The sequence below is a fragment of the Rothia sp. HMSC058E10 genome, from assembly GCF_001809415.1.
Classification (GTDB): domain Bacteria; phylum Actinomycetota; class Actinomycetes; order Actinomycetales; family Micrococcaceae; genus Rothia; species Rothia dentocariosa.
The window spans coordinates 114,539-229,881 of sequence record NZ_KV797627.1 but is presented as its reverse complement, the minus strand read 5'-3'; the positions used below and the strand labels follow the sequence as shown (position 1 = coordinate 229,881).

96 protein-coding genes, 2 tRNA genes and 1 riboswitch (2 of these 99 running past the window's edge) are annotated in these 115,343 nt (G+C 56.4%); of the genes, 44 read left to right on the top strand and 54 right to left on the bottom strand.

Annotated features, from left to right (window positions below):
• Window positions 1-232, bottom strand: the start of a protein-coding gene (locus HMPREF2609_RS05710) for an LLM class flavin-dependent oxidoreductase (protein WP_210391452.1). Its footprint begins 848 nt before the window's first position; 232 of the gene's 1,080 nt are visible here — the first part of the coding sequence; it begins with the start codon at window positions 230-232; its stop codon lies beyond the left edge, outside the window.
• A 558-nt stretch (window positions 233-790) separates the two neighbouring features.
• Between HMPREF2609_RS05710 and HMPREF2609_RS05705 the strand changes: the two genes are divergently transcribed.
• Both HMPREF2609_RS05705 and HMPREF2609_RS05700 read left to right on the top strand, forming a co-directional pair.
• Window positions 791-2,170 carry a hypothetical protein gene (locus HMPREF2609_RS05705; protein WP_246825587.1) on the top strand — a complete coding sequence of 460 codons (1,380 nt, stop codon included), beginning with the start codon at window positions 791-793 and terminating at the stop codon, window positions 2,168-2,170.
• A 142-nt stretch (window positions 2,171-2,312) separates the two neighbouring features.
• Window positions 2,313-2,777 carry a pyrimidine dimer DNA glycosylase/endonuclease V gene (locus tag HMPREF2609_RS05700; RefSeq protein ID WP_070535542.1) on the top strand — a complete coding sequence of 155 codons (465 nt, stop codon included), beginning with the start codon at window positions 2,313-2,315 and terminating at the stop codon, window positions 2,775-2,777.
• 10 nt (window positions 2,778-2,787) lie between these two features.
• On the opposite strand, the gene HMPREF2609_RS05695 is transcribed toward HMPREF2609_RS05700, so the two are convergent.
• Complete coding sequence (locus HMPREF2609_RS05695) at window positions 2,788-3,294, bottom strand: GyrI-like domain-containing protein (RefSeq protein WP_070535540.1); 507 nt, start codon at window positions 3,292-3,294, stop codon at window positions 2,788-2,790.
• Entirely contained in the window at window positions 3,291-4,205 is a 915-nt protein-coding gene (locus tag HMPREF2609_RS05690; protein WP_013397752.1) for an oxygen-dependent tRNA uridine(34) hydroxylase TrhO, read from the bottom strand. The genes HMPREF2609_RS05695 and HMPREF2609_RS05690 overlap by 4 nt, the downstream gene beginning before the upstream one ends.
• A 389-nt stretch (window positions 4,206-4,594) precedes the next feature.
• On the opposite strand from HMPREF2609_RS05690, the gene HMPREF2609_RS05685 reads away from it, so the two are divergent.
• On the top strand, window positions 4,595-7,120 hold the full coding sequence (locus HMPREF2609_RS05685) for a DEAD/DEAH box helicase (protein WP_070535586.1): 2,526 nt from the start codon (window positions 4,595-4,597) through the stop codon (window positions 7,118-7,120).
• A 58-nt stretch (window positions 7,121-7,178) separates the two neighbouring features.
• On the opposite strand, the gene HMPREF2609_RS05680 is transcribed toward HMPREF2609_RS05685, so the two are convergent.
• From HMPREF2609_RS05680 to HMPREF2609_RS05650, 7 genes are all read right to left on the bottom strand, one after another.
• Window positions 7,179-7,718 carry an Rv3654c family TadE-like protein gene (locus HMPREF2609_RS05680; RefSeq protein WP_070535533.1) on the bottom strand — a complete coding sequence of 180 codons (540 nt, stop codon included), beginning with the start codon at window positions 7,716-7,718 and terminating at the stop codon, window positions 7,179-7,181.
• A gap of 2 nt (window positions 7,719-7,720) precedes the next feature.
• Window positions 7,721-8,143 (bottom strand): TadE/TadG family type IV pilus assembly protein, encoded by a 423-nt coding sequence (locus HMPREF2609_RS05675; RefSeq protein WP_048777853.1) that lies wholly within the window; start codon window positions 8,141-8,143, stop codon window positions 7,721-7,723.
• 58 nt (window positions 8,144-8,201) lie between these two features.
• The gene (locus tag HMPREF2609_RS05670; RefSeq protein ID WP_070535530.1) at window positions 8,202-8,711 is read right to left on the bottom strand and encodes a DUF4244 domain-containing protein; all 510 of its coding nucleotides are present in this window, start codon (window positions 8,709-8,711) and stop codon (window positions 8,202-8,204) included.
• Window positions 8,712-8,795: 84 nt separating this feature from the next.
• A complete protein-coding gene (locus tag HMPREF2609_RS05665; RefSeq protein ID WP_070535525.1) occupies window positions 8,796-10,220 on the bottom strand; it encodes a type II secretion system F family protein in 1,425 nt (474 codons plus the stop codon).
• Entirely contained in the window at window positions 10,217-12,001 is a 1,785-nt protein-coding gene (locus HMPREF2609_RS05660) for a TadA family conjugal transfer-associated ATPase (protein WP_070535522.1), read from the bottom strand. The genes HMPREF2609_RS05665 and HMPREF2609_RS05660 overlap by 4 nt, the downstream gene beginning before the upstream one ends.
• Window positions 12,002-12,230: 229 nt before the next feature.
• Entirely contained in the window at window positions 12,231-13,427 is a 1,197-nt protein-coding gene (locus tag HMPREF2609_RS05655; RefSeq protein WP_070535518.1) for an MFS transporter, read from the bottom strand.
• A gap of 6 nt (window positions 13,428-13,433) precedes the next feature.
• Entirely contained in the window at window positions 13,434-15,917 is a 2,484-nt protein-coding gene (locus tag HMPREF2609_RS05650; protein ID WP_070535516.1) for a PEP/pyruvate-binding domain-containing protein, read from the bottom strand.
• Window positions 15,918-16,113: 196 nt separating this feature from the next.
• Between HMPREF2609_RS05650 and HMPREF2609_RS05645 the strand changes: the two genes are divergently transcribed.
• Window positions 16,114-18,066: a bifunctional 3'-5' exonuclease/DNA polymerase gene (locus HMPREF2609_RS05645; protein ID WP_083296702.1), complete on the top strand. Its 1,953-nt coding sequence runs from the start codon at window positions 16,114-16,116 to the stop codon at window positions 18,064-18,066.
• Window positions 18,067-18,126: 60 nt separating this feature from the next.
• On the opposite strand, the gene HMPREF2609_RS05640 is transcribed toward HMPREF2609_RS05645, so the two are convergent.
• On the bottom strand, window positions 18,127-18,894 hold the full coding sequence (locus HMPREF2609_RS05640) for an NUDIX hydrolase (RefSeq protein ID WP_070535511.1): 768 nt from the start codon (window positions 18,892-18,894) through the stop codon (window positions 18,127-18,129).
• Complete coding sequence (gene nth / locus HMPREF2609_RS05635) at window positions 18,887-19,813, bottom strand: endonuclease III (RefSeq protein WP_070535509.1); 927 nt, start codon at window positions 19,811-19,813, stop codon at window positions 18,887-18,889. Before nth ends, HMPREF2609_RS05640 begins: the two co-directional genes overlap by 8 nt.
• A 111-nt stretch (window positions 19,814-19,924) precedes the next feature.
• Here nth and aroQ point away from each other — a divergent pair, with 111 nt between their 5' ends.
• Window positions 19,925-20,368, top strand: coding sequence for a type II 3-dehydroquinate dehydratase (gene aroQ, locus HMPREF2609_RS05630; RefSeq protein ID WP_004005487.1), 444 nt, complete (start codon window positions 19,925-19,927; stop codon window positions 20,366-20,368).
• A gap of 164 nt (window positions 20,369-20,532) precedes the next feature.
• Here the strand turns inward: aroQ and HMPREF2609_RS05625 are convergent, their stop codons facing one another.
• The gene (locus HMPREF2609_RS05625; RefSeq protein WP_004005488.1) at window positions 20,533-21,726 is read right to left on the bottom strand and encodes a MarP family serine protease; all 1,194 of its coding nucleotides are present in this window, start codon (window positions 21,724-21,726) and stop codon (window positions 20,533-20,535) included.
• Between the two features lie 371 nt (window positions 21,727-22,097).
• On the opposite strand from HMPREF2609_RS05625, the gene HMPREF2609_RS05620 reads away from it, so the two are divergent.
• On the top strand, window positions 22,098-22,775 hold the full coding sequence (locus HMPREF2609_RS05620; RefSeq protein WP_004005489.1) for a Crp/Fnr family transcriptional regulator: 678 nt from the start codon (window positions 22,098-22,100) through the stop codon (window positions 22,773-22,775).
• A gap of 530 nt (window positions 22,776-23,305) precedes the next feature.
• Complete coding sequence (locus tag HMPREF2609_RS05615; RefSeq protein WP_070535502.1) at window positions 23,306-24,214, top strand: Abi family protein; 909 nt, start codon at window positions 23,306-23,308, stop codon at window positions 24,212-24,214.
• Window positions 24,215-24,260: 46 nt separating this feature from the next.
• Here the strand turns inward: HMPREF2609_RS05615 and HMPREF2609_RS05610 are convergent, their stop codons facing one another.
• From HMPREF2609_RS05610 to HMPREF2609_RS05590, 5 genes are all read right to left on the bottom strand, one after another.
• The gene (locus HMPREF2609_RS05610; RefSeq protein WP_070535500.1) at window positions 24,261-24,896 is read right to left on the bottom strand and encodes an NAD(P)-dependent oxidoreductase; all 636 of its coding nucleotides are present in this window, start codon (window positions 24,894-24,896) and stop codon (window positions 24,261-24,263) included.
• Window positions 24,897-24,911: 15 nt separating this feature from the next.
• Window positions 24,912-25,910: an NADP-dependent oxidoreductase gene (locus HMPREF2609_RS05605; protein WP_070535497.1), complete on the bottom strand. Its 999-nt coding sequence runs from the start codon at window positions 25,908-25,910 to the stop codon at window positions 24,912-24,914.
• An 85-nt stretch (window positions 25,911-25,995) separates the two neighbouring features.
• Window positions 25,996-27,060: an NUDIX hydrolase gene (locus HMPREF2609_RS05600; protein ID WP_070535494.1), complete on the bottom strand. Its 1,065-nt coding sequence runs from the start codon at window positions 27,058-27,060 to the stop codon at window positions 25,996-25,998.
• Window positions 27,061-27,073: 13 nt separating this feature from the next.
• Window positions 27,074-27,556, bottom strand: coding sequence for a RidA family protein (locus HMPREF2609_RS05595; RefSeq protein WP_013397767.1), 483 nt, complete (start codon window positions 27,554-27,556; stop codon window positions 27,074-27,076).
• 129 nt (window positions 27,557-27,685) lie between these two features.
• Window positions 27,686-27,892, bottom strand: a complete 207-nt coding sequence (locus HMPREF2609_RS05590; protein WP_004005495.1) for a DUF4177 domain-containing protein — start codon at window positions 27,890-27,892, stop codon at window positions 27,686-27,688.
• 319 nt (window positions 27,893-28,211) lie between these two features.
• Here HMPREF2609_RS05590 and HMPREF2609_RS05585 point away from each other — a divergent pair, with 319 nt between their 5' ends.
• The 6 genes from HMPREF2609_RS05585 to HMPREF2609_RS05560 all read left to right on the top strand — a co-directional run bounded on the left by HMPREF2609_RS05585 (window position 28,212) and on the right by HMPREF2609_RS05560 (window position 36,986).
• Entirely contained in the window at window positions 28,212-30,362 is a 2,151-nt protein-coding gene (locus HMPREF2609_RS05585; RefSeq protein ID WP_070535491.1) for a transglycosylase domain-containing protein, read from the top strand.
• A 26-nt stretch (window positions 30,363-30,388) separates the two neighbouring features.
• Window positions 30,389-31,369, top strand: coding sequence for a metallophosphoesterase (locus HMPREF2609_RS05580; protein WP_070535487.1), 981 nt, complete (start codon window positions 30,389-30,391; stop codon window positions 31,367-31,369).
• 390 nt (window positions 31,370-31,759) lie between these two features.
• Window positions 31,760-33,796, top strand: a complete 2,037-nt coding sequence (locus HMPREF2609_RS05575) for an ABC transporter transmembrane domain-containing protein (protein WP_246825586.1) — start codon at window positions 31,760-31,762, stop codon at window positions 33,794-33,796.
• On the top strand, window positions 33,796-35,670 hold the full coding sequence (locus HMPREF2609_RS05570; RefSeq protein ID WP_070535481.1) for an ABC transporter ATP-binding protein: 1,875 nt from the start codon (window positions 33,796-33,798) through the stop codon (window positions 35,668-35,670). Before HMPREF2609_RS05575 ends, HMPREF2609_RS05570 begins: the two co-directional genes overlap by 1 nt.
• Window positions 35,671-35,852: 182 nt before the next feature.
• A complete protein-coding gene (locus tag HMPREF2609_RS05565; RefSeq protein WP_246825585.1) occupies window positions 35,853-36,671 on the top strand; it encodes an S-layer homology domain-containing protein in 819 nt (272 codons plus the stop codon).
• A 238-nt stretch (window positions 36,672-36,909) separates the two neighbouring features.
• A tRNA-Pro gene (locus tag HMPREF2609_RS05560) sits at window positions 36,910-36,986 on the top strand.
• 82 nt (window positions 36,987-37,068) lie between these two features.
• Here HMPREF2609_RS05560 and HMPREF2609_RS05555 read toward each other — a convergent pair.
• Window positions 37,069-37,554, bottom strand: coding sequence for an NTP pyrophosphohydrolase (locus tag HMPREF2609_RS05555; protein WP_070535478.1), 486 nt, complete (start codon window positions 37,552-37,554; stop codon window positions 37,069-37,071).
• Window positions 37,555-37,643: 89 nt separating this feature from the next.
• A complete protein-coding gene (locus HMPREF2609_RS05550) occupies window positions 37,644-38,717 on the bottom strand; it encodes a DUF418 domain-containing protein (RefSeq protein WP_070535476.1) in 1,074 nt (357 codons plus the stop codon).
• A gap of 337 nt (window positions 38,718-39,054) precedes the next feature.
• On the opposite strand from HMPREF2609_RS05550, the gene HMPREF2609_RS05545 reads away from it, so the two are divergent.
• A complete protein-coding gene (locus HMPREF2609_RS05545; RefSeq protein ID WP_070535471.1) occupies window positions 39,055-40,524 on the top strand; it encodes a cation:proton antiporter in 1,470 nt (489 codons plus the stop codon).
• A gap of 116 nt (window positions 40,525-40,640) precedes the next feature.
• Here HMPREF2609_RS05545 and HMPREF2609_RS05540 read toward each other — a convergent pair whose 3' ends face one another.
• Window positions 40,641-42,383 carry a DUF6493 family protein gene (locus HMPREF2609_RS05540; RefSeq protein ID WP_246825584.1) on the bottom strand — a complete coding sequence of 581 codons (1,743 nt, stop codon included), beginning with the start codon at window positions 42,381-42,383 and terminating at the stop codon, window positions 40,641-40,643.
• Between the two features lie 540 nt (window positions 42,384-42,923).
• Here HMPREF2609_RS05540 and HMPREF2609_RS05535 point away from each other — a divergent pair.
• From HMPREF2609_RS05535 to HMPREF2609_RS05520, 4 genes are all read left to right on the top strand, one after another.
• Complete coding sequence (locus HMPREF2609_RS05535; protein ID WP_070449736.1) at window positions 42,924-43,799, top strand: hypothetical protein; 876 nt, start codon at window positions 42,924-42,926, stop codon at window positions 43,797-43,799.
• Window positions 43,793-44,872 carry an efflux RND transporter periplasmic adaptor subunit gene (locus HMPREF2609_RS05530; protein ID WP_070535468.1) on the top strand — a complete coding sequence of 360 codons (1,080 nt, stop codon included), beginning with the start codon at window positions 43,793-43,795 and terminating at the stop codon, window positions 44,870-44,872. Before HMPREF2609_RS05535 ends, HMPREF2609_RS05530 begins: the two co-directional genes overlap by 7 nt.
• Complete coding sequence (locus tag HMPREF2609_RS05525; RefSeq protein WP_070535465.1) at window positions 44,853-46,856, top strand: ABC transporter ATP-binding protein/permease; 2,004 nt, start codon at window positions 44,853-44,855, stop codon at window positions 46,854-46,856. Before HMPREF2609_RS05530 ends, HMPREF2609_RS05525 begins: the two co-directional genes overlap by 20 nt.
• A gap of 661 nt (window positions 46,857-47,517) precedes the next feature.
• Window positions 47,518-49,074 (top strand): molybdopterin-dependent oxidoreductase, encoded by a 1,557-nt coding sequence (locus tag HMPREF2609_RS05520; protein WP_070449729.1) that lies wholly within the window; start codon window positions 47,518-47,520, stop codon window positions 49,072-49,074.
• 265 nt (window positions 49,075-49,339) lie between these two features.
• Here HMPREF2609_RS05520 and HMPREF2609_RS05515 read toward each other — a convergent pair whose 3' ends face one another.
• From HMPREF2609_RS05515 to HMPREF2609_RS05505, 3 genes are read right to left on the bottom strand one after another with little or no spacing between them, the layout of a single operon-like run.
• Window positions 49,340-49,987: a LutC/YkgG family protein gene (locus HMPREF2609_RS05515; protein WP_013397788.1), complete on the bottom strand. Its 648-nt coding sequence runs from the start codon at window positions 49,985-49,987 to the stop codon at window positions 49,340-49,342.
• Entirely contained in the window at window positions 49,987-51,612 is a 1,626-nt protein-coding gene (locus HMPREF2609_RS05510; RefSeq protein ID WP_070535462.1) for a LutB/LldF family L-lactate oxidation iron-sulfur protein, read from the bottom strand. The genes HMPREF2609_RS05515 and HMPREF2609_RS05510 overlap by 1 nt, the downstream gene beginning before the upstream one ends.
• An 11-nt stretch (window positions 51,613-51,623) precedes the next feature.
• The gene (locus HMPREF2609_RS05505) at window positions 51,624-52,415 is read right to left on the bottom strand and encodes a (Fe-S)-binding protein (RefSeq protein WP_004005516.1); all 792 of its coding nucleotides are present in this window, start codon (window positions 52,413-52,415) and stop codon (window positions 51,624-51,626) included.
• Window positions 52,416-53,205: 790 nt separating this feature from the next.
• Between HMPREF2609_RS05505 and HMPREF2609_RS05500 the strand changes: the two genes are divergently transcribed.
• Together HMPREF2609_RS05500 and HMPREF2609_RS05495 are read left to right on the top strand one after the other, a co-directional pair.
• Window positions 53,206-54,879, top strand: a complete 1,674-nt coding sequence (locus HMPREF2609_RS05500) for an L-lactate permease (protein WP_070535459.1) — start codon at window positions 53,206-53,208, stop codon at window positions 54,877-54,879.
• A 191-nt stretch (window positions 54,880-55,070) separates the two neighbouring features.
• Window positions 55,071-55,895: a FadR/GntR family transcriptional regulator gene (locus HMPREF2609_RS05495; protein ID WP_070535456.1), complete on the top strand. Its 825-nt coding sequence runs from the start codon at window positions 55,071-55,073 to the stop codon at window positions 55,893-55,895.
• Between the two features lie 41 nt (window positions 55,896-55,936).
• Here HMPREF2609_RS05495 and HMPREF2609_RS05490 read toward each other — a convergent pair whose 3' ends face one another.
• From HMPREF2609_RS05490 to HMPREF2609_RS05470, 5 genes are all read right to left on the bottom strand, one after another.
• Complete coding sequence (locus HMPREF2609_RS05490; protein WP_083296701.1) at window positions 55,937-56,542, bottom strand: RloB family protein; 606 nt, start codon at window positions 56,540-56,542, stop codon at window positions 55,937-55,939.
• Entirely contained in the window at window positions 56,539-57,828 is a 1,290-nt protein-coding gene (locus tag HMPREF2609_RS05485; RefSeq protein WP_070535452.1) for an AAA family ATPase, read from the bottom strand. Before HMPREF2609_RS05485 ends, HMPREF2609_RS05490 begins: the two co-directional genes overlap by 4 nt.
• A 217-nt stretch (window positions 57,829-58,045) precedes the next feature.
• Window positions 58,046-58,972, bottom strand: a complete 927-nt coding sequence (locus HMPREF2609_RS05480; RefSeq protein WP_070535451.1) for a phosphoribosylaminoimidazolesuccinocarboxamide synthase — start codon at window positions 58,970-58,972, stop codon at window positions 58,046-58,048.
• A 252-nt stretch (window positions 58,973-59,224) separates the two neighbouring features.
• Entirely contained in the window at window positions 59,225-60,508 is a 1,284-nt protein-coding gene (gene purD, locus HMPREF2609_RS05475) for a phosphoribosylamine--glycine ligase (RefSeq protein ID WP_070535577.1), read from the bottom strand.
• A gap of 184 nt (window positions 60,509-60,692) precedes the next feature.
• On the bottom strand, window positions 60,693-61,238 hold the full coding sequence (locus HMPREF2609_RS05470) for a hypothetical protein (RefSeq protein WP_070535449.1): 546 nt from the start codon (window positions 61,236-61,238) through the stop codon (window positions 60,693-60,695).
• 182 nt (window positions 61,239-61,420) lie between these two features.
• Between HMPREF2609_RS05470 and HMPREF2609_RS11125 the strand changes: the two genes are divergently transcribed.
• The 8 genes from HMPREF2609_RS11125 (at window position 61,421) to HMPREF2609_RS05430 (ending at window position 71,265) form a co-directional block, all read left to right on the top strand.
• Window positions 61,421-61,741 (top strand): PQ-loop repeat-containing protein, encoded by a 321-nt coding sequence (locus HMPREF2609_RS11125; RefSeq protein WP_070535448.1) that lies wholly within the window; start codon window positions 61,421-61,423, stop codon window positions 61,739-61,741.
• Window positions 61,742-61,787: 46 nt separating this feature from the next.
• Entirely contained in the window at window positions 61,788-62,849 is a 1,062-nt protein-coding gene (locus tag HMPREF2609_RS05460; RefSeq protein ID WP_004005523.1) for an asparaginase, read from the top strand.
• Window positions 62,846-63,277, top strand: a complete 432-nt coding sequence (locus tag HMPREF2609_RS05455; protein WP_048752693.1) for a sterol carrier family protein — start codon at window positions 62,846-62,848, stop codon at window positions 63,275-63,277. Before HMPREF2609_RS05460 ends, HMPREF2609_RS05455 begins: the two co-directional genes overlap by 4 nt.
• A 143-nt stretch (window positions 63,278-63,420) precedes the next feature.
• Entirely contained in the window at window positions 63,421-63,792 is a 372-nt protein-coding gene (locus HMPREF2609_RS05450) for a hypothetical protein (RefSeq protein WP_048752692.1), read from the top strand.
• Between the two features lie 216 nt (window positions 63,793-64,008).
• Window positions 64,009-65,808 carry an amidophosphoribosyltransferase gene (purF, locus tag HMPREF2609_RS05445; RefSeq protein WP_070535447.1) on the top strand — a complete coding sequence of 600 codons (1,800 nt, stop codon included), beginning with the start codon at window positions 64,009-64,011 and terminating at the stop codon, window positions 65,806-65,808.
• Window positions 65,809-65,815: 7 nt separating this feature from the next.
• Window positions 65,816-66,961 (top strand): phosphoribosylformylglycinamidine cyclo-ligase, encoded by a 1,146-nt coding sequence (gene purM, locus HMPREF2609_RS05440; protein WP_070535441.1) that lies wholly within the window; start codon window positions 65,816-65,818, stop codon window positions 66,959-66,961.
• 513 nt (window positions 66,962-67,474) lie between these two features.
• On the top strand, window positions 67,475-69,658 hold the full coding sequence (locus tag HMPREF2609_RS05435) for a S8 family peptidase (RefSeq protein ID WP_246825583.1): 2,184 nt from the start codon (window positions 67,475-67,477) through the stop codon (window positions 69,656-69,658).
• A gap of 407 nt (window positions 69,659-70,065) precedes the next feature.
• Window positions 70,066-71,265 carry an MFS transporter gene (locus HMPREF2609_RS05430; RefSeq protein ID WP_246825582.1) on the top strand — a complete coding sequence of 400 codons (1,200 nt, stop codon included), beginning with the start codon at window positions 70,066-70,068 and terminating at the stop codon, window positions 71,263-71,265.
• Between the two features lie 85 nt (window positions 71,266-71,350).
• On the opposite strand, the gene HMPREF2609_RS05425 is transcribed toward HMPREF2609_RS05430, so the two are convergent.
• The 3 genes from HMPREF2609_RS05425 to HMPREF2609_RS05415 form a co-directional block, all read right to left on the bottom strand.
• Complete coding sequence (locus HMPREF2609_RS05425) at window positions 71,351-72,466, bottom strand: bifunctional glycosyltransferase family 2/GtrA family protein (protein WP_070535438.1); 1,116 nt, start codon at window positions 72,464-72,466, stop codon at window positions 71,351-71,353.
• Window positions 72,463-73,509 (bottom strand): phosphodiester glycosidase family protein, encoded by a 1,047-nt coding sequence (locus HMPREF2609_RS05420; RefSeq protein WP_070535435.1) that lies wholly within the window; start codon window positions 73,507-73,509, stop codon window positions 72,463-72,465. The genes HMPREF2609_RS05425 and HMPREF2609_RS05420 overlap by 4 nt, the downstream gene beginning before the upstream one ends.
• Before the next feature lie 244 nt (window positions 73,510-73,753).
• Window positions 73,754-74,407, bottom strand: a complete 654-nt coding sequence (locus HMPREF2609_RS05415; RefSeq protein WP_070535432.1) for a TetR/AcrR family transcriptional regulator — start codon at window positions 74,405-74,407, stop codon at window positions 73,754-73,756.
• An 11-nt stretch (window positions 74,408-74,418) separates the two neighbouring features.
• On the opposite strand from HMPREF2609_RS05415, the gene HMPREF2609_RS10925 reads away from it, so the two are divergent.
• Window positions 74,419-74,721: a hypothetical protein gene (locus HMPREF2609_RS10925; RefSeq protein WP_070448956.1), complete on the top strand. Its 303-nt coding sequence runs from the start codon at window positions 74,419-74,421 to the stop codon at window positions 74,719-74,721.
• 37 nt (window positions 74,722-74,758) lie between these two features.
• Here the strand turns inward: HMPREF2609_RS10925 and HMPREF2609_RS05405 are convergent, their stop codons facing one another.
• The 7 genes from HMPREF2609_RS05405 to HMPREF2609_RS05375 all read right to left on the bottom strand — a co-directional run bounded on the left by HMPREF2609_RS05405 (window position 74,759) and on the right by HMPREF2609_RS05375 (window position 83,562).
• Window positions 74,759-74,965 (bottom strand): DUF3073 domain-containing protein, encoded by a 207-nt coding sequence (locus tag HMPREF2609_RS05405; protein ID WP_013397806.1) that lies wholly within the window; start codon window positions 74,963-74,965, stop codon window positions 74,759-74,761.
• A gap of 342 nt (window positions 74,966-75,307) precedes the next feature.
• Window positions 75,308-77,173: a carbohydrate-binding domain-containing protein gene (locus tag HMPREF2609_RS05400; protein ID WP_070535430.1), complete on the bottom strand. Its 1,866-nt coding sequence runs from the start codon at window positions 77,171-77,173 to the stop codon at window positions 75,308-75,310.
• Window positions 77,174-77,439: 266 nt separating this feature from the next.
• Window positions 77,440-79,026 carry a carbohydrate-binding domain-containing protein gene (locus tag HMPREF2609_RS05395; protein WP_070535428.1) on the bottom strand — a complete coding sequence of 529 codons (1,587 nt, stop codon included), beginning with the start codon at window positions 79,024-79,026 and terminating at the stop codon, window positions 77,440-77,442.
• Between the two features lie 170 nt (window positions 79,027-79,196).
• A complete protein-coding gene (locus tag HMPREF2609_RS05390) occupies window positions 79,197-80,033 on the bottom strand; it encodes a polyphosphate polymerase domain-containing protein (RefSeq protein ID WP_037231269.1) in 837 nt (278 codons plus the stop codon).
• A gap of 195 nt (window positions 80,034-80,228) precedes the next feature.
• Window positions 80,229-80,825 (bottom strand): DUF4956 domain-containing protein, encoded by a 597-nt coding sequence (locus HMPREF2609_RS05385; protein ID WP_004005538.1) that lies wholly within the window; start codon window positions 80,823-80,825, stop codon window positions 80,229-80,231.
• Between the two features lie 504 nt (window positions 80,826-81,329).
• Entirely contained in the window at window positions 81,330-82,343 is a 1,014-nt protein-coding gene (locus tag HMPREF2609_RS05380) for an excalibur calcium-binding domain-containing protein (protein WP_070535426.1), read from the bottom strand.
• 250 nt (window positions 82,344-82,593) lie between these two features.
• On the bottom strand, window positions 82,594-83,562 hold the full coding sequence (locus tag HMPREF2609_RS05375; protein WP_070535424.1) for a Sir2 family NAD-dependent protein deacetylase: 969 nt from the start codon (window positions 83,560-83,562) through the stop codon (window positions 82,594-82,596).
• A 150-nt stretch (window positions 83,563-83,712) separates the two neighbouring features.
• Here HMPREF2609_RS05375 and HMPREF2609_RS05370 point away from each other — a divergent pair, with 150 nt between their 5' ends.
• Window positions 83,713-84,249 carry a PadR family transcriptional regulator gene (locus tag HMPREF2609_RS05370; protein WP_070535419.1) on the top strand — a complete coding sequence of 179 codons (537 nt, stop codon included), beginning with the start codon at window positions 83,713-83,715 and terminating at the stop codon, window positions 84,247-84,249.
• A gap of 189 nt (window positions 84,250-84,438) precedes the next feature.
• A complete protein-coding gene (locus HMPREF2609_RS05365) occupies window positions 84,439-85,443 on the top strand; it encodes a zinc-binding alcohol dehydrogenase family protein (RefSeq protein ID WP_246824260.1) in 1,005 nt (334 codons plus the stop codon).
• A 336-nt stretch (window positions 85,444-85,779) separates the two neighbouring features.
• On the opposite strand, the gene clpB is transcribed toward HMPREF2609_RS05365, so the two are convergent.
• Window positions 85,780-88,377, bottom strand: a complete 2,598-nt coding sequence (gene clpB / locus HMPREF2609_RS05360) for an ATP-dependent chaperone ClpB (RefSeq protein ID WP_013397814.1) — start codon at window positions 88,375-88,377, stop codon at window positions 85,780-85,782.
• Window positions 88,378-88,602: 225 nt separating this feature from the next.
• The gene (locus HMPREF2609_RS05355; RefSeq protein WP_070535414.1) at window positions 88,603-89,202 is read right to left on the bottom strand and encodes a hypothetical protein; all 600 of its coding nucleotides are present in this window, start codon (window positions 89,200-89,202) and stop codon (window positions 88,603-88,605) included.
• 176 nt (window positions 89,203-89,378) lie between these two features.
• On the opposite strand from HMPREF2609_RS05355, the gene HMPREF2609_RS05350 reads away from it, so the two are divergent.
• The 4 genes from HMPREF2609_RS05350 to HMPREF2609_RS05335 all read left to right on the top strand — a co-directional run bounded on the left by HMPREF2609_RS05350 (window position 89,379) and on the right by HMPREF2609_RS05335 (window position 93,007).
• Window positions 89,379-90,056, top strand: a complete 678-nt coding sequence (locus tag HMPREF2609_RS05350) for an NAD(P)-dependent oxidoreductase (RefSeq protein ID WP_070535412.1) — start codon at window positions 89,379-89,381, stop codon at window positions 90,054-90,056.
• A 22-nt stretch (window positions 90,057-90,078) separates the two neighbouring features.
• Window positions 90,079-90,735, top strand: coding sequence for an HAD family hydrolase (locus HMPREF2609_RS05345; protein ID WP_070535410.1), 657 nt, complete (start codon window positions 90,079-90,081; stop codon window positions 90,733-90,735).
• Window positions 90,736-91,013: 278 nt separating this feature from the next.
• A complete protein-coding gene (locus HMPREF2609_RS05340; RefSeq protein WP_070535408.1) occupies window positions 91,014-91,514 on the top strand; it encodes a Dps family protein in 501 nt (166 codons plus the stop codon).
• A gap of 284 nt (window positions 91,515-91,798) precedes the next feature.
• Window positions 91,799-93,007, top strand: coding sequence for a VIT1/CCC1 transporter family protein (locus tag HMPREF2609_RS05335; RefSeq protein ID WP_070535406.1), 1,209 nt, complete (start codon window positions 91,799-91,801; stop codon window positions 93,005-93,007).
• Between the two features lie 381 nt (window positions 93,008-93,388).
• Here the strand turns inward: HMPREF2609_RS05335 and sucD are convergent, their stop codons facing one another.
• The 3 genes from sucD to HMPREF2609_RS05320 form a co-directional block, all read right to left on the bottom strand.
• On the bottom strand, window positions 93,389-94,306 hold the full coding sequence (sucD, locus tag HMPREF2609_RS05330; protein ID WP_037236873.1) for a succinate--CoA ligase subunit alpha: 918 nt from the start codon (window positions 94,304-94,306) through the stop codon (window positions 93,389-93,391).
• A gap of 29 nt (window positions 94,307-94,335) precedes the next feature.
• Window positions 94,336-95,502, bottom strand: coding sequence for an ADP-forming succinate--CoA ligase subunit beta (sucC, locus tag HMPREF2609_RS05325; protein ID WP_070535404.1), 1,167 nt, complete (start codon window positions 95,500-95,502; stop codon window positions 94,336-94,338).
• Between the two features lie 227 nt (window positions 95,503-95,729).
• Window positions 95,730-98,603, bottom strand: a complete 2,874-nt coding sequence (locus HMPREF2609_RS05320) for an ATP-dependent helicase (RefSeq protein WP_070535402.1) — start codon at window positions 98,601-98,603, stop codon at window positions 95,730-95,732.
• A gap of 146 nt (window positions 98,604-98,749) precedes the next feature.
• Between HMPREF2609_RS05320 and HMPREF2609_RS05315 the strand changes: the two genes are divergently transcribed.
• From HMPREF2609_RS05315 to HMPREF2609_RS05305, 3 genes are all read left to right on the top strand, one after another.
• A complete protein-coding gene (locus HMPREF2609_RS05315; protein WP_070535400.1) occupies window positions 98,750-99,598 on the top strand; it encodes a VOC family protein in 849 nt (282 codons plus the stop codon).
• Window positions 99,599-99,833: 235 nt separating this feature from the next.
• Window positions 99,834-100,367: a GNAT family N-acetyltransferase gene (locus tag HMPREF2609_RS05310; RefSeq protein ID WP_070535398.1), complete on the top strand. Its 534-nt coding sequence runs from the start codon at window positions 99,834-99,836 to the stop codon at window positions 100,365-100,367.
• 189 nt (window positions 100,368-100,556) lie between these two features.
• Complete coding sequence (locus tag HMPREF2609_RS05305; RefSeq protein WP_246825581.1) at window positions 100,557-101,258, top strand: TANK-binding kinase 1-binding protein (TBK1-binding protein 1); 702 nt, start codon at window positions 100,557-100,559, stop codon at window positions 101,256-101,258.
• A gap of 109 nt (window positions 101,259-101,367) precedes the next feature.
• Here the strand turns inward: HMPREF2609_RS05305 and HMPREF2609_RS05300 are convergent, their stop codons facing one another.
• The 4 genes from HMPREF2609_RS05300 to HMPREF2609_RS05285 form a co-directional block, all read right to left on the bottom strand.
• On the bottom strand, window positions 101,368-102,207 hold the full coding sequence (locus tag HMPREF2609_RS05300; protein WP_048754128.1) for a DUF6318 family protein: 840 nt from the start codon (window positions 102,205-102,207) through the stop codon (window positions 101,368-101,370).
• A 223-nt stretch (window positions 102,208-102,430) separates the two neighbouring features.
• The gene (locus HMPREF2609_RS05295; protein ID WP_246824259.1) at window positions 102,431-103,267 is read right to left on the bottom strand and encodes a DUF6318 family protein; all 837 of its coding nucleotides are present in this window, start codon (window positions 103,265-103,267) and stop codon (window positions 102,431-102,433) included.
• Window positions 103,268-103,464: 197 nt separating this feature from the next.
• Window positions 103,465-104,295, bottom strand: a complete 831-nt coding sequence (locus tag HMPREF2609_RS10920; protein ID WP_065425141.1) for a DUF6318 family protein — start codon at window positions 104,293-104,295, stop codon at window positions 103,465-103,467.
• Window positions 104,296-104,608: 313 nt separating this feature from the next.
• Window positions 104,609-104,681 (bottom strand) — tRNA-Arg (locus HMPREF2609_RS05285).
• Window positions 104,682-104,745: 64 nt separating this feature from the next.
• Here HMPREF2609_RS05285 and HMPREF2609_RS05280 point away from each other — a divergent pair.
• Window positions 104,746-105,708 carry a DUF4031 domain-containing protein gene (locus HMPREF2609_RS05280; protein ID WP_070535395.1) on the top strand — a complete coding sequence of 321 codons (963 nt, stop codon included), beginning with the start codon at window positions 104,746-104,748 and terminating at the stop codon, window positions 105,706-105,708.
• Between the two features lie 18 nt (window positions 105,709-105,726).
• Here HMPREF2609_RS05280 and HMPREF2609_RS05275 read toward each other — a convergent pair whose 3' ends face one another.
• The 5 genes from HMPREF2609_RS05275 to HMPREF2609_RS05255 form a co-directional block, all read right to left on the bottom strand.
• Entirely contained in the window at window positions 105,727-105,975 is a 249-nt protein-coding gene (locus HMPREF2609_RS05275; protein ID WP_048752649.1) for a hypothetical protein, read from the bottom strand.
• Window positions 105,976-106,112: 137 nt separating this feature from the next.
• Entirely contained in the window at window positions 106,113-106,910 is a 798-nt protein-coding gene (locus HMPREF2609_RS05270) for an L-threonylcarbamoyladenylate synthase (RefSeq protein ID WP_053089321.1), read from the bottom strand.
• A 284-nt stretch (window positions 106,911-107,194) separates the two neighbouring features.
• Window positions 107,195-107,848 carry a C40 family peptidase gene (locus HMPREF2609_RS05265; RefSeq protein WP_048754131.1) on the bottom strand — a complete coding sequence of 218 codons (654 nt, stop codon included), beginning with the start codon at window positions 107,846-107,848 and terminating at the stop codon, window positions 107,195-107,197.
• A gap of 2 nt (window positions 107,849-107,850) precedes the next feature.
• A riboswitch (cyclic di-AMP (ydaO/yuaA leader) is annotated at window positions 107,851-108,034 on the bottom strand.
• A gap of 666 nt (window positions 108,035-108,700) precedes the next feature.
• A complete protein-coding gene (locus tag HMPREF2609_RS05260) occupies window positions 108,701-109,405 on the bottom strand; it encodes an iron-dependent transcriptional repressor DtxR (protein WP_013397831.1) in 705 nt (234 codons plus the stop codon).
• A gap of 229 nt (window positions 109,406-109,634) precedes the next feature.
• Window positions 109,635-110,174 carry a DUF3027 domain-containing protein gene (locus HMPREF2609_RS05255; protein WP_239664661.1) on the bottom strand — a complete coding sequence of 180 codons (540 nt, stop codon included), beginning with the start codon at window positions 110,172-110,174 and terminating at the stop codon, window positions 109,635-109,637.
• Between the two features lie 175 nt (window positions 110,175-110,349).
• On the opposite strand from HMPREF2609_RS05255, the gene HMPREF2609_RS05250 reads away from it, so the two are divergent.
• The 4 genes from HMPREF2609_RS05250 (at window position 110,350) to HMPREF2609_RS05235 (ending at window position 113,440) form a co-directional block, all read left to right on the top strand.
• The gene (locus tag HMPREF2609_RS05250) at window positions 110,350-110,616 is read left to right on the top strand and encodes a hypothetical protein (RefSeq protein ID WP_013397833.1); all 267 of its coding nucleotides are present in this window, start codon (window positions 110,350-110,352) and stop codon (window positions 110,614-110,616) included.
• A 60-nt stretch (window positions 110,617-110,676) separates the two neighbouring features.
• Window positions 110,677-111,381: a response regulator transcription factor gene (locus tag HMPREF2609_RS05245; protein ID WP_013397834.1), complete on the top strand. Its 705-nt coding sequence runs from the start codon at window positions 110,677-110,679 to the stop codon at window positions 111,379-111,381.
• 6 nt (window positions 111,382-111,387) lie between these two features.
• Entirely contained in the window at window positions 111,388-112,878 is a 1,491-nt protein-coding gene (locus tag HMPREF2609_RS05240) for a sensor histidine kinase (RefSeq protein ID WP_048754133.1), read from the top strand.
• A 271-nt stretch (window positions 112,879-113,149) separates the two neighbouring features.
• Window positions 113,150-113,440, top strand: coding sequence for a WXG100 family type VII secretion target (locus HMPREF2609_RS05235; RefSeq protein ID WP_070535393.1), 291 nt, complete (start codon window positions 113,150-113,152; stop codon window positions 113,438-113,440).
• Between the two features lie 176 nt (window positions 113,441-113,616).
• Here HMPREF2609_RS05235 and HMPREF2609_RS05230 read toward each other — a convergent pair whose 3' ends face one another.
• Entirely contained in the window at window positions 113,617-114,939 is a 1,323-nt protein-coding gene (locus HMPREF2609_RS05230) for an RNase H family protein (RefSeq protein WP_070535391.1), read from the bottom strand.
• Between the two features lie 114 nt (window positions 114,940-115,053).
• On the opposite strand from HMPREF2609_RS05230, the gene HMPREF2609_RS05225 reads away from it, so the two are divergent.
• Window positions 115,054-115,343 carry the start of a 4'-phosphopantetheinyl transferase family protein gene (locus HMPREF2609_RS05225; RefSeq protein WP_070535389.1) on the top strand. 769 nt of this gene lie beyond the right edge of the window, so 290 of the gene's 1,059 nt are visible here — the first part of the coding sequence; its start codon is at window positions 115,054-115,056; its stop codon lies beyond the right edge, outside the window.

Below are 115,343 nucleotides of genomic sequence, written 5' to 3'. Positions count from 1 at the left end.
GCTGCTGATCGAAATGGTGCACACGGAAGAACGCGCCGTCTAGGCCGATGTCTTCGGCGCCTACCGCCAAATCGATAGCCTGGTGCAGTGAGTCGGATGCACTGTTCACGCGCGAACCGGGAATTTCGGCCCAGTGCCCAAAAGAAAGAAAACCAAGTTTTTTCTCTGTGCCCGGCTGTGGTTCAAGATTTTGTACCGCAAGTTCGGTTTTCTGAGTGTCTGATGCGTTCATTGTTATGCCTTTCGTATTGCCCTACAGGGGGTATTACCTCGTGTATGAGCATTCAGCATACAATTATTTACTTTACAGAACAAGCTTTAAAGAATATGAGTAAAAACACCTATGTAAGGACTAGTCAAAAAGCTATTCGGTATAAAATATATGCGTCATATTAGGTAATGATTTATTTATTTTTTTACGCGCAATACTTACCTCAAGGTAACGAATGTGCATTTCTTCCACCCTTAGCATATCCATACCTCGTTCAAAGCTTTTATGTATAAGACTCCGGCAGAAAAACCATACGATTCATTATTTTCTAGGCGCAGGTACTACAGACATTGCTTTTCTGGCTCGGCTCTTCAAGATGCACCTGAATTTTAGGAAATACTCGATATACAACAGGTCATGACATAATGGCAACGCTCTGTCACAGTGGATCTCGCTGACCATGACGTCACGCACGCGTTACGAAGCCCTATCAGCCTTAGTTGGTGGTGCAGCGCGGTTTTTTTGGGGCCATTGCGGATGGCAAACACTCACGACAACTTCAAACGCAAGGATATTTTCATGAGACGAGGTCTTTCTCGCCGAAACCTGGTGGCTGGAACCGCATGGGCTGCACCGCTTGTGCTGAGTACCGCCGTTATTCCGGCATACGCATCATCATCTGCCGACGACGGCCCCTGCCTAGACCCCGATAAAAGCTACGGTATTTTCGCCAAGGATGTGCGCACCGCCGCGCAAAGCCGTGCAGCCGGTGAAAAAGGCTATGAAGAAATTGTGGTTCCCGATTATGCCTCGTATATGCGCTTCTACCTGCGCGGCGGGTCGGGCGGTAGCCTGGCGACACGGTACTCGGAAGCCACAGGATATAACCGAACCGGCGGCGCCGGAGGCGGTGGTGCCCACATTCAGGGAACCGTCAAGGTAACGCCCGGGCAGCGCATCAAATTCTATGTGGGTGCTGGCGGCGTCGGATATTATGACCGCCCCGCTAAAGGTGGCGAAGGGTACGGTAACGGCGGTTCCTCTGCGGCACTGCCCACCGAACTGGGGTCAGACGTACAGGGTAAACTGAACAGCCACAGCAATAAGGTTACGGTCTATTCGGGCTCCGGCGGCGGTTCTTCGGCAATCGTCATGGTCGATGCAAAAACTTCCCAAGAAACCGTGCTCGCCGTTGCCGGAGGCGGCGGAGGTGCAGGCGCACGAGGGTTCACACGCGCCAACCAGAACGGGGGAACCTGGATAACGGACGATCCGACTTCCTATGAAAGCTCTAATCTGCATATTGGTCGGGGAGGTTCTGCTGGCGATGATTATGTGCCTGAAGGTTTGGGGCGCTCGGGGCAGGAACGTTACCACCAGCACTACGACGCCGAGGTTTTGATTCCTTCCGGGTCGAATGGCAGCAGCGCATCTGGCGGTTCCGGCGGTGCCCTCGCCACCGTCACGGAAGATAAAGAGCTAACCTTTGCCTCTACCGCGCGAACAGAGATTCACACCGGGAACTCTGCGGGCAAATCTGGTGGCTCTGGCCCCAACGGCAATGGGGCTGACGGCGTTGTTGCCTACGGGTACGCGCTCAATGCTGCAGGCAACACGAGCGATGACCTCAACGCTACCGGGTACGTTGTTTCCGGAGGCGGTGGCGCGGGCTACGGCGGAGGCGGCTCGGGATCGGCGGTGGCTGCCGCGTCCGAAAGTCTAAAATCTGATATCGCGTTCGTGGGTGTTTCCTCCGGAGGAGGCGGTGGCGGCGGAAACTTCGTTTCGCCCGATGTACTCAACCCCTATATCAACGCCGAAGGCGGGTCATACTTGCGGGGAGAAATCAAAGACGGTGCGATCACATATTCTTTCTGCCCCTCAGATCCGAATAAGCAACCCGACCCGCCTTCCCCCGAAAGCCCAGAATACTGGGAATGGCTGGCACGGAACTCGTAGCCTCAAGGCACCTACACCGCTGTGGGGCGCCCGCATCCTGTTCAGATGCGAGCGCCCCACAGGTGCATTCTGCCTCAATACTTTCGGGCGTGCCGCTGCTGTTTTACCTAAGAGTGCAGGTCTGCGGCTGTATAGTGGGTGGATGCGTATTTGGTCTGCCCACCCGTCCCTTCTTGACCGTCGTGCCCTGATCGCGTGCTGGCGTGAGAGCTTGCTTGCGCAGAAAGTGCTGCGCGGGCTCACCCGAGGGTACACGAATCACCCGCAGCTCATTCGGTTTCGTGCGCATTCGCAGCCGGTGGAGGCTATTGGGGCTTATCTGCACGGGCTCGCCGATGAGGCGCAGCTGCGCGGGTATTCCTTCAATCGTTCGCTGATCGCCGCTGAGCAGGGTAAAACCCTGGAGCCTATTCCCGTGACCGAGGGTCAGCTTGCCTATGAGCTGAGCTTTTTAGCGCACAAAGTTGCCGGGCGAGATGCCGATTGGGAGCCTATTCTTACCGAGCGTCTCGCGAAATTCACCCAGGCCGGTAAGCCCGCGGTGCACCCCGTGTTCGAGGTAGTCCCTGGCGAAATAGAGGCTTGGGAGAAGACCAAGGAGTTCTAGTCGGAGCGCTTTATGCTGAGGCAGGAACCTCTAGCAGCGGAACCCACAGTTCCATCGTGTAATCTGCCGCCTGCATATCGCCGCGACCGTACACCTCCAGGCCGCCTAGCGGGCGGTACTGTGGATGCGATGGGAAGAACCCACGCTCAAAGCTCTCAAAGCCTGCCGGAATAGACCGCGAAATCGGCCCGGTAACCTCAACCACCGCGTAGGTGCTCGCGGGAAGTTCCAGCAAACCCAGCCCAAGTTTATGCGCCGAGGCACGGTCATCAACCAAAATACCGGCCGTGTAGCGCACGAATCCGTCGGTACTGGGTTGGGTGCACACGCCAATGTACTGGGTGACCGCCAGAATATCGAGCATCGCCGGGGATGCCTTCTGATTCAGCTCATCCCACAGCGGCGTGAAATCGTCCCCCAGTTTATACACCTGGGATACTCCCGCCACCAGCAAAGAGCCGTGTTTTTCAATGCGCGCGGGTGAAACCGTCACGGGCGCCTGTACGGAATCGCTCATGAGATACCAGCGTGGGCGCTCTGGCGGTCCACCGCGCATTCGGGCACGCAGCGGCGTTTCGCATCATCGGTGGCGCATTCGGGGCACAGGAGCACGAGTTCGCGGCAGCTCTCATTCGAGCAGTTCTCGAACTTATTGGACGGCGCCGAGCAGCGCTCACACTGGCCGATCGTGACGGTATCCGGGGTGAACTCCATGTGCATGCGCTTATCGAACACGTAGAGCGAGCCCTCCCACAGGGACTTATCGCCGTACTTTTCGCCGTAGCGCACAATACCGCCGTCAATCTGGTAGATCTCTTTGAATCCGCGGTTTTTCATGAGGGCGGAGAGGATTTCGCATCGAATACCGCCGGTGCAGTAGGTGACGACGGGCTTATCTTTCAGATCGTCATACTTGCCCGATTCGATCTCGCGAATAAAGTCGTGGGTGGTGCGAACATCGGGCACCACGGCGTTCTTGAACTTACCGATTTTGGCCTCAAATGCGTTGCGTCCGTCGAAGAAGACGACTTCATCGCCGCGTTCTTCCACGAGCTTGTTCACCTCTTCGGGTTTGAGGTGCACGCCGCCACCGACCACGCCGTTTTCGTCTACTTTGAGCTCGTCGGGAGCGCCGAACGCCACGATTTCATCGCGCGCTTTGACCGATAGACGGGGGAAGTCTTCGGCGCCGCCCTCAGACCATTTGAATTCCATGTTCTTGAAACCGGGGTACTGGCGGGTCTCTTTGGTGTACGCCTTAACAGCGCTGATTTCGCCGCCGAGCGTACCGTTAATGCCGTGTTTGGAAATGAGGATGCGCCCGCGCAAACCGAGCTTCTCGCACAGGGCACGCTGCCAGAGCATGACCGCCACGGGGTCGGTTATGGGGGCAAACTGGTAATACAAGATAATTCGATTCTGAGCCACCCTCCTATTTTACGCTTTCTGGGTACATCGTGTGTGCCGTGGCGGCGGTGCTCGTCCTGTAACATGGCCGATAATCCCTGGTCTCCTGCGGGATACACCGGCGATTATGGGTTGCATGTGGTTTCTTCACCATGAGGTATGTCTCGTCGTTTTTCTGCCCCCATTGCGCCGGCTGGTTTCGCCGTTTTCTGGGAGCGAATATCTTCCTGCTGGGACGAGCGGAACATACCGGGCGGCCTACGATTGCCAACGCCGGTTTACCGTACCCGAGGTTTTACAATGGTGTGATGCGCCCCGATCCCTCCCCCGACTCCCTGGCTGATGAGCACCCCGGGTTCTCCCCTTCGTCGCACCCCGACGAGAACCTTCGCGAGCAGCTGAGCAGGCTCATGCCCAAGCTCCCCGACGACGGCTCGCTACCCCCGCAAATCACCCATGTGCATCGCATTCCCGCACGTGAAGGGCAGTATTCGCCGTGGCCGCACTGGCTGCACCCACGCGTGATTGAGGCATTCGAGTCGCTAGGCGTGCACGAACCATACACCCACCAGGCGCAGGCGGCACAGGCAGCGCATTGTGCCTTCGATGCTGCACTCGCCGAAGATGCGCACCGGCTCTCCTTCGGGCGAGTTTCCGGGCAGGAGCAGGATGAGTCGGGTACAACGGCGCGGCATGTGATCGTGGCGACCGGGACCGCATCCGGAAAATCGCTGAGTTACCTCATGCCCGCCTTCGATGCTCTCTACCGCGGGGCGCACCGTGAACCGCTCAGCGCCACGGCAGCAGATACGAGTTCCACGGGATTTCATCAGAGAGCGAACGTTCTATATATTTCACCGGCGCGGGCACTCTCAGCCGACCAGCTCAACGCCATCACCGCCTATCATCTTCCCGGGCTCAACGCCGCCACCTATGATGGCGATACCCCGGTGCAGGAGCGGCGGTGGGTGCGCGAACACGCTAATTTTGTGCTCACCACCCCGGATATGCTCAACTACGGAATTCTGGGCAACCACCGGCAATGGGCGAACTTCCTGCGCGGGCTGCGCTATGTGGTGCTTGACGAAGTACACAGCTACCGTGGCGTGTTCGGCGCACATATCGCCAATCTGCTGCGCCGCCTGCGCCGAGTCTGCGCCCTATACCGGGTGAGCCCGGTATTCTATGGGGCGTCCGCCACGAGCGCGAACCCTGCCGAGTCTTTCGCCAAGCTCATTGGCGTGCCCGAGGGGAACGTTGACGCGATTACCGCATCGACCGCGCCCCGCGGAGAATCCACCGTCATCCTGTGGGAACCGGAGTTCCTGCCCGATACGCAGGTGACCGATAAGCTCGCCGCCGGTGCGAGCGCCTTTGACACCCGTTCCGAGGCGGAAAAGCAGGCACCGCAGCGTATCTCTGCTATTGAACAGGGCGCCCAAATGCTCACCGACCTGGTACTCTCGCGCACCCGCACGCTCGCCTTCACCCGGTCGAGGCGCGGCGCTGAGCTGATCTCTCAACGAGCGCAGCGCTACCTTGATGAGGCGGAGGCGGGGCTGGCGCATCGGGTGGCGGCGTACCGTTCGGGGTATATGCCCGAGGAACGCCGTGAGCTTGAGCATCGGCTGCGCACCGGCGAACTGCTCGGGCTGGCAAGTACCTCTGCGCTTGAGCTGGGTATCGATATTTCCGGGCTGGATGCGGTGCTCGTGGCGGGCTGGCCCGGAACCCGCGCATCCTTTATTCAGCGGATTGGGCGTGCCGGTCGCGGGGGTCAGGATGCGCTCGCTGTGCTTATCGCCGGGGACGATCCGTTGGATACGTACCTGGTGCATCATCCGCAGGCGATTTTTGGGCAGAGCGTGGAAGCTACCGTTTTCGACCCGACGAACCCGTATGTGCTTTCGCCGCATTTGTGCGCTGCCGCGGCGGAGTCGCCGCTGCGTGCCGAGGAGCTTTCGCTGTTCGGCGAGCATACTGAGGCTCTGCTTAACCGGTTGGTGCAGCAGAATTATCTGCGCCGCAGGGCGGATGGCTGGTATTGGACGCACGCGGAGTCGGCGACGAATCTGGTGGATCTGCGTGCCACCGGTGGTGGTCCCTATCAGCTGATTGATGCCGAGGATGGTTCGCTGATTGGCACGATGGATTCGGCGCAGGCGATGACTCAGGGTCACCCGGGGGCTATCTATATTCACCAGAACGCCCAGTATTTGGTGGAGTCCTTGGATGAAGCGGCGCGCGTTATTCTGCTCTCGCGGGTGTACCCCGACTATTACACGCGGGCGATTGAGGCGACCGAGGTGAAGATTCTGCAGGAAAAGGCGGGCGTGCGGTACGAGTTTGACGGCGCCCGGCCCGGTGCTGCTGGTCTGACGATGCATCGCGGGCGGGTTCGGGTGACCGATCAGGTTATGGGTTTTCAACGGTTTTCGGTGTACGGCAGTGAGTACCTGGGCGATGAGCCGATGGAGATGCCGCCGAGCATCCTGATGACCGAGGCTATCTGGTTTACCTTTGAACCGAGCTACCTGTTTGCCGCCGGTGTGGCTGAACCTGATGCACCCGGCACCCTGCACGCCGCCGAGCACGCCGCCATCGGCTTACTACCACTGATTGCGACCTGCGACCGCTGGGATTTAGGCGGACTCTCCACCCTGTACCACGCCGATACGGACCGCCCCACCATCTTCGTATACGATGCCGCACCCGGCGGAGCGGGCTTTACCCAGCGCGGGTTTGAGGCGGTTCGCACCTGGCTGGGCGCAACCCTGGACGCTATTGATTCCTGCGGATGCGAGAGTGGCTGCCCCTCCTGCGTGCAGTCCCCCAAATGCGGCAACCGCAACGAGCCGCTCTCCAAGGCAGGCGCGCAAAACCTGTTGCGGGCGATGCTGCACTCACTCGATGACGCAGAACGGGACATGCTGTAAGGCTAGAGCATTCCACAAGGTCTGGCTAACACACCCTATCGGGCTCATCAGTTGGATTTTATGGGCTTCCCGGTTCTTCAGCAGTTCGGTCGGAGGGGGTGTTTTCGGGGATCTCGTCGCCGGATAGTCCCTCATCGGGTGCACCCTCCCCAGAGTCCGGATGCGGTGCCCCGGCGCGCGATGTACCTTGCGCATCGCCGAGGAAAGCAAACGGTCCGTGCACGGCAGAACTCACCCGAATATCCACGGTTTCGGGGCGGTCCGCGAGGGCGCACCCCACCAGATTGGCGTTATTATCGCGGGCTACTTGGGCGGCAACATCGCAAGGGTCCCCAGGGGTGATGCCGCGCAGCGCATCCGCGGCGGCGAGCGCCGCCAGGTCTGCCGCCTGCGCCGCCCGCCGATTCGCCATACTTACCCCGGCAAAACCGATGATAACGGTTGCCAGGATCAGCAGGGCAGCGATCATGCCTACCGCGAGTACAGTGCCGCTCCCCTCCTCCGGGTTTTCGGTCGGCTGTGGCCGATCAACCGCCTCGCACTGCGGTTTGACAAACGGCGGCACGCATGCATTCCAGATGAAACCGGGCGTGACCATGTTTATTCGCCGCCAGCCGTCGTGGCGTTATCCGAGCTGCCCTCAACCCGTGCGGTCGCGGTGGCCTGCAGCCTCCAGCCGGTTACCGAGCCGATAACCCCCGGTGCCGCACGCTCCACCTGAACCCGCACCTGCCGCGCCCCCGAAGTTTCTTCCACGGTCTGCACCTGTAGGTTAATGCTGGGGTCTATCCGCGAAACTTCATGCTGTACGGCGGCGAGGTTATCTCCCCGGGCGAAGGCGCGTGCCGCGACTCGCGAGGATTCTTCGAGTCGCGACTGGGCTATGCCTACCGCTGCCGCTGAGAGACAGAGCGCGAGCACCGCAATCACGGCGGGCAGAGCGACCGCGAATTCGGCAGTCACGGCGCCTTCATCACGCGCGCGTAACCGCCAGGCGCGCATCATGCGGTGTATAAGCCTCATAGACGTTCCTTTCGTCGGGTTTGGGCAACTCTCGCGGTTTTCACGGGTAGTACCGGGTTTAGAAAAGCCCAAAGGTCAGCCCAGAACCGCCCGTTGCAAGGGCGTTCTTGACCATATCTACGAGCATGCCGCGAATCTCGTCGGACTTGAGAATGGCGACCAGCAGACCGGCAAAACCTACGGCGGCGAGCATTACGATGCCGTATTCGGCGGTGCTGGCGCCCTCCTCCGGGTCGTTTTCGTCCGCGTATTCAACCTCGTCGGTGGGTGAGGTCATCTCGTGCAGTTCGGTATCTTCGCCCTTACGATTTTCCGCAAAAAGTTCCTCGTGCTCGCTCAGGGAACGGCATTCTGCGGCGCATTTATCGAGGGTGCAGCCGGCGGCGAGCGCCTGCGCTAGTTGTTGGGCAAGATGCGGTTCAAGCTGCTGCAGGTACATGTTTGTGTATTCGTCGAGTGCCTGCCCTAAAAGTACGGGGTTCTCTTCCGTGCGGGCATAGGCCTCAAGGCATTCCTGAGTGCTCCGGTGCGTGGTGTGCAGAGCGGGAGCAGAGTGTACAACAGTCATCGTTGTTTCCTTTCATATGGTGTTATTTGATAATTTTTGTGGGTAGATTTGGTGCAACGTGCCTCGGGGCGAAGCTCACCGGGTTCAGGCCAGCAGCCCCGGAAGAAGCGAGATCACAATCGGTATGATTCCGCAGCAGATAAAGGCCGGAAGCGAGCACAGTCCCAGCGGAAGAACCAGCGCCACGGCAAGTTTTGCGGATGCGCGCTCTGCCGCCCGGCGCTCTTCAAGCCGATATGTTGCCGCGCAGTGCCGCAGCAGCGCCGCACTGGGTGTTCCCGCCGAATACGCCGGTGCCAGAATCCGAGCCAATTCCCGCAGGAGCGGATGGTCGTAACCGTCCCAGGCGGCCTGCCAATCGGCGCTTACCGTCAGGGTCAAGGTGATGTGCTCAAGCGCATCGCTTATCGCTCGTTCTTCATGCGCGAGTGCCCGGCCAAGAGCCTGTAGGGCTCCGGTCAGGCCGAGCCCCGCACGCAATTGTGCACCAAGAAGCTCAAGCATCAGTGCCGGATCCAGCGGCTCAGTCTCTGCAGAACCGCTAAACCCTGCCGGTTCTTTCTGCGGTTTCTTTTCTCTTCGGCGCCGCCTAGTTCCTTGAGCGCGGGCATTCTTCTGCGCGGGTTCCTCGGCCAGCACGGAGCTGCGTTCGGCCCGGTGCACAAGCCGAGCCGTCCAGCGCCTCCCAAGAAGCGCCAGCGTAATACCCAAAAAACCAGTCAGCAGACCAGCCAGCGAACCAGTCAGCGCACCGACAGGATCCGTTCCCATCAGCCAGCCCATCGCCAGCCCGATAAACGGCAGCCACGACAGTATCTTGCCGGTCGTTTTCGGCCCCGTCAGCGCACTTTCTCGCCCAAGAAGAGCATCCAGATGTTCTTCAGCGTGTTCGGCCGCAGCCCGTAGGGTCTGAGCCAGGGGTGCACCGGTGGTTTCGTTCATACGTAAGCACAGGCCAAGTTCGCGGATGCGCTCCCGGCTGTGTGCTCGCCGCGCGCTAAGGGCGCCCAGGGTTGTTCCCGCCGCGAAACCAAGCTGTTCTTCACGGGCCAAAGTGTCTAATAGCTCGTCAATATCGTCTTGGGTTTGCCGGTATGCCCGCTCGCGTCTGCTGCCCGTCAGCCGGTGCAGCGCCCGGCGAAAGAGCGAGGACTTTTCGGGTCCGTTCCCATCAGCGTTCCCCGTTTCCCGAATTTGTGCTGCGGAACCGTGAACCGTAAAGCCGTCAGCGCCAGGCGGATGCCGGGTACGGTTTTCAGCCGTTGCCTCGCGCAGACTCAGGCCCGCATCCAGGGTTGCAGATATACCGCGCAACGCTTGCGGCCATAGACGCATCTCGGTTGAGGTTGGTGGAGTCGGCGGGATAAGCCTTTGAAACCGTGCCTTTAGCCGAGGCTGTCTTGTGGCAGGCAGATACTCGCCAAAAGCCATGCTGTCGCCCGCGTTTTTATGCGCTATTCTCTGAGACGAACCGGCGGCGTGCGTCTTATGATGCATCATCAGGCTCATAGTTCCTCTCCTTCCCGGTTGCTACGGTCGGTTTGTTCCCGTAGTACAGCTGCATAGGGCGCGGCAGAATCGGTGCGAACCCCCGGGTCGTATCCATAGGTACATGGGGTAGACGCAGTTAGCGTTTCGGGGGTTGCGCCGCGGTGTTCGTATGCGGGCTGCACGGCTGTCGAGCGTGCATGGGCAGCGTGTGTATCCGGTGAAATAGCGTCCGTGGGAGAGCTCGGCGGTAACTCCTCCGGCAGGGCACCACCCGCCGAATTGTCTGCCGTTGAACCTCCGTCCGCCAAGAGTTCACCCGCATGCTCTGGCCCGCACGGCGTTACCACCAGCGCATCCTGGCGCAGGTCAAGCCGGTAAATTCCAGCGATCCGCCGCATGCCCTGCACCTGTTCCAGGTGAATAATGCGGTCAAATGCGGTGGAAGCGTGCAGGGCTACAGTGCGTTCATCCAAACCGGCAAGCGCACCCAGCGCGGCAAGACGATGCGGCACGGCGAACGCGGAATTCGCGTGCAGCGTTGTGCCTGCGCCCTGGTGCCCGGTGTTCATGGCGTTAAGCAGGTGCAGGATTTCGGAGCCGCGGCACTCCCCCACCATGAGCCGATCGGGTGCCATGCGCAGGGCTTGCACCAGCAGGTCTCCCAGCGTGATCTCTCCGGCGCCTTCGGCGTTCGCGGCACGGGTTTTGAGGCTCACCGTATGCGGATGCTGCGGGTTCAGTTCCGGGGTATCTTCCAGGATCATGAGGCGTTCCCAGGCTTCACATTCACCCAAAAGCGCGTTCAGAAGCGTGGTTTTTCCAGTACCGGTTCCCCCGCTGACGACAAAGTTCTGCCGCCGCGCAACCATGGTGCGCAGGGCTTGCTCGGTCGCCGCATCAAACATGCCGCTTTCGCGGAGCGCGGCAAGTGTCAAACAGCTTTGGGCGGGCAGACGAATAGACAGGTGCGTATTCTCGACCAGCGGCGGAATGACCGCGTGGATACGCCGACCGGAGTCATCGTGCACGTCGTCCGCCGGATGCGCCGCATCGAGCCTGCCGCCGTGCGCCCTAATAAGACGGTTGGCGAGTTGGCGTACCTGCGCCTCAGTCTCGAAGGTGAGGGTTACCGGTTGGGTTTGTCCGTGCGCCTGAACCCACACATCCTGCGGAGAATTCACGTAAATATCGGTGATTCCGGGAATATGTGTGAGGGTTTCAAGCGCACCCAGACCGTAAAGTTCGGCGTGCAGGCAGGACAGCGCACGCGATACAAGGTCGGGCTCGTGCCCGACGGGAAACTCGTGGTTTTCGTCCCCATACATGTCTTCTTCGCAGGCCTGCTGCACCGCCAACGTTAGGTCTTTACTCGACCACAATCGGGGATTTTCGCCTTCTGCCGAAGCAACAGGTGAAACATGCTCGGTCTCGGCGTGTGGGCTGGGTGGGCGCGCCAGCAGATAGGTGAGGGCATGCCGGGCGATGCGCCGCGCGCGGTGATCCTCAAACACCGGAATAGGGGTGAGCCCCAGGTGTTCTCTTGTCTCGGCTGAAAAATCGGGTGCCATCAGCTCTTGAGGCGGCATGCAGGTGCCAACAATCGAGAGGGTTTCGGGCGGGGCATAGTTTCCACAGGTGACGAAGTCTGTTTGCTCGGGGGCAAACCCGTCGGTGCCTGCTGTCTCGGCGCTACTCGATCTATAAGCGCTACCGGCGCCGCGAGAGAACGCCCGGAAAACGCCGTGTTCTGCCGTTTGGGTGCGAAATACTGCCTGAGGTGAAGGAGGTAAAGCTGCCATACCCCTATTTCACAGGTTTTCGCGCATGCGCACGGCAGCCGAGCAGCAGACTGTGGATAACTTCGCCCTATGGGACACTTTTACGGGGTATCCACAGGACAAGAGGACGATCCCACACCGATTGTCTGCTCACCGACTGCACAAACCACGCTTTTATGTCGCGCTATAACGCACCGCACCACATTGTGTCCGACCCATCACAGCCCATCACGAAGCAGTTTCAATGCCCTCACCCTATTGTCTCGCCTTTACGTGACGATTTATGTACCGGGTTATAAGAAGAAACACCAATGATTCCCGCCCAGCACAGGATAAGTCCACCAATCGCGGCGACAGACATGAACGAGAAGGTCAGCAACAGAGAGGTAGAAAGAACCACGGGCAGCATCAACCCGACTCCGTAGAGGGGAACCCCCAAAGCACCGCCCGCGTTCCTGGCGAATTGAACAAACCCGCTTGTCACGGCCTCATTTCCGCCGCCGATCGCCTCCTGGAGCCTCACGAAGATCGCGGGCATACCAATGCCAACGCCGATGCCCACGAGTGCACCTCCCACAGTCAGCGACCAGATATGAGGCACCAGGCACGTCAGGACGCCGATAGTCGCGGTCAGCCACCCGATTACCTCTGTGCGTGCATGATGCGCGCGCAGTCCGCCGATTGCGGAGCCAATGCCGCTTCCCGCCACCAAAGGCAGTACCAACCATCCTAAAGTTGCGGCATCCATCTGCAGCGTATGGGCCATTGACATGGGCAGATAGACGGCGGCACCGAAGGCAAGGCTCGACAAACCCGCCGTGCTGATCAGTCCTCGCACGAATACCGGCTCAGCCAGTACAGACCGGAGGCTTCGCGCTTTATCGGGTTCACTCGGCAACCGGCTTCCGGGGAGGCTCAACGAGAGGGCAAGAGCCACGACAGAGAGAATAGCAGGACTTGCGAACGCCACACGCCAGCCGAGAACTGAGGTCAGCCAGCCCCCGAGGGGCGCCCCGATCAGTGTCGCGACAACCTGCATTGAGCCCAGCAGACCGATAATCCTGCCAAGACGTTTATCACGCCAGTACCGGGTCACAGCAGCCATACTCGCGGGCACGATGATGCCAGCGCCAAGACCCTGAATAACCCTGAACATAATGAGCTGCACCATCGACTGAGACTGCGAAGTCAACACTGTAGCCGCTGCATACAGCAGGGTACCCACAACATAAACCTTCCGCGGTCCTTGGCGGTCGGCCCAGCGACCACTGTTCAGAAGCACTGCGGTGGACGCTAACATATAGGCACCCACAACCCACCCCACGGTGCTGTGACCGGCGAGTTCGGAGGCGATCGTCGGCAAACTGACCGTGATAAAGTTCTGCATCAGCGTAGCCGAAGCAGACCCAATGAGCACGGCTGCCAGACACCAGTGACGACGACTCATCTGCCCTCACTCACTTTCGACCGGTGTGACCAGTCCTGTGTTCCCATCGACCCGAATCGTCTGACCCGACACAATATCCTGCGTACCGGATTGAGTGCCAAGAACGGCAGGAATCCCGACCTCGCGCGCGACGATGGCCGCGTGAGAAAGCGGACCTCCGGTATCAGCCACCACGGCGGCGGCCACATTGAACAGTGGGGTCCAGGTGGGATCGGTATACCGACACACGAGTATTTCGCCCGGTTCCAGCAGCCCAAACTCTTCCGGTCCGTGGATGACCCGTGCCGTGCCCATCGTCACCCCTGGACTCGCGCCAGCCCCTTTGATGCCGTCCGTCTCAGACCGGTGATTCCCCCGGTCCCACCACAGAGTCTCAGCGGTTGTGCGCTTCTGCTTTCGGTGCGAAATCCTCTGCTGCAGATCGGAGGACGGTTCTTCTGCAAGCAGCGCAGATTCTACCTCATCAAATAGCGCATAGGTCACATCTGAGGGATTCGCCAAGATGCCGCGTTCAACGAGTCGATGTGCGATCTCATCCATGACCCTACGAGCCTCAACAAACCATTCTTCGATGAGATACAGAGAGCCTTCACGTGCGACGTGCAGAGCCCGCAGCGCGGTGACCGTCTTATCCCAACGTTTATGAAGGAACCGTGGCAGTCGGCTGCGCACGAGCTGACGTTTATCGGCCCGATCTGCATCCATGGTGTGCCTGCCGCGAATACCAGCAGCAATCAGCGTGAAAAATGCCTCGGGGTTCTCGCCCCAAGACCTGCTTGAATAGGGCAGGTACATGCGCGGTGTGCGCGCCCCAATCCGCGACAGCGTCTGCTGAACCTCTTCGAGAAACGCTGGTCCGTTGGCGTGCTTCGAGAGAGATTCAACCGCGTTATCTGTTTCCACAAGGACGTCGTCGAGACCGAGTTCGCGGGCGCGCTCGCAGAGACGCGAAATCTCACGGTCGATATGTGCCGTCACAAAATCGAGGTTCGCGAATAAATCCTCGGTGGTGACGCTCGGGCCGAGCCGCGCAATTTTCATCATCACATCCGCCTCAGCACGTTTGAACATTAGCGGCATGAGGTAGCGCGAGAAGCGAGCGCGCGTAAGCTCAGCTGCCGCATCAACCGCACGGTGGCTCCGCGCAATCAGATCACGGTCGGTTATACTCTCAAGCGTCCGGTTATCCGCCTGGAATGCTTCAAGTTCATGTTTCCAATCCAGCGAGTCTGCGTCCCAGTCGGGATTCGCCGACGAAAATGCCTGTCGAATCGTGCGCGGCAAGTGCGTTACGATGCGCGGCGAAACACGCGGCCACGTTGCGTGAATACTCACAATCCCATCATCGCTGATGCGGATAACACGATCAACGGGTGGTGTATCCACACCGAAGGAACCGAGAACTTGCTGAACTTCCTGCTGTACCTTGCGCACGGGCATGATGTCTAAGGGATACGGTGCGGGATAATGCTCGATCAGGTCATCACGCATCATCTGCAGAATCTTTGACTTTGCAGGTCCGTGTCCCGAGTCGGTATTCGACAGATTCGATAAAGATGTAATCGGTCGAGTCTGCAAGAGGTAGAGCTCATCGCCGCATATACCCCACTCGATATCTTGGGGTGCGTTGTAATAGGCGGATACCTGCCGCCCGAGAGCGTGAAGTCGTCGAAGATCGGAGTCTGACAGGCATGAAGCCGCGCGATCATTCGGTGGAACCGGGCTTCTCTTAGTCCCGCCAGTGTGGTCGAGGTCGATGCGCGTTTCTTTATCCCCGATGATCGTCTCGACGGCGTGTCCCTGTGAGTCCAGCGTAAATGTATCCGGGTTGACGTGGGCGGCGACGACGGACTCGCCAAGACCGTAGGAGGCGCTGACGAGCATCCGGTCCGTCATGCCAGAGATAGGATCTGCCGTAAATAAGACGCCCGCCACGTCTGCAGCAACCATTTCCTGCACCACCACGGCAAGTTCCGCCGATTCATGGGAGAACCCGGCTTCTGTGCGGTATGCCACTGCCCGATCCGTCCAGAGGGAAGCCCAGCATCGCCTTAGGGCATCGACAACAGAGTCTTCTCCCTGCACACCGAGATAGGTATCCTGCTGCCCCGCGAAACTTGCGCTGTCCAGGTCTTCCGTTGTCGCTGATGAACGTACCGCCACAACCGGCGATTCCAGCGCCCGGTAAGCCTCGACGACGGCATCTCGCACGGCACGCGGGACTTCCTGCTTCAGGATCAGCTCTCGTGCAGCGTGAGAGTTCGTACCGGTTGCCTCGTGAATAATATCTTCAGCAATCGGTGCGACGGCTGCCCTGTAGGCGTCGGTTGTCACGCAAAATCCTGGCGGCACGTTCAGACCGGCGCGATGCATCGTTATAAGGTTGGCACCCTTGCCGCCGACGCTGGCTACCTGGGCATCCCCGGAGGGATGACCTCGCCGGAACCAGGCTATGAACGCGGTCGTCTCTTGTTTGTGTGGAGCCTTCATCGTCCGATCACCGCCTTAACTGTGCTTCGTATCGCTCTTTGTCCTGTCTCAACGGCAAAGCATTTCTCTATTCTTCTTAGAATATCTGTCGCGGCGGGGTTTGGACATAGATTGCTGTCATCGAATTTGCCCTGACATGCAGGTTCGCCCACCGTCACCTTCGCATATTCGGGGTTCCCTCACCGATAATAGGAGTGTGTACATTCTCGTTGTTCCCCTTGATGCGCCCGACAGCGGTTCGGTCATTCCGCTGGATACGCATCCCGCGCGCGCCCACACGGGCACGGGAACATCGGGGCATGGTTCCCCATCCTCCCCCGCTTTTTGGGGAGTTTTTCACGTCGAATCCCTCGCCCCGGCGCAGCTGACCGGCACGCACACGAAGCTCAATATTCTGCGCGCCGACCGCGTGAGTACCGGGAATCTGCCCGCCTATGTGCGCGAAGTTGAACGCCGCTCTGACCCGCGCGTTAACCCCGAGTCGAAGCAACCGCACGCACGCTGGATATGGGCTGACACCCGCACGATTGCGCCTATTCTGCTGCGCAAAGGGGTGCGAGTTCAGCTGTGCCACGATATGCGCCTGGTACAGCGCATTCTGCGCACCGCAAGCACTCACCCGAGCGGGCATGTTCGTTATGACCCCGTTCTCGATCTGGCGCAGGATACTGTCGAAAAACCTGCAGGTAAGCTGCCCGTTGCACGCCAAATTGCCGGTCAGGGCGAGCTTTTCGGGGAAGATTTTTTGACGGAGGCAGAAGAAAATACTGTATCCGGTCATGAAGCGGCACCACCAACACTGACATCGGCAGATACCGAGTTGGTGCACCGGCATCTCGACGAATTTACCGCGCAGCTGCGGGCGATCGCCACCGGTGCGCATCCTGAAAGGCTGCGGTTATTGGCGGCGGCGGAATCGGCAGGGTCCCTGGTCGCGGCAGAAATCGAATACTACGGAATTCCCTTTGATACCGACGCACATGACGCACATCTGACTGAAATTTTAGGCCCGCGCCCGCCTGAAGGCGAGCATCCCGCCAAGCTGATGGAGCTTGCCGAGCAGATTCGCGCCGACCTTTTCGCGCCCCATCTGAACCCGGATTCCCCGCAGGAACTTTTACGCGCGCTTCACGCCGCCGGGGTGAACGTACCCAGTACCCGCTCCTATGTGCTCAAGGGCTGGGCTGACGAGACTGCCACACAGCGGGAACGGCGGTGGGCGCTCATCGAACCCATTCTCAGGTACAAGAAGTTGTACCGCATCTTTACAGCAAATGGGTGGTCTTGGGCGGATTCCTGGGTGCGCAACGGTCGTTTTCGCCCGCATCTTGAAGTTGGAGGCGCCGCGACCGGGCGGTGGGGCGCATCCGGCGGCGGGGCTCTGCAGCTTCCCGCCGAAATCCGTTCGGCAATCCTAGCGCCCGAAGGCGAAGTTTTTCTCGTTTCTGACGGTTCGCAGATTGAGCCGCGCATCCTGGCGGCGCTCAGCCACGACGAGGCTCTGGCATCGGCGGGCCGCGGCACCGATATGTATGCGGGAATCGCCGAACTCGCCCGGCTTGAGGGCGTGGCACTTACCGAACGCGCACAGGCTAAGGTGGGGCTTCTCGCTATTATGTACGGCGGGCGCAGCGGAGAAATTGGGGCGCTGCTGCCGCATGTCGCCAAGCTTTTTCCGCGTGCGATGGAGTTTACGGAACGTGCGGCGCGCATCGGCGAGGTCGGCGGGCAGGTCACCACCTTTTTGGGGCGCACCTCACCCGCGCCAGACGAACGTTTCAAACGGACGGTCGCAGACCGTTCTACCCCGGCGGCGGAGTCGCGTGCTGTCTCACTTTCGCGCTCTTACGGGCGTATGACCCGCAATTTTGTGGTGCAGGGAACGGCTGCGGAATGGGCGCTGTGCTGGATGGGCAGGGTGCGTTCGCGTCTGCTGACCGAGACGGTTTTCGGCATGCCCATGCGCACCAAAATTGTCTATTTCCTGCACGATGAGCTGCTGCTGTGCGGCCCCAAGCTGGAGGCGGAGCGTGTCGAGAGGATTCTGCGGGAGTCTGCTGCAGAGGCGGCGCGCCTGCTTTTCGGCACGGTGCCGGTGGAGTTCCCGGTCTCGGTGACGGTAACAACCAACTATGCCGAAGGTAAATAGGCCCACGCCGCCTATGCTCGTTTCCTTCCCACGAGCCTTTAAGTACCGACCAACATCAGCCTACCCGGATGCGGGCGCAGGTTTAAGTACCGAAGCATCCCACGGTACTGTCCAGGTGAGCGCATCAAAAATCTTATCGAGCACGATCGCGGTGAACCCCCACACGGTGAACTCGACCCGCGCATCACCGCCAGAGTGCGCAACCTCAAATGCCGGGGTTTTATGGGTTATGTGCCCACGCTTCACGTATGCCGTATGCCGGTTGGCGGGGTTGAGCAAATCTCGCACGGGCACCCGCGCAATCAGAGCAGACTCGTTTGTATCGACTACGCCAACCCGCGTGGGTGAAGCCCACCACCCCAGCACCGGGGTCACCCTGAAATCGCTCACGGCAAGCGGCAGGGTCGGCAGCTCCCCCAGAATTTCAACGCCCGCAGGGTCAAGCCCGGTCTCTTCCACTGCCTCGCGCAGGGCGGCGATGCGCCCCACCGGAACTCCCTGCTGGCGCGCCAGCTCGTAATCTTCGGGGTCAATTTTTCCGCCCGGGAACGCAGGCTGACCGGCGTGTGAGCGCAGAGTATCTGCCCGCACCAGAAGCAGAATGTCCAGGTTCTCGCCCACGCAGTCCGGGCATCCCTGAAAGTCTGCGGATGCGCTCGGTTCATCATCGAGTACTCCGAAGAGAACGAGCACTGCCGCTTCTTTGGAGAGCGTACTGTTGGGTGCGTACCGCATGAGGGAGTCTATGTTGAAATCGAGTTTTCCTGCGGCAAGGTTCGCGAGTGCATCGCGGGCTTGTTCGGCGGCGGTGTTCAGGGTGTTAGGCACTCAGCGGGTATCCTTCGGCGTGAAGCTGGCGGCGGGTGGCACCGGTGAGGAAGCGCAGGTGCAGGCGTTCACGCCCGGGTGCCATTTCATATTTCATGAGTTTACGCGCTTTGGCTTCGTCCGTCTCGCCTTCACCCCAGGATGGGCACAGATCGGCGATAGGGCAGACTCCGCAGGCGGGTTTGCGGGCGTGGCAGATGCGCCGCCCGTGGTAGACCATGCGGTGTGAGAAGTCGGTCCATTCGCGCGGTTCGATAAGCTCGGCAACGTCGTGTTCAACTTTGACGGGATCGTCTTCGGTGGTGAATCCCATGCGGCGCGCGAGCCTGCCGAAATGGGTATCGACGGTCAGCCCGGGTACCCCAAAAGCGTTGCCGAGTACCACGTTTGCGGTTTTGCGCCCGACTCCTGCCAGTTTCACCAGTTTATCGAGTGTTCCAGGCACTTCTCCGTCGTAGTCGTCTGTGAGCTGGCGGGCGAGCTTGACGATAGATTTCGCTTTGGCGCGGTAGAACCCGAGGGATTGAATATAAGGTTCGACCTCTTCTTCGGTGGCGGCGGCGAGGGCGGGCGCATCCGGGTAGCGGGCGAAGAGCGCCGGGGTTACCTGATTGACGCGCACATCGGTGGTTTGCGCCGAGAGCACCGTGGCGATCAGCAGTTCAAAGGCATTCGTGAAGTCGAGTTCAGCCACGGCGTAGGGGTAGGTTTTGCCCAGGATGCGGTTGATTTTGCGGGCGCGGCGCACGGTGGCAAGGTGGCTTTCGGGGGCTTTGGCGAGTGCCTTCGCGCGGCGGCGTGCTGCTTGTGCTGCCTCAAACTCAGGCACGGTGCGGATGCTTAGCAGCTCACGTTCTTCCTCGGTGAGCTGTAGCTCTGGGGCTGTGTCGGTAGTGCTTTTCGGTGCGGATGCGCTCATAGCGCGAGCCTACCGTTTTTTGTCTGCTTTTCCCAGCTAGGGGTACCGAAGTTCGCCGTTACCGCACGGTTTCTGCCGCTTTTGAGCGGGTAAATATGCCACACTAGGGGTATGTCTGCAACGATTTTTGTTCTGAACGGCCCTAATCTGAATTTGTTGGGGCAGCGTCGCCCCGAGGTGTACGGGTACACGACTCTGCACGATATTGAGCTGATGGTGCGTGAGCGCGCCGCTCTGCACGGCTTCGATATTGAGTTTATGCAGTCCAATCATGAGGGTGTGCTGGTGGATGAGATTCAGCGTGCACGCACCCGTGGCGCGGCGATTATTATCAACCCGGCGGCGTACACGCACACGTCGGTGGCGCTTCACGATGCGCTGGAGGCCGCCGAGCTGCCCGTCGTCGAGGTTCACCTCTCGAATGTGCACCGACGCGAGGAGTTTAGGCACCATTCGTATGTGTCCCCGCAGGCTACGGCGGTGATCGCCGGAGCAGGCGCCTACGGGTACGTGATGGCGGTAGATTTCTTGGCACAGCATCTAGAGTCGGAGTAGAGCCGAGAAGTATCGGTCGCAGAGCCTCAGCGCCGAGCGGTGGGGCGGGCACACAAAGGTGCCTCACGCATCCAATGCATAGGGATACGTGAGGCACCTTATATTTTGGTTGTCATCGCACGGTTACCCAGCGATAACATTATGCGTTTATCGTGTTACAGCAATTAGTTCTTGCAGGTTCCGGTCGCCACGGAAGCGGTGTTGCTGCCGCCTGCCTCAAGCGCCTGCTTCAGGGTGGATGCGGTTATCGCATAGCCGGTCTGTCCCGTGCTGCTTTCACCGTCGGGAGCTTTACCGAAGACCACGCCCACAACGTTACCGTTTTCGTCAAGAACAGGCCCGCCGGAGTTACCGTGCTGCACATCTGCGGCAAGCTGGTAGACCTGGCGCATCGGGTTAGGCTTACCGGTCTCTACGTCAATGGTCTGGGTATTGCCCACACCCTGCACGGTCGCAGGGAGCGCCTTGAACGGTCCACCCTGGGGGTAACCCATGAAGGTTACGGTCTCGCCGGGGTTTGCGTTCCTGCCGATCGGCAGCGGGTCCAGGTTCATCCCGGGCACGCGGATAAAGGCAAGATCCTGGGCGGTATCCATATAGACGACCTCGCCCTGCCAGGTGCGCCCGCGCTGATCCCTCACCATAGGCGAGTTCACGCCCGAAAGCACGTGTGCGTTCGTCGCGATAAGCCCATGATCCACCACGAACCCGGAACCGGTTGAAGTGTATCCGCACTGTTCGGCGGCGCCAAGAATCTGCACAACAGAGGCAGATGCGTTATTGAGCGCCTCCGTCTCTACGCCCTGGGTTGGTGCGCTGGTTTCCGGGGCAATCAGCTGGCGCACCTCGGGAATAGTGCCGGATGCGAGCACATCGTTACGAATATTTTCAATACCGTTGCGCAGACCATCCGGGGTGTTCTCGACCATCCACGAGAGGGTCTTTGAGTTGTTCAACGCGGCGTTGAACTGCGGCAGAGGTACGGTGCGCATCGTGAGCGTCAAAACCACGAGCACAAGCGCGCAGGCGGCCACATTAAGCACGCCGCCAAAGAAACGTTCTACGCCTTTAAGCGGGGTTATATCCGTGACACGGCGCAGGCTGCGGCCGCCGATGAGTCCCAACCACTGCCCCAGCGTTAGGCAGAGGATCAGGATACCGATAGCGGTAATCAGCCCCCATTTGGATCCCACAGCCGCAACGGCAAGCGGGATGAGCCACGCGGCGGCGCATACGCCTAGAGCAAGACCAATAAAGGTGCCTAGCGTGGTAAAGAAACCGCTACGCAGACCGGCAATGAAATAAAGCACGAGAATGACAGGAATAATAATGTCAAGGGGGCTAAAAGTTGCTGACATGAGCGTCCTCCTTGGTGAATACATAAAATGCGGTGAATCCGCACGGCGCGTCCGGAAGGCACACCTGAGCATGAGAGAAATCGAAGAGTTCGTGCGCTGCTCAAAGCCCTCTCACACTGTACATGCTGATGCTAGAGTGCGAAGCTGTGAATTTCTTAAGTTTTCCCCGTAAGCGCAGAAAACTTTTCCCCCTCAAGGCAGTTTTTTAGATGCGGAAATAGAAAATATGAGGTACGCTCAGTATTAGTATTAGTTGAATATGTCACACACCAGCGATGCGGTTCACATCGTATCCGTCTCGCAGACGCGACCGTGTGACGCACAGATTTTCGAGCGAAAGAATCGCCCGCTATCCCACTCAAGGAGTAACTATGGATCTCGATATCCTTCGTCGTTCCCCGCTTTTCGCGACCCTCGATGACGCCGCTTTCAAGCTGCTCACAGACGATATCCAAGAAATTGATTTGTCCCGCAACGCCGTGCTCTTCTACGAGGGTGACCAGGGCGACCAGCTCTTCGCTGTGCTCTCCGGCAAGGTCAAGCTCGGGCGCACCGCCGCAGATGGGCGCGAAAATATGGTCGCTCTTATGGGACCCGGTGACGTCTTCGGTGAGATGGCGCTCTTCGACCCCTCTCCCCGATCCACCAACGCCGTAGCGGTTTCCGAAACACGCCTGGCCGCTATTAAGCACGAGTCCTTCAAACGTGCACAGCGACAGGACCCCAGCATCTCCGACCAGGTTATCAAGACCCTGGCACGCCGCCTGCGCCACTCCAACGAAGCGCTGGCAGACCTTGTCTTCTCCGACGTCCCCGGTCGTCTCGCTAAGGCACTCCTCGACCTTGCAGACCGCTTTGGGCGCCCCGCAACCGACGGCATCCTCGTTGCCCACGAACTCACCCAGGAAGAGCTGGCACAGCTTGTCGGTGCATCCCGCGAGACCGTTAATAAGGCACTGGCAGAGTTCGTTTCCCGTGGCTGGATTCGCCTAGAGGCTCGCGCAGTCGTGATTCTCGATTTGCCGCGACTGCGCCAACGCTCGCGCTAAGCTCTCTGACAGCGCACAAAGTCTTTACAGAAAACCGCATCCGATACGTCGTGTTATTCAACGATTTCGGATGCGGTTTTTGCGTGCTCTGCATCGAATCAGTTCCAAGGCTCAGGAGGATACTCCACACTCGCTTGACAAGGCAACCAGTCATCCCCGGTGACGCTTCGCTTTGCCGTGGATGACAGCCTTAGGCGCTCGTTGCGGATATCCTCCTGAGCCCAAGCAAGAGTGCGGGAAGCCAGACGTTCCCGATGGGATACTACTCGTCATAAGTGCCTAAGGGTGGATCGCCTCCAGGCGATACGGGTCCCCTTGTAAAGCGAATGATGAGTATCCCACCGGGATAAACGTTTTCCCTGTGTTCACGTGCCCAGACGGTTCTATAAGAATTATTCATGAGAAACAAGACGCGATCGCGCTTGCTTAGAATGACTAACGTTGTGTAGAGTGTTTATCACCACGACCGGTTCCGCCTACTGCTTTGACAGTTAGGTCCAGGGCCGGTCTTCATCATACAGAAGGTACTCATGGGCGAGGACATCAAAGAATTTAAAACTTACAATGAGCAAGTAGATATCCTAGTCAGACGTGGTATGGACATAGAAGATCGCGACGAAGCGGTATTTTTACTTCAGCAGGTTAGTTATTATCGTTTGAGTGGTTATTGCTACCCGTTTCGGGAGTTTAAAAATAGCAGCCGTGCAGATACTTTCTTTCCAGGTACGCGGTTGAGAGATGTAGTTGACTTATATAGATTTGATTCTCGACTTCGTACAGAAACATTTACAGCTCTTACACCTATTGAGCTTGCAATACGTGCGCATCTTGGTCATGAACTAGGGTGTCTCGACCCTTTGATTCACCTCGATCCTTACAAGCTAGGGGCTACCGCTCGTAGTACTAAGTATGAATACTGGCGTAGACGTTATGAACATGAGCTTAAATCATCACGTGAAGACTTTGTTAAACACCACAAACAGAAATATGGCGGGAAGCTCCCAGTATGGGCTGCCACGGAGATTATGGACTGGGGAAGCTTAACTTATCTTTACGAGCTTTCACCCACTAGCGTGCAGAATACTATATCTAGTCAGTGCGACCTCACTGCGCCTCAATTGCGTAGCTGGCTTAAGGCTCTTAACATCGTGCGGAATATCTGCGCTCATCATGGGCGCCTTTTTAACAGGGTACATGCTATCTCGCCTAAGCTACCTGCTCAAGGTACCCACACTGATCTCGACTGCATAAATACCGATTGGAAACGCACTTTCGGGCAACTGACACTTGTTCAGCTTCTCTTAGATCGTCTCAACGTTGGTAATAAAAAGCTGTTACCGACAGTCGTACAATCGTTTCCAGAAGTTCAGATAGTCCCAATTTCACATATGGGAGCTCCTGATAACTGGCAAACGGCAAGTAGGCTCTGGAGCGTATAGCTGAAATAAGCATCGCCAAATTAAGGCATAGCAGGCCTTCTCACATCTAGTTAGCAACGTAGACGTGCTGTCGGTTCAGGTCCTCACGTTCGGCAATATCGAGCAACGCAGTAGCCATATCCGCTGGGGTAATCATCCAGCCGCGTCGAAGCGGCTTGTGGGCATCGAGCCGATAAGAGCCTTTAGCTTTCATCGGCTGAATGCGAGGTGCACGCACCGCCGTCCACTGCGCGGTGCTTTCCCACAAAACCACATCCATACGCCGCATATCATCGTAGGTCGCACCCAAAAAGTGCTGCAACAGCGGCAATACCACCCAGAGCTTGAAGAGCCCTTGATGAGCCCAATGTTCGGCGACCTCCGAAGAGATCACAACTAAACGTGATACCCCATGCTCTTGCATGGCGTCCAGAAGATTCTTCGTCCCGGCAGAGTAAAGGGTTGTCGGGGTTTTCGAGGTGCCAATCCCTACGGTACTAATGACCGCATCTACGCCTTGAAGCCAGGGTTTGAGGGCTTGAGCATCAAGAATATCTACAGCGCCCGTGGTGAGGTTCGGGTGATCGAGCTGAAGATTCTGCGGTTTCCGGGCAAGTGCAACTACCTCATAGCCACGCGCAAGCGCCTGTTCCACGACCAAACGGCCCACGTTTCCGGTAGCACCGGACACTAAAATTTTCATAGTTTTCGACTTTTGTTAGGGAATAGTGACCACAAGTTTACCGCGCACATGCCCCGTGCCCAGTTCCTTATAGCCGTCACGGATGGAATCAAGTTTGAACGGGTACACATGCGCTAAGGTCACGTCAATATCTCCCGATGCCACTAGATCGGCGACTTCTTTCAGGTCACCGGGCTGCGCATGCCGCGCCCCCGTAAACTGCGCGCCTTTTATCATCGCCTTCGGCGTAGGAATCAGCGTGCCCATCGCGGACCCTTTCAGGCCGAGCTCTGCCCCTAACGGGATATAGTCCCCGCCGTAGCAGTCAAGCATTTTCGTAACCGGGGTCGGTGCTGCCTTGAGAATACGTTCCTTCAAACCGTCACCGTATGCAACCGGAATAGCCCCCAGAGAGCGCACAAACTCCGCGTTTTTCTCCGAGGCGATACCGATAACTGTTGCTCCCCGATGCACCGCAAGCTGAACCGCCACAGCTCCCACACCACCGGATGCGGCACTGATAACCAGCACATCCTCGGGTTTCAGATCGATTGCACGGAACGCCCCGCACGCGGTCTCCCCGGCGACACCCAAGGCTGCGGCAACCTCAAAGTTCAGGTTCTCAGGTTTCGCAACAATATTCTGGGCAGAAGTCACCAGCTTCTCAGCCAGGGAGCCTTCCGTTACGCCGGAGCCGGGAGCGCTGCGCAGGGTTCCCAGTACCGCATCGTCCACAGCAACATTGTTCACACCGGGGCCGAGGGCATCTATCACACCAGAAAAATCACGCCCCACACCCTTCGGAAAACGTGCGGGACCGCGGCCAAACCACCAGGACGGGTGACGCAAACGGTTAATCGTCTCTACGACGCGAAGCGGCTTGAACCCCTCAAAGGTTTTCAGATCTATGGGGTTCAGTCCAACCGCTTTAACCGTCACACGGACTTCACCTTCGCCCGGCGTAGGCTCATCTGTCTCAACCATTTCTAGGACGCTGGGATCGCCATAGGCGTTGTACTGAATTTTGCGAATCATGAGATTTTTCCTTTTCACTGCGACTATCTGCCTACAACAAAGGCCGGATTCTCCACACATTGCGGAAAATCCGGCCTTCCAAGTTTTATGAGGGGGCAACAGAGGTCGACCTGAGTGGACCGACTGTGCCAAGCGTTCCTGTTTTAGACGACACCGGCACAACTTCGGTAAACGAAAGCATACACGCGCCGTCGTTCTTCACGAGCACGGGTTTCTTCACCTCAACGGTACGACGCTTTGCCAGCCACGATACCCCGGTTTCTGAGGCGGCGAGCGACTCAAGCATGCACATCACGGCGGGAGTCACCAGTTCCTCAAGGGTCTTACCCACCGTATTCGGCTGCCCGATACGATCCCCCAGTTCCGAGGTATCCCTACTCTCCATGAGCGTGCGCACATTCACCCAGCTGCCCCACACACCTTTGCCTTCCAGCAGCTTGGCGTTCTGCCCCACAGGAACAACCGTGGTGAAATAGGCGATGTCGTAGCGTTTATGGAAGAAGTCGGGCGACTGCCAGCGCGATACCGGGCGCAGCAGGTCTGTGCGTAGTTTCAGTCCGCATGAGGTTAAGAACTGCCCGAAGCTCTTGTCTTGATCGGCGATTGCCTCACGCTGACTCATCTGTTCTTCACCCGCGCCGCTCTCGGCGACGTTCTGCCCGTCCTCACCGGCAAGAAGCAGACCGGTCTCTTCAAAGGACTCGCGAATAGCAGCGATCACGGTGCGGCGCGCGCAGGCTACATTTTTGAATTTGAACTTGGCAGACCATTCATCGGGGGTCGGACCGTACCAGGGGGTTGCGTCGTCATCGCCGGAGGTCACGGTACCGCCTGGAAAAGCGACAACGCCCAAGGGTGAGGACCCCGGACGGTAGGTCAGAATGGTTTCAAGACCGTCTTCGCCGTCACGCACAAAGATGACTGACGCCGCTTGGCGAAGCGAGCATGCCCCTCCAGCATCCTCACCGCCTTCGGATACCCATGTTTCGGCGGCGGTGCGCATAAACTCCGGGATTTTATAAAGACGCTGAATCTGCTCGGTGCGTGCGGCAGGTACAGACGAGCGCCCGGTAAAGATGCGCGGCTTCTGTTCTTCACCAACCACCGGAACTACTCCGGTGTACAACTTCTGAGAAGGTGTCGTAGTCATGATCCTGAGAATATTAGACGTACTCGACGATGATTTCAACCTCAACGGGAGAGTCCAGCGGAAGCACCGGAACACCGACCGCCGAGCGGGCATGCGTACCAGCCTCACCAAAGATCTCACCCAACAGTTCGGAGGCGCCGTTGATCACCCCGGGCTGACCGGTAAATTCCGGGTCTGATGCCACGAACCCCACAACTTTCACGACCTTCTTCACCCGGTCAAGGTCGCCGATAACGGACTTCACGGCGGCAAGCGCATTCAGCACTGCAATAGCGGCGTACTTCTTAGCGTCCTGAGGGGTCACAAATGTTGAGTCACCCGAATCCGAGACTTTACCGGTGGCGGGCAGCTGACCGCTGACGAATGGAAGCTGCCCGGAGGTATACACATAGTTCCCGCTCACCACAGCGGGTACATAGGCGGCGACAGGGGCTGCGACTTCGGGAAGTTGGTAGCCAAGTTCACGAATGCTCAGTTCGTAACGGGATTCAGTCATAGGGTTCTCCAGGGATGTGGTTGGTGGCACGTGCGCCGCATATATGTAGTGTTGTGTAGAAGCATATCGCAGAAGGGACGCTAAACCCGGCAACCGGAGGATTCAGGTTACCGGGCGTGGTGCAAGGCTTTAGCCTTCAACTTTCTCGCGCTTGAGGTAGGCGATGGGGTTACCCTGGGTGGGTGCCACCATGTTACCTGCGGGGTTCGGTCCGCTGGGTGCGGGTGCACCGGGCAGAACCGCAACGAGTTCCCACCCTTCCTCACCGTAGTTATCAAGGATTGCCTTGGTGGTGTGCACGATCAACGGCACAGTCAAATATTCCCATTTCTTCATAGCTCTAGGGTAGTCCTGTTCCCCGGCTCGAACAAGGTCATTGCACTCTATTGCAGGTTCAACGCTCTAGGCGTAACAAAGGGGCAGAACGTGACGCCGAACGGTCACCTCGTGCACCGGATACGCCGGTCAGCCCCGCACAGAGTACATAACCCGCGAGATACCGCGGATTTTCGGGACATAGACGCGGTGTTTTCACGATATAACCAAGGATGCGCATCCGGCGCGTTGCCCGCGAAGACGGGAAACCGGCAAGTTAAACCTAGAGTTTAACCCTTTTGAGGGATGCGTTCTCAGGTGTATCCGCTAAACTGAATGAATGGCTTCACGAAAAAAATCGCGCGCGCAACGGCGTCGCCCCAGTGACTTTTTGCAGTTTGTGGCGTTCAGTATCATTGCCGGGTTCTTGGTAGCAATTATCGTGGTACCCCCGGCGGTAGGTGTTGGCATGGTCGCTAATGCCTCAATGGCGTGGTTCCAGGATCTTCCGGAAGATATTTCAGAAGGTCCTTTCTCACGCCCATCGACCCTGTACGCCTCTGATGGTAAGACCGAGCTTGCGACCTTCTTCGAGGAAAACCGCACAGAGGTTAAGCTCGATCAGATGTCACCGCATATGCGTGATGCCATTATCTCGGTGGAAGACCGCGACTTCTACAACCACGGTGCCGTATCAGCTATCGGCATTGGTCGTGCGTTCGCGAATAACTTCCTGAACCCGAAGAAACGTCAGGGTGCATCGACACTCACACAGCAGTACGTGAACAACCTGATCGTTGATTCCGATGTGCAGCGCGGCGCAGACCCCACAACCCTGGGCGGGAATAAAGGGTATCTCGATAAGATCAAAGAGATGAAGCTCGCTATCTCGATGGAGCAGAACAAGTCTAAAGACGAGATTCTTGAGGGCTACCTGAACATCGTGAACTTGGGCGGTACCAACTACGGTGTTGAGGCGGCGGCCCAATACTACTGGGGTATTTCCGCGAAGGATCTTTCGGTAGCCCAATCGGCCCTTCTCGCGGGTCTGGTGCAGTCACCGAACACCTATGACCCAACAACCCACCCCGATCTGGCGCGTGAACGCCGCGATGTGGTGCTTGGCACCATGCTTCGTGACGGTAAGATTTCACAGCAAGAATACGATGAAGCCATTGCATCGCCTATTAAGCTCAATGTTCATCCGCCTGAGAAGGGCTGCTCTGTTGCGGGCGAAAGCTCATTCTTCTGTAACTACGTGGTGAACTATGTTGCGCTCGACGAATCTTTCGGGGCAACTCCCGAGGAACGTTTGAACCTGCTCAACCGCGGCGGTTTTAAGCTTGTGAGTACTCTGAACCCCGAAGCGCAGAAGATCGCTAAACAGTCTGTGGAGGCCGTTCAGCCTGGTTCCACCAACACCAACAACGTGAACGCCGCTTTGACCAGTGTGGAGCCTGGCAGCGGTCGCGTGGTGGCGATGGCTCAGAACGCCGAATGGGGTAAACCCAAGGATGCGAATGACCACTCGCAAACCCAGTTCAACTTCAACGTAGATTCGCTCTATGGCGGCACCCCCGGATTCCAGCCGGGCTCAACCTTCAAGCCCGTGGTGCTGTCCCAGTGGATTAACTCTGGTCGAGGTGTGAACGCCCAAATCGATGGTACGGCTCTATCCTACCCAAGCAGCTTTGGGTGGAACGCCCGCTGTGTGGAGGGCGGTAAGTACTACTACCGTGACTCCGCTAACGGCTGGTCCTTCAAGAACGCGGTTCCGGGATACCAGAGCTGGGGTACGGTCGCCTACGGTATCCGCGTTTCGGCTAACTCCTACCTGTACTCGATGGTCAGTAAGCTCGACCTCTGCGATATCAGCGATATGGCAAATAAGCTGCACCTGCACGACGGTCTGGGTCAGCAGCTGTACGATCCGGGTCTGCTCAGTGCAAACATTGGTGGTACCAGGTACGGTGCTACCCCGCTGACCATGGCGAGCGCATACGCAACTTTCGCGAGCGAAGGTAAGTACTGTGAGCCGCGCCCACTTGAGAAGATTACTAAGAGTGACGGTTCGCCCATGAAGACTTACGAGTCTAAGTGTGAGCAGGCGATCAGCCCGGATATTGCTAACGGTGTGAGCTACGTGCTCAAGGGCGTGCTTGCCTCCGGAGGTTCAGCGCCTAAGCGCGCTATCGGTCTGCCGGATGCTTCCGCCGCGAAGACCGGTACGAACGATAACTCCTCGCAGACCTGGATGGTCGGTTACACCCGCGGCCTGGCAACTGCTTCATGGGTGGGCAGTAACGACTTGGGTTACCGCTCAATGAACGGTATTGCGATTAACGGTCGCGTGCTGGAGTACGTGGACGGTGCGACCTATGCGGGTGCCCAGTGGCAGCAGTTCATGCAGGCCATGGCACCGAAGTACAACACCGAGAAGTTTACTGAGCCCCCGGCATCGGTGACGTCAACAAACGTCAACGGTAACTAAGAGGGCGTACTGAAGAAAGGCACACGATGTGTGAGAGCGCATCCGGTGCCCGCGCATCCGTGGCGGCTTCTGAAGCGGCACGTGGTTCGCACTTCACACAGAGTATGGTGAAGTTTGCGGCTGCAGGGCTTGCTTTGGGGGCCGCCACGGCGGCGTATGGGCGCTTCGTCGAATTGAATAATTTTCAGGTGCGCGAGGAAACTCTCGCGGTGCTTCCGGTGGGGTCGCCGAACTTTAGGATTCTGCATATTTCGGATATGCATATGATTCCGGGGCAGAGGGCGAAGACCGAGTTTATGCATTCGTTGGCGGGCCTGAACCCGGATTTGGTGGTGAATACGGGCGATAACCTCTCACATGTGGGCGGGCTTGACCCTCTCCTGGAGGCGCTTGACCCTCTCCTGGATTTTCCGGGGGTTTTCGTGCCCGGCTCGAACTGCTATTTTGCTCCGGTGCTGAAGAATCCTGCACGGTATCTGTGGCAGGCGCGCACGCCTCAGGAGATTGAGGAAGGGTCGCGTATGCCGCTTCCGATTGAGCGTATGCATAACGCTTTTGAGTCGCGCGGCTGGGTAGGGCTTATTAACCGGTACGACGGCGTCACGTTGGGTGGGCTGCGCCTGGAATTTTCGGGGGTGGATGATCCGCATCTGCGTTACGATGCTCATCCGGGGTTCTCACCGCAGGCGTTTGAGTCTTCGGAGGTGCCGCGTATTCGTGTGGGTGTTGCCCATGCACCGTATATGCGCACTCTGCACAGATTTGTGCAGGATGGTGCCGAACTTATTTTTGCCGGTCACACGCACGGCGGGCAGGTGTGTCTGCCGGGCGGTCGTGCGCTCGTGAGTAACTGTGATTTGCCGCCGTCGCGGGCGAAGGGTGTGAGCTATCAGGGCGATGTTCCGGTGCAGGTTTCGGCGGGGCTGGGGACCTCACGGTTCGCGCCGGTGCGCCTCTTCTGTCCCCCGGAGGCGGTGCTCGTCACCCTCACGGCAAAGAACGGGTAGATTTTCTTCCCCTTCAGATTCCGCGAGCAGGTGGTTTTTGGTCGAGCAGGTAGGAAAATACTACCTGCTCGCGGGTTAAGACTAAGAGAACGGGTTAAGCTCACCGATAAGAACGGGACGCTCAGTGCAGAACCGTAGCGGGTGCATCCGGGGTGCCCCTCTATAATTAAGAGCACTAACGCTCACACCTTGTAGAAACGTTGAACCGCTAAGCAGGAGGAATCGAGCACGACCCGCACACACGCCCCCGGCACTTCTCGACGACGCAATCCCTTCCTGGAAACCGCCCCGGAACCTATTCCCGCACCCGTAAATTACGATGCGGGCGAGCGCGCGCCCCTCAAGTTCCTGCCGTATATTGCCCCGATTCGGTGGCGCTGGGCTATCGGCATGCTGGTCGCTGTTGGCGCGGCGATTCTCGAAATTTCTATTCCGCAGATGCTTCGGTTCATTGTCGATGAGCTTGTGCAGAATACAACCGAGGCGGGCGTCTGGATTGGCGGCGGACTAGTACTTTTGATCGGCGTGGGGAACGCATCGTTGGCTTATTGGCGGCGGTGGCTGATCGTGGATCCTACCTCCACGCTTGAAATCCGCATGCGCATGAACTTTTTCGACCGGATTTTACGGGCGCCGCTGAGCGTTCTTGACCGGTGGTCTTCCGGGCAGCTGCTCACCCGTTCCATGAGCGATTTGAGTACGATTCGCCGGTGGTTTTCGTTTGCGCTGGTGCAGATGACCTCGGTTGTGGTCATGTTCGTAACGGGCGGGTATTTTATGGTGACCGCATCCGCCCCGCTCGCGGTTATTTTTGTGGTGGCTATTCCGGTGCTGGTGCTGTCACTCATCAGCTATGTGCGCAAATATGAGGCATACACCCGCGAGATTCAGCGGCTCACCAGTGATCTTTCGACCCGCATTGAGGAGTCTGTGCGCGGTATTCGGGTGGTGAAAGCGCTGGGTCGCTCCCCCGAGCAGATTACCGAGTATACCCGCGATGCCGAACATTTGAATGAGGTGGAGCATCGCCGTGCCATGTTGGTGGCGCGCGTGGGGTTTTATCAGCGCGTGATTGTGGGGGCGGTGACGATGCTCGCCCTGCTGGTGGGCGCGCCGCAGGTGGCATCGGGTAGTCTTTCTTTAGGTGCGATGACCGCCTACTTTGCGGTACTGACGGTGGTGTTGGGGCATGTGCTCCGTTCGACTGCGCTGATGGCATCATATTTGAATTATCGGGTGGCGTTTGAGCGTCACGTTGAGGTGATGGCGGATCCCGGCGATGAACAGGTACGACTAGTTGAGGAGGAGACCGTGGCTTATCCTTCGGGTGGCGCAATTTCTGTGGCGTGTGAGGCGGTGAGCTTCAGCTATGCCGAGCAGGCGAACACTGTAGATGCCGTCGATTCTGATGCGAAGGCACGCGCGCACAAAGATTCCGCTGAGAATCAGGCGCGCACGGCTGAGGTTCCTGAGGAGCATTCCGGGCAGGATGGGGCTTCAACGGATCACGCCGAGCAGAGCGGTTTGGGCGGTTTTCTGGCGAAGATTTTAGGTTTTGCCAAGGGTTCGCAGGGTCACCAGGACAGTGCCGGTTCCGCACAAGAGGCAGATCCCGATCCTGCGGCGTTCCCGGAATTACAGGCTGATATGCAGGATCCAAGCCCCGAGCCTACGGAGCAGGAACGCGAGTTTGCGCGTGCACAGCAGAAGGCTGCAACCTCCAAAACTCCGTCGGTACTTCACGATATTACGTTTAAAGCTTTTGCGGGCGAGATTTTGGCACTCGTGGGGGCTACCGGCAGCGGAAAATCGACAATTCTCAACCTGATTCCGCGGTTCTATGAGCCCTCTTCGGGAAAGATTCTGCTGGGCGGTCGCGATGCCGCCGATATGCCGCTGCCTGAGGTACGCGCGCAAATGGCCTCTGTTTTTGAGGAGGCCGTGCTGTTTTCGGGGTCGGTGCGTGAAAATGTCCTGTTAGGGGTGCACGATCTTAGTTCTTCTGAGGAGGCGGATCAGCGTGTGCGCGCCGCCCTCACGATCGCGGCCTGCGATTTCGTGGACGACCTTCCTGAAGGGGTCAATACCATTATTGGCGAAGAGGGGTTGAGCCTCTCGGGTGGTCAGCGGCAGCGGCTTTCTTTGGCGCGTGCCCTGGCGGTTCGCCCGAGCGTGCTGCTGCTTGATGATCCGTTCTCAGCACTGGACGTTCACACGGAAGAGAAGATTATTGAGGCGCTGCGCACCGGGCACGAAGGACTGGGCGGGGCTACCACTCTGTTGACCGCGCATCGTCCTTCAACGGTGGCGCTTGCCGACCGGGTGCTGCTGCTGGAGGATGGCCGTATTACCGCCCAAGGCACCCACACTGAGCTTATGAAGCTGCCACAGTATCGCCGCCTGATGAGTTTGCAGGACGAGGATTAATGCCCAAGCGTCTCGTGCCGAATTCCGACGAACGCACGAACCTGACCCCCGAAGAGCGGCGGCAGGCTCGGAAACGTTCGTATCGTCTACTGCGCGAGATTTTGCGCCCGCATCGGCTGTCCCTGGCGATTTCGGTGGCGGCGGTGATACTTGGGGCGATCGCATCCGCCGTGCAGCCCTGGTTGATTGCGCGCGTGCTCGATACCGCGATTGAACCGCTCACCCGCGGCGACAGCACCCCGCTTATATTCTTTGTGGTACTTTTTGGGGCAACCGTGCTCGCTAACGGCACCCTGACATGGGTGAATGTGGTATATACGGTGAGGGTTTCGCTGGGTGTGCTGTTGAGCCTGCGCACGCGCGTGTTCCAGCATTCGCAGTCGCTGAGCGTCTCGTTCCACGAGTCATATACGTCAGGTCGCGTAATTTCGCGGCTGACAAGCGATATTGATACGATCCGCACCTTCTTAGACAGCGGTATCAGTCAGCTTGCCACAACCCTGCTGGGGATTGCGTTCTCAGTAATCGCCATTTTCCTGTTGGATTGGCGCATCGGTCTGCTTCTGGTGGCTATGACGGTTCCCATTTGGCTGATAACCCGCTGGTTCCGCGCCCGCTCAGAGACCGCATTCCGTGCCATGCGTAACGAATCTGCCCAGCTGACAAGCCGTTTTGTTGAAACCTACACCGGTATTCGAGCCATCAAGGGTTTCGGCGCAGAGGCGGATGCGCGCGCATCGTACGCACGCAATGCCGAACGGTACCGGGTTGCGGTCATGGATTCCATCAAGCTCTTTGGCATCTACTCCCCCGTGCTGATTCTGCTGGGCAATATTTTTGTGGCGGCGGCGCTTGTGATCGGTGGGTATGCGGTGCTCGGCGGCACAATGCAGGTGGGCACCCTGCTTGCGCTCATTATTTATGCGAACCGGGTGTTTGAGCCGATTATGACGCTCTCCGAGTTTTATAACGTACTCCAGTCGGCGTTTTCGGCGTTGGAGAAGGTTTCCGGGTTCTTAGCGGAGAAGCCGCAGATTCAAGACCCGCAGCATCCGGTAAGCCTGCCGCAGTCCCCCGCTGCGCCGGTGGGCACCGAGAGCTCGGCAGAGGCAGCCCCGCTGGGTGAGATCGTTCTTGAGGATGCCGCATTCGGCTACACTGCGGGTCAGCACGCGCTCATGCCTACGTCGCTGAGGATTGCACCGGGGCAGACGGTGGCGCTTGTGGGTGAAACCGGTGCCGGGAAGTCTACGATTGCCAAATTAATTGCCCGTTTCTATGACGTTGATACCGGCAGGGTGCTTCTCGACGGCGTGGATGTGCGTTCCCTGACCGATCAGGAGCTGCGCCGAAACGTCGTCATGCTCACCCAAGAAGTCTTTCTGTTCTCAACCTCGATTGCCGAGAACATTCGTTTGGGCAACCCGCAGGCGACCGACGACCAGGTGCGCCAGGCGGCGCAGGCTGTCTGCGCGGATGAGTTTATTCAGACCCTCCCGCAGGGGTACGGCACAATGCTCGGGCGCGGCGGTGTGAACCTTTCGACCGGGCAGCGGCAGCTTGTGTCTTTTGCCCGCGTTTTCTTGGCGAATCCGCGGGTACTGATTTTGGATGAGGCCACCGCATCCTTGGATATTCCCAGCGAGCGTGCTGTGCAGCGTGCGCTCAATGCTCTGTTGGCGGGGCGTACCGCCGTGGTGATTGCGCATCGTCTTTCGACCGTGCTGAATGCGGACCGGGTGCTGGTTGTTTCTGCGGGGTCTATTGTTGAGGATGGTTCACCACAGGAGCTGATTGCCGCCGGTGGCGAGTTTGCCGCAATGTACACCTCGTGGGAGGATGCGCGGCAGGATTCAGGCTCCCCCAGCGCCTAACTCTTATGCGCACGTTTATCTATTGTGATACATGCATGAGAGCCCTAAACGTCATAGTTCTTACCTGTAACCGTCTGAGTAGACACGGCAAAATTTTTTGTGGATGATAAAGGTGTCTTGCCGCTTCGTAGAGCGTGCAGATACTCATTCACTTAAACCCTTATAACCTCATGGAGGAAAATATGTCACGCAATGATGCGAGGAAGTTTCTGGCTCAGGGCACCGCTTCTGCACTCACTCTTGCTCTTGGCCTAACCTTTGCCGCTCAGCCTGCTTTTGCGGAAACTGCGAAGGCGGCGGACCCTGCGTCGAGCGCATCCGCGGCCCCCAGCGCACCGGCGGCTGAGGCGAACCCCGGACTCTCGGTAGATCCGACTCCTGCGGCGCCTGTAGTCGCACCGGCTCCGAGTGACGGCCCGTCTCCGGAGGCACCCGCACCCGCGCCGAGCGAAAAGCCAGCGGCGGTGGTCTTCAAGGATGTTCCCCAGACCCATATGTTCTATCAGGAGATCACGTGGCTGGGACAGACCGGTATTTCGACGGGTTGGCCCGATGGCACTTTCCGCCCGTCCCAGAATATTGAGCGCGCCGCAATTGCCGCATACTTCTACCGGATGGCTGGCTCACCCGATGTTGTTCTGCCCAAGCAGTCGCCGTTCACCGACGTTGCTCCGAGCGATCCCTTCTACAAGGAGATCGTGTGGATGCACCAGCAGCACATCACGACCGGCTGGTCGGATGGCACCTTCCGCCCGCACGATTCCGTTACTCGTGAGGCTCTGGCGGCGTTCTTCTACCGTGCCGCCAATATGAACGACGATGCGGCACCGACTCAGGCACCCTTTACGGATGTTAACTCGAAGAGCCCGTTCTACCGTGAAATCGCATGGTTTAAGGCCCAGAAGATCACGACCGGCTGGCCTGACGGCACCTTCCGCCCGCATGAGCCTGTTACTCGTGAAGCGACCGCCGCGTTTGTGTTCCGCTTCGCCAAGATCTAAGCGGATAATCTTGTACAGTCGCTGCGGGAAATGTTGAGCGTTTCTCTCCGGTGTCGCGTGTGCTTCCGCGTTTTTAGTGCATCAAGCAGAAGGCGGAAGCACACGCACAAGACACCGCGCCTACTCTCCTGGAAACTCAGGGTTTACAGGTTTTTGAGAGGGCTTATTCGTGTTGCTTTCCCCGTGCTCTTCGGCTATTATTGATGAGTTGCCTGCGGGTTGTCCGACAGGTTAACACCGGGATGTGGCGCAGCTTGGTAGCGCGCGTCGTTCGGGACGACGAGGTCGCAGGTTCAAATCCTGTCATCCCGACCAACCCTAAACCCCCTGAGAGTAATCTTCAGGGGGTTTGCTGTATGTACCTTCTGCCCGGGCCCCCCTGGGCCTCACCAAACATCTAAATATCCAATGTACGCAGCAGTTCGCGCGGCGGAATCACACCGTCCTCAATGTAGGCGCGGAAGATAGGCGCCGCCTGCTCACCCGTGAAAACCTCTTCGGGGTGCACCTGAACGGGCATACGGTTACCAACCCATGTGATAGTTGTCCACGCATCGGGGTCGGTCACAGGTTTGCGGGCCACCGTGTACTGTTCGTACGAACCATCTTCGGCAGTCACCCTAATTTCCACCGTCATCGCATGCGTGGAACCGGCACACTGTATATAGTTGCCGTGCGCCACCGAATCCTGGGGAACGTCATCAACATGGTTCACGCCTTCAGGCAGAGCCCACACCACCAGGGCGAAGCGTTTGTCACCCTCCAAAAAGTCGGGATCAGTGAGGCGCTGCTCGGTATCGTCGGCGAAAGACTGCGGAGTCTGGGGGACATCAAATCCGTTATATTCAGTCTTTCCCACCACCCTGTACGCAAAGTACTTCACGGACTTATACCTCTCTCACGTGTTCTTCAGTAGGCACCAGAGTATCGAAGAGAAACAGTGCGTGCCAGCATATTCGTCACTTCGCCGGGCTATCCCCGCCCGCTCATGAGGGCGAGCGCCATTTCGAGGGGGCCGCGCTGCTGAATTTTCTCCCACAGAGTGCACAGCATCATCGCCAGCACCCACCATACGAGCAGGAACCCGAACCAAAGCGCATATCCATAGACGCTCCCCTGCTGCGGGGCGCGATAACCTTCACCGGCGACCATCGTCACAAGCCGTCCGCCGCAGTAGAATGCCAGCCCCAGCATCACAATGGATGCGCTCAGCGACATTCGACCCAGCCGCGCGAACGGTTCCAGCACACCTTTTCCGGCGCTGAGCCGCGCAAATTCGCCCCAGGTGCAGACGGTTCCCACCACTCCCACGATGGTGAGTACGATCGGCCACGTGAGCGATCCCAGTTGGACATGCGGATACACCCACAGGTAGATACTCACGGCAAGAGAACCCAGCGCCACCGGTATGCCCAGGCGTGCGCCGAGTTTTTCGTATCCTCGCCACAGCACCATGCCCAAGCCCATAAGCCAAATGAGTTTGAACCCATCCTGAAACATGGTTCCCGCGCTCTCGTTCACGATTGCTGGGATTGTGCGATGCAGCCAGTCGTCGGCAGTCCACCCGCCCACGCTCAGCCGCTCGTAAGTGAACGGCACGGCGGGGCTGGCGAGCACGGTCACGGCAAGCTGCACCCAAAACGGCATGTACACCAGCCCGATGCTCAGCAGGGTCAGCACGGCTAGGGGCAGAAGCATATCGAAACGGATGGGGAAGTCTTTCCACCCGGAAAAAGCTTGATCCGCAAAAGTACTGTGTGGAAGTTGGGCGAGAACCCAGCCGAGCACGCAGAACGCCAGAAAACGCACGATGCTGCTCGCAAAAAACTGCGGAAAAGCCACCTTGCGGGAGTATAAATATGCAGCCGCGCCCAGAATCACGGCGAACAGGTTCAACGCCTGCGGAAGCACCTGTGAAAGCCAGCTCAAATGTTTGCCGGGCACCAGGTTAAGGCTTACGCTCACAGGAATAAGCATGAGCAGAAGCGCAAAAGCGCGAGCGCTGTCTAACCCGGTATCTCGCCGGGTGTTGGTTTCCGGTAGCATGCATCTCCTGCTCGCTCGTGCCTGTGGTGGTGGTGCATTCTACGGTACCGTGTTCTGCGGGCGGTTTCTAGCGGGGCCTGATGCTGTGACGGTTCGTGTTGAGGCTATGCCGCATCATGTGATGTCAAAATGTTTTGCCCCAGCTCAGGGCGCAGATGTGCGGGGTGGGTGCAAGATACCGGATTGTTGTGTGCGGATTATCCGCTAACTTCGGAACGTCATGTGATACCTTAGGCAGCTAGAGTAAATTCCCTCGCCCGCTGTACTTACGCCCGACCTCCTTGAAGCCCCCTCCTATGTGAATAACCCGAAGTATCTAAGGTATGCTTTCTTCACTATGAACGTTCTGGATGTTTCTCAGCTTGCCCAGCCCCTCGCCGCCGCGCACACGCATATTCTTGCTACGGGTCCGCACGAGGCGTCCGGGGTTGAGGGTACCGCGCAGTATGTCTCGATTTTCTGGGTAACCTTAGCGGCGCTGCTTTCGCCCATCATGTCGCGGCTAACGGGCAAGCGCATCCCTGATGTAGTGTTCCTGTTAATCTGCGGTGTGCTCATAGGCCCGAACGTGTTGGGGCTGGCATCCGGCAGCGACGGCGGCATTCCGCTGCTGAAAGAGCTGGGTTTAGGCATGCTCTTTCTGATTGCCGGGTTTGAGATTAACGTCGATTCGCTGCGTAACCGCCAGGGCAAAAGCGCAATCGCAACCTGGTTCGTTTGCTTTGCGTTGGGCGTGCTGGGGGCGGCGCTCATCACCGGTTTCGCCAAGGGTTTTAACACCTATATTGCGGTGGGCATTGCGCTGAGTTCCACGGCTCTAGGCACGCTGCTGCCCATGCTCAAATCGCATGGTGCAGCGGGTACTCGGGTGGGTAATGCGGTGCTGGTGCACGGCGCCGTTGGCGAGCTTTTCCCGATTTTTGCGATGTCGCTGCTGCTCTCCTCGTATTCGCCGGGCTTGGCGATTCTGATTCTGCTGGGGTTCATGGCGATTGCTGTGGTGACGGCGATTATTCCGCATCGTCTTCTGCAGAAAGTGCCCGGCCTGCGCCAAATTATGGCGGTAGAAACTAACACAACCAGTCAGCTCGTGCTGCGTCTTGCTATGTTTCTGCTGGCTACCCTCATTATGTTTACGGCGCTTTTCGGGCTGGATGCGGTACTCGGCGCCTTCGCTGCGGGTATTATTATGCGTTCGCTCACCCCGGTGGGCGCACTTCATATGATCACGGCACGGTTAGAGACGGTCGGGTTTACGTTCATGATTCCGCTGTTTTTCGTGGTCAGCGGCATGGGGATTAACCCTTCTGTGGTGGCTTCTTCACCTCTGCTGCTGGCGATGGTGGTTATCGGTATTCTGCTGGTGCGCGGGGTGCCGGTGTTCATTGCGGAGCGGTTCACGAACACGGGTTCGGGGCTGCAGTCAATGAGCGAGAAGGTTGAGTTAGCGCTGTATTCAGCGGCGGGTCTGCCTATTATTGTGGCGGTCACGAGTATCGCCACGAGTTCGGGGCTGCTTGAGAGCTCTACTGCATCGCTTCTGGTGGCAGGTGGTGCCCTCACGGTTCTGCTATTCCCGCTGTGGGCTGCAGCCATTAAGCGGGCTTTTAGGTCGCAGACGGCTGAGGCTGAGTCCGGTGTTTCTAAGCGTGCCCAGATTGATGCGTTGAAGGCGCATCGCAACGCGACGGTGAAGCTTACGACCGGTATGATTCCGGTTGTGAAACCGACGAAAGAAACGCATAGTCCTCTGCGGGGCAATGACTCTTCGGGGTCCTCCAAAACCCAGAAACCGCCGAAGAAGTAGCTGGTTCCCCAGGCTGAGGAAGCGTATTTAGGTGAGGGTTTTGAGGATAGCCCGCGCGTGTTTTGCCGCTTGCGAGGATCCTTTAAAACCGCCTAACCACGCGGTCATCTCGGGGCTTAGCTGCGGGACTCATTCGTGCCGTGAACACGCACGTATTCCTGCGCATATACTCCCAGGAGCTTCCCCATCCCGTGCTGGGTGCGCTCACAATGCGGCAGCAGACCGCCTAAGAAACGCAGGGTGACGCGCGGGTCTATGGCCGCCATATCCTCGAAGGTATGCGCCCACCGAGTGAACATCAGCGCCGGGGCAGCCTGCGAGAATCCTGTAGTGGCGTCTTCGTAGGAGAGCCGACCGCCCAAGGTTTCTGCCAGCAGCTCGGCGGCTCCCGCACGGTCTATATGATGCTTTGAAGTAGCCAGCACAGCAAGCGCCTGCGCGGTGATGGAGTTCCACTGCCCCGGATGGTTCCTAAGGGTCTGGACCATATCATGCATGTAGTGGTGCCCGTCTTCTTCGTCGAGAAAGACCCATCGTTCCAACAGCCCTACCGCCACGGGCACTGTGGAAGAAGGGCAGAGGTGCGCCAGTTCTCCGCAGCTCGTTGCCGCATAGTGCAGAGTGAGCAGATGTTTTTCGTCCGGCGTGTGGTGTGGTTCTGCGGCAGGCAGGTGCACGGTGGGGCTCCACCACACGTTTTCGGGTTTGCCGTTGGGGCGTTTCGCCTCGCTTTCACGATAATCCCAACTCACTCGGATGCTCTCAAGAATATTGGGGACTTTCCCCGTACTTTTCCCGGAACGCACGTAATCAGGATGCGGGGCATCGTGGTCCGTATCCCCGGCGGTTTGCTCGGTCTCAACCGGGGCTTTCAAGGCTGTATGCTGCGCGGTTCCCTCTTCTGTACGTTTCAGGAGTTCGGCATCCTCTAATTCCTGCCGTGCAACCGGGCTGAGGTTCTGCACATGCTGATACAGCGTTTCAGTCGCTTTGGCTTGATGCAGCAATTTTGCGGCTGCCACCTGCACCTGTGGATGCGCGTGGTTCAGCCCCGCAACAGATGCTTCGGTAACCGGTGCATCGCCGACTGTACCGTGCAAAGAAGCCAAGAGTTTGAGAACCGCCAGCGCATTCGCCTTGCTCGTCAGCAGTGCGGGGACGCATCCACGAACGAACCAGTCGGCCTCAAGAAGCCCCGCCCGATGCACCGCCGAAAGCTGTTTGACCGCTAGGGTGACGGTCGTGCCCACCGGCGACCCCAGCAGGTTCACAAGCGTATCCTGCCATTGAGCGGATTCTGCGGCGGTGGGTTTAAGCGCGGCATACATGCGGGAGAACCACCCGGCGCGGTAGGCGGCAAAGTCCCGCGCTAACGATGCCAGGCACGCATCCAGCAGATATTCCCGGGGAATCAGCCCCTCGGCGGAAGCATCAAGCAGTTCTCTCTGCCAGGTGTTTCTGAACGTATTTTTATCTACCGTCGCGAACGACCTTTCGGGGGTTCCCTCGACGGTGAACAGGTGCCACAGCAGCTCGTCACGAAATTGCCGGTCGTGGCGCAGCAGACTCTGCCGAAGCGAAACGTTCAAGTTCATAAGCGCCAGAAAATAGTCGTCGTCATGGTTCAGCTGCAGCCCATCGTAGAGCTCGGCTAACCGAAAGAACCCCTGATCGCACCAGTGAGGTGCAGGGCTGGCTAGGCGTTCGACTTCCTCACGGAACCCGCCCGCGCGCAGGCTGCCATAATTCTCGGCTTTGTACAGGGCATATACCTGTTCGGGGCCTTTGTCCGCGAGAAGCTGGGGTAAGTCCTGGATAAATTTCTTATAGGAGGTGCGAAGATCCATATCATTGCTCATCTGCTGCTCCTGTAGGTTTGACACAAGGCGTTGCTCGTTCGGCGTTTATGGTTCATTGTAGGGACTTTCCCGCGCGGATGCGTTCGCTGCGGTCACGCCGTCCGAAGTTCGTGGTCTCCCTTCCCCAGACAGAAACCCGCACGATTATAGGGGGACGGAGCTACCTGCGAGATTCCGGGTTTTAGACGGTATATGACGTCCCGTGACGAGCATCTGTCAGATAGATATCCGTTATTTAGAAAAAATATATATACATGTTGCGTTGGGCATCCACCGGCTTTTGAGGCACATCAGCTGCATATATCCCTTATATGGGGGCTATAACACATCATTTTCGCGTGTATACCAAACATCTCATCAATATTTATTCACAACTCACAGATATTTATTCATAAACATGGGTAATTTTATAATTCTACAGCCTTGCTTTCTGGGTGATTTACGCTAGATTTGAGATACATCACAAAAACGTGCTGTACCACTCACATGGTTCTGTTGGACTGGATGCTCAGTCCCCTCATCTCGAAAGAATCCAAAGCTATGAAAAGGCTTCTCTCTGCCATTACCTGCCTTACTCTCCTGTGTTCAGCATGTTCAAGCGGACCTCACACAGGTGAGCCTCAGGGTGATCCTACCGCCGGAAAAGATTTAAATTATTCAAAGTTTTCAGATGTTAAAGCGACCTTTGATAACGAACATATGGAAATTATTCTTCCACTCAACAAATATATGATGTCTACATCAGAAGGGCTTATAACGCTCAGTGCAAATATTTACAATAACAATGACTGTTCAGTAGCGCGAGGAGTTCCAAGCGGCAGCACCGGAGATGGTGTTGAAATTAAACCACATTTTCAGTACGGAATTTGGAATAAAGACTACGTCTCCAAATACGGATACTCTATCGACCATGATGTAACAAAAATTCGTATAGTTACATTACTTCCCCAAAAAGAATATTCGGAAGCCCAGATGGAAATATATAGCGAATGCCAAAATACAGTCCGTCAGCTGGGCGATTTCCCCGCTCGAATGCCCGAAGCCAACACCATCGTTGCTCAGGCTGATCTTGAAGCAGACTCCGCATGGATGCGCGATGAAGACGTCAAAAAATGGCACGGAGAATGGGAACAATGCCTCAAAGATAAAGGTATTTCTATTCCCAAAGACTACTACTGGGCACCAGATGTTCCCGGCGATAAAGAAAAAGAAATTGAAGTCGCTCTCGCTGATCTAGACTGCAAAGACAGCACCGGATATTTCATGAAAACTATGAACCGCCGGGCACAATATCAGGCCGCAGCCATTGAAAAGTACAAGCCGCAGCTTGATGAATACCGCAAAAACCTTGACGCCCAAATCGAAGAGGCTAAAAAAGTATTAGCCGATCACGGAGAGCCGCTGCCCTCATGGTAAAAAATACGTCACATGTTTCTTTGGAGCGCATTCCCCGCTCGCGCATCCTCATTATTTTTATCTGCGCTAACTTGCTTTTTCTGGTTCTAGGTTTAATCGTGGGTAAAAATATGAGTACCGCACAGTCAGAGGCCCTTGCCAGCTCTCAAGAAAAACTCACCGTCACCACCAAAATCGAAAAACGTCAGGTAGGGCAGGCGACGGTACTTCAAGGGAAAGTGCAGCTGGGTAAAGCTGAGCCCTACTCCCCTGCTGTAGGGGCTGAACGTGCCGTGGTTACTCGCGTTGCGGTAGAACCTGGGCGCACTATTCACCCCGGTGACCTTGTGGCAACTATCTCTGATGTGCCCATTATTGCCATGCCCGATTCCATTCCTTTCTACCGCACCATCAAGAAAGACGATTCGGGGTCTGATGTGCTGGCGCTCCAACAGACCCTCACCAATTGGGGGTATGCCCCCGGTACAGACGGCACCTGGTCGGAGCAAAGTATGAAGGCCTATCAGTCCTTCCTCTACAACTTAGGGGTTGCCAGCGGCGATGTTGAAAGCATCGACTGGAAAACCTTTATGCTGGTGCCCTCTGCGGGGCGCACCGTCGAAACTATCGCAGCACAGGGTACGGTACTGGGGGAGAATCCGCTGTTGACTACACGGAACGGCTCTCCCACGATCGTGGCACGTGCAACCATCGATGTCACCCGTGACCTGCACGTGGGCAGCACCGCCGAAGCAAAATCCACCGGTGGGGCCTCAGGAACGGCAACCGTTACCGCAATATCAGAGTTTAACGCCACCGGCGATATACCAGGTAAAGACGTGACCTTCACCGTGCCGGAAGGGTTCCAAGCGCCCGATGGTGCATCCGCAACTCTTGAGGTGAAAAGCAGCGGCGACCCCACACTAGCCGTACCTATTACAGCCCTGCGTGAGAAAAACGGTGAAGAGTATCTGCGCCTACACAACGGAGAAGAAGTCACCGTGACCGTAGTACGCCAGGCTGAAGGCTGGGCGGCCATTAAAAGCGACCACGAGCTGCGGGAAGGAACCGACGTTGAAATCCCAACCCCGTAGCGCCGACTTGCCCTACGAAACCGAACACGAAGAATCCATCAACAACGGGCATGAGCCTATTCTTGAGCTCGTAGGCATATCCAAAACCTACACCAGGGCCGATACTCCCGTTCTGCAGAACCTAGACCTGCGGGTGTACCCGGGCGATATGCTCGCAATTATCGGCCCTTCCGGGTCCGGTAAATCTACGCTCTTGAATGTGCTCGGCCTCTTAGATACCCCCACGCACGGCAGCTATTTTCTTCGTGGACGTGATATTACCCATGCACCGACCCGCGACCTGGACATTCTGCGCAGCCGACATCTCGGGTTCGTTTTTCAAGACGCACATCTGCTGCCCCACGAAAGCGTGATACGCAATGTTGCACTTCCCCTTCGGGTACAGGGAGTGGGTCTTCACGAACAACTACGCATTAGTGAAGAGACGCTCACCCAGTTGGGGCTGGAACACCGGCTCATGTATTCCGGAGGTGCGCTTTCCGGCGGTGAACGCCAACGGGTTGCTATAGCCCGTGCCCTGAGCACGCACCCGGATATTCTTCTTGCTGATGAGCCCACCGGAAACCTGGACCGTGTAACTACCGAGCGAGTCATGCAAGATTTCAAAAGGCTCAATGCGGCGGGTACTACCATTGTTTTGATTACCCACGATGAAGATGTTGCCCATCAGGCAAGCCGGTGTCTGCGCATGGTAGACGGCCATCTAGAAGAGGTGCACTTCGAGGACGCAGAATCAAGTACCGCCCCACAGCATAATATGTCTGAACGGCAGCAGAAAAAGCAGCCCCTGGAACGCAGCGGTGTTCGCGCCTGGTTCTCCTCCGTCTGGGATGCGGCGGCCGCCATGACAACACGGCTAGGACGCTCAGCTTTGCTCTGCACCGCCTATGCGCTCGCGGTCACCGGGCTGGTGGCATCCTCGGGGCTCTTGAACAGCACCGCTCATCAGGTCAGTGAACGCCTGGAAGCGGCGGCTCTCGACGAGGTTCGACTTTCACCCGTCTCCCAAGATTTTTCCTCCGAAGAAGCTGGGGAAGTTTCCCAAAAACTCACGGCGATTAACGGGGTTACCGCCGTCGGATACCGCACGAGCATCGCCGGTGATGTCTCAAAGTTCCCGCTTGACGTACCGGTTCCCATCAATAAAATAAGCGTGCTCACCTACGCTATCGACACGGGGTACCTGGATGCGGCAGAGGCGGTCACCAAACCAGGCAACGCCCGCACCCTTTTTACCCGCGCACATACGAATCAAGACCGGCCTTCGGCTCTCGTAGGAAAGCACGCAGCAGAACAGCTTGGGATTTCCGGTTCTGGTTCCGGCTCCATCGTGACAGTCAAGGGGAGGGAATATAGTGTGGTCGGCATTATTGAGGAAGCTCCTCGAGATGCTCTCCTGCTTAATGCTGTGGTGCTTGATATGAAGAGCGCATCGTCATACCCGCAAAACGAGCACCTTTTCCTCATGCGCACTAAACCAGGCTACCCCGCGCCTGTTTCTGAGGTAGCGCCCTTAAGCGTGGATGCGGCGCATCCGGAAAATTACAAGGTTCAGACGGTCACAGACTTGAGGTCTTTGCATCGCGGGGTCTCGAACGATATTGCGACCCTCTCGCTTGTATCCTCCTGGGGTATTCTTCTGCTAGCGGCACTGAGCGCGGGCACAACTTTGTACTTAAGCGTGCAAACCAGGCGCGGCGAGATCGCGTTACGGCGTGCGGTGGGAGCGTCGAAAGCGGCGGTACGGCGCATGTTTCTGCTTGAAGGGCTTTTTATTGGGCTTGCGGGCGGTATTTTGGGGATTACGCTAGGCACGCTCCTGACCTTACTGATATGCCAACTCAATGGCTGGAAACCTATTCTGGAGGCGACTCCCCTATTCCTGGGGCTCGGCGCAGGTGGGATCTCCGGACTGGTATCTGCCATGGTTCCGGCTATTGTGGCCTCTCGCGCGCAACCCGCCGATGCAATCCGCACGGTCTAGAGTCAGGATTCTACCCCCAGATATTATGTCGGCGAGCAGATAACAATCCGCTATCTGTTCGCCGACATAATATCTGCTCACGCTCTAGGTGTGGGCGGGGAGATGTGCCCGACCGAGCCTCACCTGCTGCGTTCGCGTGCATCGTGCATACTCCGGTTCTCAGGGTGCCGACGAGTTGAGGTGTCTGAAACCATAAAATAAGAACATGTAATTTTGGTTTAATCGCTCTAAACCCACAAAAAGGGTATCCTAAGTTTTCATACATATAACCTCTTAAATTCCATAATTTACCCGTCATGTAATCGTTACCCGGCAGCATTACTTAAGGTCATTAACACCCTCAAAAGTCCGTAATATTCGGTATTTTTACGACAAATTTTCGGCGTGTTACGACTCTTATCTTTTGCGAGTGACACTGTGTCAGCTAAGATGAAATAGATACGGCAGGGCTCCTCATAAATCCCACAGAATCCAATATCTCATGTGGGGTTGCAGGTTAGTCGAGACATGACTCTTCCGGGTAGTCCCGCGTTGACAGACGAGCTCTACAGGGACGGAGAACGATATGGATTCAACCTCTGAATAGCTCATTAGAGCATCTCAACTTTACGGCCTCACACACTAATTCCATACGCACACACAGTCATTCTAAGGAAGACAAATGCACCAAACACTCATGATGAGTGCCGGTGGTGTAGCACTAGACTTTCCTGCCTGGCTGCGCATCACCCACTTCATTAACTTTCTGATGATTGGACTTCTCATCCGATCCGGTTGGGAAGTTATTGCCTCACATCCGCGTTTTTACTGGAACAACCACTGCACCCCCGGGTCTGAGTGGCTCAAGTTCACGAAGGATAAGGTTTCAACCGTCCCTGGCGAATACACCGCCCGCGACGATCAACGAAGCCTCTCCCCTCTGATCTCGCTCCCCGGTAAGGCTCAGATTGGCTTGGGACGTGCTTGGCACGCTCTCACTACCGTCATCTGGATTGCTAATGGTCTGGTTTATGTGAGCCTACTCTTTATTACGGGTCAGTGGCGCCGCATTGTTCCTACCTCCTGGGATATTTTCCCCGAGGCATGGCAGTCCATCCAGATTTACGCGGGTTTCCAAATCCCCTCTATTGAGCATTTCCAACCCTACGATGCGCTTCAGAAGCTCATGTACTTCACCGTGGTTTTCATCGTGGCGCCACTGATGATTGCCACCGGTCCTATCATGAGCCCCGCGTTCTGCGGCCGCTTCCCACGCTACGTGCGGTTGTTCCGTAACCGCCAGACCGCCCGCTCAATTCACTTCTTGGGCATGGCGTTCTACTGCGTCTTCACCATCATGCACGTGGCGCTGGTACTCATCGTTCACCCGCAGTACAACATTGCGCACATGATGCTCAACAAGAACTACAACGAGATTGACGCGGCACAGTTCGCCCAAGCAGTGACCATGTTGATCGTTGGCGTCGTCGTGGTTCTCGCGGTCTGGATCGGTGCTTCTTACTGGTCGCATCGAGACCTGCGCTTCGCCCAGACCTTCGTTTGGGGTCTGACCCAGCCGGTTCGCAACCTGTTCCTGGATCGCATTTCCTCACGCCAGGTCAAGAAGCAGACCTTCACGGATGCCGATATTTCGCCGTTCCACTGGGTTAACACACGCCCGCCTACAGAGCGTGAAAGCACCGAATGGAACCGACTGCGTGAACAGGACTTCGTAGATTATCGCCTGGAGCTGGGCGGTTTGGTGAAAGAACCCAAGTCGCTAAGCATCGACGATTTGAAGTCCTTGGGCAAGGAAGTCAATATTACGATGCACACCTGCATGCAGGGGTGGACGGGCATCGCCAAATGGGAAGGCGTTCGCCTGCGTGATGTGCTCGCCCTTGTTGAAAAGGACGATAACGCACGGTACGTTATGGTGACTTCATTCGGGCACGTGGGTCACACTTACGATGGTCGCCCCACCGAACCCTACTACGAATGCTTGGATATCTCCATGGTAATGGAGGACGAAACCATTCTGGCTTGGGGTATGAACGATAAGCCCCTACCGGATGTTTACGGTGGTCCCCTGCGCTTGCGTGCAGATTCCATGCACGGCTACAAGATGGTCAAGTGGGTTCAGAAAATTGAATGGATCAGCGATTACCGCGATGTTGGCGACGGTCAAGGCGGTAGCCGCGAAGATTCCGGTCTGCAGCACTTCGACGCTCGCGCGTAAAGTTCTGTAGCTTGTTCCTAGAAGCCCCTGCTGGGCACCGGGTACTCTCCCGGATGCGCGGCGGGGGCTTCGCTATGCCCGTGCTGCGGGCCGGCTGCGCTCCAGCTCGTGATGTGCGTGCTTATGCTGTTCGAGCGGTGATAGCGTGCGAGGCATTCTCCCACACAATGAAAGGGGATGGGAACCACGTTAGGTTCCCATCCCCTTTCTATTGCGTCAGCGGTGCTCTAGGCTCAACCGCCTAGGCACACGCCTGCCGCACCTACTATTTGCCTTCGAGAATCACCACATCCAGGATGCGCGGTCCGTGCACACCCTCCACGCGAATCAGCTCAATATCGCTGGTCGCAGACGGCCCGGAGATCATGGTCACCGGGCGCTCATAGGTGATGCGTTCAATCGCCTCCGGCACCAGCTCCACAACCGTGGATTCCGGCACCACGCATACATGGTGGTCAGGTACCAGGGAAATCGCGCGGCGACCTTCCTGCGGGGTGGAGTTCAAGAAAATAGTGCCGGTCTCAGCGCACGATACGGTCGAGGAGGTGACCACCGCATCCACGGCGTCAAGTTCATGCACCGAAAGCGCGCCGGGTTCGAGAGTGCTCCCCGAATCGGTGACATGCACGCGGGTTGCAGTGTCCTCAGGCAGCCATTCGGGGTTCAGCCCGGTGGGAACCACATAGCGCGAGTTCTCTCCCAGACGCTCGGCAATAACCTCAGCGATATTCGACTCGGTCGCGTTAAAGACGTTCGCCTTATAGTCGATCAGACGATCCACCAGCATCTCAATAGTCTGCTCGCGGTTCAGCTCGCTCACGCGGCGGTAGTTACGCACGGGGGTTGGTGCCTCGGGGGCATCCGACAGGGACTCACGAATACGCGTGAGGATATCTTCCTTCGCAGAGGACATTATGCGTTCTCCTTACCTTCACGAGCCGCCTGAGCTTCGGCCGCAGCCTGTGCGTTCGCTGCGGCTTCTGCAACCTTACCCTTATTCGCTTCGATGAGAGCGGCAATATCCACGCGCTCGGCGCTGTCGCGAGCGGGTGCGCCAGATTTTTCCTTCTTCCACCAGTTGCGGAACGATTCTTTGGGAGGCTCAGGAATATCGCGGTAGTCCGTCCAACCGCCGACAATTCCGGGCACCTTCGTAATCTTATGTTTCTTGCCGCTAATCAGACGGGACATCGGCAGACCACGCTCGGCGGCTGCCATCATCTTGCCCGAGGAGAACAGCTTCTTAGCACCGTACATCATGGCGTCCATCTGGGTGGGCGCGTGTTTCTTCGCGTGCTTCGCCTCAACATCCTTACCGCGCAAATGCACCAGCACCTCGGGGAAGTTGATCTTCACGGGGCACACTTCGTAGCAGGCACCGCATAGCGAAGATGCGTATGGCAGCGAGTTATTGTGCGCCGCCTCAATACCGGAAAGCTGGGGCGAAAGGATTGCACCAATCGGGCCGGGGTAAGTAGAACCGTAGGCGTGACCACCGGCGCGCTCGTACACGGGGCACACGTTCATGCAAGCAGAACAGCGGATGCAGCGCAGCGCCTGGCGACCCAGTTCATCGGCCAGCACGGCGGTACGGCCATTATCGATGAGGATCACGTGCAGGTTCTGCGGGCCGTCACCGGGGGTTACGCCCGTCCACATGGAGGTGTAAGGGTTCATGCGCTCACCGGTGGAGGAACGCGGCAAAAGCTGCAGGAATGCCTCGTAGTCCTGGAAGGTGGGCAGCAGCTTCTCAATACCCATGAACGAGATGAGGGTATCGGGCAGGGTCAGGCACATACGACCGTTGCCTTCGGATTCCACGATGGTCATGGTGCCGGTCTCAGCAATACCGAAGTTCACGCCCGAAACGGCGACCTTGGTCGAGAGGAACTTCTCGCGCAGACGGTTACGCGAAGCCTCCGCAAGCTCTGCGGGTTCATCGGTAATATCCGGGTTAATGCCTTCAATCTTCTTAAGGAAGATATCGCGGATTTCGCGGCGGTTACGGTGAATTGCCGGAACCAGGATGTGCGAGGGGCGGTCTTCGCCGAGCTGCACAATTTCTTCCGCAAGGTCGGTCTCAATGGCGTTAATGCCGTTCTCTTCCAAGAACTCGTTCAGACCGGTTTCGGCGGTTGCCATGGACTTGATCTTGATGATCTCGTCCACACCCTGTTCGCGAATCAGATCGAGGGCGATCTGGTTTGCCTCGTGAGCATCGCGCGCCCAGTGTACGTGGCCACCGCGCGCGGTAAAGTTGCGCTCGAACTGTTCCAGCATTTGGGGCAGGTTGAAGAGCACATAGTTCTTCACCATTTCGCCGGTGTTGCGCAGTTCCTGCCAGTCGGGCAGCTCACTGGTGACGCGGGCACGTTTATTGCGAATAGCGTGGGTCACGAAACGCAGGTTATTACGCAGCTGGTCATTCTTCAGCTCGCGCTTGGCGTATTCGGGGAACGGTTCGTTCTCAAAGATATTGCCTTCGCCGTAGTGCACGACCTTCGGCATGCCCAGGGGGATTGCGGTGGAAGTCATCATCAACCTACTTTCTATGCGAAGGCGAGTTCTACGTTGCCGTCAATCTTCAGCGGATTCTCCTTGGTGGAGGCGAGGATTTCGGCAAAATGGACGGTCTTAACAGAGGATCCGCGGCGTGAGAGTGCACCGCCGATATTCATCAGGCAGGAGCAGTCGCCGCCGGTGCATACGGATGCGCCGGTCTTCTCAACGTTGGTTGCTTTATCTTCAACCATCGCCCCGGAAACATCGGCATTCTTGAACGAGAAGGTTCCGCCGAAGCCGCAGCACTGGTCGAGGCCCTCAATTTCGGTGTACTTAATGCCTTCAACGGTGCGCACAAGATCTGATTGGCGGGAGCCAAGGTGCAGCAGACGCATACCGTGGCATGAGCTATGGTAGGTCACGTGCTCGGGGAAGTAAGAACCAAGCTGCTCGGCAGCGTTGGTGATGCCCAGAACGTCAATGAGAAGCTGGGAAAGCTCAAAGGTGCGTGCAGCAATCTGTTCTGCGCGCACGGCAAGATCTTCGTCGCCCTGATGACGAGCGATCATGGGCTGCTGGTGCCCCAGGGATGCTACGCAGGAACCTGAGGGTGCCACGGCAACATCCCAGTCCCACGCCTCAAAAGACTCGACGTGGTTTTTTACGACGGGGTAAGCATCATCAAAGTACCCGGAATTGACATGCATTTGGGAACAGCAGGTCTGCCCGGGAGGGTAAACAACCTCATGCCCTAAGCGTTCTAGAATCTCGACGGTCGCGCGTGCTACGCGGGGATACATGCCATCAACAATGCACGTGGAGAAAAGCGCAATACGCATGTTATCCGTCCTTTCTGGTTTCGAGTCTCTACAGAACCGCTGATGTGGGATGCGGTATGCGCTCCGGGACGCAAATTCCTGTGCCGAATTTACGTAACGCGGGTTTTCAACGCGCCAGGATCATGACTGACCAGGTTCTCTCAGGAACCCGCCGGTGTTTACGGGGACCGGTCATATCGGTGTAGAAACGTATTCGTAGACTTTCTTCGTTGATCTTCATTTAACACCAGGTTCGGAGCATTCCTTTAATTGAAATAACGAACATTTTTCTCACCAAATTGAGTTTTAAGGATTCCCTTAGTTTCAGGTAGTAAAGCATACTTTAGGTCATAGCAACCCCAATGTTTCGAGATACCTTAAACAGACATTCCGGCGGGTGCATATGCAGCATCCGCGAGCTGATGCGGAACTGACCGAATTCTCTGCATAATTTCCCGCAAATATGCATATCTTACCTATGCAATCCCTTGCAATATCGGGTGGCACAACCCAGGAACATCTCGAAAAAATGCAGTGCGCAAAATCTCTATGCGCAGAGCTGAAATTTAATGCCAGAAGTTGGAACAACCCATTTTTTGATGCCCAGAACGCAAATATCACCCCTCTCCCCCGCCATCGTGCGGAAAACACACCTACACTCTATAAGTTGTATCTCAAAGCACCCTTCGGGTAGGCTTCACATGAAGCTAATGGTCAGACCACATCCCAGAAGGGTGCCATAGTCGCCACGAATCCGTGGAATTTTGATTGGTCTGACCACATCACATTGAACCGAACCAAAGGAGTTCCAGTGAATACATTCTTCGCTGAACCCAACGCAGTCGGGGGAAGCCTTGGGCTAAGCGCGCTCGTGGCAACCATACCGCTGCTGACCTTCTTCATCATGCTACTCGTCGTCAAGGCACGCGCACACTGGTCGGCGCTGGTGGCACTTGCCGCATCTATCCTGGTGGCAAGCCTCGGCTTTACGATGCCCTTCGATTTGGCAGGGCTCAGCGCGGTGCGCGGCGCTATCTACGGTTTGGTGATCTGCTGGGTGATCCTCGGCGCTATCTGGTTCTACCAGGTCACCGTGCTTGCCGGACGCTTTGAAGACTTGCGCCGTACCTTCGACCGTCTGGGCGGCGGCGATTTGCGCATCCAGGCGATTCTGATTGCCTTCTGCTTCGGTGGTCTGCTTGAAGCCCTCGCAGGGTTCGGTGCTCCCGTGGCAATTACCGCAACCATGATTCTTGCCCTCGGTGTGAAGCCGCTCAAAGCAGCTATTACCGTGCTTCTTGCTAACACCGCTCCTGTGGCTTTCGGCGCCGTCGCCGTCCCGATTGTGACCGCAGGCGATGTTGGTGGCAAAGACCCGCACGTTATTGCAACTATCGTTGGTCACCAGGCACCGTTCCTGGCAATGTTCGTGCCCGTCATTCTGCTCTTCATCCTCGACGGCATGAAGGGTGTTAAAGATGCATGGCTCCCTGCCTTCGTCATTGGTATTTCCTTCGGTATTGCACAGTGGATCACCGCAGCAACCCCCGCATTCAACCTGACCGACGTTGTTGCTTGCATCATCTCCATGGGTGTTGCTGTGATCTTCCTGCAGTTCTGGAAGCCCCGCGGCGTCGCAGGCGTTCGTGAGCGCTACGGTCTGCCCGCTCAGACCGAGGAGAAGGAAGCTCTGCCCGCAGTTCGCGTCTGGATGGCACTGATGCCCTACGTCATCGTTGTCGCAATCTTCGGTATTGCTAACCTGCACGCCGGTCTGAAGGCATGGCTGAAGAGCTTCGTCATCAAGATTGACATCCAGGCTCTGAGCTCCCGCCTCGTCACCGCTGACGGCAAGCCCGTCAAGGACGCTGTCTACAACTTCACCTGGATGTCCAACCCCGGCACCCTGCTAATCATCTCCGGTCTGATTGTTGCTGTCATCTACTTCTTCTTCAACGAGAAGGGCCGCTACGCATTCAAGTTCCCGGCGATTTTCACCGAGTTCGGTTCCGTTGTCTACCGTATGCGCTGGTCCATCCTGACCATTGCTTCGGTTCTGGCACTGGCATACGTCATGAACTTCTCCGGTCAGACCATCGCTATGGGTACCTACCTGGCAGGCCTGGGCACCGTCTACGCATTCCTCGCACCGGCTCTGGGCTGGATCGGTACCGCTGTGACCGGTTCGGACACCAGCGCGAACGCACTGTTCTCCAAGCTGCAGGTGTCTGCCGCTGAGAACCTGCAGCACGCAGGTATCCACGGCGCAACCCCCGAGCTCATGCTGGCTGCTAACACCACCGGTGGTGTGGTCGGTAAGATGATCTCCCCGCAGTCGCTGACTATTGCTGCTACCTCCGTGGACATGGAAGGCAAGGAATCCGACATCCTCAAGGCCGTGGTTCCCTGGTCGTTCGCCATGCTCGTGGTGGTCTGTATTCTGGTCTTCCTGCAGACCAACGTGCTCTCGTTCCTGATTCCCTAACCGGTACGCTGCACATACAAACGCATAAACCACGATGGGGCGGTGTACTTCGCGGTACACCGCCCCGCGCGTTTCTCTCACTATTCCTCACAGGCTCGGGCACTCTCCCACCCCACCTGAGCCGCCTCAAACGCACACACGGCGGGTTATTCTTACCCGCATCTTGAGACTTATTAGGATGGGAACACCTCATGACTCACCTGACAGACTCGACATCCCGCATACAGGAACGCAGCTACAGCATCATTCTTGAAACCTTCGAGCGGCGGCTGCGCCTGGGCGAACTGCGTGTCGGTGATAAGCTGCCTTCCGAGCGTGCGCTGGCCGAAAAACACGGAATTTCTCGGCCCTCGGTACGCGAGGCCCTGCGTATTCTCAACGCGCTGGGGCTGATTCGCTCCAGTAGCGGATCGGGACCGAAATCGGGCGCTATCGTCATTTCGGAGCCCTCCGACACCCTCAGCTGGGCACTGCGCATGCACATCGCAACCCGCAACCTACCAGTCAAAGATGTGGTCTCTACACGTTTGCTTCTGGAGGGACCGGCTGCACGTGCCGCCGCAAACGCCCCCGACTCCCCCGAACGCGATCTGGCGCTGAAAAATGCCCGCGAACATCTGCGTGAGATGGATCTACCGCAGGTCTCGAACGAGCGTTTCCATTTCTGCGATACCCGCTTTCACTACGAACTTTCAAAGCTGGGCGGAAACATTGTGCTCGATACCGTGATCGATTCACTGCACATGGCGACTATCAGCTACGTGCAGGAGGCAGTGCCGCTGCTGCGCGATTGGGATTCCGTCAAGCAGACGCTTCAAGACCAGCACCGGGGCATTTACGAGGCGATCTCAACCCGTGACGAGGACGCCGCCTATGAGCGGGTGTGCGAGCACATCAAATGGTTCTATTCGCTCTCAGACCGCGCCCGCGACCAACAGCGAGAACGGCAGGCTCAGGTGATAGATGCGGATGCGCTGCCGCATCAGGTGGTGCTGCATGAGGAGCATCTGGCGTAGAAGCTCTCTCATATGCATTAGGCACAAAGCGGGAACGTTTTCTATCCCTTCGCTACGTTGTGCCCTATCAGCTCCACTGCTTGGAGAAGATAAGGCATAGGTGTGGCTGGGGATTCGGCTAACTCGTTCGGCATAGGGTTGTAGTTCCCCGTAAGATGTGCGTTCCCGCATGCTTTTTCGTACTCCTCAAAAGGAAAATCTTGAGGAATAGTTTTCTCATCTTTCTCCAAGACTCCCGATAACTGACGATAGTGTCGTTGCGCATCTTTCTGATTTTGGTATTTTCTGACCCGTTCGTAATGAGCGTTAAGCCACACTTCAAAGCACGGTGCATTCACAACAGCGGCGATATCTTCGTCCGTACAACTCTTGATAAACTCACGTAATTTTTCACGGGTATGGTCGTCCTGATCTACCACAAGCCATACCTGATCATAGTTTTTAGAAGTTCTGCCTATTACTTTTTGAAGTATCCACGTGGGATCTCCTGAAATAGCTTCTATCGTTACTGAATACTTTTCACGCGGTCCGTTGACCTTATCGCGTAACCATTCAAGGTAACGATGCTCCGTCACTTCACCATTGGTTACGACTAGGATAGTAGTCTTTGTGCTGCGTTTCTTGGTGCTCTTAGCACGACGGCTCATTGTTCCGCCTCTAAAAGAGCACGTAACTCAGACATGTAGGTGGTGGGTATAGCCCCGAAAGCACCGGTGAGATACTGTTTCTGAATATTGCTCTTGGGACGGGTATCAAACTCTTCCAAAGAAAAAATTTCGCTCGCGCCCTCATTATTTTTCTCGGTAAACCACACTTCCGGCGGGTCAAGCAGGCGCATGGGGATATTACCCAGCAGAGTAGCATCGTGCGAAGTAAAAATGAGTTGCGCGCCGGTACGGTTCATGTCAGGGTTCTTGAACATGCTCACCAATTCAGCGGCCAAAGTAGGATGCAGGCTAGATTCCAGTTCATCAACTACTAACACTGCACCCCCTTGGAGGGCTGCCACAGCTCTACCCGCAAGCACAAGCCAGCTGAGAGTACCATCGCTCTGTGCACTAAGCCCCAGCCTAACCTCTTTCTCATGTACTCCACGATGGTATAGATTAAGCGCTTGTGCGCTCTCTAACATATCTTCATGAGAAAGCTCAGGCCCGAAACCCGCTATTTGTCTAATATTTGCTACTTCAATAAACTCTGGTGGGAGTTTTTTACGGTCTACTTCAAGACGGGTAACTCCAATATCAGCCACTTGTGCTAATGCGCTCATAGAACGCTCCCACAGGTCGATATTACGAATTATCATACGCATTATTGTCACGATATTCGTCTGTCGTGAAGCCATACCATCCATGAAATAGAAATCGTAGGCAAGAACACGCGCCAAAGGTGCCAGGGTCTCATGCCCGTATTGCCGAGCAACCGCTAAAAACAGCTGATCTGGCTGTGTAATTTTACGAACCTCTTGGGTGGCGCCCTTCAGCGAGGACCCTGCCTTTACGGTAACTGTGGAGTCTTTTTGGGTGCGGCGCTCAAAGAGTAATCGTGCTGTACCTTTTGGGTAGGCATGCATGGTTTCAAGGGCTATAGCACCGCTTTTATCTGCCTGTACCCGATAGTCATAGCGCACCTGCTCGTGGGTGAAACTCAGCGTGTAGGTTGTCTGCGGGTTGAGAGGGTTCTGAAGCAGATAAGGATGATAAAGATGTCCCCCAGGCGCACGGACAGCCTGGCTCAGTCTGATAAGCGCACCACGCACAATGGTGCTTTTACCAGAAGCATTCGCCCCGAAAATAGCGGCCACTCGGCTCGTAGAGCTCTCCCAAGTCTGCCCATTTTTCGGCACCTGCGTTTTGAGGGAGGGAAGCACCATCGACAGGTACGCTTCATCCCTGAAACTTTCATAGTTTTCAACCGAAAATTCTAGAAGCATACGCCAACTCTAACAAAAATAGAGGGTATTTTGGGAAAATTTTTCCCTAAAACACCAGAATTTACCCCTGAGTACATAATATTCTAGGTAAAAAGAGCAACGCTGCATGAGGAGCATCTGGCGTAGAAAATTTCCGCGAGTAGATAGTATTTTGACGAGCAGATATCAACGCGTTATCTGCTCGTCAAAATATTATCTACTCGCGCATTTAGTCTATCTAGAACTTCGTTCCGGTCAGCCTCTCGTAGGCTTCAACATAGCGGGCGCGGGTCTTCTCAACCACATCCTCGGGCAGATGAGGCACGTTATCCGAACCGTCCCAGCCCGATTCCGGCGAGCGCAGCCAGTCGCGCACAAACTGCTTATCAAAGCTCGGCTGAGACTTTCCGGGTTCGTACTCACTCGCATCCCAGAATCGTGAGGAGTCGGGGGTAAGCAATTCGTCGCCAAGGGTGATTTCGCCGCGGTAAGAGTCGGTTCCGAATTCGACTTTGGTGTCTGCCAAGATAATGCCCTGCTCGCGGGCGATTTTTTCGGCGGTGCTGTAGAGTTCGAGTGAGAGTTCTTCTAGGCGGTTACCGATTGCGTGCCCTACTTCGGCGTAGAGTTCTTCGCGGGTTACCGGTTCATCGTGCTGGCCTACTTCGGCTTTGCCGGTTGGGGTAAAAATTGGGGTTTCGAGGCGTGACCCGTCCACAAGCCCCGCAGGGAGTTCGATGCCTGCTATGCTTCCGGTGTCGCGGTAACTTGCAAGCCCCGAGCCCGTCAGATAGCCGCGCACAATGCACTCGACCGGAAACATATTGAGCGATTTGCATATCATGGCTCGCCCTGCGACTGATTCGGGCACATCGGTTGAAATCACATGGTTTGGGATATGCGAAAGTTGTTGAAACCACCACAGCGACATTTGGGTGAGGATTTTGCCTTTATCGGGGATTTCGGTGGGAAGAATTTTATCGAAGGCACTAATGCGGTCAGAGGCGACGACCATGACAGAGCCTGCGCGGATTTCAGCATCATCACTGACTGTTAGCCCGGCGGCGTCGTAGCGGCTTTCTTCGGGAACGTACAGGTCGCGTACTTTACCGGAGTAGACGTGCGTCCACCCCGGAATCATGGGTGGGTTGTTGCGGGAATTCATGGGCAGTTCTCCTGTGGGGCGAATGTGCGCGGCGTGTTTACCTATCCTTTACCTTACCGGACAATGCCCGCATCCCGCGATATGTGAATCCTAATGCGGTCGCAACGCCGTGTTCTCGGGGTTGGCTGTTAAGTTCTGTTACTTGGCGCCCGGCGGGAATACACCGCGAGCAGGTGGCTTTCGGTCGAGCCGGTAAAAAAATCCTACCTGTTCGACCAAAAACCACCTGCTCGCAGGAATAGAGAATAGCGTTTAGTCTCGGAGTTCGGGCACGGTAATCGCCCCCTGCACCGCTTTGAGAGCGATATCGGTGCGGTAGTGTGCGCCTTCCCAGGTGATGGCTCGTACCCCTTCGTAGGCGGCATCGCGAGCCTGGGCAAGGGTATCGCCCAGAGCCACAACGGCGAGCACGCGACCGCCCGCTGTCACAATCTCTTCGCCCGCGACGGCGGTTCCGGCATGCACCACATGCACATTGGGCACGTCGGATGCGTTCTCAAGCCCCGCAATCGCATCGCCCTTACGCGGGGTTCCCGGGTAGTTTTCTGCTGCCATAACCACGTCTACGGCGGTGCGGGGGTCCCATTCCAGGCGGGTGTCTTCGGCGATCTCGCCGCGGGATGCCGCAAGGAGCAGCTGCCCGAGCGGGGTGCGCAGGCGTGCCAGCACCGCCTGGGTTTCGGGGTCGCCAAAGCGAGCGTTGAATTCGATGACGCGCACGCCGCGGCTGGTAACGGCGAGCCCGCAGAAGAGCACGCCCACGAACGGGGTGCCGCGTTCTGCCATGCGAGCGATGGTGGGGCGGGCGATCTTTTCGATCACTTCGTCCACAAATCCTTCGGGCAGCCAGTCAAGCGGGGTGTAGGCGCCCATCCCACCGGTGTTCGGGCCTTCATCGTTGTCAAAGATGCGCTTGAAATCCTGCGCCGGAGAGAGCGGGAGCACGTTCTTTCCGTCGCTGATGACGAAGAGCGATACTTCGGGACCGTCCAAGAATTCTTCGATCACCACGGAACCACCAGCGGCAAAGCAGGCGTTCGCATGCTCTAAGGCAGCGTCCCGGTTCTCGGTGACAACCACACCTTTACCCGCGGCGAGCCCGTCGTCTTTCACCACATAGGGGGCACCGAATTCGTCAAGGGCTTGCGCCGCTTCGGCTTCGATCGTGGCGACGACGGCGCGGGCGGTCGGTACGTTTGCTTCTTCCATCACCTGCTTGGCGAATGCCTTGGACCCCTCAAGCTGTGCCGCAGCCGCAGAGGGTCCGAAGACCGCGAAGCCTGCCTCGCGCAGGGCATCGGAAACACCGGCGACTAGAGGTGCCTCAGGGCCAATAACCACCAGGTCTGCGGCGAGCTCGCGGGCGAGCGCAACGGCCTGCTCGGGGTTATTGGCATCGATGGCGTGTACCGGAACGTCCTGAGCGATGCCCGCGTTGCCGGGTGCGCTGTGAACTTCGGTTACCTGTGGATCGCGTGCAAGCGCACGGATAATTGCGTGTTCGCGGCCGCCGGGGCCCAGTACCAAAACCTTCATGTACATAAGGGTACCGTGTCGAATGCTACCCGGGCTGGGTTTGTAACACCCCATGACTGTGCTTTTCCCAGTGACCCTCTGCCCCCCCCCTAACGTTTTTACCGTGTAACGTTTTGCCCGCCGAATAGTGTCTTGAACCGTTCAGCTGTTTTCCACGTTTTGTGGTTCTCCCCGCGTTCGTAGGTTAGCTGCCCCAAGAGGCGCGGTAGCGAACCTCACCCACAAACGCCTCATATGCTTTCTGTTCTGCGGGTGGGAAGATGAAAATATAGGTTTTCTCGCGGCCTTTAATGCGTGCCTGGATTTTCAGTGCTGGTCCGTGCCGCAGATTACCAAATATCAAACCGGTACCGGGCGCTAAACGCAGCCCGATGCCTACAGTTTCATGCACCACATCGTATTTGGGGAGTACTTGAATATCTGTAACCTCGCCCCAAGCAATACGCCGCCGAAACAGCGGCATGTACAGCAGAATAAAGCCTTCATGAGTAACAAGTAATCGTTGGTATGCATTCGCTAGCGAAGCTGTGATAACGGTAATCAGCAAGGCGATCATGATGAGGTCATACCGCCCAGGGTTCAGCCACACAACCATGACCACAGGTATCAGAGCGATACCGGTGATCAGAAGCCGAAACCTTGCCGGCAAGTATATTTTGGGATATTTGCCCACAGTGACGGGCCGTTTAGAGTGATGGTTGTTCCCAAGGGCTGCAGGGTCTTCGGACATAATGCCTCCGCCGCGTTTTACTGTTCTACCAGTGTACCGGGAACGTCCTCTCAGGCAGCCACAAATGCCACGTATTTTGCGTCATTCCAGGGGCGGGAGTAGGCTAAATTGTCTTGTGAATACGGTCTGTTCTACTGGTCGGGCGCATTTGCAGGGCATACTACACAGACGAAAGGACCCTCATGAGCGCGCAAAATTCCAGCACTCAGACCCCCACCCAAGATACGCACAGCGAATCCGATATTCACGCCAGATTATTCCCGATCCTGGCGCGCGTAGCATCCGTAACCGCGGTGCTCATGTACGTCTTCTACTTCCCGCAAATTATCGGCAATATCAACGGCCATAAGGGCGACTGGATTCAGCCACTCGTTGCCGGCATTAACTGCACGCTGTGGGTGGCATACGGTTTGTGGCGCCAGAAGAAAGACTGGCCCATTGTGATTGCGAATGCGCCCGGCATTATTTTTGGCGGTACGGCAGCCATCACCGCGCTCATGTGATTTTATCCGCTAGAATTTCTATTTTTAGCACTATTATTGTGGGTATATGACTTCTCCTCAGCTTTCCCTCACAGATGCCGAACTCGTATTTCAGACTCGTAACGACCTGATCGAGACAACCCACCACGGTATTGTGGTGGTGCTCTCCCCCGAAGGCACCACCGATCTTGCCCTCGGAGACATGAGCCAGCCATTCTTTGCCCGCTCGGCACTCAAGCCACTGCAGGCTATCGGCACGCTCAAATCGGGGGCGCCGCTGCGTGGCGCGCAGGTAGCGATCGCGTGCGGGTCGCATCAGGGAACGTTCGAGCAGATGCGCGCGGTTCAAGACGTGCTTCAGGGCGCCGGTGTTGATGCGACCGCTCTGCTCTGCCCCACCGCCTACCCCGCTGATGCGCACGCGCACGAACAGATGGTACGCGCGGATTTGGCGAAGACTCCGCTTGCGCATCCATGTTCGGGTAAGCATGCCGGGTTTCTGTGGGCGTGTGCCGCGCAGCTGGACCGCTCGGTTGTAGACCCGGATTCGCGCCAGTGGACGATGAAGGATTACTGCGACCCTGAGCATCCGCTGCAGCGCATGATTGCTGAGGAGATCGCGAGTTTTACGGGCGAGCCTGTGGGCACATCGGGCATTGACGGATGCGGTGCCCCCGTCGCAGCGGTCTCAGCTCTGGGTCTGGCGCGTGCCTATTCGACGCTCGGAACAGCGATTCGCAATATGGATGCGGATGCGCGCGCCTCGACCGTAGCGACTGCGATGGTCGACTACCCCGAGCTGATCCAGGCTCCCGGCATGCCCGATACGGTGTTGAGTGAGCAACTGGATGCGGTCGTCAAGAGCGGCGCCGCCGGGGTACTGTGTGTGGGTCTGCGTTCTGGCGCGTCTGTGGTTGTGAAGATTTCCGACGGCGCAACCCGTGCCGCCTACCCGGTAGCGCTGTGGGCTCTGGAAGCTACGGGGCATCTGCCTTCCGAGCAGGTGCAGCAGCTTCTTCCGCAGGTGACTCGCCCCGTGATAGGCGGCGTGCAGGATAATGCGCCCCGCGAGGTTGGAGGCTGGGTTCCTGGTGCGGATCTGGAGCCGTTAGTGGGTGAGAGCGCGTGAGTGTGCGCCGTCGAGTTTCGGAGGCTGACGGCGCGGCCGCCTTTGCACAGGTCAGACAGGTTTTTACCTCTGCCCTTTCCGACGAAAAACCGCTTATTAGTGCGGAAAATCGAGCCTATATAGAACAATCGTTCGCTCGTCTGCCGCGCGGTGTGCGCGCTACCGCAGTGCGGTACGCCCTTGAAGAGCTCGCCACGCTCACCCCCGGCAACAGCGTGGAGGTTCGGGTTCCGCCCTACGGGGTTACCCAATGTATTGCCGGGCCTCGCCATACCCGCGGCACTCCGCCGAGCGTAGTTGAAACGAGCGGGTTCATCTGGTGTGCGCTGGCTGCCGGTGCCCTGACCTGGGACGATGCGAGCGCATCCGGACTGCTGACCGCCAGCGGCGAACGCAGCAATCTATCCCGCTACTTCCCGTTGTTCTAGGCGCCGAGCTACCTGACAACGGCACCTCAAGTCTTATCGCGCACGCCCTAGAGCAGACAACATTCCTTCAGCCACGTTGTCCGCACCCCGCCGTCACCAAGAATCATTAGGCAGGATTCACCCCAAAAGATAGACTTGAAGACATGAGTAGCGCACACACACCTTCTAATTCCCACTCTGATTCTTCGGAGCCAGCTTCCCCCACGCCCGAAGCTGAAGCATCCCCTGAAGCCGAGGTTGAGTACTCACAGGTGCGGGTTCGCCGTGCCCCGTCGGTGGTAGCTTTCATGATGCTGGGGCTCATCATCGGACTTATTGCGGCGTTTATTTCTGTGATCCTGGGTCCAGGAGATCCGTCATATTCTGAAACATCGGTGTTCGGCGTTATCGCGGTTATTTACGGTGCCGTCGGCGTAGCATTGGGTGCCCTCGTGGCCCTGTGGCTTGACCGCCGATCCCTCAAAAAGTCCTTAACGGCGCGAGTTGAGCCAGAGTCCAAAGAAGAGGATGAATAGAAGCGAGCGGCGCATCCTAAAACGCTTGGCGCAGCCACACGTGACATATTCATCACCCCTGCGGGCGTTAAATTTCGTAGCGTACACCACAGAGTGGCGTGAAAGAGGGTAGACTAGAAATGTCTGTGTACTCCCCGAGGGTACAGCTGCTCAGCGGCTCACACACCCGCGCGCAGACAAGACTTTCCCGCAGTCCCAACGTCGAAAAGATGTGAATTGATTCGTCCTGACGGAAAACTCACCCACGATCTCGATCCGATAGACCACGGACCCAAGGACGCCTGCGGCGTATTTGGTGTCTGGGCTCCCGGTGAGGACGTGGCAAAACTAACCTACTACGGCCTGTATGCACTGCAGCATCGCGGACAGGAATCCGCCGGTATCGCAACGAGCAACGGCAAGCGCATCCACGTATATAAAGACATGGGGCTGGTGTCTCAGGTTTTTGATGAGGCCACGCTCAGCTCTATGCCGGGCGAACACGCTATCGGGCATGCGCGCTACTCCACAACCGGCGCATCCCATTGGGCGAACGCTCAGCCGACTCTGGGCACCACCCCGCACGGCACGCTCTGCCTGGCGCATAACGGCAACCTGACGAACTCGGCTGATCTTTACGATAAGCTGCTGCAGAAGAACGGCGGCAAGCCCCCGGCGTTTGGTGAGCTGGCGCAGGGTAATACGACCGATACCGCACTGGTAACCGCGCTTTTAGCCGAGCACGATTTTGATTCTCTAGAAGAAGCCGTTCTCGATCTGCTGCCCACCCTGCGAGGCGCATTCTGCCTCACGTTCATGGACGAGCAGACTCTCTATGCGGCGCGTGACCCGCAGGGCGTTCGCCCGCTGGTGCTGGGGCGTTTGGAGCGGGGCTGGGTAGTTGCCTCCGAGACTGCGGCACTCGATATTGTGGGTGCATCTTTTGTGCGCGAGGTTGAACCCGGCGAACTTATTACGATCGACGAAAATGGCTTGCGTTCACACCGTTTTGCCGAGGCAAAACCCGCCGGATGCGTCTTCGAGTACGTCTATCTGGCTCGCCCGGATACTACGATTGCGGGGCGCTCTGTCTACGAATCCCGCGTGGAAATGGGGCGCCAACTCGCCCGTGAACACCAGGTCGAAGCAGATTTGGTGATGCCCACCCCAGAATCCGGTGTTCCTGCGGCCATCGGCTACGCCGAGCAGTCCGGCATTCCCTACGGTAACGGCCTGGTCAAGAACGCCTATGTGGGGCGTACCTTCATTCAGCCTTCGCAGACCATTCGCCAGTTGGGTATTCGGCTCAAGCTGAATCCGCTCAAATCTGTGGTTGCGGGCAAACGCCTGATTGTTATTGACGATTCGATCGTGCGCGGCAACACCCAGCGAGCCCTAGTGCGTATGCTTCGTGAGGCCGGGGCGAAAGAGGTTCACGTGCGTATCTCTTCCCCACCCGTGAAATGGCCCTGTTTCTACGGTATCGACTTTGCCTCACGCGCAGAGCTGATTGCAAATGGTCTTTCGGTGGACGAAATTTGCGCTTCTCTCGGCGCCGATTCGCTCGGTTTTATTTCAGAAGACGGCATGATGGCGGCAACCGAGCAGCCCGCGAAAAACATGTGTACGGCCTGCTTCACCGGCAAATACCCGATTGAGCTCCCCTCGGAGGAGCGCCGCGGCAAATCGCTCTTCGATGCCGAAGAAGGCAAGGGCGGTCCGCTCGCCGGTAAGGCGGCGGAGGTAACCGTGGAACGACCGGTTCCTCATAAGCCCGAGCATGCGGAGGCTGTCTCCATTGAAACCCGCACGGGCACCGATACCTTGGAGAATAAGTTCGATACCGCAGCGCTTCCGGTGGTTCAGGCGCAGGCTGGCTCTGGCGCATCCGCATCCGTCGAGTCTGTTCAGGAAGCTCAACAACCGGCACCGGGCATGTGCAACCCCGGTCCCGATGCCGATCTTGAAGCGTTTTTGACCGAGGAAGACTTGGTTCCCGCACACGTTAATTCACGCCCTATAACCCCGAAGGACTAATACACCCATGAGCGAAAACAGCACCTCTGTAACCTATGCAAGCGCTGGCGTTGATGTTGAGGCGGGCGACCGCGCCGTCGAGTTGATGAAGGATGCGGTGAAGGCGACTCACAACGCTTCGGTAATCGGCGGTGTGGGCGGTTTTGCCGGGCTGTATGACCTCTCGGCTTTGTCCTCATATCGCAAGCCCTATTTGGCGACTTCTACGGATGGTGTGGGCACGAAGGTTGCTATCGCGCAGGCGCTCGATGTTCATGACACGATTGGCTACGACCTGGTGGGTATGGTCGTGGACGATATTGTGGTGTGCGGCGCGAAGCCCCTTTTCATGACCGACTATATTGCTACAGGCAAGGTCGTTCCCGAGCGTATTGCCGATATTGTGCGGGGTATTGCCGGAGCTTGCAAGGTTGCCGGTACCGCGCTGGTGGGCGGCGAGACGGCGGAGCATCCGGGGCTTTTGGCTGAACATGAGTACGATGTTGCCGGTGCCGCAACCGGTCTGGTGGAGGCCGATGAGCTGCTCGGTCCAGACCGCGTGCGCGAGGGCGATGTGCTGATCGGTATGGCATCTTCGGGTATTCACTCGAACGGGTACTCGCTGGTGCGTAAGGTGATCGATGTGGCGGGCTGGGACTTGGATCGTCAGGTGGACGAGCTCGGCCGTACTTTGGGCGAGGAGCTTTTAGAGCCTACTCGCGTGTATGCGGCGGATTGTCTGGATTTGGCGGCTGCGTTCCCGGTCAATGGTACTGATGGGCAGACCGGTCACGGTATTCGCGGGTTCTCGCATGTGACCGGAGGCGGTCTTGCCGCTAATCTGGCGCGTGTTTTACCGCGGGGCTTGGAGGGCCGCGTGGATCGTTCAACCTGGCAGATTCCGGCGATTTTCTCGCTTATCGGTTCGCTCGGTCAGGTTCCACTCGCCGATCTGGAGCGCACCCTGAACCTGGGCGTGGGCATGATTGCGATTGTTGATCCTGCGGTGGCGGATGCTGCGGTGAGTCGTCTGAATGAGCGCGGTATTTCGGCCTGGATTATGGGGGACGTGGTGAAGGCTGGCACCCCCGATCTAAATAACCCTGACTATGTGCAGGGTGCCAAGGGCGTTGATGGAGGCGCAGTGCGGCTTTACGGCAGTTACGCGGTCTAGCCTGCGCTCTGACAGGGTTTTACGCTGTAGCTCCCCTGCCCTATATCTATAAAACGCGAGCGGATGATTTTTAACGAATCATCTGCTCGCGTTTTGTGTAAGGCTTCAGCGAGTTTGAAAGACGACGAGCTAATTTTGTGCAGACTTTAAATCTTCACTCAATACTTGGCTACCTATCATCTTGCACTTGCGGAAAACTTTAAAGTATTTCAAGACCTTAAATCTCGAATATCAAATAGTGTGATGTATATTAAATACATTATTATTTACCCTGGGAGAATAAATTAGACCTTGGTTCTGCCGTGCAAAATCAAGGATTTCACCAATATTTTAATAGTAAAACTTTATGTGTAAATATATTTTAGTGCGAAATATATAAAAATATTTTGAGTTGAAATACTTTCAAGATGCACTTTTTCAAAACGCCCTATATTCTATTTTTTGATGACGAGTTCAATCACAAATTCGCCATCACATATATTCACTCACACATAACTGAACATAGGACATTTCATGTCACTCATCGAACACCCTACGGTGAAGCGGACCCGCATAGCGGCGCTGAGCGTAGCGGGTATCGCATCCCTGATGGTAGGGCTCTGCGCACCGTCCGCTCACGCCGCACCCGCATCACCGGTATCAACGAAGACCGGAATTCCTGCATCCTCACAGACTGAGGATATTCTGACTGCAACCTCGGTGCAGCAGCAGGAACAGGGCTATGACCGCTTTATCATCAACTATGCCGACCAGGCCAAGAACAACCTTGATATCGCGGGACTGGAATCTGGCGAATACTCCGAGTTTGTGCCCGAACTCTACCAGGGCATCGAGAAGAGCGTAAATTCGCTTGACGAGCTCCTCGGCGTTAAAACCACCTATGTGCGTGATACCGCACAGAATGACTCGGTGGTCTCTCTATCGAAGCCTCTGAATGCGCAGCAGGCAAAACAGTATATGCAGACGCTCGCCGAGAACCCGCAGGTGGACTCGGTCGAGCCGGATCTCAAACGCCAGCCCACCGGTAGCCTCCCCGGCTCGGATAAGGTCGATTTCAACGATCCTAAGATGTCACGCCTGTGGGGTTTCACCACCATCAAAGCCGACTATTCACTGAAGCACGCAGGGGATCACCAGGTGACCGTTGCCGTGATCGATACCGGCGTTACCAAGCATTCAGACCTGGATGAGAATGTGCTGCCCGGCTACGATTTCGTGTCGGATGCCTCCGCTGCACGCGATGGCAACGGACGCGATAATAACCCGCAGGATGAAGGCGACTGGACCACTGAAGGGCAGTGCGGTTCTGGGGCAAAAGCCACCAATTCAACCTGGCACGGCACCCATGTTGCGGGGACTATAGCGGCCGTCGGCAACAACAACATCGGTATTGCCGGGGTAGCCCCGAAGGCCAAGATCGTGCCGGTGCGCGTCCTGGGTGCCTGCGGCGGCTACGATTCAGACATTATCGATGGGATGATCTGGGCATCCGGTGGGTCCGTGAGGGGTGTACCCGCAAACCAGCACCCCGCGCAGGTTATCAACATGTCTTTGGGCGGTGCCGGGAAATGCTCGCGCACCTACAACCGTGCCATCGAGTCCGTGAACAAGCGCGGCAGCATCATCGTAACCTCCGCCGGAAACTCAAATCAGAATGCTTCGGCTCAAATTCCCGGCAGCTGTGACGGCGTGATTAACGTGGGTGCAAGCAACCCTGGAAATTCACGTGCACCCTACTCTAACTACGGCTCGACCGTTGCCGTCAGCGCCCCCGGCGGCGATTTTAGGCAGTCGGGTGTGGGCGTTCTTTCGCTGGTGAATAAAGGCAAGACTGTTCCCGAGAAGGAAGATTACGCCGAATATGAGGGTACCTCGATGGCGGCTCCTCACGTTGCGGGCACGATTGCCATCATGCGGTCAAAATACCCGAACCTGAGCTACGAGAAGGCTCTGGATATTCTGAAATCCACCGCTAACCCGATCACCTGCGATCGTGACTATTGCGGCGCCGGCATTATAGATGCGGCTAAGGCAATGGATAAGGTCGATGAGCTTGTGGAATCAGAGAAACAGCCGAGCCCCGCACCGACTCAGCCTGCTCCGTCCGAACCTTCTAAGCCTGAGCCTGCTCCGTCCGACAGCTCTACTCCGGCACCGGCTGAAACCTCAAAGCCCGCGCCTGCACCCACGCCTACCCCAACGCCTGCGCCGAGCAAGCCTGCACGCCCGATTGGACCCCCACCGTCGAAGCCTCTGCCCACGCTGCCTCCATATGAGGAACAGCTGCCGGTTCTGCCGATCAAGCCCAAACCTTCGCCGAAGCCTACCAAGCCCGCACCGGTTGAGACTCCTAAGCCGAGCCCGGCTCCCGTAAAAACCAAGAAACCCACGCCCGCACCTTCGGAGTCTTATAAGCCAGCGCCTCCTTCATGGTGGTACTGGTACGATTACCCGGGTCAAGGCTACTACTCCCCCAGCCCCTGGTACGATCCCTGGTCGGGATACGGTGCATGGAACCGCTGGGATTACGGATACGGTTCTTGGGGCGGTTGGGGATACCACCGCGGACACCGTGGAAGCTGGCACAACACCCCGTGGATGCACCGTTCAGGGCATCCGTGGTGGGCATCGTACTCCTACGGCTGGGGTAACAGCTACCGCGGCTACGGCTACTATAACGTAGGCTACCGCTACTAAAATCCCCTGACGGATAACGCATAAAAAGGCTCTTGATATACATCAAGAGCCTTTTTTAGTAAGAAGTGGAATAGAAAAAATATGTGCAATTTTAAGTCTACATCAAATTTTACTTTATGTGTGATGTATGTCTATGATATAGGACATCATACAAATCTCATCCATGCTCAACACACGGGGTTTTTATTTGAGTAATTGATGAGGGCAATAACCGCATCGCGCCTGTCTGCTCTGCACAACATGCAGCGGCTATGAGGCATGATGCGGTGCTGCGCTGCTATGAGGCATCGTAGCCTCACAACCTTGAATATCTGGAGAACCCCATGAGTACACACAGCCTTTTGCGGGCAAATATCCCTTTGAGACGCACAGTATTCGCGATAGGTGCGAATCAGCTGTCAGACGCTATGTCTTATATAAGTGTTCCCCTGATCATGCTGTTCCTCACCGGCTCCCCCGAAAACGCCAGTCTTGCCCTCTTTGCTACAGGTGTAACACGCATACTGGCGAGCTTCCTGACTGGAGTTATTGTCGACAGATATAAGCCCACATACACTCTTACGCTTTCATGCATGGGGCAGTGCATCACCTGGATAGTCCTAACCCTGTGTCTTCTCGCAAACGTCGGTTCTGTTCCAATTCTGATAGGCATCCTGTGCGTGATGGCGCTGGCATCATCGTTCGATTACCCCAGCGAGCAGGCTATTATCGCACGGGTGGTGCCTACCAAACAGCTCGGGTACGCCTCTGGATTAGGAGAAACACGCGAATCTGCCGCGAACCTAATTGGCAGCCCGTTAGCGGGTCTACTCGCCTCCACTTCTTTGATTCTGACCGCTTGCGTGCATGCGTTTGTCAATTTCACAGCTTTTCTGGCGGCACCTAGTTCATCTACTGTTGCGCGTGCCGAGCATAAGCGCCGGCAGACAGGAAGTGAAACTACGGTGTCCGATACCGTCATCGATGCACAATCTACCGGATTTTTTGCCGACCTCGCCCAAGGGCTCATGTATGTTGTGAAGAACCGTGTTCTTGTAGCGATCGCGTCTGTGGCCTGCTGCGCGAACTTTGCCGCAACAGGACTGCCACTCGTCTTCATCTATTATTACGCGGAACAGGGTATTGCGGCCTACAGTATCGGTATTTTTGCCTGTGTTTTTGGTGCCGGAGTGCTCTTAGGGTCCCTAACAGTCGGGTGGATGACGGAGCGTTTCGCCTTAGGAACATTGGGTGCGCTGGCGGTCGGGATGATGGTCATATGCTACATGACAGCGGCGTTCACCCACGACTCTTTTTGGGTAACCTGTGCGCTGATGCTTATTTCGGGAGTGCCGCTTCCTGCCTTCAATTCCAGTATCGTCGCGTATATCAATGCTTCGACTCCGGTAGACATGATAGGACGTGTACATTCGGCGCAGGGCATCCCGAATATGCTTCTAGCTCCTGTGGCGGCATTGCTTGCCGGCATCATGTATGTGCAGTGGGGGATTTCCAGAACGGTTCTCTTTTACGGATCGTTTATGGTTTTGGCTTTGATCCTGATGCTCTCACAAAGAAGTCTTCGCATACTGCCTAAACTTTCGGAAATGGCCCCGGCTTCTGACTAAGTAATCTATGTTCCCCCTCCCTATAAAAGGCTCATTATTTGAATAATGAGCCTTTTATAGGGAGAGACCTACGCCGCAGGATGTTCTACGAAGAATGCGTGGCAAGCTCGCGTGAGCGCTCGTTTTGCTCCGTAGTCTGCGGAGGCGGTGCTGGCAGGAAAACCCACCGACGCTGTACCGCGAAACTGAGGGGAATCAAGGTCAGCTCGGTCAGGATCTTCGCCACGATGAGCACGACCCCGAAAGCGGTGAGAACCTCCATCAGCGCAGCATTTGCAAGCAAAATCCCCACTGCTAAAATCGCATAGCGCCCCAGGGACACCGCCCGCGAGGGGCGATCGGCACCGTCGTTCATGAGCATACGGTTAATACTAAAATTCGTCAGCGCCGAGATAATGCGCGCCAGTACAATCGCCGGGAGCAGAGCAAAACCCACGCCTACGAGGGCAAAGAGGGCGAGCGCATCCACGATAAACCCGGTGCAGGAGGATACTAAGAAGCCCAGTAGCGGCGCGTAAATTCGTGCGGAGTCGCGGATCGGGCGAAAATGACTGCTCGGGTTTCCCGGCTCATATACTTTCACGATGGGCAGCTCGATAAGCTCCACCCCGGCCCGGCTGGCACGAAGCAGCATTGAAAACTCGTATTCGTATTTATCGCCGCGCAGGCTGAGAGCCCAATCAATCATCTGTGTGGTAAACCCGCGAAGCCCCGTCTGGGTGTCGGCAATGCGAGTGCCCGTCGCCAGCGTAAAGAACCCGACAGTAAGCGCATTACCCAACCGGGAACGCAGAGGGACAGCGGGCTCAGTGAGCTCGGTGCGAGTATCCGGCAGGGTGCGTACCCCCAGCACGAGGGCACGCGTACCGATGCTCGCCATTCGCTCGGTTTTAGCACCCACTCGCAGAATATCGCGGGGTAAATGCTGCCCGTCAGCATCCGCCGTCACCACAATTTGATCGGGCCGATGCGCCCGTGCCCACGCCAACCCGGTACGCAGGGCCGCCCCTTTTCCACGGTTTGCAGGGTGGGCAATAATCGTGACGCCCCGAATCGCCAACTCAGTAAAGATCGGCACGTAGGTGCTTCCCGAGCCGTCATCGACCACCAGGATTTCGGCGTGCGCATCCAATTCCGTGATCTGCTGCGCTAACCGCACGAGAGATTCATCCGGTTTATAGGCAGGTATCAGGACTATCATGATGCGCTCCCGGCGATGTACAGAATATCGCTGGTTCCGCGTTCTTTGGTGCCGCCCATCGGCTTATTGACCAGCTGGTTGTTGAAGACCATCACCGAGGATCCGCCGCCGTCTAGGTTATAGGCGCTTACGCATCCGAGTTCCTTGAACATATAGGCAAATTCGGGCATGGTGACTCCGCGCGAATACCCGTCGGAACGCCCATCGACCACGATAAATACGAGGTGGTTCTGACCGAGCACGCCCACGCCGGTACGCGGCTGGTTGCCTTGAATGGAGTGGTTGCCGAAGTTGGTATCGACCTCAACCTGATCGATGCCGCTGACAACCTCTGAGTCCCGCACGAGTGCCGGTCCAAAGGAAAGCGTATTCCAGACCCCTTCGTTGAGGAGCTGCTGCGCGTTCGTGCCGGTTTCGTCGTAGAGTTTGACGGAGCCGTCTTGGTAGAACGCGAGTCCTTCACGCGCGCCAGAATCGCGGTATGCCACACCGTTGCGAATGACGATGCCGGTGTCACGGAACCCGTAGTAGTCGCCGTTAATCGCCCAGATGCCGTTGTGCTGCGCGGCGATATTGGAGGGCGTATCGATAATGTTTTGCCCGAATTTGTTGTTGGCAAAGGCTCCGCGCAGCAGGGTCATGGCGTTGAGTTTGATCTCTGCGGCAAAGGAAACGACCGCGTTGTTGCCGCTTCCTTCGGTGGATTTAGTAATGGTGATAGAGCCTTCACTGGCGCTCAGGCCATCAGAGGTGACCTTAACGTTGGTGAGTTCGCTGGGGCTTGAGGTACCGTCAGATGATGAATTATTATTCTTTGCTTGTTGTGATTTTTCATAGGCTACGGTGTCGTCAATCTGCGTATGCTCGGCAAGATAACGATTATATGCCCAGCCAGCACCAACACCCGCGACGGCAAGGGTGCCGAGACCGCCTCCTAAGAGAACGCGCCTAGTTACTTTCTTTTTCTTGGGTTTCTGGGATGTTTCAGAAGTCTCTTCGACCTGTTCGGCTGGCAGTGTTGCGGTAGTATTTTCGTTCTTCATGATTCTAGAATGCGTGGCATTTCTCGTTTTAAAACATGAAGAAGCTATGTTTTAGCTATGTATGAGTATTCATTTCCAGGGATCGTCTCATCATGCGCATATACTCCACACAGCTTGATGCTTTAGATGCCAGACCGTCTTCGTCCGATTTCTATTTCGCGAGTTATTGTGCATCGGGCGACTTAAATAACCGCAAAATGCACAATAACTCGCAATAAGCCTGCCGCCTCTACTTGATACGCACTTACGCGCCGGTGAGGTTATCGAGGTGCCGCTTTGTGACGGAGTCAAAGAGGTCAAGACTCTGTGCGGAGCGTGCTATCAGCTGCGCGCCCTGCACCGTGCAGAATAAGGACTCCGCCTCTGTCTGCGCGTGCTCGGGATCGTACCCGGCGTGCTCAAAACGCTCGGCGAGCCAGCGAATATTCTTAGCCTGAAAGTCTGCGGTGTTAACCTCGGCAGGCTCACGGTTTTCAGCTTGGGCGCGCAGGGGTACGAACGTGGCATTGATATGCGTTCCCCGTTTCGCCGTCTTCTTGTCCTCTTCAGCATCGTGAGCGGATGCGCTCTGCCCCAGGGATTCCAGCGCCAGCATTGAGCAGAGGCAGAGTTTATAGCCCTGTTCCAGGTTCGCACGGTAGGGCCTCATATAGACTTCGAGTTCTTCGCGGAGGCTGTGTGCCGCCTCCACGCCCTGGCGTAGCGTCTCAAAAAAGTCTGTGCTGTACTTTTCGAAGGCTGCACGCACGAGATCTGATTTCACAGGGAAATAGTAGTGAATGCTGGGTTTTTTGATGTTCATTTTGCGCGCTATATCTGCGTAACTGAAACCGCTGACGCCGTTCCTTTGGATATAGTCGGTGGCTATGCGCACAATATCATCTTTGGTTCCCATCATTCTCTCCTTATATGATCGTTAAAATCCCCACGACCGCCGGCGCGGGGGCTGCGATGCGAATTCACCTTGCCATCACTGCGGTAACCGAGGACAATTCCCGCGAGCGCGATTTCATTGTCGGGAATATCCGGGTGGGCACGGACCTTATTCGGGTATTGTACATTTTCGTAGGTGACACTATCGTATCCACACCGCAGGATGCCCGCCAGCATCAGCAGATGCGCAAACGAACCAACATGAAAACCCGTAGACCGCTCAAGCACGCCCGCAGAGTATACAAAAAACCGGCCCAAGTCACCCTGCAGGGTGCTTAAGCCGGTTCGCGTATGAGCGTAACGCTAGGCTCTACCGCTACACCTCATCATCATATTTGGCATATTTCTCCGCGTATGCCGAGTAATCATCCTCATCATCATAGCGACGAGAAGATGATTCGGAGGATTTAGTGTTCTTAGCGTTGAGCTCGCGCTCAAGTGCACTGTAGTCGGTCTCGGGGCTGAAGTACTTCATCTCCCGAGCCTGCCGTGTTGCCTTAGCCTTCTGACGGCCGCGCCCCATGGCGTGACCCCCTCTTTCCTCATGTCCGCAGCCACCACACCCAAGGCGCGCATAACCCACGGATCGCTCTCTAGTCTTTCCTATGTTCTAGGGTACCTTGTTTTACCCCTCAATGTCTTGTTGATTGACAGATTCATGCTCAGAAAATCTATCGAATCTTCAGTTTCTTCGCCCAAAACCCAGCGAATTATGCATAAGGTTTGGGCTCCACCTCGCGCATTATACGCTGATGTGGAGCCCAAACCTTTGTAGGAGCCTTCTATAAGAGCCGCGCGTAGCAACCCATCTCTACAAGCCCGAGACTCAAAGATTTTATCCCCAAGTCCCTGGGAACAACCCGCACTAGCTGGCTGTAAAGCTACCTAGCTCGGTCGCACCGGATGCCAACGACGCTGCGTTGGAGTCCACAGCCGATGTTGTAGTGTACACCGTGTAACTCTGACCCTTGACGATCGATGAGCTAGAGACGAGAACCAACTGCACATTCGACTTGGTGACTTTATAGTTAGCCACCACCTTACCAGATGAATCCGCTACTTGAACCGTGGATCCTTGCTCAAATCCGGAACTATTGGTCAGTTTCAGGTAGCCGCTCGTCGAGTTGGTGGAGGGAGCCTCGAACATATCTGCCGTGCTGCCGCTGAGAACCGTGGCACCGTTGAGGAGCAAGTCGCCGTTGGTATCCAGCGCAGCGTTACCGCCTTGGCTGGGGCCGTTCACTATCAGCGTTCCTCCAGAAAGAGTTGTGACACCGTTCGAATCGATGCCATCGCCCTCAGCATTGACGGTAACGTGACCGCCGCTCACGTTGATTGCAGCATCGACAACCTCAAAGGTTCCGCCACCACCACCGGGCATACCACCCTGCGGGGGCTGACCCATCCCCTGCTGGCCGGTACCTGTAGTTCCGTTCTGAGACGTGCCGTCCTGGGCGTTACCGCCGGGCATTGCCGGAGGCTGACCCATGTTCTGATTGCCTTGGTTCTGGGTGTTGTTCTGCTGCTGAGCAGTGCCTGAAGTTCCGTTCTGAGACGTGCCGTCCTGCGAGGTTCCAGACATCGCAGGAGGCTGACCCGTCCCCTGCTGTTGTTGATTGGAGGTTCCGTTCTGCTGCCCACCCGGCAGGCTGCCCTGCTGCTGATTGGCAGTATCAGAGGTGTTCGCGGATGAATCCGTGCTCTCAGAATCGCTTGTCTTCAGCGAGGCATTCATGCCGTCATCCGCACTCGTGACGTTTACATCGCCGCCAGAGATGTTGATGTACTGTGCCTCAATGCCTTCATCGGACTGTTCAACCGTCAGGGAGCCCCCGGAAATTTCGACGACCCGAGAGGCTTTGAAACCGTCATCGCCCGCATTCACGGTTACGGTACCGTTGCTCAGGCGGGTCCAGCCCTTCCCCTCGTCGGTATCGTTAGTGGATTTGATGCCGTCCTGCTGCGCGGTCACGTTAATAGTGCCGCCTAGGATATCCACATAATCCTTGCCCTTGATACCGGTGTTCGCCGCATTGACCTCAAGAGTGCCGCTGGCAATCACAAGGCCGTCATTCGTGTGAATGCCGTCTTCGTGGTTGCCGTTCACCTTCAGGGTGCCTTCACCCGCGATCGTCAGGTCGGCCTTGGAATAGACCACGGCATCCGGATCATCTTCCCCCGTTGCGGTGTAGTCTGCACCGTCGCTTATCGTATTGGTGGTGCCAGATGCGCTGTAAAGAATAACCTCGTCAGCGTTTACCACGTTCAGCGCGGCACCGCTGGAATTCGTGATGTTTGCGTTATCGAGAACGAGCCGAACCGCGTCGCTGTCAGCGGTTTCAACCTTGATCTGCCCCTGGTATTCGCCGGAGAGTTTGTACGTGCCAGCCTTCGTGATGGTCAGCGTTCCGTCTTCAACGGTAACGCCGTCCGTTGCGGTGGGGTTTGACAGGTCAATCGCGGTTTCGGAGGAAGTGTCCCAGCTGAGATCCTGCTCCGAATAGTGAGTATCGACGTCGAGTTTTTCGCCGCTTTTCACGTTGGTCGAGAATGACGAGCTGCTGGTGGCAGTGTCGGTGGCGGTCGCCGAGGATGTTGTCGCTGTCGTACCGACTGAGCTATCCGCCGCCGTGCCAGAGGCGAGGGCGTTGCTCGTAGTTGAGCATCCGGTGAGCGCAAGTGCTGCGAGCAAAGTTACCGAGGTTGCCGAAGTCAGTATTTTTTTATTCATGGGGAAAGAATCACTTTCTATCTACACTGTTTGAGCAGTTTGTGAGTATTTTCAGGGTTTACATCCGAATTCTACGGGGTAACGGGTACCAGCCGCATCAAATTCACGGGTTCCTGCAGGCTCCTGATGTATGTGTCGTGTGATAGAAATTGGATTTTCTGATGCATACTTGTGGCGTGCACCGCCACCCGCGCCGGAGTTTTGTGTGATGGTTTTATCCTGCGCAGGCTAAAGGTTGGAATAGGATTCTCTCCTCTCGTTATGTTTTATAGATCGGGGGTTGATGCCGTGAAAGTTCCACGTTCAACGGCACCAGGTGCAAGGGTGGTGGTCTTCGGATCCACCAGCGTGGGTGCTAGGTAAAGAGTATATTCTTGACCCTTCACGATAGAGGGATTCGAGAAAAATACTTGTTTAACACCCGGAGTAATCACCCGGTAGTTTGCAACGACTTGTCCGGCAGAATCTACTGCCTGAACAGATTGCTCTTGTGGGAAAGTATCGTTATCTGCAATTCGCAGATACCCATTTGTGGAGTCGTCGATCGGGCGCTTGAAAAGCTCTACACCACCGCCGCCAAATGAGATCCTGGCGTCGTTACTTACAGTAATGTCACCATTTGGATCAATAGGGTCATTGGCATCGTCTTGAGGACCGTTGATTAGCAACTCGCCTCCTGTGTAGAACTCGTGTCCGTTAGAGTCCATGCCGTCGGCACCCACGTTGAGGGTTACATTTCCACCGGTCATGTTGATCACGGTATCAATAACCTCTGTGGTATCGCGGGCACCACCCAAGGGTACGGGGCTGGCATCCGGCTGGTCGCTGTCTTCCTTCTGATCCTCATACTCTTGATCGTTAGGCAGCTGGTCCTTGAGCGAGGCATTCACGCCGTCGTTATTGCTGTTGATGAGCGTATTGCCGCCATGAATATTGACGTATTGCCCTTCAAGCCCTTCTTCAGACCCTTCGATGGTGAGCTTCCCGTCCAGAATCTCAAGGGTGCGCAACGCCTTGATGCCGTCGTCGCCAGCGCGGAGAACAGTGTCACCGCCAGCCACGCGCGCCCATCCAAGGCCTTGTTTTTCGGTGTTGGTGGCTTTAATCGCGTCTTTTGCGGCTTCAATACGCAGGGTTCCGCCCTGAATATCCACGTAGTCCTTGCCTTTAAGCCCGGTCTTCGAGGAATTAACGTTGAGGGCACCGCCGGCAACAACCAGTCCTTTGGTGGTGTGCACCGTCTCGTCAAATTTACCGGCGACGTTCAGCGTTCCATCGCCCGCAAGGGTTAGGTTAGCGGTTGAATAGATCGTAGAATCTGCCTCTTTTTTGCCCTGAACTGCGTATTCTGGGCCGTCACTGAGGTTATTGGTGCTGCCCCGAGACGTGTAGATGACGGCTTCGTCGGCAGAGGCAACGTTGATAGCAGATCCGGTCTCATTCGTGATATTAACGCCGTCAAGAATGAGCTGAACTTTATCTGTCTTAGGGGCTTGAACCTTCACTTGCCCCGTATAGTCGCCAGACATACGGTAGGTTCCCCCCTTCGTAATCGTAATCGTGCCGTTTTGTTCGCTGACCCCATCGGTTGCGGTGGGATCTGCCAGATTGAGCGGAAGAACAGCGTCCTGGTTCCAGGTCACGTCTTCTTGCGTAAAGTGAGTTTGCGCATTAATCTTTTCACCATTTTTGGTGTTCGAGGTGTATACGCCAGATTTAAGTTCCTTCCCCTGTTCCTGTGCGGTCACAGTGGCTTTGGAGTTATCAGGGTTCCCGCTAATCGCGCATCCGGCAAGTGCCAACGATGCTGCAAAGGTGCATGTAAGAACAGATGTAAACCGGTTTTTGAACATCTCGAACGGGGTTCCTTGTCTGTAGGGATTAAGTATCTCGGTAAAGATTGCCTCAACCATCCTACGCGAGAGGGTGGGGTTTCCAGAATGCCCTAACACGGTGAGCCTCTGGCAAACCCCACCCTATTCTTGTACCGCGTTCTAAGACGTTACCCGCTCAGGGTCTAGATCTAAGCGGCAGGTTCAAGCTGCATCCAACGTTGAATCGTGCGCTTCCATTTGTTCGCCGGTAGCTGAGGATTCAGCGCAGCCATACCCGTAGCAAACTTAGAAATTTTGACGGGTCGGATGCCCGCACGCCACAGATACTTATCGGCGACTGAAGGTGCGCTGCCGGATTTCGTTTCGATAATCACCGTACCGGGTGCAGTATATTCGGTACCGACCTGATACTTGGTTGGCCCTTCACCACCGTCTGCGGTGTACATGAGCACGCTTTCTGAAAGCGGAGTCCAGGTGAGCGAAGTATCAATCGTGAGACGAGAATCCACCGGATTCTGCTCGGACTGGGGCAAATATACAGTCGTACGACGGTACCCGGTGCGGATAACCGGCTCCAGGTCATCGACAGACGCATCCGTCAGCTGCTCAAGCGCGGTAGCTACATATTCCTTGCCTTCTGCAGTGAGCATGTCACGGTTTTCGATAGAGTACGGAATACGTTCCTTGACCGTGAATTCACGAGCCCCTTCAGTCTTGACTTCCAAGAAGCTCAGGTCAGAATCCAGATAGCTGCGAGTACGTACCTTGAACCGGTTACGGCTGCCGATGGCGGAAGCCTTATAGCTCACCAGGTCAGGGGTGTCGAAGTATACAGAGTCATAGGCGAATTCACGCTGACCGTCGATTTCTAGGACGGCCGCCTCGTCGGCGGGAAGTTCAGCTAGGATAGATGCCGCATAATCTGCGTCCACAATGTATTTGCGGTCCACACGGGTCTGCATAGCGGCCTTTTCGTTGAGTTCATCGAGGCTGATGCTCTGCCAATAGGTTGGCACGATAGACATGGTACTTTCCTCTCGGTGCCCGCTTCGGTGAGAAGACGGAGTATTATCTACCGCAGGGGTGTGCGTAGATTCCAAAGTCTGTGCGGCGCCACCCTGAAACGGGGTGTACGGCTGAGGTGCTTGGGGACTCATGGTAGGTCCTTTCAACGTGTGAGTTTTTAGGTGTAGTTTTAAGCAATATCTGCGAGATGAAGCCTAGGAAGCGTAGTATTCGTAGTTCGCGTTAAGGTGTTCTTGGAGTTGGGGAAGCTCTTTATAGGTGATAGTCACCTGTGTGGTGTCGTTGAGCAGGTCAAGCTCCAGGATCTTAGCGGAGACGACCTCGTACCCGAGGCGCGATTCCAGATAGGCTTTTAGGGTGCCTTCGTCGCTGATAGCGCGATCCACCGTGACTGTTTGGGTGCGCGGCTGGTTTTTCGCTTCAAAGATCGGTGAATCCAGTAGTGCGATGATTCCGACTAGTACCACCATGAGGATGAAGGCGATATATGGCGGGTCAAGCCGCACACCTGAGATCAAACCGAGGGCGAGAGATACGAAGTAGTACCCGACCTCGCGCTGGCTTAGGGAGGTAGACCGCAGGCGGATAATGGAGAGAACGCCGAAGAGTCCTAGACCCATAGCGCCCGCAGTGCTTCCGGCATGTGCCAGGGCGACCGTTACGGTGAAGACACCGGCGTTGATAACCGCGTATGAAATCATGAGTTCACGGGTCTTATGACGAATCATGTACAGGGTGCAGAGCGTGCCAATTGCTACTAGGTCTGCCAGTCCCATCATCAAGATATCCATTGGACTCTCCGTTCCGTTTTGTGTGCCGTTATGTTCTTGTATTTCTAGGTTCGCGCCCGTTCCTGTGTTCTTCCTGTGTCTGTCTTAACTTGTAGTTATGTATTTCGTGCATATCTAAAAGTTCCCCGCGATTGCAGGGAATAAAGGATAAAGAACGAGACTCAGTACTACAAAAATGTGGTGGTATGCTCATAAAAATTCAGAATTTGCATATACGGAGCGTGTAGCGCCTATCTAGAGGTCTTAAGGATGCGCAAAAGGCACATTCTGACTTAGATAACGTCTCCTATGCAAATCCTGATTGGTACGCTTTTCGATCGTTATTACTGTCGAGAGGGGTCTTGCTTCGGAGGGCGGCATCGGCAGCTTTTTTGTGGAAACTATCTTCCTAGATTTTGAGGTTTAAATAGCAAAATCCCCCGCGCCTCTAATCATGAGGAACGGGGGATTCTTGTAGCCTCCGACAGCTTCTAGAGCCGCCCAGAGGACTTGATCATCTAGTCTTTAGGCACGCTTGCGCTTACGCAGAGCAGCTACGGTTGCACCGCCCACGCCCAGAGCAACCATACCCAGACCTGCTACGGTCAGAGCACCGTTTGCACCGGTGTTAGCCAGCTTGCCATTGCTGTTCGAAGAAGCGTTATTAGAGCCGTTATTGTTGTTATCCGAAACGTAACCTGCACCGCCGTTACCGTTGGATGCGCTACCCTGCTCGCCATTGCCGCCGTTGCTTTCGCAAGCTACGCCGTCATGATCGCTGTCGAGCTTCTCAGAGTATGCAGCGTCGCCGCGCTTAATGTCCTTGAAACCTGCTTCTTTAGCCTCTTCGCAGGTTGCAAACTGGTGGGTTTCAGAACCGTTGGTCACCTGAGCGGTCTCGGTTGCGGCAGCAGATGGGGTGCTTGCAGCCTCAGCAGTGGTGGATGCACTCGGAGTTGAAGCAGGAGTGGTTGCTTCAGGAGTCGATGAGGGAGTCACAGTCGGCGTAGATGAGGGAGTGCTACCGCCACCTACGGCGCCCATACCGCCCTGGCCACCTTCACCGGGAAGAGAACCACTCTTCTCAGAAGCCACGACCTTGACCTTTACAGTCTCGCTGCGCCGCACATCGCCAGCCTTTTTGCCAGTCAGAACAGTAATTTCAACATAGTCACGTTCGGCATAGGCAGCATTCCACTTGATGTTGCCGGAGACATTGCCCTGCGCATCTGCATCATAGGTGCCCACGATGGAACCTTCATGGTCTTTAAGCACCAGAGTGGATCCAGCAGAACCGTCTTCGGTTGTATAGCCGGAACCTTGGAAGGTCAATTCCTGACCTTCTTTCCATTCATTGGGGAAAGAAATCTTAGCTTCATCGCTGTGGGAGTGGTCCGAATTTCCCGGAACAGAAGTAGATACAGAATTACCGGGAAGGGAATTAGTGGCAAATGCTGCCGGAATGGTGGTAAAACCGCCTACCAATCCGCAGCTCAGAGCTGCAACGGCACCGAAAGTAGCAATTTTTTTAGTTCTCATGCTTTATATACTACTCTCTCAAAACCCTGCCTTCGCCTCTATGACGCGGTTTGAGCGGATTTTTTAAAGAGAAATTATTAACACAGGTATTTTTGATAGATGTACTATTCCCATAAACTTTAAATATCATCTTGAGGTTTTAACTTTAATGTTATTTCAGGCACCTTAATTTCTTTCAAAAAAGACTCTTAATAGTGAAAATCGGTATTTCCAACGCTTTTTTCTTTTGAGAAGCCTGCGGATTAGCAGATTAGATATCGAGGCGATCCAGCATTTCTTCCAGTGCTTCCCCCACGCCCGTGCGCCACAAATAGGTGACGCGCGCATCCGCACGTCCGGGACCGCCATTCATAACCCCCACGGGTTTATCCGTGCGCAGGGCATCAAGCACAATCTTGTAGCTGCTCATCACTGCAACCGAGGAACCCACCACCAGCACACCCGAAGAATCCGCGAGCATCTGCTGCTGGCGAGCCTTCCGGTCGGCGGGCACGGATTCACCAAAATAGACAACATCCGGTTTGAGTTTCATCGAGCCGCAAACCGTACACCCCACCATCTGGAAGCTGCGAATATAGTCGTTATCGATCTCAACATCGCCGTCAGGATTAACCTGCAATTCGGTACTTTCGAGACGTTCTAGATACCCCGGATTTGCTGCATCCAGACGGACATCCAGGCTCTCACGCGACTCGCGCGTTCCGCAGTCCAGGCACAGAATTGAGGATAAATCGCCGTGCAGCGCCAGCACGTTCTTGCTTCCGGCACTCACGTGCAGGCCATCAACATTTTGGGTAATCAGGCCGTTCACCGCGCCCGCATGCTCAAGTTCGGCGAGCGCATAGTGAGCTCGATTCGGGGATGCGCGGCGCATGCGCCTCCACCCGACATAAGACCGAGCCCAGTAGCGTTGTCGGGCGGCATCGTCGTAACGGAATTCTTGGTAGGTCATGGGCCGGTGGTCCAGGAGCGATCCGGAGGGTCCGCGATAATCGGGAATGCCGGATTCGGTGCTGACCCCGGCGCCGGTAAGCGCCAAAACGCTACCGGTGCGGAGCATTTTTTCGATGCCCTCGGCAGCGTATTGAGGGTCGTGCGGGGTGACGGTTTCGGTGACGACTCGTTCAATGGAGCGAATGGCGGCGCGATGCGCGGAGGCGATGAGTGTGCTTTTCTCGCCCGCGTCTGCAAAGTTCTGCGTATCGGTCCATTTTTCCATGTGTCTAGTGTATGTCGGGGATGTTTCTCTCCCCAGTTAGGGACGGGCAACCTACTTCCCTGTCCGGGTTCTCTTGATCACAAACCACTATAAGCAAGACTAGTATTAATGATAGTATTATTAGCAACAGCAATAGTGAAAGGAAGCATTATGGCAACCCCAACTATCGACGCTATGATCCTGGGGGCTCTGCATGAGCACCCGATGAGCGCCTACGAAATGAACAAAATGATGGACCAGCGCGGAGTGCGCGGTTGGGCGCGCATCAGCTCACCCTCCGTATACCGCAACCTGGTGCAGCTCTATAAGCAGGGATATGTGGAGAGCACCACCGTCAAAGACAGTGCTATGCCTGAGCGTACGGTCTACTCCATTACTCTCGAAGGCAAGGAACGTCTTCATGAGCTTCTCTACGATATTGCCTCCAGTCCTGCGCGCGTAGACTTCAATTTCGTCTCCGTCATCGCGAATATCCGCATGGTGGATGAAAAGATGGGGCATGAACTATTGCAGTCTATTGCCGATACCTACAGCGAGTGGGCAGATCGGCTGGAACAGGCTGCCGCATCCATCGAAGACCAGATAGAGGCGAAGGCAACCCTAGAGCTGTGTTCCGATACCTACCGACTCATTGCGGACTGGGCACGCAAATTCGAGAAGGATTTCTACCAGAATCGTAAGAAGTAAGAGCTGATTCCACGCGCTAAAGACTGAGTTCTGGGAGCATAAACTATGCTCCCGCCTCGGGCAAAGATAAAAACACAGCTCGGCACGAAACCTTATGAATTATGTTTCATCCATAGGTATGACGTGGTTTCCTCGGAGTAACTAGCCCTCCTTGAAAGTGTCTGTAGGGCGAGCAGTAGAATGATTTTTATGTCAAACACTATGAAAACAATTGCTATGCTACGTTCCCTACCAATTTCTGATCCAGAAGCGCTCATTGAGGCTGAAATGCCCATCCCTGTTCCGGGCGCCCAGGATCTCCTGGTTCGAGTGAAAGCTGTCTCTATCAACCCCGTGGATGTCAAGGTACGCACGGGTGCAGGAGTTCAGCAAGATCCTAAAATTCTTGGTTGGGATGCGGCAGGTATCGTCGAGTCCGTAGGGGAAAATGTGTCTGGTTTTGTCCCTGGCGATGAGGTTTATTATGCTGGTGATCTCACACGCCCAGGTTCAAACGCAGAATATCAGACGGTAGATTACCGTATTGTCGCTAAGAAACCTGCATCGCTGGGGTTCACGGAAGCGGCCGCCATTCCACTTACCGCAATCACTGCGTGGGAAACGCTCTTTGATCATATGGGTCTCACCAAAGATACTTCGGGTAATCTTTTGGTGATTGGAGGGGCAGGCGGAGTCGGTTCTATGGTGATCCAGCTTGCAAAAGCACGAACTTCTCTTCGCGTAATTGCATCAGCCTCACGCCGAGAATCCGTTGAATGGTGCAAGAAGCTGGGAGCGGATGACGTTGTGGATCACAGCAAAGATTTGGGACAGCAAGTTCAGGATCTTGGCGGCGCCGACTACGTTTTCTCTGCATACACTGAACATCGTGAAGAGGATATCGCCTCTGCCATGAATCCACAGAGTCAATTAGTTTTTATTGACGATCCTCAGACTCTTAACATTGGCGCTTTTAAACCTAAGTCGATCTCTGTGACGCCAGAATTTATGTTCACTCGTTCCATGTTTGCAACAGAGGATATGGCGTATCAGTCTGATCTGCTGAGGCAAGTAGCTGACATGATCGACTCGGGACAGATTACGGGTACTCTCACCGAGATCTTAACAGGACTTAGTGTTGAGTCTTTCCGTGAGGGACATCAGAAAGTTGAAAGCTCCCATATGATCGGAAAACTCGTTATTTCTTATTCTTAAACTCCCGTCAACATGAGGAGGGGCTATCGTGCAGACGATAACCCCTCCTCATATATATTCTGCCGCCATGTCGTTGTATCGTACACGTCTTGTGCGTCAAGTACTTCTTGTTTATGAGCCTCAGACCATTGGCGAAGAACTTGTAAAGGCTCAATCATCTTGTTGTAAACGTCAGCGTTATTCTCACAGCATTTTGAAATATCTAGAAGCTTATGCAAACAGGCGTATCGGTCCTTAGCTCTGCAAGCACGAACTCCTCCGAGAGTGGAAAGTTGCAGCGGGAGCGTGGTTTACGCTCCCGCTGCAACTTAGCATTCTGTTTCGCGCTGTGATGATTTAGTCGTCACGCTTGGAGGTCACTGACAGACCGTCCATTGCAACATCCGGGTTCACATCCACCTCTACGGTGTCACCATCGTGGATAGCGCCAGAGAGGATGCCCTTCGCCAGACGGTCGCCGATCTCGCGCTGTACCAGGCGACGCAGCGGGCGGGCACCGAAGGCCGGATCGTACCCTGCCAAGCCCAGCCACTCCAGGGCGGCGGGGGTAACATCCAGGGTCAGGCGGCGGTCGGTCAGACGCTTGCCCATGCCCTGAATCTGCAGGTTCACAATCTGTCCCAGATGCTCGGAAGAGAGCGGCTCGAACATGATGATGTCGTCCAGACGGTTCAGGAACTCGGGACGGAACGCCTGGTGAACCACTTGCATCGCCTTCTCGGTGCGCTCCTCAAACGGCATCTCCTGATCGACCAGGTACTGGGAACCCAGGTTCGAGGTCAGAATCAGAATCACGTTGCGGAAGTCCACGGTGCGACCCTGACCATCGGTCAAACGACCGTCATCAAGCACCTGCAGCAGAATATCGAAGACCTCGGGGTGGGCCTTCTCAACCTCGTCCAGCAGCACCACGGAGTAGGGGCGACGGCGCACGGCCTCGGTCAGCTGACCGCCCTCTTCGTGACCCACGTATCCGGGAGGCGCACCCACCAGGCGGGAAACGCTGTGTTTCTCGCCGTACTCACTCATGTCGATGCGCACTAGGGCGTGCTCGTCGTCAAACTGGAACTCCGCCAGAGCCTTCGCAAGTTCGGTCTTACCCACACCGGTCGGTCCCAGGAACAGGAAGGAACCAATCGGGCGGTTCGGGTCGGAAATTCCGGCGCGGGCGCGGCGAACCGCATCCGCCACAGCAACCACGGCGGCTTCCTGACCGATCAGGCGTTCACCGATGCGTTTCTCCATCTCCAGCAGTTTCTCGGATTCGCCCTGAAGCATGCGCCCGGCGGGAATGCCCGTCCAGGAAGAGATAACCTCGGCGATGTCGTCAGCCGTGACCTCTTCAGAGACCATAGCCTCGCCATGAGCCTCAGTTTCGGCGCGCTGAGCTTCCTCCAGTTCCTTCTCCTTGGCGGGAATTTCGCCGTAGAGCAGGCGGGATGCATCCGCCAGGTTACCCTCACGCTGTGCCACCTCGGCACGCGAGCGCAGCTCGTCGATTTCGCTCTTGAGATCGCCTACGCGGTTCAGACCGGCCTTTTCGGCTTCCCAGCGGGCGTTGAGCGCATCCAGCTGTTCTTTCTTATCAGCCATGTCTTTGCGCAGCGCCGCCAAGCGTTCCTTTGACGCCGGGTCGGTCTCGTTCTTGAGGGCCAGTTCTTCCATAGTCAGACGGTCTACGGCGCGGCGCAGCTGGTCGATTTCCTCGGGGGCCGAGTCGATCTCCATGCGCAGGCGCGATGCGGCCTCATCCACCAGGTCGATCGCCTTATCGGGCAGCTGACGTGAGGGAATGTACCTATTTGAAAGTGCTGCGGCGGCGACTAGGGCGGCATCCGAGATTTGCACCTTATGATGCGCCTCGTAGCGTTCCTTGAGCCCACGCAGAATACCGATAGTGTCATCAACACTAGGCTCACCCACGTACACCTGCTGGAAACGACGTTCCAGAGCGGGATCTTTCTCAATATTCTCGCGGAACTCGTCGAGTGTAGTAGCGCCAATCATGCGCAGCTCGCCGCGTGCCAGCATGGGCTTGAGCATATTGCCCGCGTCCATAGAACCTTCGGATGCGCCCGCACCAACCACGGTGTGCATCTCGTCGATAAAGGTGACGATCTGGCCTTCGGATTTCTTAATTTCTTCGAGCACGGCCTTGAGGCGTTCCTCGAATTCGCCGCGGTATTTAGCGCCCGCAACCATGGATCCCAGGTCAAGGCTGATCAGGGTTTTACCGCGCAGGGATTCGGGAACATCGCCGGAGACCATGCGCTGAGCCAAACCTTCGACCACGGCGGTTTTACCGACGCCGGGTTCACCAATAAGCACGGGGTTGTTCTTGGTCCGCCGTGAGAGCACCTGCACCACGCGGCGGATTTCGGAGTCTCGGCCGATCACGGGGTCGAGCTTGCCTTCGCGGGCGAGCGCGGTCAGGTCGGTACCGTACTTTTCAAGGGCCTGGAAGGTGCCTTCGGGGTCCGGGGTATCCACGGTGCGGTCTCCTCGTACTTGGGGAATGGTCTCTTCGATAACTTTGGCAGTTGCGCCCAGGTTTTCAAGCGCGCGAGCGGTATCGCTATCGCCGCTTGCGATGCCCAGCAGCAGCATTTCGGTGGAAATGTAGGTGTCACCGAATTTCTGAGCGTGGGTCTGCGCGCTCTGAATAGCGGCGAGGGCGCTGCGGCTGAAGTTTGCGTTCTGCACAGATGCGCCAGATGCCTTCGGCAGCTTCTTAATCTCTGCGGATGCGGCTTCCGAGATGGCGTCGATATCGAGCCCTGCGGCCTTGAGAACCGCTACGGCAACGCCTTCTCGCTGATCCATCAGTGCTTTGAGGATGTGCGCAGGTTCGATGCTGGGGTTACCCGCTGTCTGCGCGTTCATATTAGCGGCGGAGAGCGCTTCTTGGCTCTTGGTTGTGAATTTTGCGTCCATAAATCTTATCCTTTCGTGTCTTGTGCGGGGCGCATCCTGCGCCTTCTTTTTACAGCTAACTTGAGTCTACTACACTCAATGTTTGGATGCAAGGGGTTAATGCAGGTTTTCCGGACCAAAATTCGGTACCAAAAAAGGCTCTTGATGTGAATAAAGCGGTGAAAAATACGCTTTATTTACATAAAGAGCCTTTTTTAGTGCGCGGGGGCGAGAATCAGATAGGTCTCAGTCCAAGAAGTCATACGGGCTTTGTTGTCGCGCCTGCTCCTCCAAAACCTCGTCGGTAACACCCTGCTGCATGCGCGCCGAGCGCCTATTGGCATTGAAAGCGATCACGGCGGCGGTAATAGCCATGGCAAAGGTCAAAATTCCGAAGGTATTCCCAAATCCTGCACCGTAGCCCACGTAATCGGCACCCGCGAGCGCACCAATTCCCGATACCGGCACCCCGGCACGGTAATCGGGAATGAACATCCCAAAGAGAAAAGCGAGCACCCAGCAGGCCCACACGGAAAATACGAATCCCCAGGATGCACCAACCCGCAGGTGCTCGCCTCCGTCAACGCGACGATGCGCATCACGAAACATCCACCACGCACCCAGGCACAGAATTACGGCAAGTGCTGGACCGAATGAGATAGCAAAAATGGGCACGAGATCACCGGCGGCACCAAAGAGAGCACGACCTACGGTAATCCAGGCGGCAGAGACGAATGCCATGGGGTATGCGGCGTAGAGGGTTGCAACCTGTATGAGGGCAGGTGTGCGTGCAGCTAATGAGTTTACATGCGGGTGCGATCCGGAGTGCTCTGATTTTTCGTTCACTGTGCCATCTTAAACGGTTTGTGCCCCGGACTGGTACAGCACTCACCATGTCAGCGGGCTTTCCGCGATAAATCCCACATAAACCTAAACTTTAACCAAAAACTTTATTGTTATACTGAGCACATTGGGGGCTTGCGGGTACTCATGCCCCCTAGCGGTAAATAATAGGAGCCTACATGAAAATACTGGTTTTAGGAGCAAGCGGTCGCACCGGAAGCATTTTCACCCGCAAAGCGCTAGAGGAGGGGCACATGGTTACCGCCTATGTGCGCAACCCCGATAAGACGGTGGAGCTTTTGGGGGAACACCAGAACCTCATGATTGTCCCCGGTGCCCTGAACGATTCTGAGCGGCTCGCCACAATTTCTTCCGGACAGGATGTAATGGTTAGCATCCTGGGGCAGAAAGCTACGGTGCGAGAGTTTCTATCCACCACGTTCATGCAGGAGCGCCTGCCGCTCATTATGGATTCGGTAGTGGGTGCGGGTGTGAAGCACTGCGTTATTATGAGCGCCTACGGAGTGGGCGATACGCTGCGGAGCGCATCTTTTTTCATGCGTGTAGGGTGCAAGATCATGATGCGCAGCATTTTTACGGATCGCGCAAAGGCCGACGCGATGGTTGCTAAGTATCAGCCGTATATTTCGCGGGTGCATCCGGGTCTGCTGACAGATAAGCCTGGCAAGGGTGGGGTCAAGGTGTTTGATGTGGCGAGTGTTGCGCGAGTTCCGGGTATCCCAATGATTGCTCGTGAAGATGTTGCTGATGCTCTGCTCAGTATTGCGGGAAACCCACTGAACGCGGGGACAGATTTTCTGGTGACGATTGATGACGTTGTCCTACGGGCTACCTAGAAATGCCCGGTAGGCTTAAACTATGACGAATAATGCTTCTTTTCCCGCCGCAGTTCTTTTCGACCATGACGGCACGCTTGTGGATACCGAGCCGGTGTGGGCTGCCGCGAAGGTTGCTCTGGTGGCTGAGTTCGGCGGCACCTGGACCGAGCAGGACACCCTGGATTGCCTGGGGCTTTCCATGAAATTTACGCTTGACCGCCTGCGCGAACGCGGGGTTGATCTGCCGGATGAGCAGATTAATGAGCGCCTAGTTGCCAAGGTTCGTGAGGCATTGGCGCATCAGCAGGTGGAGTTTCTGCCCGGTATTGAGCGTTTCCTGACCCAAGTGCGTGATGCCCAGATTCCAGCGGCAATTGTTACGAACGCGACTACGTCGATCGCTCAGCGTACAGCCGATGCCGCCCCGGAAGGAACGTTCTCGGTCATTATTGGCAACGATGAGACGACGCATCCGAAGCCAGATCCGCAACCATACCTTTTGGCGGCGCAGCGTTTGGGGGTTGAACCCAGCCGGTGTGTGGCGGTTGAAGATTCGCCATCCGGAGTGCGCAGCGCAACAGCGGCGGGCATGAAGGTGATTGTAGTGCCGGGCGAGCTTGAGGTTCCCGCCGAGCTGGGGAGTACCCGCATGTTACATACCGAGTTAACGTTGGATGCGGTGCGCGCCTTAGGGTAATAGCCGCCCGATTTTCGCGTTCTTCACCGTATTCACAATGATAGTTTGTTGATGGTGCAGGGTTGTGGCGGGGTGTGCTAAGCCTTATCTGGGCTATTTTTTAGCGTTGTCAGAACCGCATCCAAAGCCACCCTTATTATGAGTTACTAAAAATAAACTTGACTCCGGGGTGTAAAAATGATTTACTAAGGATAACGCTTTTGCGGGGAGATAGCGGGTGAGAATCCCCCGCCGTCTACCCCTTGAAGCAGCATCTACGCACTAAAAAGGAGTCTCACATGACATTCGCACAATACACCGCACCCGGTCTTACTCTTGACGAAGGCAAAGAAATTTCCGAGGTTCTGCAGGCTCGTCTGCACGACCTTAACGAACTGCATCTTTCCCTGAAGCACGCACACTGGAACGTAACCGGCCCCGACTTCATCGCCGTGCACGAAATGATTGACCCGCAGGTCGATACCGTTCGCAACTTCGTGGACGACATCGCAGAACGTATGGCAACCCTGGGTGCATCCCCCAACGGTCTCGTCGGTGCACTGGTAGCAGCACGCAACCACGAGGATTACCCCGTAGGCCGCGCTCGCGTGACCGAGCACCTGCACGCCCTCAACGACGTCTACACCCGCGTGATCGAAGACCAGCGCAAGGCTATCGAGTTCGCCGGTAAAGTTGACCCCATTACCGAGGATCTGCTGATCGGTCAGACCGCTGAGCTTGAGAAGTTCCAGTGGTTCGTTCGCGCATTCCTAGAGAATAGCGCAGGCGAAATCAAGTAATCCGCACACAGGATTATAGAACGAAAGGTGCCGTCTCCCCTACGCGGGAGGCGGCACCTTTATTGTCCTAACTATCCCCTGTATTGATTTTCCTCAGGTTTTCTTAACAGCCGTTTCTCACGCTACCTGTAAATTCTTTTTCGCATGAAGAAACGTACCAATGAGGGTACTGGGAAAGATATTTTTCGACGCAGCGAACATAAAAGCACCGGCACCTTTTCCTAGATTTTCGAGGACGAACCCCCTATGCTGGTGAGTTGCACACCAATCTACCCGGGATATCTATGACATCGGCCGAACCGCATAAAACTCAGAGCGAGCATCTTCTCACCGCACAGACTGAGGGGGTTCGCACCGCGTCCGAAGATTCTTCCCCGGTGGCCGGGCACGCACCTGCACGGCACCACCCCGTCGCCCAGCCGAGTGACGCACAGATCCGGCGGTGGCGGCGCTATCTCGCCGATGAAGAATCGGAGGCACGCATCTACCGCTATCTGGCCCAGCGCGCCGAGGGCGAAGAGCGTGAGATTCTGATGCAGGTTGCCGAGGCCGAGAAACGCCATCAACAGCACTGGCGCGATATGCTCGGCGAACATGCTGGCAAGCCCTCACGCCCCTCACTGTCTTCGGCGATTTTGCAGTTCATGGCGAAGCATTTCGGGTCGGTCTTTATTCTGGCAATGGCGCAAATGGCCGAATCCCGCTCCCCCTACGCCGAAGATCCGGATGCCACCGAAGAAATGGCGGCTGACGAGGCTATTCACGAAGAAATCATTCGCGCCCTAGCCACCAGCGGACGCGAAAAACTCTCCGGCAACTTCCGCGCGGCGGTGTTCGGCGCGAACGACGGGCTGGTCTCGAATCTGGCGCTGACGATCGGTATTACGGCCTCGGGCGCATCCAGCTCTATGGTGCTGCTTTCGGGGATTGCCGGGCTGCTCTCGGGTGCGCTTTCTATGGCGGCGGGCGAGTTCGTTTCGGTACGTTCCCAGCGTGAACTTTTGGATGCATCCCAGCCGACCCAGGTGACCCTGCGTGTGGCGAGTGACCTTGATATTGATGCGAACGAGCTTGAGCTCATCTACCGGGCGCGCGGCATGGATGAGGAGGCGGCGCACCACCGCGCGCTGGAACGTTTCGGGTACCTCGACTGCGATTGTGACCCGTCGCTGTCGCACCGTGCGAATGAGGAAGGCGAGGAAGAGAACGTAGCACTGGGGACGGATATTGGTGCGGCGGCGGCATCGTTTAGCTTCTTCGCATCCGGGGCGCTCGTGCCGATTCTGCCCTATATTTTCGGGCTTTCCGGCATCTGGGCGATGCTGCTTTCACTCCTGTTCGTCGCCATGGCGCTGGGTTTCACCGGCGGTATTGTGGGGCTGCTCTCGGGGTCTTCCCCGATGCGCCGCGGGCTGCGCCAAATCCTTATCGGGCTAGGCGCGGCGGGCATCACCTACCTGCTGGGCCTAGCCTTCGGCACCACGCTGGGGTAGGTCTATTCCGTTCCATACTTTCTCTACGCCAGCGGCGTTGCCCCTTTGCGATACACGAAATGCCACGCATATGACGTGGCATCCGGAACTGGCGCATCCAAGCAGTCTTTCAGCTTTAGCTACTTGCATATCAGGTCATCGGCTATACAGCATTGCGCAAAGAGTAACCATAATGGAGAGACTATTCATCTCCAATAGTTCTTTGTTTTATGCTCCCTCGCAAGCCCAATCGAAAAACTCCTGCCATTGACACTCTCCCGATAGTGAAGGGCCGTTGACAGGAGCGAATTATTACTTTGATTATATACGAGACCCCCAGCGGCGCGAGCGTAATACTCGCGCCGCCGGGGGTCTTATTAGCTGCCCGAACCAGGCGAAATGCTACTTGTTGGCGAAGATTTCGCGCATCAGATTAGCGGCTTCGGAGGGGGTCTTGCCGACCTTTACACCAGCAGCCTCCAGGGCCTCTTTCTTCGCCTGAGCGGTACCCGAAGAACCTGAGACGATCGCACCCGCGTGACCCATGGTCTTGCCCTCGGGAGCGGTGAAACCAGCCACGTAACCGACTACGGGCTTGGTGACGTTCGCCTTGATGTACTCGGCGGCACGCTCCTCCGCGTCGCCACCAATCTCACCAATCATCACAATGCCCTCGGTCTCCGGGTCAGCCTCGAAAGCCTCCAGAGCGTCAATATGGGTGGTGCCGATAATCGGGTCGCCGCCAATACCGATAGCGGTGGTGAACCCAATGTCGGCGAGCTCGAACATCATCTGGTAGGTGAGGGTACCCGACTTGGAGACAAGACCGATCTTGCCCTTTCCGGTGATATTCGCCGGGGTAATGCCAACCAGGCACTCCTCAGGGGTGATAATGCCGGGGCAGTTCGGCCCGATAATGCGGGTAATCTGCTTGCCGTTCTCGTCCACCGAAGCTTTCGCGGCAGCCCAGAACTCGGCGGTATCCTGCACCGGAACGCCCTCAGTAATGACGACGACCAGACCGATCTTAGCCTCAATAGCCTCCAGCACGGCGGCTTTGGTGAAGGCGGGCGGCACGAAAACGATCGAAACATTTGCACCGGTTTCGGCAATAGCCTCGGCAACAGTACCGAAAACCTTCAGCTCAACATCGGAGCCGTCCTTTGCCTTGTGGGTAACGGTGGTGCCAGCCTTGCGGGCGTTCACGCCGCCCACAATGTTCGTGCCGGCTGCGAGCATACGAGCGGTGTGCTTGGTGCCTTCGCCGCCGGTGATGCCCTGAACGATGACCTTAGAGTCTTTGTTCACAAAGATAGACATAGTTTTTCCTATAAATCCTTCGGTGGCGATTACGCCTTGTTAGCGAGCTCTGCTGCCTTGTCGGCGCCTGAATCCATGGTGGTTGCCTGCACCACGAGCGGGTGGTTTGCCTCAGTGAGGATGCGGCGACCCTCCTCCACGTTGTTGCCGTCCAGCCGCACCACAAGCGGCTTAGTTGCGGAATCGCCCAGAATCTCAAGCGCCTTCACGATACCCTCAGCCACGGCATCGCACGAGGTGATACCGCCAAAGACGTTCACGAAAACGCTCTTAACCTGTTCATCGCCCAGAATAATCTCAAGGCCCGCAGCCATAACCTCAGCGGATGCGCCGCCACCGATATCGAGGAAGTTGGCGGGCTTCACGTTGCCGTGCTTTTCGCCAGCGTATGCTACCACATCCAGGGTAGACATCACCAGACCGGCGCCGTTACCGACAACGCCAACTTCGCCGTCGAGCTTCACATAGTTCAGGTCGTGCTGCTTAGCCTTAGCTTCCAGCGGGTTTTCGGCGGATTTATCAACAAGCGCCACGTGATCGGGCTGGCGGAATTCCGCGTTATCGTCGAGAGAGACCTTGCCGTCAAGAGCCAGAATATCGCCTTCGGGGGTCTGCACGAGGGGGTTAACCTCAACGAGGGTTGCATCTTCCTTATTGAAGACATCGCCCAGCTTCACGAGAACCTCAACCACCTTGGGTTGCAGTTCAGCAGAGAACCCGGCGGCCTCAACAATCTCCTGTGCCTTAGCGGAATCGATACCCACCAGCGGGTCTACCTCAACCTTGGCGAGAGCCTCGGGGCGTTCAGCGGCGAGCTGCTCAATTTCCATGCCGCCCTCTACCGAGCACATGGCAAGGTACGAGCGGTTTGCACGGTCAAGCAGAATCGAGAAATAGTATTCTTCAGCAATGTCAGCGCCCTGTGCGACCAGCACGCGGTGAACGGTGTGACCCTTGATATCCATACCAAGAATCTGCTGAGCGTACTCGTATGCCTCGTCAGGGTTTTTAGCGAGCTTCACGCCGCCAGCCTTACCGCGGCCACCGGTCTTAACCTGAGCCTTAATGACGGTCAGGCCGCCGATTTCCTCAGCTGCTGCCTTTGCTTCTTCGGGAGTGGTCGCAACAATACCCTTGAGCACGGGTACACCGTGCTTTGCGAAGAGATCGCGCGCCTGGTATTCGAAAAGGTCCACAGGTGTCCTTCTTCGTCGAAGTGATGCCGCCGCATGGGGTGCGACGGCCTGGTCTCATGAGGTTCATACGATGCGCCTTGGCACCCGCGCGGGCGCGCGAAAACGCTTTCGAAATCCTCTCATCTCTACTTTATCGGAATATAGGTTAGTGTGCACTTATGGGTGCACATCAACCCGGTTTTTGTGGGTGGCATCACGTGTTCGGATGCACCCTGCGGATCGAGGGTCTACGAGACTTTCTCCAACGGCGCATACCGCAGCAGCAGCCGCTTCTCTTCGGAGGCAAAACGCACCTTCGCCACGGTCTTATCGCCGGTGCCTTCCAGAGCGAGAACTCGGCCCTCTCCAAACTTGGTGTGGCGCACCGTATCGCCCACCTTCAGCTGCGGAATTTCCTTGCCTTGATGCACCCGCGAACGGTTGCGCACCGCTCCGGATGCGCTGGCTGCGGCCGCCAAACCGTAGCTAGCCGAACCATTGACCTCAGCGGTTGATGGTTCACGGTTCGCTCGGGTGCGGGATTCATCGTATCCTGTGCCGTAGCCGCCCGTGCTGCGCCCGTCTAACCCGCGCCCATCAGCATTGCGCCCACCGCCGGAGCTGTATCCGCTCGCCCCGCGATAGCCGCCCTGCCCGTAGCCTCCATACCCGCTGGCACCGTTGGCGTATGCGCCCATCCCGGAGGCACCAAACCCGGCAAAACCGCCCAGGCGGCGCCACTCGATCAGCTCCTCGGGAATCTCTTCCAGGAAGGGTGAAGGCGGGTTGAACTGGCTCTTGCCCCACATCGTGCGGGTCTCAGAGCGGGTGATATAGAGCCGCTGCATCGCGCGCGTGAGCCCCACGTAGGCAAGGCGGCGTTCCTCGCTCATCTCACCCTCGTCGGTCAGCGCCCGCTGATGCGGAAACAGCCCATGTTCCAGCCCGGTCAGGAAAACAACCGGGAACTCCAGGCCTTTGGCGGTGTGCAGGGTCATCAGGGTGATCATGCCTTGTGCCTTCGCTTCTGCGGCCTCAGCAGCAATCTGCGCGGCGGACGGGGTCTGCCCGTCGGCGGAGGCACCCCGGGACGGAATCGAGTCGGCATCCGCCACCAGCGAGACATGCTCTAAGAACTGTTCTAAGTCCGCGCCGGGGTTCTCCGCCTCAAACTCGACCATCGCATCCAGCAGCTCCGAGAGGTTTTCCACCCGGGATTCGTCCTGAATATCCTTAGATTCGCGCAGGGCGGCGAGATAGCCGGACTGTTCGAGTACCGCCTCTAGGGTTGTGGCGGCTGATTCAGTGCGCGCAATCTGGGCGAGGTCGTCCATGAGCTTGACGAACTGAGCATACTTTTTCACGGCGGCAGCGCCCAAACCCGGCACACTCCCCGGCTCGGCAGCAGCGGCACGGGCGGCGGCGAAGAAAGAAATTCGCTGTGCCGATGCGTGATCGGCAACCACGGTCTCAGATTTCGCACCGATACCGCGTTTAGGTTCGTTGAGAATACGCCGCACGCTTACGTCGTCGTCCGGGTTTAAGAGGGCGCGCAGGTAGGCGAGCGCATCCTTAATTTCTTTGCGCTCATAGAACCGGGTGCCGCCGACCACGCGGTACGGCAGTCCGGCGCGCATCAGCAGTTCTTCAAGGGCGCGGGATTGAGCATTGGTGCGGTAGAAAATCGCCACATCCGAGGGTTTGATGCCGTGTTCATCGGCAAGCCGGTCTATTTCTTGGGCAATGTAGCGTGCCTCCGCATGTTCGGATTCAGCGACGTACCCCACGATTTTGGTGCCCTCCCCCGATGCCGTCCACAGCTTCTTGGGGCGGCGGTTGGGGTTGCGTTCAATCACGGCATTCGCGGCAGAGAGAATGTTCTGTGTGGAACGATAGTTCTGTTCCAGCAGAATAATGTGCGCATTGGGGTAGTCGCTCTCGAAATCCGTAATATTGCGAATGTCAGCGCCGCGGAAGGCGTAAATCGACTGGTCTGAGTCGCCCACGACGGTCAGTTCGCCGGGCGGCGGAGCATCCGGGTACGGCCCCTGTTCGCGAGTATTTCCCTGCGGATGCGCCCCCACCAACTCCCGCACGAGCGCATACTGGGCGTGGTTGGTGTCTTGATACTCGTCCACCAGAATATGCCGGAATTTACGGCGATAATAGTTTGCGATTTCGGGGAACTTCTTGAGCAAAAACACGGTTTTGCCAATGAGGTCGTCAAAGTCGAGGGAGTTCGCGGCGCGAAGGCGCTGAGTGTAGACGGTGTAAATCTGCGCGATAGTCTTTTCCCACGGGTTGTTCGCGGCTGCCGCACTGTATTCTTCGGCGCTCACCAGCTCGTTTTTGAGGGCGGAGATCCTGTGCCCTACAGCCTTGGGGGCAAACTTTTTGGTATCAAGGTTCAGCTCTTTGATAATGAGCGTGAGCAGGCGCTGCGAATCCGCCGAATCGTAGATCGTGAAGGTCGATTTGAGCCCGAGCGCCTTGGCTTCTCGGCGCAGCACGCGCACGCAGAAGCTGTGGAAGGTGGAAATCCACATGTGCTGTGCACGCGGGCCGATCAGCGCTTGGATGCGCTCACGCATTTCCGCCGCAGCCTTGTTCGTGAAGGTGATGGCGAGAATCTGCCCGGGGGTTGCCCGCCCGGTTGCGAGCAGATGGGCGATGCGGTGCGTCAGCACGCGGGTTTTACCAGACCCAGCCCCGGCGACGATCAAAAGGGGTGAACCGGCGTGTAAAACAGCTTCGCGCTGCCGGTCGTTAAGCCCGTCGATCAGGGTTGCGGGGTCGATGGTGCTGAGCGAATAGGTGCGCTCCCCGTAAGGGTCTTCGGGGTTGTACTCGCTTCCGTACCCGCCCACTCGGTAGGCGGGCGGCATGAACTCGCCGAGCGCATCCTCATGGGCGGTGACGGTTTGGGCATTCACCGCTTCAGGGTTGAGCTCTGGCATAAAAGATTCGTGGGCGAAGGGGTCTTCTTCCGGTGCGGAACTAGCTTCCGGCGGAATATGGGCATCATATTCGGGATCGTAGGGCGGCTGCGTGTTTTCGAGATCGGCAAAGAGGGTATCTGCGGCAGGATCAACGCCGGATGCGGAGTTGGTGGGTTCGCTCATGATCTACCTCGCTGCCTAGAATACACGTTCGATATTCCATGCTACCGTATTTGCCCTCTCGCTCCCACCCATCGCGCCCGTTTGCCGCGCATAATTCGCTCTTAGCGGTACCCCACCGCGCGGTGCACCCATGTTACGATGACCGGATGGATCAGGTCATCACTCCCGCTATTTGGTGCGACGGCACCGCCGACGAAGCAGCACAGTTCTACACTGATATTTTTCGCGATGCATCCATTGCCGAGCAGGCGCCTGGGATTGTGACGACGGTCAGCATCCACGGTTTCAGGCTCTCGCTCATCAACGGCGGTAACCAATATGCCCCGAACCCGTCGATCAGCTGCATTCTGAACTTTGATCCGCTCTTATTCGGCGGAGAGGAACAGGCCCGAACCTACCTTGATGAGCTCTATGAGCGGCTCAGCACCGGCGGCGTACTTATGGAGCTGGGTGAGTACCCCTTCTCCCCGCGCTACGCTTGGGTTCGTGACCGTTTCGGCATGACCTGGCAGCTCATGCTCACCGACCCGGACGGCGATCCGCGCCCCTTTGTTATCCCGTCCTTCATGTTCGGCGGTACTAATCACGCTCATGCCGAGGAAGCCACAGACGCTTGGATCGCCCTGTTTGATAACGCCCGCCGCGGTGCTCTGTACCGTTACGAGGAAGGCGGACCGCTGGATGCGGGTACGGTCATGTTCACCGACTTTACCCTGCGCGGCACCTGGATAGCAGCCACGGACTCTGGGACCTTCCACGATTTCACCTTCACGCCCGGAGTCTCCATGATCGTCTCCTGCCGCGACCAAGAAGAGATCGACCGCTACTGGGCGGGGCTCTCTGCTGTGCCCGAGGCCGAGCGCTGCGGCTGGTGCGTCGACCGCTGGGGTGTCTCGTGGCAGGTCGTCCCCCACAACATCGCCGAGCTCATGGCCGACGCCGCCACACGCGATAAGATCCTGCACATGGGCAAGATCGACTTGGCCAAGCTATAGGGTACTGACATCATCTGACCCCACTGTGAGGACTCCTCAGTAAATAGTAAAAGGAATTTCCACCATGAAACCCCTTGGCGTAATCGGTGGTATAAGTTCCGAAAGTAATACCCTGTACTATCAGATTATTACGGTTGATTCCTCCTATGTTTTATTATGTGAGCTCAGTGTTGAAGATGAGATTCATACGTTCTCGAAACACAAAATATGAGCTGAAAAATAAGTTAGGAAAAACATGAACTGTGTTGTTCGTTGGGCAGATATAAAGCACGAATGGGAACCATTTGAGAATGTTTTCTGCGGCAGCGATTGGCCATTCCATCTTGAACATAAAGTATCGCATGAGAGCCTCATACGCCGGTTTGAAGAGCAGGAATTCTCGGAACCTAATAACCGTGTTGCCTTTATTCACAACGATGGAGAGCACGTCGGTATTGCCATAGTGCACGGACTGCAAGATTCCACAGCAGAAATAGATATGCGTATGGCAGCGAAATATAGAAATCAAGGGCTCGGGAGTATTGCGCTCATTAAGCTAACTGACCTTATTTTTGAATCCAAATGCTCCATTATCCGCGTTGAGGGCAATACACGAAGCGACAATATTGCTATGCGTCGTGCTTTTAACTCTGCAGGTTGGGTTCACGAGGCGCATTATCGAGAAGCTGGAGTTACCGTTCAGGGTATCAGGTGCGATGTCATGGGATATGCGGTGATCCGTAGTGACTGGGAAAGCGGAGAGAGGACAATTGCGAGTCTGGGTGAGTAATACGCGCAAGTAAAGAAAACTAGGTATGGTATGTCAGGATATAACCGACTTTGCGACTGTCAGTTTCCGGTAGCAAATAAGCAATGTCGCGCGGCAGAAGATCAAGAAGCCTGCCCCGCATATAATCCCATTCTTTTGGTAAAGGCCCCACGCTGACACAACCAGTCGCTCTGCGCAATAATGGAAGGTATGGGTCTATCACAAGGTCAGAAGAAACGCCTGTACGGCGAGCAGGCGCAGCAGGGACAGAACCGACCGCAGTCCGGGCGAAAACCCCAAGAGCATAAAATTCATGAGCTCAAACAGGTCATGGATGACCGTGCCGTGCGCGCGAACGCACCCGCCGAACAGCAGCGTTCGAAGACCTTTCTGTACGTGGCAGTCACGATTTCCCTGCTGCTGGGCGCCTATGTGGCGTTCTGGGTGCTGCCAAGCTACGGCAGGCTGGCGAACGCCCAAGTCCCCGACCTCTCCCCCGTCACCTCAACCGAAGCCCTATCCGCCTTCGCCTCCGGACTGGGCGACAATCTAGGTGCCTACACGTATGCGCATCGTTCGGTGGGCATAGTTTTTGCGCTCTTTTTTGGGCTTTCGCTGGCGTTTCTGGCGTACACGTCACGCCTGTCAAAGGTGCTACGGGCACTGTTCACGGCGGCTCCGGTGGGCTACCTGCTCGTGCACATTGCCACGATTTTTATGCTGGATGCGGCGCTCGCCGACCCCGCGCATCAGCCCGGCGCTCTGAACGTGCTGTTACCTGTGGATTGGGCGCTGCTGCTTCTGTCTCTGGCGGGTATCGCATACCAGCTGGTGCGCAGCATTAAGGATGCGGCCTCCATCTTTATCGCGGGCGGGCCAAACGCCAAGGCAGACGGTAAACCCGAAGAATAACTCCCCCTCGTCTTCACTGTATGAAAAAGGAACCCTAATTCACGATTAGGGTTCCTTTTTTATAGAGGGCTCACGCAGAACCCCGCGCGGAAGACGAGATCAGCGTTGGCTAAACTTTTGACGAAGCTGATGGACTACTTGTGCTCTCCTCACCTTCCTCTTTAATCTGGGTAACGACCCCTAGAACCTCCCACACACCATGCTTGTACTCGGCAAGCAGACGTCCCGTAAACTTTTTGGTAACTTTAGCGCCGCCGGGCACAAGTTCTTCTGCGTTACCGTCATTGACCTCAAACGCACCATAGTCAACAGAAAAAGTGCGGTCCCACGAGTAGTACTCACCCTCAGAATCTGGCACTTCGGTATCTAGGGTGTATGTGAATTTAGCGTTATCAACCCACCGTTTACCGTTGCGTACTTTTTCGAGCTTTTCTTTGGTCTCTGGGTCTAAATAATAGTTCTGCTCCACTTTATCCATGTTGCTTTGCTGGATCAGAGAATAATCACCCGTATTAATCGCATACTCAACCGCCGCCACCGCGTAGGCAATACTGTCTCTCAGTCCTTTAGCGGATTTTTCGTTCATAGTCGACGGTTTCTTGGGTTTGGGGGTGTTTCTCTGAGCGTGTTCCTTGGTGGCGGGCTCAAAGGTACCCGACTTCTCGTATTCGAGCACGGATTCAAAGTTAATATCGCCCTTGTAGCTGCCGCTCATATCGATACTCGGGCTCGGGCTTGACGACGCTGAACGTGATGCCGACGAACTGGAGCTTGAAGAACTCGACGAGGAACTAGAGCTCGACGAGCTGGAAGAAGACGATGAACTAGAGGATGCGGGCGACGTCGCCTCAATCCCATTCACCTTAGGGGCACATGCAGATAAAAATACGGCACCGGCGCTAGAGCCCAGAACCAGTAAGGCGGTTCGGCGATCGAACAGAGAAGACATGAGTAGAGTTCTCCTTATCGGAAGTGTAGGACAAATCGGTATATGTTTAAGTTTAGGCTTGCACTGCCCCTTTGCGCAGCACAGTGCACAAGTTCCCGTCATCATCAGCAATACTCGTCGCACAGGAGTATAGAGCAGTACAGCACGCACATTAGGTAGTCCGAAAGGATCAACAGAGTCCTTCGGAGATAAATACCTTTACAGAGGCAAGGGCACTTACGTTTTAGCTCTTAGACTTCGGTTGATTGGCAACCGCGCTGGTTATCCAAGCTCCGTTAATATACTGCGCCGTCAGATTACCTATAAATTTATCGCGATATATCATGTCGTGGTCTTCGTCTGAAGGGTACTCAACCTTGCCGTCAACAACCTCGAACTTACCGTACTCAACGATAAATTCACGATCCCATATGTATTCGCCATCGCCTTCAAGCCGGGGACTCTCTTCGGTGAGCGTATACTCGATCGTAATATTATCCGGCCAGAATGTGCCTTCGCGGGTTTTATCGAGTCTTTCCTTCTCTTCCCTCAAGAAGTAATTGCGTTCTGGTTCCGACATAGAGCTTTGCTCCAGCAGGGAGTAATCCCCCGTGTTATAGGCGTATTGCGTTGCGGCAACCGCAAACGCGATGCTCAGGTGGAGGCCTTTGAGCGACTTCTCATCCGCACCGGCAGGTTTCTTGGGTTTAGGAACATTTTTTGCCGGATGCTCCTTCGTAGCGGGCTCATATGTACCGGATTTCTCGTATTCCAGAACGGACTCAAAATTAATTTTTCCGCCATAGCTGCCGCTCATATCAATATCGGTTGCACCAGACTGCGATGGTGAGGACTCTGGGCTTGATGCTTCAGAAGCTGACGAGGAACTGGCCGAGGCTGAACTCGACGATGAAGAGCTTGAACTTGAAGAGGCACTCGGCGATACATCAGACGACGATGCGCTCCCCGACCCGGAGCTTTCAGCGGTGGAATTACCACCGCACGCGCTCAGTAGTGCCGCACCGGCTCCGGTTCCGAACACGAACAATGCATTTCTGCGGGTAAAAATAGAAGACATCATTGCCTCTCATAGATATGTATGGGTGTTTATCGGTCACTTTCAGAATAAGCGTATAGGGCTGCCTACTTCAGGATTTGCGGCAAAATGTTATGGAATCTTTATGTTCTACACGCCGCATAAAGATGCTCCCGACCATCGAATGATCAGGAGCATCCTGTCAAAGAACAGCGCAGATTCGTTAGCGCTTCATCAATCTCTTAGGAGGAAGAATCCTTCTTCTCACCGTTGAAGAATCCGCTAAGAACCCATGCGCCGTTAGTGTATTTTCCGGTGATCGCTCCCCGGTAGTATTCCGAGGCAGGTTTATCGTCCGGCTTTGGCGTTGATGAGTACGAGGTATCGTGCACCTGGCCGTTACTTACGTAGTAACCACCGCGGCTAACAGTCAGTTTATAGTCCCAGGTGTATTCGCTCCCATTCTGTTGAGGCTGCGGGTCCAAGAAGGTGTACTTGTAGCTTGGATCATTTTCCCAGTAGGTGTGGTTACGAATATCTTCTAAAGGATGCTCCCGCGCGAACTGTTCCTGCTCGCTTTCGGTCATCCCTGACATCCGCACATAGGTATCGTCCCCCATATTCAGGGCATAGTCGATAGCTGCAATAGCATACGCCAAGCTGTAATAGAATCCTTCGGTGGATTCCAGGTTCATATTATCCGGCTTCTTGGGCCTTTTCAGGTTCCGAGCCGGGTGTTCCTTTGTAGCAGTCTCACTCACGCCTGCGCTCTCGTAGCTGTCATAATCCAGCCTCGGTTCACCACTCCAATCGGAGCGGGCGCTCGTGCTGGATGATGAGCTTGAGCTTGACGAGCTGGAGGAGCTCGAACTTGCTGGGCTTGAGGAACTTGAACTCGACGATGAGCTTGATGAAGAACTAGACTGTGCGGGACTTGGCGATGCAGAACTAGAAGATGATTCAGCGGATCCTTGACCGCCCGTCACCGAGTTACCACAGGCAGAAAGGAAGGCGGTACCGGCGCCAAGACCCAGCACCCCCAAGACCGCACGACGGTTCACAATAGAGGACATAGAGACCAGTCTCCTTTCAGACATCAATGTTCAACCGGTCACTTCTAGCATAGAATTATGTCTGAGCTCACTCCAGCAACCTCATGTGTGATATTAATAATATCTAAAACACTACCTTATAGTTCTACTAACTTGTAATAGATATTGAATGTATATTCTGAATGATTTGTTCCAGCTATATTAAACACCGTACAAGCAAGTCTATACTTCGGTGTTCTGCACCCTCAACACGGGCAACGGCGCCCTGCAGATAAAATAAAACCCGCTTGATGCTCCTCCGCGAGGAAGCTGCATCAAGCAGGTTCGCTACCCGTGCCCCCGAGACGATTCGAACGTCCGACACCTTCTTTAGGAGAGAAGTGCTCTATCCCCTGAGCTACGGGGGCAACTCGTTCCATTATACGGGCATCACACAGGTTTTAGCATCTTACACGCCCCTAGAATAGACGAGTGAGTATTTTTATTGACCCGCCCGTCTGGCCCGCACACGGCACGGTCTTTTCGCACCTAATTTCTGACACTTCTTTGGCGGAACTTCACGATTTTGCGGCGAAAACCGGCATAAGTCCGCGTGCCTTCGATGCCGACCACTACGACGTTCCCGCGTATCGGTACGAGGGGCTGGTTCGTGCAGGTGCGCGCGAGGTGAACGGGTCGCAGCTGACGCGCATCCTGATAGGCAGCGGGCTGCGGGTGCCATTGCGGGAACGCCCTAACAAAATACGCCCGCGTCTCATGCGCGCCTGGGAGTCGTTGCTGCCAGGACACACGGCGCTGGGCGAAGATCTGCTAGAGCGTTACGAGCAGCCGCATCGGAAATACCACACGAGCGTGCATCTTTCGGAAATGCTCACCGCGCTCAAGACCCTTTACAAACGACACCACACCGCAACCCCGCGGGCGGTACTTCTGGCGGCATGGTTTCATGATGCCGTCTACGAGGCAAACCCCGGCGATGACGAGGCGGCTAGTGCCGACCTCGCACGCACCGCCCTCACTCCCCTGGCAAGCACTGGGTTCCTCACGAACCGCGAGGTTACCGCTATTGCGCACCTGATAGAGCTCACGGCTTCTCACCAATTAACCGATGGTATTGAAGAATATACCTCTGGCGCGCTTACCCGTGCCGATGCAGCATTCTTCCTTGATGCTGACCTTGCGATTCTCGCCGCCGATAGCCCGCGTTATACCCGCTATGTCGCCGGGGTTCGCGCCGAGTACGCTCATTACACTCTGGATGCCTTCACTCGCGGCCGAACGGCGATTCTGCAAGGTTTTCTGAACCGCACAGCGATCTATGCTTCAAACACCGCACATCTTCTCTGGGATGCGCCTGCGCGTCTGAACCTCCGTACCGAGCTGGAGGGCTACCGCCCAGCGTTGAGCGAACAACCAACCAAGGAGGCACACTAAATTGTGCCCACCGATGAGCTATTCCTGCTCACTGCGGGGATTTTTTCGTGCCCTCGTTTTCTTGCGGTAGATCATACGGGCACTCACCATACCGATAATAATGCCTATGCCGCCGACGACAGACACCCACATGGCCGGGTTGCCGAGCGGCAGCGCGACGAGCAGACCGATCACAATGCCCGGAATCGCACCCGCCACCATGCCAATGGCAAGGTACGTAAATTCCTGGTCGGAGCTGTTCTTAGGGCTTTCAAACTGTGTTGGCATTCTTCTATGGTACCCGCATATCCTGCCCCGCAAGAATGCATTTTCGCCTCACGCCTAGAGACGTATACGGGGCGTGCGCCTGATCGACCATCAGACGCACGCCCCGTATAACCTACCAAAAATAGCCTGAGGCGGGCTTAGTAGTACATGCCGTGGCGATAATCCCAGCTGGGGAATGAGTCGCTCAGATGGCGCATAATCTCTTCATAGTCTAGACCCTTACGAATCAGGGTGGGGGCGGGGGTCACGCCGCGTTCACCGTGCTGTTCGGGCACTAGGTTGCCCTCGGCATCGACCATCGAGACCATCACGCCCTGTTCGTGGCGTGTTTCGTCGGTCTTATCGGGTTGAATGGATTTCACGTATTCATCGCCGCGCACAATCACGTCTACGCTGTTCTCAATGCGGTCGCCAATGCCCGCCACACGCCCCTTATTCCCGATGCCCGAGGGGTTTGCCGAGCTCGCAAAGGTCAGTTTCCCTTCATTCTCCCAGAGGGCACGAACAATCTGTTCTGCGGGGGTGCCAAAACGCACCACGAAGCAACTGGTTGCGCGCGTATCGCGGGCAAGTTCCTTCGTCGTTTCATCCGGCAGGTACTTTTCAGCGTCTTCGCGCCAGGGCAGAATGCATCCTAAAAGAATGTCGTCGTCCCAGTGTTTCCGGTAGAATTCGCGGATTTCTGGGGTCATCTGGGCGAGTTTATCGAGTTGTTCTAAGGATGCGCACAGCACGACACCGGGCTTTTCGCGCTTGCGGAGCTTGGCATCAAATTTACGTTCGAGGCCTTCGCCATCAGTAGCCATGAGGATATAGCCAACCTTTGTGGGGGCGACGATCAGGCCGCCGGTACCTGAGAGGGTCGCTACAGCTGTTGGAGATGCCTCGCCCGTCCAGTCTTCGCGGATGGGAGTTGATGATGATGTATTTTCCATAGTTCAAGTATTGTACTCGCCTAGAAGATAAGGCAAGCCTATCTTTATATAGTCACATCATGAGATACTCACATGACCACGATGCGGTCTCTCCCGCGTTTTTCTTCCATAGAGCCGCAGTGTGAGGGCTTAAGCGTCTAGAATCCGCACGCAAGCCATGAGTGTGCACTAAGTCTGACACCGGAGGCAGAAGAATGTATACGCCTTCCAGAGCACGCAAAGACGGCACCTATCCGATTGGACGGGTGCCGTCTTTGTCTAAGTCTTCTCTATCTCAGATGAGATTAGAAAGCGGTGTAGTAACCATCGACAGGCATGTAACCATTGCCATCAACGGGGGTCAGCTGGGTACCCTGCGAGGGGTTCAGAGCGGAGACCATCTGGCCGTTACCCACGTAGATACCAACGTGGTTGTAACCGTTGGTGAACACGATGTCGCCAGGCTGGGGGTTCGCGGTTGCGCGAAGCTCAGTGGACATGGTGTAGGTGTAAGGAGTCAGCTTGATGCCCTGCTGAGCAAAGATGTAGGAGACGAAGCCGGAGCAGTCCCATGCACCGTAGGAGCGACCGCCCCAAACGTAACCGGTACCCTGAGCAGCCTTAGCTGCAGACACGATAGCGTCGCGGCTTGCGTTGTTGGTAGTGGGTGCAGGAGTCTTATCTGCTGCAGGAGCAGGTGCCTGTGCAGAAGTAGTCTCAACCTGTGCGGTCTGTTGTGCAGGTGCAACGTACTCGGTCTGCTGCTCAGCCTGAGGTGCAACGTAGGAAGTTGCGGGGGTCTGGTAGCTGCTGTAATCGTACTCGTAGCTGCTGTAGTCGTAGCTCAAGTCGGTTGCTGCAGGAACCTCAGCAAATGCGTTTGCGGGAATGTTGGAACCGATAACAGCAGCACCAGCAACAGCAACGATACCTGCGTTACGAACAATCTTCTTAGCCATTAGTAATATTCCTCCATTGCCTGACGAGGTAAGCTGTCGGGCGCGAGCATGGATTCACTCGGTCACTTGCGCGACTTAGCCCCTAGGCCTCTCCCCTAAGGAGAAACCGAAAAGTGGTTCCCCCGCTTCTGCCGTATATGGGTAGACGTTCCTTGAAGTGCTGGCAGAACTCGGCGGATTCACTCCAAAGGTGTCCTCTTACGATTAGGATTTGGACACAGAACGAGAATACACAGAAAACTCTCAGTTGTCACCTCTTGTCGCCACCTTTTTCACCCCAATAGTGTCAAATAGTCCGTAACACCGAGCTAGTAATACTTTACGAAAAGAACACTTGTTCTTCTAAAATAAGCCTCTGACTAGTAGTTTTATACAGCGTTCCGCGGATTTTAGGGGTTTTATCGGCACAAATATCCAGCATTCCCAGGTTTCTTTAAGGTTGATCCACATCTCTTAAAATTTTTTTCTGCGCGAACGTTAATTTTCTCCTGATAGTCGCACCGTAAAGTTTTGTCGTTTTACGGCAGCTTCCGCGCTATATCTGGGATGTATCCCCCAAAACCTGGTTTTGAACATCGCATCTGCAAAAGGCATATCCGGCATGGATGCACTATGACACGCTAAATTCTCGACGATACAGATATACCGTCCCGAAGAGTATAATCCGGCAGCCACCCCCTATATATTAAGGAGTAACCGCGGCTCACACCCGCTCACCCCCGAGATTTCAGGACATAACAGAACCGTGGAGCTCACCCTACGGTAAGCCCCACGGTCAATTATGAGATCTATACGGGAAGGCGCGCTATCAGCCGCCTTCTACAACCGCCCGGCTGGCGAACGATACATTCTTTAGAGTGCAGATGCGCGCTTGACCACAATAGCGTTCGCAACATCCAAATCCAGCGAGATAGAGGCGTCTTCGCCATCGGCACGCACAATTACATCGTTATTGTCGCCGCCGACCACAGACACCGAAGCACCAAAGGTAATACCGGCGTCGGCAAGCACCTTGAGCAGGTCAATATCCGTCTGGATAGATTCGGGGAAGCGTGAAATCGTGAAGCGATCCTCAGGTCCGGAATCACGGGCAGCAAGCGCCATAGGAACAGTACGTTCGTCGTTCTTTTCGCTGTCGATGCCGAGTTCTTCAAGACCGGGAATAGCGTTGCCGTAAGGAGAGAACTTAGGCTGATTGAGCATATCCAGAATGCGCCTCTCCACGTGATCGCTCATCACGTGCTCCCAGCGGCAAGCCTCATCATGTACATACTCGATATCCAGACCGATCACATCAGAGAGCAGACGCTCGGCAAGGCGGTGCTTACGCATAACCTCAACGGCCTTCTTGCGACCTTCATCGGTCAATTCGAGGTGACGGTCGGGCTCAACAGTGAGTAGTCCGTGCTTTTCCATACGCGCCACGGTCTGTGAGACGGTCGGACCGGAATGGTCTAAGCGTTCCGCAATACGCGCACGCATGGGGGTAATGCCCTCTTCCTCAAGTTCGAGGATGGTGCGCAGATACATCTCAGTGGTATCAATCAGATCGGTCATACCGTCTTATTCCCCTTATATACAACCTGCAGCCAAGCAAACGTAGCCTAGCCTTATATCGAACCTATATCTGAGTAACTATTATGTACCTTTTTAAGTAGTTTTGCCACGGATTACCCCGGCGCGTCGCTTGAAGCGAACTTTTCGCCTTAGAATCCATCTCGAAAATCGTTCCGAGTACATCCGCGAAAAGCAAAACTATCAAGGCGGCTCTCAGCAAAAGCTCACGCTAAACCTCTTCGGCATCCTCGGCGTCCTGCTGATCCTCAGCGGATGCGCCCGCCTCCTCAGCACCGTTGTTATCACGTTCACTGGCCTGCAGGCGATCCGCCCACGGCACCCATTCGGGGGCGAGAAGCGCATCATCACCGGGAATCAGACCGACCTCGCAGATAGTCGCGACCTTAGATCGAGGTGCCCGCGACAGAGTCGCAAACCAAAACCACCCGCGGTACCCCGGCAGCGTGCACTCAAAAAGATGTGTAGTCAAGCGCTCTTCTTCGCCGCGCAAATGATGCACCAGACCGATAGAGTTATGCGGTGCAACAGCTTCAACCCCGGTGAGTGCAATATCTTTTGCCTCCGCAAGAATATCGTCAACCTTCGTGGTGCGACGGCGCCTATGCGCAGGCCCCAGGGTGGGTTCCCCGGTAGGAAGTTCATCTTCCTTAACGACGAAAGGGTCATGCGCAGCTGCCGTTGTCTCGGCATCATGTTCAAGCGTGGGCACGGTAGATTCGTCGGGCTGTTGGTTCACCTGTTCAGACATACTACCTATTAAAGCATCTCCCAGCGCGATGACGGCGAGGAGTTCGTGTGATGTTTTCGTCCGTATGCGCCCATGTCAGACCCTAACCTGCGCAAACGCTGTGAATACTGCCCGTCACAGCGCAATATTGCGTTTTTCGGCGGGAGCAGGCCCATAAACCTGATACGGTTATGCCATGAGTAGCAAAAGCGTATCTTCCTCTGAGCCCGTAGAGGCCGCCGCTGCCCTTCCCTACACCCGAGCGATTCGCTGGCTAGGTGCGGGCGGCGGTATTCTAGCCGTAGTATGCGTAATATGCGGCGTCGTCATGCTCCTCATGAAATGGGCGGGGGCGCATCCGCCAGCGCTCATGAGTCAGATTCCGCTGATTCTGCTTCCGGTCGCTTTTCTTGCGCTCATGGTCAGTATTGTGCTGGCGGTTCTGCGCAGGCGAGCAAGCTAAGACGCGCATACCGGTACATAAGATTTTCCGATAATTTTTCTGGTGAAAGAAGAGTACACAATGTCTGCAGAAGCTAAACTGCTCGTCGTTGATGACGAGTTCAATATTCTAGAGCTTTTGGCTACATCCCTGCGGTTTGCGGGGTTTGAGGTTGTCACCGCCGGTAACGGTCGCGAAGCGATTGAAAAGGCGGAAAACGAACAGCCGGACCTCATCGTCCTCGACGTGATGATGCCCGGGATGGACGGCTTTGAGGTCACTCGCCGTCTGCGCGATGCGGGGCGCACGTACCCGGTGCTGTTCCTCACCGCGAAGGACGCCACCGAAGATAAGGTTGCCGGTCTGGGCGCGGGCGGTGACGACTACGTCACCAAGCCGTTCTCGCTCGATGAGGTGATCGCCCGCATCCGCGCTATTCTGCGCCGGTCACGCAACGCTCAGGAAGAAGACGACGCGATTTTGCGCGTGGACGACCTGAGCCTGAACATTGACACCCATGAGGTTTTCCTGGGAGACGAGGAAATCGACCTCTCCCCCACCGAGTTCAACCTGCTGCACTACCTGATGCTCAACGCAAACCGCGTGCTTTCGAAGGCACAGATTCTCGACCACGTATGGGAGTACGACTTCAACGGAGATTCCTCCATTGTGGAGTCGTACATTTCGTACCTGCGCCGCAAGATTGACAACAACCGCGAAGGACACGAACCGCTCATTCACACCAAACGCGGTGTGGGCTACATGATTCGCGGTTCTCGGAGCTAGTATCTCGTGCCACTGAAACCTGTTGATCGTCTTCCTCACTCGCTGTCGCTGCGAACTCAGCTGGTGGTGGTGACCTCGGTGCTCATTGCGCTTGCTATCGCGGTCACCTCGCTCGTGGCGATTTCGGCGCTGCGCGCCCAAATGGTGCATCAGCTCGACGAAGAGATGAAGGCGAGTTCTTCCTCGCTCGTTTCCTCCGTCGGGACCTCGCAGACCCGGCAGGACGGGGCGGTCGGCTCGTACCGGGTCTATATACTTGATCAGCGCGGAAACGTGCTGTACTCGGTAGCGGGAGCCGATCAACAGGCGGAAAACGAGCCGGTTCTTACCGGCTGGGATTCCGAAAAGGTCAAGAAATACCACGAAACCGGCACGACCGTGAACTCGCGGACAGGCTCTAACGACTGGCGTATTATGCCGATTTCTTTGGAGTCTTCAACCAATGGCCAGGCCTCTTCAATGGTGATTGCCCTGCCGTTGAAGCAGACGAACCAGGTGGTCGCGCTGGTTGGGGTGCTGACCTTCGCGTTCGGGCTTGCCACACTTGCCGCCGCGATCGCGATGACCTGGGTTATTGTGACCCGCACCTTCGAGCCGCTGGCGCGCGTGGAGCAGACCGCCGCGAAGATTGCCGCAGGGGATCTCTCGCAGCGCATCGAGGATTACAACCCCAGCAACGAGATCGGCAACCTGGCAATCTCGCTGAATACTATGCTCGCGCAGATTGAGAGTTCGTTTAATGCGCAGGCGAAGTCAGAGGCGAAGATGCGCCGGTTCGTGGGAGATGCCTCGCACGAGCTGCGCACCCCGCTGGTGAGTATTCGCGGGTACTCCGAACTATACCGCCAGGGTGCCCTGCCCAATGAGGAGGCCGTGGCAACCGCGATGGGGCGCATCGAATCCGAGTCGAAGCGCATGGGCCAGCTGGTCGAGGATCTGCTCACGCTGGCGCGCATCGACGAACGCCGCGAATCTAAACTCGCCCCCTTCGATCTGTTCCACCTGGCGGTTGATGCCAGCAACGACGCCTACGCAACGTCGCCGGATCGTGAAGTCTCGCTTGTGGGCCTCACCGACGATGTGGCCCCCACAAGTGCACCCGTGATCGGCGATGAATCACGGATGCGCCAGGTGGTCGCCAATCTGCTTACCAACGCGATGCGCTACACCCCGGCAGGCACGCCCCTAGAAATCGCGGTTGGCGTGCGCGAAGATGTTCCCGGATACCCGCTCTCGGTTATTGAGGTGCGCGATCACGGCCCGGGTATTCACGGTGAAGACCGCGAGCGCGTGTTCGAGCGTTTCTACCGCACCGATACCTCGCGTTCGCGTGAGACCGGCGGCACCGGGCTGGGGCTGTCGATTGTGGCGGCGATTTTGGAGCAGCACGACGGTTCTGTGCATATTGAGGAAACGTCCGGAGGCGGTGCGACCTTTGTGATTAGCCTGCCGTTCTATCCGGCGCCGGTAATGACCGATAACGGTGTTTCGCAGTAACCGCTGGGCGGGGACATAGTTGTCATAGTTCGGTTGGCGCAGCTGAGAAACCGCGTCCCATACCGGTTTTAGGACGCTCTCGGACTGTGGATAACCGGTTTTTATGTCCCGCGCGGGCAGTTATCCACAGACAGTAAGGTTCGCGGGCGCATCGCGGCAGGCGTTTCTCTAGGGTAGATGGTGAGCGCTGTACGGCACTGAATTCTACGGCAGAATTCACGTGACCGGCAGCTTTCGAAAAAACCTTTACACCCTACCCAGGAGGAATATCATGGCACAGTTCGTCGTCGATTCAGAAACCATTGCGGCGAAGGCAGCTCAAGCGAAAACTCAGGTCGCTAACATTAGCGCCGAGGTTACCGGGATGACCGCATCCCTACAGGATTTGCAGGGTTCGTGGACGGGTTCGGCATCGACGAACTTTCAGGCGGTGCTTGATAATTGGCGCGGCACCCAGAAGCGTGTGGAAGAGTCAATTACCCAGATTAACGAGGCTCTTGACCGTGCGGGCGTGAACTATGCGGAGACTGAAAACACGAACGCTGCGATGTTCGTGGGCTAGGTTCCAGGGTCGCACTATCTGCACAGAGTTTTAATGGGATGACATGCGGGGCTGCCGTGAAGGATTGATAGCGGACTTCACGGCAGCCCCGGTTTTTCTTAGGCGCAGATGATCTGGTGACGTCGGTTCCCGCGCGGACTGCACCGGTTTATTCGGGCAATGCGGCTGTTGCGGGTTTAGGACGCGGTAGTCTCTTGCCTAAACCGCAGCCGCCAGCCGTTCGGGGCTGCCGTCGTGTCGTAATGCCACAGGCTCGAACGATTGACCCGCCCGCGTGCCGTCTGCACTGCCGCCATGATGAGCACATTATGATCATCGACAACCTGCACGCCCTGTTTGGCGGGGCTGCCCTGCTGGGTGAAAGCGCGCGCACGGTACGCGATGGTGTCGGCACGGCTGACGGATCGACCGGTCGCGGTCACCCACACCAGACGCTCGTGCAGCAGCGCAGAAATCTCGGGTTCGCTCATGCTCCCGCCGCGCATCTCAAGTTCACGTTCGGCGTGCACGGCATCTTCGGGGTTCGGGGCGGAATGATCCGATTGTGCAGGTGCCGATGCAGCGGTTCCCGTGGGGTCGGGTGCAGGCTCTTCGGGCACGGCATTTTCCGTGACGCTTCCCTGAGAGTTGCTCTCCTGCTCGGTTTCCTCGAACTCTTCGCCTTCAAATTCTTCGTTCTCTTCGGCTTCTGATTCGGCGAGTTCCTGCTCGGCGAGCACTCGCTGCTGCGCCTGCGCCTCGCGCTCTGCGGCACGTGCGGAGGCTTCAGCAAGTTTCGTTTTCCGCTCCTGCACCGCCTGCGGATTGGGGGCGGCAATGGCAGATGCAGACTTGAGAATCCCGTTGAGTTTCAGGGAGTCGAACCCCTGGCGTGCGCGTTCCACCTCGGTTTCGGTGAAGTCTTCGAGGCTCAGGTGCGCATCCGCAGCGAGAGTATCGGGGTCTTGGGCGTGAGCATGGTTCTCGGTTTCACGAGTTTGGGCGGCTTGGGTGCTCGGGGCGCTCTGTTCACCTGCTGTATGCGGCGAGCCGGGAAACCCCGGACCGGTTTCGGGTTCTCGCCCCTCTTTGAAGGCCTGTGCGGCTGCGTTCGCACGGGAGTCTGCGGCCTCGTTCAGCTCGTGCCCAGCATGCCCCTTAACCCAGACCATCTCGTAGTCCCTGCCAGTGCTTGCGGCATCGAGCGCTTCGAGCAGGTCACGGTTCTGCACGGGTTTACCGTCGGCCTTTTTCCAGCCGCGTTTCTTCCACCCGGGCATCCACTGGGTGAGGGAGTTAATCACGTACTGGCTGTCGCAGTAGATCAGAAGTTTGCTCTCGGCACGATGGGCGGTCGCCTCAAACAGGTCGAGAACCGCCTTGATCTCGCCCATATTATTGGTACCGTGCTCCCAGCCCCCTGCCGCCCAGTGGTTCTCGTCAATGTACCATGCCCATCCGGCAGGCCCGGGATTACCAAGCGCGGAGCCGTCAGCCGCCGCAATAATCTGATTCTGCATGCTCTCGACTTTACCTTACACACTCGTAAAGCGCAGAGTGTGGCGTCAGTTCATGAAGCTAGAGGTTTCGTCACGTCGCTCAGGTTCCAGGCGGCGGGCGGGTAGACTTAGGGTATGACCATCCACTCTATATCTTCCGGGGATGCGGATGTTTCACGCACGCATATCAGTGTATTTACCCTGCCCACCCGCACCTTTACCGGTGGGTTAAGGTTCACGTGGCTTGACTATGTAGGCGAGGAAGCTCGGCGCAAGGCGGCGTCGATACACAGCCCGTCGGCCTCGGTGAGTTACCTGGCGACTGAAGCCCTCATGCGGGCCTTGGCTGCGCCTCGGCTGGGTATTTCGGGGCGGAGCGCACGCACGATCACGGTGGATCGGTCATGTCGGCTCTGCACGAGCGG

Coding starts and splice junctions, on each gene's coding strand:
- HMPREF2609_RS05705 (WP_246825587.1), top strand. CDS start 791: ATGAGACGAGGTCTTTCTCGCCGAAACCTGGTGGCTGGAACCGCATGG.
- HMPREF2609_RS05700 (WP_070535542.1), top strand. CDS start 2,313: ATGCGTATTTGGTCTGCCCACCCGTCCCTTCTTGACCGTCGTGCCCTG.
- HMPREF2609_RS05695 (WP_070535540.1), bottom strand. CDS start 3,294: ATGAGCGATTCCGTACAGGCGCCCGTGACGGTTTCACCCGCGCGCATT.
- HMPREF2609_RS05685 (WP_070535586.1), top strand. CDS start 4,595: ATGCCCAAGCTCCCCGACGACGGCTCGCTACCCCCGCAAATCACCCAT.
- HMPREF2609_RS05680 (WP_070535533.1), bottom strand. CDS start 7,718: ATGGTCACGCCCGGTTTCATCTGGAATGCATGCGTGCCGCCGTTTGTC.
- HMPREF2609_RS05675 (WP_048777853.1), bottom strand. CDS start 8,143: ATGAGGCTTATACACCGCATGATGCGCGCCTGGCGGTTACGCGCGCGT.
- HMPREF2609_RS05670 (WP_070535530.1), bottom strand. CDS start 8,711: ATGACTGTTGTACACTCTGCTCCCGCTCTGCACACCACGCACCGGAGC.
- HMPREF2609_RS05665 (WP_070535525.1), bottom strand. CDS start 10,220: ATGAGCCTGATGATGCATCATAAGACGCACGCCGCCGGTTCGTCTCAG.
- HMPREF2609_RS05660 (WP_070535522.1), bottom strand. CDS start 12,001: ATGGCAGCTTTACCTCCTTCACCTCAGGCAGTATTTCGCACCCAAACG.
- HMPREF2609_RS05655 (WP_070535518.1), bottom strand. CDS start 13,427: ATGAGTCGTCGTCACTGGTGTCTGGCAGCCGTGCTCATTGGGTCTGCT.
- HMPREF2609_RS05650 (WP_070535516.1), bottom strand. CDS start 15,917: ATGAAGGCTCCACACAAACAAGAGACGACCGCGTTCATAGCCTGGTTC.
- nth (WP_070535509.1), bottom strand. CDS start 19,813: ATGAGCGCATCCGCACCGAAAAGCACTACCGACACAGCCCCAGAGCTA.
- aroQ (WP_004005487.1), top strand. CDS start 19,925: ATGTCTGCAACGATTTTTGTTCTGAACGGCCCTAATCTGAATTTGTTG.
- HMPREF2609_RS05625 (WP_004005488.1), bottom strand. CDS start 21,726: ATGTCAGCAACTTTTAGCCCCCTTGACATTATTATTCCTGTCATTCTC.
- HMPREF2609_RS05620 (WP_004005489.1), top strand. CDS start 22,098: ATGGATCTCGATATCCTTCGTCGTTCCCCGCTTTTCGCGACCCTCGAT.
- HMPREF2609_RS05615 (WP_070535502.1), top strand. CDS start 23,306: ATGGGCGAGGACATCAAAGAATTTAAAACTTACAATGAGCAAGTAGAT.
- HMPREF2609_RS05610 (WP_070535500.1), bottom strand. CDS start 24,896: ATGAAAATTTTAGTGTCCGGTGCTACCGGAAACGTGGGCCGTTTGGTC.
- HMPREF2609_RS05605 (WP_070535497.1), bottom strand. CDS start 25,910: ATGATTCGCAAAATTCAGTACAACGCCTATGGCGATCCCAGCGTCCTA.
- HMPREF2609_RS05600 (WP_070535494.1), bottom strand. CDS start 27,060: ATGACTACGACACCTTCTCAGAAGTTGTACACCGGAGTAGTTCCGGTG.
- HMPREF2609_RS05595 (WP_013397767.1), bottom strand. CDS start 27,556: ATGACTGAATCCCGTTACGAACTGAGCATTCGTGAACTTGGCTACCAA.
- HMPREF2609_RS05590 (WP_004005495.1), bottom strand. CDS start 27,892: ATGAAGAAATGGGAATATTTGACTGTGCCGTTGATCGTGCACACCACC.
- HMPREF2609_RS05585 (WP_070535491.1), top strand. CDS start 28,212: ATGGCTTCACGAAAAAAATCGCGCGCGCAACGGCGTCGCCCCAGTGAC.
- HMPREF2609_RS05580 (WP_070535487.1), top strand. CDS start 30,389: ATGTGTGAGAGCGCATCCGGTGCCCGCGCATCCGTGGCGGCTTCTGAA.
- HMPREF2609_RS05575 (WP_246825586.1), top strand. CDS start 31,760: ATGCTGGTCGCTGTTGGCGCGGCGATTCTCGAAATTTCTATTCCGCAG.
- HMPREF2609_RS05570 (WP_070535481.1), top strand. CDS start 33,796: ATGCCCAAGCGTCTCGTGCCGAATTCCGACGAACGCACGAACCTGACC.
- HMPREF2609_RS05565 (WP_246825585.1), top strand. CDS start 35,853: ATGTCACGCAATGATGCGAGGAAGTTTCTGGCTCAGGGCACCGCTTCT.
- HMPREF2609_RS05550 (WP_070535476.1), bottom strand. CDS start 38,717: ATGCTACCGGAAACCAACACCCGGCGAGATACCGGGTTAGACAGCGCT.
- HMPREF2609_RS05545 (WP_070535471.1), top strand. CDS start 39,055: ATGAACGTTCTGGATGTTTCTCAGCTTGCCCAGCCCCTCGCCGCCGCG.
- HMPREF2609_RS05540 (WP_246825584.1), bottom strand. CDS start 42,383: ATGAGCAATGATATGGATCTTCGCACCTCCTATAAGAAATTTATCCAG.
- HMPREF2609_RS05535 (WP_070449736.1), top strand. CDS start 42,924: ATGAAAAGGCTTCTCTCTGCCATTACCTGCCTTACTCTCCTGTGTTCA.
- HMPREF2609_RS05530 (WP_070535468.1), top strand. CDS start 43,793: ATGGTAAAAAATACGTCACATGTTTCTTTGGAGCGCATTCCCCGCTCG.
- HMPREF2609_RS05520 (WP_070449729.1), top strand. CDS start 47,518: ATGCACCAAACACTCATGATGAGTGCCGGTGGTGTAGCACTAGACTTT.
- HMPREF2609_RS05515 (WP_013397788.1), bottom strand. CDS start 49,987: ATGTCCTCTGCGAAGGAAGATATCCTCACGCGTATTCGTGAGTCCCTG.
- HMPREF2609_RS05510 (WP_070535462.1), bottom strand. CDS start 51,612: ATGATGACTTCCACCGCAATCCCCCTGGGCATGCCGAAGGTCGTGCAC.
- HMPREF2609_RS05505 (WP_004005516.1), bottom strand. CDS start 52,415: ATGCGTATTGCGCTTTTCTCCACGTGCATTGTTGATGGCATGTATCCC.
- HMPREF2609_RS05495 (WP_070535456.1), top strand. CDS start 55,071: ATGACTCACCTGACAGACTCGACATCCCGCATACAGGAACGCAGCTAC.
- HMPREF2609_RS05490 (WP_083296701.1), bottom strand. CDS start 56,542: ATGAGCCGTCGTGCTAAGAGCACCAAGAAACGCAGCACAAAGACTACT.
- HMPREF2609_RS05485 (WP_070535452.1), bottom strand. CDS start 57,828: ATGCTTCTAGAATTTTCGGTTGAAAACTATGAAAGTTTCAGGGATGAA.
- HMPREF2609_RS05480 (WP_070535451.1), bottom strand. CDS start 58,972: ATGAATTCCCGCAACAACCCACCCATGATTCCGGGGTGGACGCACGTC.
- purD (WP_070535577.1), bottom strand. CDS start 60,508: ATGAAGGTTTTGGTACTGGGCCCCGGCGGCCGCGAACACGCAATTATC.
- HMPREF2609_RS05470 (WP_070535449.1), bottom strand. CDS start 61,238: ATGTCCGAAGACCCTGCAGCCCTTGGGAACAACCATCACTCTAAACGG.
- HMPREF2609_RS11125 (WP_070535448.1), top strand. CDS start 61,421: ATGAGCGCGCAAAATTCCAGCACTCAGACCCCCACCCAAGATACGCAC.
- HMPREF2609_RS05460 (WP_004005523.1), top strand. CDS start 61,788: ATGACTTCTCCTCAGCTTTCCCTCACAGATGCCGAACTCGTATTTCAG.
- HMPREF2609_RS05450 (WP_048752692.1), top strand. CDS start 63,421: ATGAGTAGCGCACACACACCTTCTAATTCCCACTCTGATTCTTCGGAG.
- purM (WP_070535441.1), top strand. CDS start 65,816: ATGAGCGAAAACAGCACCTCTGTAACCTATGCAAGCGCTGGCGTTGAT.
- HMPREF2609_RS05435 (WP_246825583.1), top strand. CDS start 67,475: ATGTCACTCATCGAACACCCTACGGTGAAGCGGACCCGCATAGCGGCG.
- HMPREF2609_RS05430 (WP_246825582.1), top strand. CDS start 70,066: ATGTCTTATATAAGTGTTCCCCTGATCATGCTGTTCCTCACCGGCTCC.
- HMPREF2609_RS05425 (WP_070535438.1), bottom strand. CDS start 72,466: ATGATAGTCCTGATACCTGCCTATAAACCGGATGAATCTCTCGTGCGG.
- HMPREF2609_RS05420 (WP_070535435.1), bottom strand. CDS start 73,509: ATGAAGAACGAAAATACTACCGCAACACTGCCAGCCGAACAGGTCGAA.
- HMPREF2609_RS05415 (WP_070535432.1), bottom strand. CDS start 74,407: ATGATGGGAACCAAAGATGATATTGTGCGCATAGCCACCGACTATATC.
- HMPREF2609_RS10925 (WP_070448956.1), top strand. CDS start 74,419: ATGATCGTTAAAATCCCCACGACCGCCGGCGCGGGGGCTGCGATGCGA.
- HMPREF2609_RS05405 (WP_013397806.1), bottom strand. CDS start 74,965: ATGGGGCGCGGCCGTCAGAAGGCTAAGGCAACACGGCAGGCTCGGGAG.
- HMPREF2609_RS05400 (WP_070535430.1), bottom strand. CDS start 77,173: ATGAATAAAAAAATACTGACTTCGGCAACCTCGGTAACTTTGCTCGCA.
- HMPREF2609_RS05395 (WP_070535428.1), bottom strand. CDS start 79,026: ATGTTCAAAAACCGGTTTACATCTGTTCTTACATGCACCTTTGCAGCA.
- HMPREF2609_RS05390 (WP_037231269.1), bottom strand. CDS start 80,033: ATGTCTATCGTGCCAACCTATTGGCAGAGCATCAGCCTCGATGAACTC.
- HMPREF2609_RS05385 (WP_004005538.1), bottom strand. CDS start 80,825: ATGGATATCTTGATGATGGGACTGGCAGACCTAGTAGCAATTGGCACG.
- HMPREF2609_RS05380 (WP_070535426.1), bottom strand. CDS start 82,343: ATGAGAACTAAAAAAATTGCTACTTTCGGTGCCGTTGCAGCTCTGAGC.
- HMPREF2609_RS05375 (WP_070535424.1), bottom strand. CDS start 83,562: ATGGAAAAATGGACCGATACGCAGAACTTTGCAGACGCGGGCGAGAAA.
- HMPREF2609_RS05370 (WP_070535419.1), top strand. CDS start 83,713: ATGGCAACCCCAACTATCGACGCTATGATCCTGGGGGCTCTGCATGAG.
- HMPREF2609_RS05365 (WP_246824260.1), top strand. CDS start 84,439: ATGTCAAACACTATGAAAACAATTGCTATGCTACGTTCCCTACCAATT.
- clpB (WP_013397814.1), bottom strand. CDS start 88,377: ATGGACGCAAAATTCACAACCAAGAGCCAAGAAGCGCTCTCCGCCGCT.
- HMPREF2609_RS05350 (WP_070535412.1), top strand. CDS start 89,379: ATGAAAATACTGGTTTTAGGAGCAAGCGGTCGCACCGGAAGCATTTTC.
- HMPREF2609_RS05345 (WP_070535410.1), top strand. CDS start 90,079: ATGACGAATAATGCTTCTTTTCCCGCCGCAGTTCTTTTCGACCATGAC.
- HMPREF2609_RS05340 (WP_070535408.1), top strand. CDS start 91,014: ATGACATTCGCACAATACACCGCACCCGGTCTTACTCTTGACGAAGGC.
- HMPREF2609_RS05335 (WP_070535406.1), top strand. CDS start 91,799: ATGACATCGGCCGAACCGCATAAAACTCAGAGCGAGCATCTTCTCACC.
- sucD (WP_037236873.1), bottom strand. CDS start 94,306: ATGTCTATCTTTGTGAACAAAGACTCTAAGGTCATCGTTCAGGGCATC.
- HMPREF2609_RS05320 (WP_070535402.1), bottom strand. CDS start 98,603: ATGAGCGAACCCACCAACTCCGCATCCGGCGTTGATCCTGCCGCAGAT.
- HMPREF2609_RS05315 (WP_070535400.1), top strand. CDS start 98,750: ATGGATCAGGTCATCACTCCCGCTATTTGGTGCGACGGCACCGCCGAC.
- HMPREF2609_RS05310 (WP_070535398.1), top strand. CDS start 99,834: ATGAACTGTGTTGTTCGTTGGGCAGATATAAAGCACGAATGGGAACCA.
- HMPREF2609_RS05305 (WP_246825581.1), top strand. CDS start 100,557: ATGGGTCTATCACAAGGTCAGAAGAAACGCCTGTACGGCGAGCAGGCG.
- HMPREF2609_RS05300 (WP_048754128.1), bottom strand. CDS start 102,207: ATGTCTTCTCTGTTCGATCGCCGAACCGCCTTACTGGTTCTGGGCTCT.
- HMPREF2609_RS05295 (WP_246824259.1), bottom strand. CDS start 103,267: ATGATGTCTTCTATTTTTACCCGCAGAAATGCATTGTTCGTGTTCGGA.
- HMPREF2609_RS10920 (WP_065425141.1), bottom strand. CDS start 104,295: ATGTCCTCTATTGTGAACCGTCGTGCGGTCTTGGGGGTGCTGGGTCTT.
- HMPREF2609_RS05275 (WP_048752649.1), bottom strand. CDS start 105,975: ATGCCAACACAGTTTGAAAGCCCTAAGAACAGCTCCGACCAGGAATTT.
- HMPREF2609_RS05270 (WP_053089321.1), bottom strand. CDS start 106,910: ATGGAAAATACATCATCATCAACTCCCATCCGCGAAGACTGGACGGGC.
- HMPREF2609_RS05265 (WP_048754131.1), bottom strand. CDS start 107,848: ATGGCTAAGAAGATTGTTCGTAACGCAGGTATCGTTGCTGTTGCTGGT.
- HMPREF2609_RS05260 (WP_013397831.1), bottom strand. CDS start 109,405: ATGACCGATCTGATTGATACCACTGAGATGTATCTGCGCACCATCCTC.
- HMPREF2609_RS05255 (WP_239664661.1), bottom strand. CDS start 110,174: ATGTCTGAACAGGTGAACCAACAGCCCGACGAATCTACCGTGCCCACG.
- HMPREF2609_RS05250 (WP_013397833.1), top strand. CDS start 110,350: ATGAGTAGCAAAAGCGTATCTTCCTCTGAGCCCGTAGAGGCCGCCGCT.
- HMPREF2609_RS05245 (WP_013397834.1), top strand. CDS start 110,677: ATGTCTGCAGAAGCTAAACTGCTCGTCGTTGATGACGAGTTCAATATT.
- HMPREF2609_RS05235 (WP_070535393.1), top strand. CDS start 113,150: ATGGCACAGTTCGTCGTCGATTCAGAAACCATTGCGGCGAAGGCAGCT.
- HMPREF2609_RS05230 (WP_070535391.1), bottom strand. CDS start 114,939: ATGCAGAATCAGATTATTGCGGCGGCTGACGGCTCCGCGCTTGGTAAT.